At 63.4% G+C, this 115,343-nt stretch carries 98 protein-coding genes and 1 pseudogene (1 of these 99 running past the window's edge); 50 read left to right on the forward strand and 49 right to left on the reverse strand.

Going from position 1 to position 115,343, the window contains the following annotated elements:
• Positions 1-100 precede the first annotated feature (100 nt).
• A pseudogene (locus LB538_RS21495) lies at positions 101-932 on the reverse strand (GyrI-like domain-containing protein).
• Positions 933-1,080: 148 nt separating this feature from the next.
• Here LB538_RS21495 and LB538_RS21500 point away from each other — a divergent pair.
• Positions 1,081-2,574, forward strand: coding sequence for a winged helix-turn-helix domain-containing tetratricopeptide repeat protein (locus LB538_RS21500; RefSeq protein ID WP_224529340.1), 1,494 nt, complete (start codon positions 1,081-1,083; stop codon positions 2,572-2,574).
• 117 nt (positions 2,575-2,691) lie between these two features.
• Here LB538_RS21500 and LB538_RS21505 read toward each other — a convergent pair whose 3' ends face one another.
• The 6 genes from LB538_RS21505 to LB538_RS21530 form a co-directional block, all read right to left on the reverse strand.
• Positions 2,692-3,024, reverse strand: coding sequence for a hypothetical protein (locus LB538_RS21505; RefSeq protein ID WP_224529338.1), 333 nt, complete (start codon positions 3,022-3,024; stop codon positions 2,692-2,694).
• A 27-nt stretch (positions 3,025-3,051) separates the two neighbouring features.
• Positions 3,052-3,465, reverse strand: coding sequence for a hypothetical protein (locus LB538_RS21510; RefSeq protein ID WP_224529336.1), 414 nt, complete (start codon positions 3,463-3,465; stop codon positions 3,052-3,054).
• Positions 3,466-3,537: 72 nt separating this feature from the next.
• Entirely contained in the window at positions 3,538-6,642 is a 3,105-nt protein-coding gene (locus LB538_RS21515) for an efflux RND transporter permease subunit (protein ID WP_263482480.1), read from the reverse strand.
• Between the two features lie 113 nt (positions 6,643-6,755).
• Positions 6,756-8,336: an FAD-dependent monooxygenase gene (locus LB538_RS21520; RefSeq protein WP_224551752.1), complete on the reverse strand. Its 1,581-nt coding sequence runs from the start codon at positions 8,334-8,336 to the stop codon at positions 6,756-6,758.
• 2 nt (positions 8,337-8,338) lie between these two features.
• Positions 8,339-9,478, reverse strand: coding sequence for an efflux RND transporter periplasmic adaptor subunit (locus LB538_RS21525; protein ID WP_224529331.1), 1,140 nt, complete (start codon positions 9,476-9,478; stop codon positions 8,339-8,341).
• The gene (locus LB538_RS21530) at positions 9,475-9,762 is read right to left on the reverse strand and encodes a hypothetical protein (protein WP_224529328.1); all 288 of its coding nucleotides are present in this window, start codon (positions 9,760-9,762) and stop codon (positions 9,475-9,477) included. Before LB538_RS21530 ends, LB538_RS21525 begins: the two co-directional genes overlap by 4 nt.
• A 164-nt stretch (positions 9,763-9,926) precedes the next feature.
• Here LB538_RS21530 and LB538_RS21535 point away from each other — a divergent pair, with 164 nt between their 5' ends.
• The 3 genes from LB538_RS21535 to LB538_RS21545 all read left to right on the forward strand — a co-directional run bounded on the left by LB538_RS21535 (position 9,927) and on the right by LB538_RS21545 (position 13,508).
• Complete coding sequence (locus tag LB538_RS21535; RefSeq protein WP_095767923.1) at positions 9,927-10,403, forward strand: MarR family winged helix-turn-helix transcriptional regulator; 477 nt, start codon at positions 9,927-9,929, stop codon at positions 10,401-10,403.
• On the forward strand, positions 10,400-11,596 hold the full coding sequence (locus LB538_RS21540) for an HlyD family secretion protein (RefSeq protein WP_095767876.1): 1,197 nt from the start codon (positions 10,400-10,402) through the stop codon (positions 11,594-11,596). The genes LB538_RS21535 and LB538_RS21540 overlap by 4 nt, the downstream gene beginning before the upstream one ends.
• 379 nt (positions 11,597-11,975) lie before the next feature.
• Complete coding sequence (locus tag LB538_RS21545; RefSeq protein ID WP_224529326.1) at positions 11,976-13,508, forward strand: DHA2 family efflux MFS transporter permease subunit; 1,533 nt, start codon at positions 11,976-11,978, stop codon at positions 13,506-13,508.
• Positions 13,509-13,538: 30 nt separating this feature from the next.
• On the opposite strand, the gene LB538_RS21550 is transcribed toward LB538_RS21545, so the two are convergent.
• A complete protein-coding gene (locus LB538_RS21550) occupies positions 13,539-14,045 on the reverse strand; it encodes a CAP domain-containing protein (protein WP_224529324.1) in 507 nt (168 codons plus the stop codon).
• 168 nt (positions 14,046-14,213) lie between these two features.
• Between LB538_RS21550 and LB538_RS21555 the strand changes: the two genes are divergently transcribed.
• Complete coding sequence (locus LB538_RS21555; protein WP_224529322.1) at positions 14,214-15,038, forward strand: DUF2189 domain-containing protein; 825 nt, start codon at positions 14,214-14,216, stop codon at positions 15,036-15,038.
• Positions 15,039-15,261: 223 nt separating this feature from the next.
• On the opposite strand, the gene LB538_RS21560 is transcribed toward LB538_RS21555, so the two are convergent.
• The 3 genes from LB538_RS21560 to LB538_RS21570 form a co-directional block, all read right to left on the reverse strand.
• Positions 15,262-15,894 carry a LysE family translocator gene (locus tag LB538_RS21560; RefSeq protein ID WP_224529320.1) on the reverse strand — a complete coding sequence of 211 codons (633 nt, stop codon included), beginning with the start codon at positions 15,892-15,894 and terminating at the stop codon, positions 15,262-15,264.
• Positions 15,895-16,053: 159 nt separating this feature from the next.
• A complete protein-coding gene (locus tag LB538_RS21565) occupies positions 16,054-18,027 on the reverse strand; it encodes a TadE/TadG family type IV pilus assembly protein (protein ID WP_224529318.1) in 1,974 nt (657 codons plus the stop codon).
• Positions 18,028-18,227: 200 nt separating this feature from the next.
• A complete protein-coding gene (locus tag LB538_RS21570) occupies positions 18,228-20,111 on the reverse strand; it encodes a pilus assembly protein (protein ID WP_224529315.1) in 1,884 nt (627 codons plus the stop codon).
• Positions 20,112-20,418: 307 nt separating this feature from the next.
• On the opposite strand from LB538_RS21570, the gene LB538_RS21575 reads away from it, so the two are divergent.
• A complete protein-coding gene (locus LB538_RS21575) occupies positions 20,419-21,279 on the forward strand; it encodes a TIGR01459 family HAD-type hydrolase (RefSeq protein ID WP_140840837.1) in 861 nt (286 codons plus the stop codon).
• 32 nt (positions 21,280-21,311) lie between these two features.
• Positions 21,312-22,295, forward strand: a complete 984-nt coding sequence (locus LB538_RS21580; RefSeq protein WP_224529312.1) for a bifunctional riboflavin kinase/FAD synthetase — start codon at positions 21,312-21,314, stop codon at positions 22,293-22,295.
• A 157-nt stretch (positions 22,296-22,452) separates the two neighbouring features.
• On the opposite strand, the gene LB538_RS21585 is transcribed toward LB538_RS21580, so the two are convergent.
• The 4 genes from LB538_RS21585 to LB538_RS21600 all read right to left on the reverse strand — a co-directional run bounded on the left by LB538_RS21585 (position 22,453) and on the right by LB538_RS21600 (position 26,695).
• The gene (locus tag LB538_RS21585; protein ID WP_224529292.1) at positions 22,453-23,007 is read right to left on the reverse strand and encodes an HdeD family acid-resistance protein; all 555 of its coding nucleotides are present in this window, start codon (positions 23,005-23,007) and stop codon (positions 22,453-22,455) included.
• Between the two features lie 183 nt (positions 23,008-23,190).
• On the reverse strand, positions 23,191-24,618 hold the full coding sequence (locus LB538_RS21590; protein ID WP_224529290.1) for a glycosyltransferase family 4 protein: 1,428 nt from the start codon (positions 24,616-24,618) through the stop codon (positions 23,191-23,193).
• Complete coding sequence (locus tag LB538_RS21595) at positions 24,618-25,583, reverse strand: glycosyltransferase (RefSeq protein ID WP_224529286.1); 966 nt, start codon at positions 25,581-25,583, stop codon at positions 24,618-24,620. The genes LB538_RS21590 and LB538_RS21595 overlap by 1 nt, the downstream gene beginning before the upstream one ends.
• A 110-nt stretch (positions 25,584-25,693) precedes the next feature.
• On the reverse strand, positions 25,694-26,695 hold the full coding sequence (locus LB538_RS21600; RefSeq protein WP_224529283.1) for a hypothetical protein: 1,002 nt from the start codon (positions 26,693-26,695) through the stop codon (positions 25,694-25,696).
• Positions 26,696-26,887: 192 nt separating this feature from the next.
• On the opposite strand from LB538_RS21600, the gene LB538_RS21605 reads away from it, so the two are divergent.
• The 4 genes from LB538_RS21605 (at position 26,888) to LB538_RS21620 (ending at position 33,023) form a co-directional block, all read left to right on the forward strand.
• Positions 26,888-27,970, forward strand: a complete 1,083-nt coding sequence (locus tag LB538_RS21605) for a glycosyltransferase family 4 protein (RefSeq protein ID WP_411909048.1) — start codon at positions 26,888-26,890, stop codon at positions 27,968-27,970.
• A gap of 120 nt (positions 27,971-28,090) precedes the next feature.
• Entirely contained in the window at positions 28,091-28,888 is a 798-nt protein-coding gene (locus LB538_RS21610) for a MipA/OmpV family protein (RefSeq protein WP_095767864.1), read from the forward strand.
• Between the two features lie 305 nt (positions 28,889-29,193).
• Positions 29,194-32,157, forward strand: a complete 2,964-nt coding sequence (gene ileS, locus LB538_RS21615) for an isoleucine--tRNA ligase (protein ID WP_224529280.1) — start codon at positions 29,194-29,196, stop codon at positions 32,155-32,157.
• 224 nt (positions 32,158-32,381) lie between these two features.
• On the forward strand, positions 32,382-33,023 hold the full coding sequence (locus LB538_RS21620; protein ID WP_411909049.1) for a hypothetical protein: 642 nt from the start codon (positions 32,382-32,384) through the stop codon (positions 33,021-33,023).
• Positions 33,024-33,136: 113 nt separating this feature from the next.
• Here the strand turns inward: LB538_RS21620 and LB538_RS21625 are convergent, their stop codons facing one another.
• Entirely contained in the window at positions 33,137-33,592 is a 456-nt protein-coding gene (locus LB538_RS21625; RefSeq protein ID WP_224529277.1) for a nucleoside deaminase, read from the reverse strand.
• Positions 33,593-33,772: 180 nt separating this feature from the next.
• Between LB538_RS21625 and LB538_RS21630 the strand changes: the two genes are divergently transcribed.
• From LB538_RS21630 to LB538_RS21665, 8 genes are all read left to right on the forward strand, one after another.
• Positions 33,773-35,755, forward strand: coding sequence for a pseudouridine synthase (locus LB538_RS21630; RefSeq protein WP_224529274.1), 1,983 nt, complete (start codon positions 33,773-33,775; stop codon positions 35,753-35,755).
• A complete protein-coding gene (rsmD, locus tag LB538_RS21635) occupies positions 35,736-36,290 on the forward strand; it encodes a 16S rRNA (guanine(966)-N(2))-methyltransferase RsmD (RefSeq protein WP_140696958.1) in 555 nt (184 codons plus the stop codon). Before LB538_RS21630 ends, rsmD begins: the two co-directional genes overlap by 20 nt.
• A gap of 84 nt (positions 36,291-36,374) precedes the next feature.
• Positions 36,375-37,736 carry a M16 family metallopeptidase gene (locus LB538_RS21640; protein WP_224529271.1) on the forward strand — a complete coding sequence of 454 codons (1,362 nt, stop codon included), beginning with the start codon at positions 36,375-36,377 and terminating at the stop codon, positions 37,734-37,736.
• A gap of 2 nt (positions 37,737-37,738) precedes the next feature.
• Positions 37,739-39,133: a pitrilysin family protein gene (locus tag LB538_RS21645; RefSeq protein WP_318011905.1), complete on the forward strand. Its 1,395-nt coding sequence runs from the start codon at positions 37,739-37,741 to the stop codon at positions 39,131-39,133.
• A complete protein-coding gene (locus LB538_RS21650; protein WP_140840862.1) occupies positions 39,130-39,987 on the forward strand; it encodes a patatin-like phospholipase family protein in 858 nt (285 codons plus the stop codon). The genes LB538_RS21645 and LB538_RS21650 overlap by 4 nt, the downstream gene beginning before the upstream one ends.
• A gap of 523 nt (positions 39,988-40,510) precedes the next feature.
• Positions 40,511-43,459: a hypothetical protein gene (locus tag LB538_RS21655; RefSeq protein ID WP_224560574.1), complete on the forward strand. Its 2,949-nt coding sequence runs from the start codon at positions 40,511-40,513 to the stop codon at positions 43,457-43,459.
• A 210-nt stretch (positions 43,460-43,669) separates the two neighbouring features.
• A complete protein-coding gene (locus tag LB538_RS21660; RefSeq protein ID WP_224529262.1) occupies positions 43,670-45,598 on the forward strand; it encodes a type I secretion system permease/ATPase in 1,929 nt (642 codons plus the stop codon).
• Position 45,599: 1 nt separating this feature from the next.
• Complete coding sequence (locus LB538_RS21665; RefSeq protein ID WP_224529259.1) at positions 45,600-46,901, forward strand: HlyD family type I secretion periplasmic adaptor subunit; 1,302 nt, start codon at positions 45,600-45,602, stop codon at positions 46,899-46,901.
• 192 nt (positions 46,902-47,093) lie between these two features.
• Here the strand turns inward: LB538_RS21665 and LB538_RS21670 are convergent, their stop codons facing one another.
• Both LB538_RS21670 and LB538_RS29370 read right to left on the reverse strand, forming a co-directional pair.
• Complete coding sequence (locus LB538_RS21670; RefSeq protein ID WP_224529254.1) at positions 47,094-47,633, reverse strand: dihydrofolate reductase family protein; 540 nt, start codon at positions 47,631-47,633, stop codon at positions 47,094-47,096.
• Between the two features lie 117 nt (positions 47,634-47,750).
• Complete coding sequence (locus LB538_RS29370) at positions 47,751-47,891, reverse strand: hypothetical protein (RefSeq protein WP_411909046.1); 141 nt, start codon at positions 47,889-47,891, stop codon at positions 47,751-47,753.
• A gap of 262 nt (positions 47,892-48,153) precedes the next feature.
• Between LB538_RS29370 and LB538_RS21680 the strand changes: the two genes are divergently transcribed.
• A complete protein-coding gene (locus LB538_RS21680) occupies positions 48,154-48,585 on the forward strand; it encodes a hypothetical protein (protein WP_224529250.1) in 432 nt (143 codons plus the stop codon).
• Positions 48,585-49,451, forward strand: a complete 867-nt coding sequence (locus tag LB538_RS21685; protein WP_224529248.1) for an alpha/beta hydrolase — start codon at positions 48,585-48,587, stop codon at positions 49,449-49,451. Before LB538_RS21680 ends, LB538_RS21685 begins: the two co-directional genes overlap by 1 nt.
• Before the next feature lie 139 nt (positions 49,452-49,590).
• On the opposite strand, the gene LB538_RS21690 is transcribed toward LB538_RS21685, so the two are convergent.
• The gene (locus LB538_RS21690; protein ID WP_224529246.1) at positions 49,591-50,913 is read right to left on the reverse strand and encodes a cytochrome P450; all 1,323 of its coding nucleotides are present in this window, start codon (positions 50,911-50,913) and stop codon (positions 49,591-49,593) included.
• Positions 50,914-50,973: 60 nt separating this feature from the next.
• On the opposite strand from LB538_RS21690, the gene LB538_RS21695 reads away from it, so the two are divergent.
• The 7 genes from LB538_RS21695 to LB538_RS21725 all read left to right on the forward strand — a co-directional run bounded on the left by LB538_RS21695 (position 50,974) and on the right by LB538_RS21725 (position 59,522).
• Positions 50,974-51,900: an Lpg1974 family pore-forming outer membrane protein gene (locus tag LB538_RS21695; RefSeq protein WP_224529245.1), complete on the forward strand. Its 927-nt coding sequence runs from the start codon at positions 50,974-50,976 to the stop codon at positions 51,898-51,900.
• An 18-nt stretch (positions 51,901-51,918) separates the two neighbouring features.
• On the forward strand, positions 51,919-52,776 hold the full coding sequence (locus LB538_RS21700) for an alpha/beta fold hydrolase (RefSeq protein WP_224529242.1): 858 nt from the start codon (positions 51,919-51,921) through the stop codon (positions 52,774-52,776).
• 288 nt (positions 52,777-53,064) lie between these two features.
• Entirely contained in the window at positions 53,065-54,114 is a 1,050-nt protein-coding gene (locus LB538_RS21705) for a LacI family DNA-binding transcriptional regulator (protein WP_224529240.1), read from the forward strand.
• Between the two features lie 75 nt (positions 54,115-54,189).
• On the forward strand, positions 54,190-55,437 hold the full coding sequence (locus LB538_RS21710; RefSeq protein ID WP_224529238.1) for an ABC transporter substrate-binding protein: 1,248 nt from the start codon (positions 54,190-54,192) through the stop codon (positions 55,435-55,437).
• A gap of 330 nt (positions 55,438-55,767) precedes the next feature.
• A complete protein-coding gene (locus LB538_RS21715) occupies positions 55,768-56,688 on the forward strand; it encodes a carbohydrate ABC transporter permease (protein WP_224529235.1) in 921 nt (306 codons plus the stop codon).
• Complete coding sequence (locus LB538_RS21720) at positions 56,688-57,545, forward strand: carbohydrate ABC transporter permease (RefSeq protein WP_224529233.1); 858 nt, start codon at positions 56,688-56,690, stop codon at positions 57,543-57,545. Before LB538_RS21715 ends, LB538_RS21720 begins: the two co-directional genes overlap by 1 nt.
• An 18-nt stretch (positions 57,546-57,563) precedes the next feature.
• The gene (locus LB538_RS21725) at positions 57,564-59,522 is read left to right on the forward strand and encodes a glycoside hydrolase family 127 protein (RefSeq protein ID WP_224529231.1); all 1,959 of its coding nucleotides are present in this window, start codon (positions 57,564-57,566) and stop codon (positions 59,520-59,522) included.
• A 12-nt stretch (positions 59,523-59,534) separates the two neighbouring features.
• On the opposite strand, the gene LB538_RS21730 is transcribed toward LB538_RS21725, so the two are convergent.
• The 3 genes from LB538_RS21730 to LB538_RS21740 form a co-directional block, all read right to left on the reverse strand.
• Entirely contained in the window at positions 59,535-60,341 is an 807-nt protein-coding gene (locus tag LB538_RS21730) for an endonuclease/exonuclease/phosphatase family protein (protein WP_181170758.1), read from the reverse strand.
• Between the two features lie 24 nt (positions 60,342-60,365).
• Positions 60,366-61,826 (reverse strand): phospholipase D-like domain-containing protein, encoded by a 1,461-nt coding sequence (locus tag LB538_RS21735; RefSeq protein WP_224529228.1) that lies wholly within the window; start codon positions 61,824-61,826, stop codon positions 60,366-60,368.
• Between the two features lie 150 nt (positions 61,827-61,976).
• Entirely contained in the window at positions 61,977-62,804 is an 828-nt protein-coding gene (locus tag LB538_RS21740) for an oxidoreductase (protein ID WP_224529226.1), read from the reverse strand.
• A 75-nt stretch (positions 62,805-62,879) separates the two neighbouring features.
• On the opposite strand from LB538_RS21740, the gene LB538_RS21745 reads away from it, so the two are divergent.
• Positions 62,880-63,812 carry an AraC family transcriptional regulator gene (locus LB538_RS21745; RefSeq protein WP_224529224.1) on the forward strand — a complete coding sequence of 311 codons (933 nt, stop codon included), beginning with the start codon at positions 62,880-62,882 and terminating at the stop codon, positions 63,810-63,812.
• Between the two features lie 76 nt (positions 63,813-63,888).
• Here LB538_RS21745 and LB538_RS21750 read toward each other — a convergent pair whose 3' ends face one another.
• The 4 genes from LB538_RS21750 to LB538_RS21765 all read right to left on the reverse strand — a co-directional run bounded on the left by LB538_RS21750 (position 63,889) and on the right by LB538_RS21765 (position 66,844).
• Positions 63,889-64,536, reverse strand: coding sequence for a class I SAM-dependent methyltransferase (locus LB538_RS21750; protein WP_224529221.1), 648 nt, complete (start codon positions 64,534-64,536; stop codon positions 63,889-63,891).
• 38 nt (positions 64,537-64,574) lie between these two features.
• The gene (locus tag LB538_RS21755; RefSeq protein ID WP_095767841.1) at positions 64,575-65,633 is read right to left on the reverse strand and encodes an aminopeptidase; all 1,059 of its coding nucleotides are present in this window, start codon (positions 65,631-65,633) and stop codon (positions 64,575-64,577) included.
• 117 nt (positions 65,634-65,750) lie between these two features.
• Positions 65,751-65,993: a hypothetical protein gene (locus LB538_RS21760; protein WP_411909047.1), complete on the reverse strand. Its 243-nt coding sequence runs from the start codon at positions 65,991-65,993 to the stop codon at positions 65,751-65,753.
• A gap of 101 nt (positions 65,994-66,094) precedes the next feature.
• Positions 66,095-66,844, reverse strand: a complete 750-nt coding sequence (locus tag LB538_RS21765; protein ID WP_224529219.1) for a DUF899 domain-containing protein — start codon at positions 66,842-66,844, stop codon at positions 66,095-66,097.
• A 118-nt stretch (positions 66,845-66,962) separates the two neighbouring features.
• On the opposite strand from LB538_RS21765, the gene LB538_RS21770 reads away from it, so the two are divergent.
• The 3 genes from LB538_RS21770 (at position 66,963) to LB538_RS21780 (ending at position 69,959) form a co-directional block, all read left to right on the forward strand.
• The gene (locus LB538_RS21770) at positions 66,963-68,183 is read left to right on the forward strand and encodes a helix-turn-helix domain-containing protein (protein ID WP_224529216.1); all 1,221 of its coding nucleotides are present in this window, start codon (positions 66,963-66,965) and stop codon (positions 68,181-68,183) included.
• A 33-nt stretch (positions 68,184-68,216) separates the two neighbouring features.
• A complete protein-coding gene (locus LB538_RS21775; protein WP_224529202.1) occupies positions 68,217-69,221 on the forward strand; it encodes a zinc-dependent alcohol dehydrogenase family protein in 1,005 nt (334 codons plus the stop codon).
• Positions 69,222-69,317: 96 nt separating this feature from the next.
• A complete protein-coding gene (locus LB538_RS21780) occupies positions 69,318-69,959 on the forward strand; it encodes a DUF5074 domain-containing protein (RefSeq protein WP_224529190.1) in 642 nt (213 codons plus the stop codon).
• Between the two features lie 25 nt (positions 69,960-69,984).
• Here the strand turns inward: LB538_RS21780 and LB538_RS21785 are convergent, their stop codons facing one another.
• From LB538_RS21785 to LB538_RS21795, 3 genes are all read right to left on the reverse strand, one after another.
• Positions 69,985-71,073, reverse strand: a complete 1,089-nt coding sequence (locus LB538_RS21785; RefSeq protein ID WP_224529187.1) for an acyltransferase family protein — start codon at positions 71,071-71,073, stop codon at positions 69,985-69,987.
• A gap of 106 nt (positions 71,074-71,179) precedes the next feature.
• Complete coding sequence (locus tag LB538_RS21790) at positions 71,180-72,442, reverse strand: MFS transporter (RefSeq protein WP_224529182.1); 1,263 nt, start codon at positions 72,440-72,442, stop codon at positions 71,180-71,182.
• Positions 72,439-73,170 (reverse strand): MBL fold metallo-hydrolase, encoded by a 732-nt coding sequence (locus LB538_RS21795; protein ID WP_224529180.1) that lies wholly within the window; start codon positions 73,168-73,170, stop codon positions 72,439-72,441. Before LB538_RS21795 ends, LB538_RS21790 begins: the two co-directional genes overlap by 4 nt.
• 107 nt (positions 73,171-73,277) lie before the next feature.
• Here LB538_RS21795 and LB538_RS21800 point away from each other — a divergent pair, with 107 nt between their 5' ends.
• Positions 73,278-73,943, forward strand: coding sequence for an ArsR/SmtB family transcription factor (locus tag LB538_RS21800; protein WP_224529178.1), 666 nt, complete (start codon positions 73,278-73,280; stop codon positions 73,941-73,943).
• A 336-nt stretch (positions 73,944-74,279) separates the two neighbouring features.
• Here LB538_RS21800 and LB538_RS21810 read toward each other — a convergent pair whose 3' ends face one another.
• From LB538_RS21810 to efp, 7 genes are all read right to left on the reverse strand, one after another.
• Complete coding sequence (locus tag LB538_RS21810) at positions 74,280-74,663, reverse strand: VOC family protein (RefSeq protein WP_224529348.1); 384 nt, start codon at positions 74,661-74,663, stop codon at positions 74,280-74,282.
• A gap of 228 nt (positions 74,664-74,891) precedes the next feature.
• Positions 74,892-76,394, reverse strand: coding sequence for a winged helix-turn-helix domain-containing tetratricopeptide repeat protein (locus LB538_RS21815; RefSeq protein ID WP_224529175.1), 1,503 nt, complete (start codon positions 76,392-76,394; stop codon positions 74,892-74,894).
• 323 nt (positions 76,395-76,717) lie between these two features.
• Positions 76,718-77,926 (reverse strand): calcium-binding protein, encoded by a 1,209-nt coding sequence (locus LB538_RS21820; protein ID WP_224529172.1) that lies wholly within the window; start codon positions 77,924-77,926, stop codon positions 76,718-76,720.
• 447 nt (positions 77,927-78,373) lie between these two features.
• Positions 78,374-79,555: a hypothetical protein gene (locus tag LB538_RS21825; RefSeq protein WP_224529169.1), complete on the reverse strand. Its 1,182-nt coding sequence runs from the start codon at positions 79,553-79,555 to the stop codon at positions 78,374-78,376.
• 238 nt (positions 79,556-79,793) lie between these two features.
• Complete coding sequence (locus LB538_RS21830) at positions 79,794-81,125, reverse strand: HlyD family type I secretion periplasmic adaptor subunit (protein ID WP_224529346.1); 1,332 nt, start codon at positions 81,123-81,125, stop codon at positions 79,794-79,796.
• Between the two features lie 26 nt (positions 81,126-81,151).
• Positions 81,152-82,897: a type I secretion system permease/ATPase gene (locus tag LB538_RS21835; RefSeq protein WP_224529167.1), complete on the reverse strand. Its 1,746-nt coding sequence runs from the start codon at positions 82,895-82,897 to the stop codon at positions 81,152-81,154.
• Between the two features lie 374 nt (positions 82,898-83,271).
• A complete protein-coding gene (gene efp / locus LB538_RS21840) occupies positions 83,272-83,841 on the reverse strand; it encodes an elongation factor P (RefSeq protein ID WP_095767917.1) in 570 nt (189 codons plus the stop codon).
• A 129-nt stretch (positions 83,842-83,970) separates the two neighbouring features.
• Between efp and epmA the strand changes: the two genes are divergently transcribed.
• A complete protein-coding gene (gene epmA, locus LB538_RS21845; RefSeq protein ID WP_224529162.1) occupies positions 83,971-85,011 on the forward strand; it encodes an EF-P lysine aminoacylase EpmA in 1,041 nt (346 codons plus the stop codon).
• Positions 85,012-85,013: 2 nt separating this feature from the next.
• Here epmA and LB538_RS21850 read toward each other — a convergent pair whose 3' ends face one another.
• Positions 85,014-86,120 (reverse strand): glycosyltransferase family 2 protein, encoded by a 1,107-nt coding sequence (locus tag LB538_RS21850; RefSeq protein WP_224529159.1) that lies wholly within the window; start codon positions 86,118-86,120, stop codon positions 85,014-85,016.
• Positions 86,117-87,835, reverse strand: coding sequence for a glycosyltransferase (locus LB538_RS21855; protein WP_224529156.1), 1,719 nt, complete (start codon positions 87,833-87,835; stop codon positions 86,117-86,119). Before LB538_RS21855 ends, LB538_RS21850 begins: the two co-directional genes overlap by 4 nt.
• 386 nt (positions 87,836-88,221) lie before the next feature.
• Between LB538_RS21855 and LB538_RS21860 the strand changes: the two genes are divergently transcribed.
• The 6 genes from LB538_RS21860 to lpxK all read left to right on the forward strand — a co-directional run bounded on the left by LB538_RS21860 (position 88,222) and on the right by lpxK (position 93,886).
• The gene (locus LB538_RS21860; protein WP_224529139.1) at positions 88,222-89,568 is read left to right on the forward strand and encodes a TldD/PmbA family protein; all 1,347 of its coding nucleotides are present in this window, start codon (positions 88,222-88,224) and stop codon (positions 89,566-89,568) included.
• Positions 89,555-90,364, forward strand: a complete 810-nt coding sequence (locus LB538_RS21865) for a 3'(2'),5'-bisphosphate nucleotidase CysQ (RefSeq protein WP_095767822.1) — start codon at positions 89,555-89,557, stop codon at positions 90,362-90,364. The genes LB538_RS21860 and LB538_RS21865 overlap by 14 nt, the downstream gene beginning before the upstream one ends.
• Positions 90,365-90,439: 75 nt before the next feature.
• Positions 90,440-90,685 carry a DUF4170 domain-containing protein gene (locus LB538_RS21870; protein ID WP_041002569.1) on the forward strand — a complete coding sequence of 82 codons (246 nt, stop codon included), beginning with the start codon at positions 90,440-90,442 and terminating at the stop codon, positions 90,683-90,685.
• Between the two features lie 5 nt (positions 90,686-90,690).
• On the forward strand, positions 90,691-91,470 hold the full coding sequence (locus LB538_RS21875) for a lysophospholipid acyltransferase family protein (RefSeq protein WP_095767821.1): 780 nt from the start codon (positions 90,691-90,693) through the stop codon (positions 91,468-91,470).
• A complete protein-coding gene (gene waaA / locus LB538_RS21880) occupies positions 91,467-92,783 on the forward strand; it encodes a lipid IV(A) 3-deoxy-D-manno-octulosonic acid transferase (RefSeq protein WP_224529136.1) in 1,317 nt (438 codons plus the stop codon). The genes LB538_RS21875 and waaA overlap by 4 nt, the downstream gene beginning before the upstream one ends.
• 74 nt (positions 92,784-92,857) lie before the next feature.
• Positions 92,858-93,886, forward strand: a complete 1,029-nt coding sequence (gene lpxK / locus LB538_RS21885) for a tetraacyldisaccharide 4'-kinase (RefSeq protein ID WP_224529344.1) — start codon at positions 92,858-92,860, stop codon at positions 93,884-93,886.
• Positions 93,887-93,965: 79 nt separating this feature from the next.
• Here the strand turns inward: lpxK and LB538_RS21890 are convergent, their stop codons facing one another.
• The 3 genes from LB538_RS21890 to LB538_RS21900 form a co-directional block, all read right to left on the reverse strand.
• The gene (locus LB538_RS21890; RefSeq protein ID WP_224529133.1) at positions 93,966-94,904 is read right to left on the reverse strand and encodes a UDP-glucuronic acid decarboxylase family protein; all 939 of its coding nucleotides are present in this window, start codon (positions 94,902-94,904) and stop codon (positions 93,966-93,968) included.
• A 113-nt stretch (positions 94,905-95,017) separates the two neighbouring features.
• On the reverse strand, positions 95,018-95,821 hold the full coding sequence (locus LB538_RS21895; protein ID WP_224529132.1) for a glycosyltransferase family 92 protein: 804 nt from the start codon (positions 95,819-95,821) through the stop codon (positions 95,018-95,020).
• A 92-nt stretch (positions 95,822-95,913) separates the two neighbouring features.
• Entirely contained in the window at positions 95,914-96,147 is a 234-nt protein-coding gene (locus LB538_RS21900; RefSeq protein ID WP_224529129.1) for a DUF2093 domain-containing protein, read from the reverse strand.
• Between the two features lie 115 nt (positions 96,148-96,262).
• Here LB538_RS21900 and LB538_RS21905 point away from each other — a divergent pair, with 115 nt between their 5' ends.
• Positions 96,263-96,862, forward strand: coding sequence for a hypothetical protein (locus LB538_RS21905; RefSeq protein ID WP_224529126.1), 600 nt, complete (start codon positions 96,263-96,265; stop codon positions 96,860-96,862).
• A gap of 6 nt (positions 96,863-96,868) precedes the next feature.
• Here the strand turns inward: LB538_RS21905 and LB538_RS21910 are convergent, their stop codons facing one another.
• Positions 96,869-97,795, reverse strand: coding sequence for a LysR substrate-binding domain-containing protein (locus LB538_RS21910; RefSeq protein WP_224529123.1), 927 nt, complete (start codon positions 97,793-97,795; stop codon positions 96,869-96,871).
• 91 nt (positions 97,796-97,886) lie between these two features.
• On the opposite strand from LB538_RS21910, the gene LB538_RS21915 reads away from it, so the two are divergent.
• Complete coding sequence (locus LB538_RS21915) at positions 97,887-98,780, forward strand: DMT family transporter (protein ID WP_224529121.1); 894 nt, start codon at positions 97,887-97,889, stop codon at positions 98,778-98,780.
• Positions 98,781-98,899: 119 nt separating this feature from the next.
• Positions 98,900-99,658: a hypothetical protein gene (locus tag LB538_RS21920; protein ID WP_224529117.1), complete on the forward strand. Its 759-nt coding sequence runs from the start codon at positions 98,900-98,902 to the stop codon at positions 99,656-99,658.
• 50 nt (positions 99,659-99,708) lie between these two features.
• Here LB538_RS21920 and mutL read toward each other — a convergent pair whose 3' ends face one another.
• Complete coding sequence (gene mutL, locus LB538_RS21925) at positions 99,709-101,577, reverse strand: DNA mismatch repair endonuclease MutL (protein ID WP_224529115.1); 1,869 nt, start codon at positions 101,575-101,577, stop codon at positions 99,709-99,711.
• 45 nt (positions 101,578-101,622) lie between these two features.
• The gene (locus LB538_RS21930; protein ID WP_095767813.1) at positions 101,623-102,525 is read right to left on the reverse strand and encodes a LysR substrate-binding domain-containing protein; all 903 of its coding nucleotides are present in this window, start codon (positions 102,523-102,525) and stop codon (positions 101,623-101,625) included.
• Between the two features lie 89 nt (positions 102,526-102,614).
• Between LB538_RS21930 and LB538_RS21935 the strand changes: the two genes are divergently transcribed.
• From LB538_RS21935 to LB538_RS21950, 4 genes are all read left to right on the forward strand, one after another.
• The gene (locus LB538_RS21935) at positions 102,615-104,165 is read left to right on the forward strand and encodes a trimethylamine methyltransferase family protein (protein ID WP_140840959.1); all 1,551 of its coding nucleotides are present in this window, start codon (positions 102,615-102,617) and stop codon (positions 104,163-104,165) included.
• Positions 104,166-104,223: 58 nt separating this feature from the next.
• Entirely contained in the window at positions 104,224-105,873 is a 1,650-nt protein-coding gene (locus tag LB538_RS21940) for an ABC transporter substrate-binding protein (protein WP_224529110.1), read from the forward strand.
• Positions 105,874-105,965: 92 nt separating this feature from the next.
• Positions 105,966-106,439, forward strand: coding sequence for a DUF3828 domain-containing protein (locus tag LB538_RS21945; protein ID WP_224529108.1), 474 nt, complete (start codon positions 105,966-105,968; stop codon positions 106,437-106,439).
• A 4-nt stretch (positions 106,440-106,443) separates the two neighbouring features.
• Positions 106,444-107,031, forward strand: a complete 588-nt coding sequence (locus LB538_RS21950) for a hypothetical protein (RefSeq protein WP_224529106.1) — start codon at positions 106,444-106,446, stop codon at positions 107,029-107,031.
• 68 nt (positions 107,032-107,099) lie between these two features.
• On the opposite strand, the gene queF is transcribed toward LB538_RS21950, so the two are convergent.
• Together queF and LB538_RS21960 are read right to left on the reverse strand one after the other, a co-directional pair.
• Positions 107,100-107,561, reverse strand: coding sequence for a preQ(1) synthase (gene queF, locus LB538_RS21955; RefSeq protein ID WP_140840967.1), 462 nt, complete (start codon positions 107,559-107,561; stop codon positions 107,100-107,102).
• 24 nt (positions 107,562-107,585) lie between these two features.
• Positions 107,586-107,789 carry a hypothetical protein gene (locus LB538_RS21960; RefSeq protein ID WP_140840977.1) on the reverse strand — a complete coding sequence of 68 codons (204 nt, stop codon included), beginning with the start codon at positions 107,787-107,789 and terminating at the stop codon, positions 107,586-107,588.
• Here LB538_RS21960 and LB538_RS21965 point away from each other — a divergent pair.
• Entirely contained in the window at positions 107,779-109,824 is a 2,046-nt protein-coding gene (locus LB538_RS21965) for an FAD-dependent oxidoreductase (protein WP_224529104.1), read from the forward strand. The genes LB538_RS21960 and LB538_RS21965 overlap by 11 nt on opposite strands.
• A 95-nt stretch (positions 109,825-109,919) precedes the next feature.
• On the opposite strand, the gene LB538_RS21970 is transcribed toward LB538_RS21965, so the two are convergent.
• Positions 109,920-110,327, reverse strand: coding sequence for a hypothetical protein (locus tag LB538_RS21970; protein ID WP_224529102.1), 408 nt, complete (start codon positions 110,325-110,327; stop codon positions 109,920-109,922).
• A 168-nt stretch (positions 110,328-110,495) separates the two neighbouring features.
• On the opposite strand from LB538_RS21970, the gene LB538_RS21975 reads away from it, so the two are divergent.
• Positions 110,496-110,903 (forward strand): MarR family winged helix-turn-helix transcriptional regulator, encoded by a 408-nt coding sequence (locus LB538_RS21975; RefSeq protein ID WP_224529100.1) that lies wholly within the window; start codon positions 110,496-110,498, stop codon positions 110,901-110,903.
• 72 nt (positions 110,904-110,975) lie between these two features.
• On the opposite strand, the gene LB538_RS29200 is transcribed toward LB538_RS21975, so the two are convergent.
• Both LB538_RS29200 and LB538_RS21980 read right to left on the reverse strand, forming a co-directional pair.
• Complete coding sequence (locus LB538_RS29200) at positions 110,976-111,110, reverse strand: hypothetical protein (RefSeq protein ID WP_263482482.1); 135 nt, start codon at positions 111,108-111,110, stop codon at positions 110,976-110,978.
• A 787-nt stretch (positions 111,111-111,897) separates the two neighbouring features.
• Positions 111,898-113,967 carry a putative bifunctional diguanylate cyclase/phosphodiesterase gene (locus LB538_RS21980; RefSeq protein ID WP_224529099.1) on the reverse strand — a complete coding sequence of 690 codons (2,070 nt, stop codon included), beginning with the start codon at positions 113,965-113,967 and terminating at the stop codon, positions 111,898-111,900.
• A gap of 287 nt (positions 113,968-114,254) precedes the next feature.
• Between LB538_RS21980 and LB538_RS21985 the strand changes: the two genes are divergently transcribed.
• Positions 114,255-115,343: the 5' portion of a glycine C-acetyltransferase gene (locus LB538_RS21985; protein ID WP_224529097.1), read on the forward strand. The gene runs 99 nt beyond the window's last position; only the first 1,089 of its 1,188 coding nucleotides appear in the window; it begins with the start codon at positions 114,255-114,257; its stop codon lies off the right edge, out of view.

The following is a 115,343-nucleotide window of genomic DNA, read 5'->3' on the forward strand; positions in this document are numbered from 1 at the left end:
ATCGCCCACCAAGCACAACAGACTTCGCGGCCAAAACCCCTCTGCGAGCCTGTTCTCGCTAACTGCGCAACAGGCCCACAGGGGGGAGAAGAGAAAACCATCACCCCTTGACCGGCACCCAGATCTCCAGCCCGCCATTGCCGGTGCGGGCATCGAATTCGGGCCCGTAGCGCTCGAACTCGGGCGCGTCGGCGATCTCGTGGCCGGAGGCCGGCAGCCAGCTGTTCCAGATGGTGTTGACGGTGCGGCGGATGGTCGAGATGTGCTCGCGATGCGAGAATACCGCATATTTCTGCGCCGGCACCCGCACGCGTTGGAAATTTTTCGGCAGGTCGGAGAAGTCCGTCACCTCGACGCCGGCGATGTAGTCGAAATTGCCGGCGTCGTCGCCGTTGACGCAGACGCCGTAGGCGACATCGCCGATCTCACCCGGAATGTTGCCGATATAAGGGGTGAAGCGCTGCCACTGCATCGGGATGCCGGCGCTGGTCTCGCAGCTGTAGCGCTCGCCAAGCCCGGCGACGAGGAAGGGGCGGCTGGTCTCGAAGCGCGGCGGCTCGAGTGTGGTGAGAAGCGAACTGTCCATCAGAATGGGCTCCACGAGGTCGAGGTTTTCGGTCGAGCCTTGCGCGCACCAGCTCCGGCGTGGTGCCGAATTGCTCGCGAAAAGCCCGCGTGAACGCCTCATGCGAGCCGTAGCCGGTATCGAGCGCGACCGAGAGGATGTCGCGCGCGCCGCCGGCCAGCTTGCGCGCCGCTTCGCTGAGCCGCCGCGCTCGCATATAACCCATCACCGATCGTCCCGTGGCCGCGCCGAAGGCGCGCGTCACATGGAAGCGCGACACGCCGCTGCTTGCCGCTATCTCGTCGAGGCTGATGGCGTCGGGCAAGTGGCTTTCGACAAACCATAGCGCCTTCTCGGTCGGGTTCATGGCTCCTCGCATTTGGCGGGACGATACTAGCCCTACGCCGCCGGCCAGTTTGATCGAAATTGCGCTCTGGGCAATAATGGTGATGTGCGAGCCGGGTCGAGCGGGAAGGGCTGACATTGTGCACGATAGGCGGGAAGGGGTGTTCCCGATGACGACGGCGACGGCCGATCAGGTGTTCCGGTTTGGCGGGTTCACGCTCGACCTTGCCATGGGTACGCTGAGCGGCGTCAACGAGCCGCTGTTCCTGCGCCCGAAAGCCTATGCGCTGCTGTCGCATCTTGCCCGCAACATGGGCCGCGTCGTGCCGAAATCGGAACTGATGGATGTCGTCTGGCCGGGCGTCTACGTCACCGAGGATTCGCTGACGCAATCGGTACGCGAAATTCGCAAGGTGCTGGGCGAGGATATGGTGCGCACCATCTCCAAGCGCGGCTACATGCTTGCCGCCGAGGCCGAAGCCGCGCCCGAGATCAGTTCGCAGCCGATCGTGGCCGTCGTGCGCTTTCGTAACGATAGCGGCGATCCGGCCGACGAGGCGATGGTCGACGGCTTTGCCGAGGACCTGATCAACGGCGTAGCGCGGTTTGGCACGGTCACGGTCCTGGCGCGCAATTCGAGCTTCTCTTTCACCTCCTTCGGCCGCGCCGAGTGGCCGCAGATCCGCGCCCGCATCGGCGCCGACTATCTGGTCGAGGGGTCGCTGCGTCGGCAGGGCGAGCATGTCGTGGTGGCCGTCAGCCTTGTCGACATCGCCAGCGCCAGACAGCTCTGGGGCGACCGCTACCAGTCCCAAGGAGCCGGGCTGTTTGCCATCGAACGCGAGATCGTCGAGCAGATCGTCAGCCGCCTGGTGACGCGGGTCACCAATGCCGGGCTGGAGCGAGCTTCACGCAAGCCGGTGACCAGCCTCGCCGCCTACGAGCTTCTGCTGCGCGGTTTTGCGCTGTTGCGCGATCCGGCTCAGACCGACCAGCGCGGCGCCGAGGCCTTGTTCGAGGCGGCGATCGCCAAGGACCCGAATTACGGGCTTGCCTACTCCTATCTCGCTTTGGCGCGCTCGCTGGACGGGGAGTTCGGGCGCGCCAACGATGCCGTGCTGGAGAACGCGCGCGACCTTGCCGACAAGGGCCTGGCCTTGTCGCCCGATCAGCCGACCGGCCATCGCGTGCAGTCCCTGATCCGCCTCTATATGCGCGATCACGAGGCGGCCGAGCATCACATGCGCATCGCGCTTGAGCTCAACCCCTATGACGCCGACAGCATCGAGCAGATGGGAATGCTGCTCACCATGCGCGGCCGGCCGCTAGAAGCGCTGACCTGGCTGGCCCGCGGCATTCGCATCGATCCCTTGCATCCGCACTGGTACCAGTTCGACCGCGCGCTGGCGCTTTATATGATGGGGGAGTACCGGCAAGCGGCAGAGGCGCTGGAATTGGCAACGCGCCCGGCGCCCTGGATCCGCACGCGGCTGGCGGCCTGCTATGCCCAGATGGGAGATATGGAGAAGGCGCGTCGGCAGATCGCCCTCGTCGACGAGGGCGCTCCGTTCTCGCCGCTCGACTATGCGTTGCGCGGCGTTCCGTTCGAAAGCCAGGCGGATGCTGAGCATCTCGCCGAAGGCGTTAGGCTTGCCCTCGGCTAAATGCATGTCGCTCAGACGTGCAGCGGTTCCGAGACAACGTGCACCAGAACAAAGACCTAAAGCGCGTCGCGTGACTCCGTTTCAGCGCAACGCGCTTTAGGTCGTGCTCGGGACCAATCAATCGGTCACGACCACGATGTAGCGGCCCTGATAGGCGCGGTAGTAGGTGCCGCCGCAGCGCCAGACGTCAAAACCGTTGACCTTGGTACGGACGCAGCCGGCGGGGAGCGTCGCGACCCAGGCTGTCGTATGCCGCAGCACGCGCCAGGTGGTGGTGCGGCGGGCAACGCCCGCTGCGCTGTGCGGCGTCCAGGGCGCGCCGATTCGTGCCTCGGCAGTACTGACCAGCGACAGGGCCGGAACGGCGCTGCCGACGATCTCGACGGCGGTGATCGCGAGGGCGAGCAACGCTGCCGCCGAACGGCATTTCCTGAGGGATTTCATAGGCATGTTGGTTTCTCCAGATGTTGGTGAGGTCTAGTGGGAGGATGCAGCGGCAAGCCGGGCCGAACCCGCCAATGCCGCCAGGTGAGCAACCACGAACAGCCAGTGCGCCGCGGTTGTGAGGTAGCCGACGACGAGCACGTCGGCGGCGATGAAGAACTGCCAGAACAGAAGGTTCGCCGTTCCGAGCAGCACATGCACGGCAGCCATCACGGCATGCCAGATGCGGGAGTAGGCGATACGCCAGAGCGTCACGCCGATGATCAAGGCGAGCCCATGCGCTTCGATAAAGCCGATGCCGGTGCCGGGCGCGTTGTTGAGCAGCACGGCCTCGGCGCCGCGGCCGAGGAAGGAGCCGGCGATGTCGGTGGCGAGCCCGCCGACCGATGCGAGGATCAGGAAGCCGGCGTTGAAGCGAACCAGAAGATTGCCAAAGAAGGGTGTCATGATCGTTCCTTTCCGTGTTGGATGAAGGGTCGCCACTGCGGCATCCGCCGTGGCTGTTGGAGGAAGCGCCGGTCAGGCCGCCAGCGGTTGGGGCTCGGCGGCGGCCGTGGTCGGCTCGGCCGCAGGAGCGCTCTCGACCGGCGCCTTGATGCCGAACCAGGTGACGTAGAGCGTCGGCAGAAAGACCAGCGTCAGCACGGTCGCGACCAAAAGGCCGCCCATCACGGCATAGGCCATCGGCCCCCAGAACACGGTTGGCGCGATCGGGATCATGCCGAGAATGGCGGCCGCCGCCGTGAGCAAGATCGGCCGCAAGCGATGCGTGGTGGCGCTGATCACCGCCGCCCAGGGTTCCTCGCCTGCGGCGATATGCTGGTCGATCTGCGCGATCAGAATGACCGAGTTGCGGATCACCATGCCGATCAGCGACATCACACCGAGGATCGCGACGAAGCCCATCGGTGCTCCCGACAGAAGCAGCGCGCCGGCGACGCCGATGAGAGCCAGCGGAGCGGTGAGCAGCACCAGCACCAGGCGCTGGAAGCTCATCAACTGGATCATCAGCACGGTGGCCATGATGAACAGCATCAGCGGGAAGACCACGAAGATGCTGGCCTGCGCCTTGGCGCTGTCCTCGATCACGCCGCCCTGCTCGACGCTGTAGCGCGCCGGCAACTGCGCCTCGAAGGTGGCAATGGGGCTCGCTAGCCGCTTCGACACGGTGGTGGCGTTCTCGCCAGGTGCGACGTCGGCCTGGACGGTCACGGTCGGCAGGCGGCCGCGGCGCCAGATCAGCGGCGGCTCGGTCTGGTAGCTGAGCTTCGCGACCTGTTCGAGCGGCACCCGGCGTCCGCCCGAAGCGCCGATCGTCAGACCGCGCAGCGTGTCAATGCTGGCGCGTTCACTGTCCACGGCACGTGCGACAATGTCGACGAGATAGGTGTCGTCGCGCATCTGCGTGATCTTGGAGCCGGACAGCACTGCGTTGATCGTCTCCGACAGCTGCTGCGAGGAGATGCCCAGCGCGCGCGCACGATCCTGGTCGACATCCACCTTGATCACCTTGGCCGGCTCGTTCCAGTCGTAGTTGATGTTGCGCACGGCGGCATCGCTGCCCAGCACCTGCGCGAACTGCTGCGCGAGGCTGCGCGTCTTGTCCGGGTCCGGACCGCTGACGCGGAACTTCAGCGGCCAGCCGACCGGCGGGCCGAGCTCCAGCGGCGTGACGCGGGCCATAACGTCGTCGAAGCCGGTCGACAGCTTTTTCTCCAGCCGGTCGATGACCGCCTGGCGTACGGCGTGGCCCCTGGTGACGACCACGGCCTGGGCGAAGAAGTCGTTGGCGAGCTGCGCGTCAAGCGGCAGGTAAAAGCGCACCGCGCCCTGGCCGACATAGAAGCTCCAGTGGTCGATATCTGGATCGGCGGCGAGCAGCTTCTCGACGCGCTCGACCACGGCATCCGTCGACTTGATCGAAGCAGTGCGCGGCAAAGTGAGGTCGAGCATGACCTCGGGCCGGTCGGACTTCGGGAAGAACTCCTGGCCGACGAAGCCCATCGCCACGACGGAGAGCGCGAACAGTCCGGCCGTCGCCGACAGCACCAGCCACTTCGCCCGCATCGCCATTTCGAGCAGCGCCTGGAAACCGCGGGCGATGCGCGAGGGATGATTGCTGCCACCATGACCCTTTATGCGATCGGGCAGCAGGAAGACTCCGGTCAGCGGTGTGAACAGCACCGCAACCACCCAGGATACAACGAGCGCGATCGCTACGACAGCGAACAGCGAGAAGCAGTATTCGCCGGCGCCGCTCTTGGCGAAGCCGACCGGCACGAAGCCGGCGATCGTCACCAGCGTGCCGGTGAGCATCGGGAAGGCGGTCGAGGTGTAGGCATAGGTGGCGGCCGAGATCTTGTCGTAGCCTTCCTCCATACGCGCGATCATCATCTCGACCGCGATCATCGCATCGTCGACCAGCAGGCCGAGCGCGATGATCAGCGCGCCGAGCGAGATGCGCTGCAGCGAGATGCCGAAATACTCCATGGTGACGAAGGTGATCGCCAGAACCAGCGGGATGGCGACCGCCACGACGACGCCGGGACGCCAGCCGAGCGCCAGCAGCGAGACGGCGAGCACGATGGCGATCGCCTCGCCGAGGCTCTTGGTGAACTCGCCGACGGATTCTTCCACCACATGCGACTGGTCGGCGACCAGGCCGAGTTCGGCGCCGAGCGGCAGCTCGCCCTCCATTTCATGCATCTTCTCCTTGACCGTCTCGCCCAGCGCCAGCGCGTCGCCGCCCGAAGTCATCGAGATGGCGATGCCGACCGCCGGCTTGCCGTTGAAGCGGAACATCGGCTGCGGCGGGTCGGAATAGGCGTGCTTGACCTCGGCGACGTCGCCCAGCCGGAAGTAATGGCCGTTGGCATAGAAGTTGATCGCCTTGAGGCTTTCCTCGGAGGTGAAGCTGCCCGAGACGCGGATGGCGATGCGCTCGGGGCCGGCATCGACCGTGCCGCTCGGCGTCAGCGCGTTCTGCGCCTGCAGCGCCTGCGACAGCGTGCCGACATCGAGGCCGAGCGCCGCCACCTTCTGCGTCGAGAATTCGAGATAGATCTTCTCGTCCTGCTGGCCGATGAGGTCGACCTTGGCGACATCTTTCACCCCCAGCAGCCCGGCCCGCAGGCTGGTGGCGAGATCCTTCAACTCGCGATGGCTGAGGCTGTCGGAGGTGAGCGCATAGATCAGCGAATACGTGTCGCCGAACTCGTCGTTATAGAACGGGCCCTGCACGCCTGACGGCAGCGTCGGCTTGATGTCGTCGAGCTTCTTGCGCACCTGGTACCAGAGCGGCTGCACCTGGTCGGCGGCCACCGTGTCCTTGAGGTTGACGAAGACGACGGATTCGCCGGGTTTCGTGTAGCTCTTGACGTAATCGAGGTCCGGCAGTTCCTCGAGCTTCTTCTCGATGCGGTCGGTGATCTGCTCCACTGTGTCGTTGGTGCTGGCGCCCGGCCACATCGTCTTCACCACCATGGTTTTGATGGTGAAGGGCGGGTCTTCTTCGCGGCCGAGGCCGCGATAGGCGTAGAGGCCGGCAAGTGCGGCCGCGATCATCAGATAGACGATGAAGCTGCGGTGGCGCAGCGCCCATTCGGAAAGATTGAAGCTGGTCATGATGCGGTTCCTTTTCAGGGCGCGCGCAAGCGCGCTCCGCCGGCGCTTGCCGGCTGGCCAAAACAAATGACGGTTTGGGTAGTCAGCGCCCGCCGCTCGGGCACCGTCGCAATTCAGGCCAGGCTGTGCATGGTGCCCGGCACACGGTAGGGCGCGCGTTCGGCGGTCCTCGGTCGGATGGCGAGGCCGGCGAGATAGCGCTGGAAAACGGCGGCTTCCTGAACCGGCGAGGCGAGCGCGACATGGCCGTCCGGCCTCACCAGATGGGCTGCGTCGCGCTGTAGCCCGGCTTTCCCGGCTGCGTCGGTCCAAGCGAAGGCATGCACTGCAATTCCTGTCGGTGCGAGCATCGCCCGGAAATCGCAATTGACCTCGCCATAAACATGGATCTGCCAGTCGAGCGACCGCAGCGGCTCGAAATTGTCGCCGCCCGCGCCGATGATGTTGCAAGCGACATAGGGCAGGCGATCGCCGCCGCTGACCTTGCCCGCCACCCCCGAGCTGATCGGCCCGGCGCGATACTGGATCGCCGCCTGCGAGATCACGCCGAAGAAGGCGCGCGAGCCGATCGACGTGTGCAGGGCGATGTTCAGGATCTTCGGCATCAGGTAGCGCCGGAACAGGCCGACGAGCCGCGAGCGGCTGGTGATGAAACGGAAAGCGGTGTCGGTGCTCTCGATCAGCTTGTGCGCGAAGGCAATGCGTTCCGGTTCGTAGCTGTTGAGCAGGCGCGCATCGGCCCGGCCCTGTACGACCGCCGCGAGCTTCCAGGCGAGGTTCACCGCATCGCCCATGCCGGTGTTCATGCCCTGGCCGCCGGCCGGGCTGTGGATGTGGCCGGCATCGCCGGCGAGGAAGACGCGGCCGACGCGGAAGCGCTCGGCGACCCGGTGATGGACGCGGTAGGTCGAGAACCAGTTGACCTCGTCGACCTTGACGCCGGTGTCGCGCTCGACATCGGCGCGGATCGCCTCGAAGCTGATCGTCTCGTCGGCTTCATGCGCCTTCGGCACGATGCCAATCAGCCGGACCGAACCGGACTGCCGCACCGGCATGACGATTGCGAAGCCGTAGGTGCTGATCGTCGTGTCCATGCCGTTGCGGGTGATATCGCCGCTACCTTTCACGTCTGCGACGTAGAAGGACTGCTCGTAGGTGCCACCGGGGAAGCCGATGTTCAGCCCGTGGCGCACCGCGCTGCGGGCGCCGTCGCAGCCTGCGAGATAGGCGGTGCTGACGGTCTCGATCCGGCCATTCCTGCTCAGCGTGGCGATGACCGCCTCGCCCTTGTCCTGGAAAGCGACGAGCTCCGTATTGCGCTCGATCTCGACGCCGGCGCGCTCTAGATGCGTGATCAGCACGCGCTCGTGGATGTCCTGCGGCAGCGCGAAGGCGAAGGAGTAAGGGCTGATGCCGCGGCCGAAATCCGACAGCGGCAGCCTGGCGGCGACGCCGGCCGGCGTGTGCACGGTAAGCCGCTCGAGCTTCACGCCTGCCGCCAGCACGTCGTCGACGATGCCGATCTGGCGGTGGAACTCCAGCGTGCGCGCCTGGACGGCCAGCGCCCGCGAGGTTTCGCCGGGAGCGGCGGCCTTGTCGAAGATGCGCACCGGCACGCCGAGCCTGGTCAGCCACAGCGCGAGCGTCAACCCTGTCGGGCCGGCACCGGCGATGAGGACCTTTGCCTTGGACATGGTCATTTTCCTTCTCCCTCGATGATACGAACTTTTTCGTGCTCCCGCAGCCGGTTCACGCCGGCGGTGACGACCATATCGCCCTTGGCGAGCCCGTTGCTGACCACCACGCGGTCCGTCTCGTAGCGGGCGACCGTGATGGGCTTGAGTTCGACAGCGGACGAAGAGGTGACAACCCAGACTGCCGGCTTGCCGTCCTTGTCGAGGAGCGCGCTGCCCGGCAGCACCATGACCGGCGCGCCACCCATCTCGGCGCGGCCGGCGACGCTTGCGCCGAAACGCATCTCGTCGGGTGCATTGTCGATCGAGACCTTCACCTGGAAGGTGCGGGTCGCGGCATCGGCCATCGGCGCGATCTCGCGGATGGTGCCGACGGCCGTGATCGCCGGATTGCTGAGTAGAGAAACGGTCACCTGCGGCGGCCGCTTGGTGTCGGGAGCGTTGGCGAAGGCGGCTTCCGCGATCGAGAACACGGCGTCGCGGCTGTCCGGATCGGCGACGCGCACCACCATCTGTCCGACATTGACTGACTGGCCGGCTTCGGCGCCGGCGGCGGTGACGATGCCGTCGAATTCCGCATGCAGCTCGGTATAGCCGAGCTGGTCCTTGGCCATATCGGAGGCAATGGTCGCCGATTTGAGCTTGGCTTGCGCCGAGCGCAGGTTCTTCAGCGTCGCGTCATAATTGGCCCGCGTCGTAAAACCCTTGGCGAGCAGCGCGCCGATGCGCGCCTCGGCGGCATTTGCCTCGACAAGTACGGCCTGCGCCGCCGCGACATCGGCCTCGGCGCTGGCGAGCCGGTTGCGATAGTCCTGATCGTCGATGCGGGCGAGCACGTCGCCCTTCTTCACCGTCGCGCCGATCTCGGCGATGCGTTCGATGAGCTTGCCGGATAAACGAAAGCCGAGGTCGCTTTCGAGCCTCGGACGGATCTCGCCGACGGCAGTGCGGGTGTCCGCGCCGAGCATCGGGGCGACCGCTATCGTCTTGACGAGCTTCGTCTCAGGCGTCGCGGGTTTGGCGTTCGAGGCCTCGCTTCTTGCGTCATGCCAGGCCATTGCGGCGCCGCCGGCAAGAACGGCGATCGATCCGGCGACAAGGCGGCGGCGCAGCGGCCTGTTGTGGAAGAGTGCGGCAATCATGTTGTCTCCATGCCCAGGTTGCGGCCGCGCTGGGAGGATGCGGCCCGGGAAATATGTTGGCTGGAGCGGGATCGGGCGTTCGCGGGCCTGTCTTTCACCAGCCCGATCTTCTTGCGGTTTCCGGCCTGGGAAATCCCGAACGGTTTCTGAAAATTTTCCGATGTTCGTCCGAGAGACAGGCTCGAAAGGATTGACGTCGGCGCTCCAAATGTATGGCGCCCTTCGATCGGCATCATCACGGGCTCGCTCGCCGCCTTCTTCGTCGTCACCATGCTGATGCGCAACCGGCCATGATCTCCTGGCCTTGGGATGGCCTACCGGCACCGACCCCTGCACGTTCATCGATCGCTAACCGTAAGGGAGCTTGCCTTGCTGCAGCGTCGATTTGCCGGCTTCTGGAACAACGCAGCCTCTTGAATAGTAAGCACGCTTATTATATATACTGCTCATGGTTTCCGACGGTATCGACAGATTAGGGTTTTTGATCCACGACGTGCAGCGCTTGATGCGCAAGCGTTTCGAGGCGCGCGCCAGTGGGTTGGGTCTTTCCTCGGCGCAATGGCGCCTGCTCGTGCGCGTTGCCAAGGAGGCGGGCGTCGCGCAGGCGCGGCTTGCCGAGCTCCTCGAAATCGAGCCGATCAGCGTCTCCCGCCTGGTCGATCGAATGGAGGAGGGCGGCTGGATCGAGCGTCGCCAGGACGCGACCGACCGGCGCGTGCGCATGATCTTTCCGACCGAGAAGGCGAACGCGGCCTATGCCGACGTCAAGAGCCTGGCCGGCGAGGTCTATGAGGAATCGCTGACCGGCGTGTCGGCGGAAGAACGCCGCGTCCTGATCCGAGTGCTGGACGCCATCGTGCAGAATTTGACGGACGCCGAAACGTCCCTGGAAAAGATGAAGAATACGGAAGGGGCAGCAGCATGAACGCGGCAGCCAAGATAGAAGACGACAACGTCACCAAGCTTGCGCCGGCGCAGCCGGTCGCTGAAGCACCGGCCCAGCCGGCGGCCGCTCCGGTTGCGGCGGCTGCCGAACCGCGGCTCGCTCCGGCGCCGAAGAAGAAGCGCCGCCCCGGACGCTTCCTGTTGATGGTCGCCCTGCCGCTGGCCCTGCTTGCCGGCGGCGCGTATGTCTGGATCACGGGCGGCCGCTATCAGGAAACCGAGAACGCCAACCTGCAGCAGGCCAGGATTTCGGTCGCCTCCGACACGGCCGGCCGTATCGTGCAGGTCGGCATAGCCGACAACCAGCTGGTCAAGCAGGGCGACCTTCTCTTCGTCATCGACCCCGAGCCTTACAAGATTGCGCTCGCCCAGGCCGATGCGGCGGTCGCCGCCGCGCGCCTCAATGTCGAGCAGCTGCGCGCCGCTTACAGCCAGGCGATGGCGCAGGAAAAGTCCGCCTCCAGCGAGGTCGACTATGCGCAGTCGCAATATGGCCGCGCCGCCGATCTCGCGCAGAAAGGCATCAACGCCAAGTCGTCGCTCGACGAGGCCCGCAACGATCTCGACAAGGCCAAGCAGCAGCTCGCCGTCGCACAGCAGGGCATCGTCAGCGCCAAGGCAGCGCTCGGTGGCAATCCGGATATCGAGACCGACAAGCATCCGACCGTGATGGCGGCGCTCGCCGCGCGCGACAAGGCCGCCTACGATCTGGCGCAGACGACGGTCAAGGCGCCGGCGGACGGCATCGTCTACCAGGCCGCGTCGTTCAAGGTCGGCCAGTATGTCGGCGTCGGCACGCCGCTGTTCGCCTTGGTCGAGACGGGCGACACCTGGATCGACGCCAATTTCAAGGAGACCCAGCTCACCAACATGAAGCCGGGCCAGAAGGCCGAGATCGTCGTCGACACCTATCCGGGCCGCACCTTCGAGGCGACCGTGAAAGCCATCGGCGCCGGGACGGGCGCGGAGTTTTCGCTGCTGCCCGCGCAAAACGCCACCGGCAACTGGGTCAAGGTCACGCAGCGCATCCCCGTGCGCCTGGAATTGACCGACCCCGACGCCAAGATGGCGTTGCGCACCGGCATGAGCGCCACCGTCACCGTCGATACCGGCGTGGCGCGCGGCCTGCCGTCGATCTTCGGTCACGCCACGGCAGGGGAGCAGGCGCGGTAAGACAGCGAGCCCGTCGCGATCCGGCGGGCATTGAGGGGATTGGTCTGGTGGAGACGTGGCAAGGGATCAGCAAGGTAAGCCGCATGGCGGCTCGTTCGAAAGCTGAGGCCCGGCCACGGACCCGTTGGTCCTCAGGTTTCCGGGCGGCAGGCATCCGCTCCAACAGAGACTTTCAGTCGATGTAACCCCCACATCGATAGTCGCGTCCCACCGCGATGAAGGTCTCTCAACGAAGGCTTTGCCGCCCGGAAACCTAGAGCCGGATGATTTCGGGCCTGTTCGACCTGAAATCTGAACCCGCCTCTAAATCAAAACGCATGATACTTTTCGGCATCATGCTAACGTACATGTTTTTGTTACCTGCTGGAAGTTCAGCATCATGAGCACGCCCGAACCTTTCAAGGAAGTGCCGCACCGCGGACTGATCACAGTCGCGCTGATGCTGGCGACGATCATGCAGGCGCTCGATACCACGATCGCAAACGTCGCGCTGCCGACCATGACCGGCGACCTCGGCGCCTCGCCCGACAACATCAACTGGGTGCTGACCTCCTATATCGTGGCGGCGGCGATCATGACGCCAGTTACCGGCTGGCTCGCCGACAGGCTCGGCCGCAAGGAGCTGTTCCTCACCGCCGTCGTCGGCTTCACCATCTTCTCCATGCTCTGCGGTCTTGCCTGGAGCCTCGAGACCATAGTGCTCTTCCGCCTGCTGCAGGGCGTGTTCGGCGCGGCCATCGTGCCGCTGTCGCAGACATTCCTGCTCGACATCAACCCGAAGGAGCGCCATGGCCAGGCAATGGCGATCTGGGGCGCCGGCATCATGCTCGGGCCGATCCTGGGGCCGACGCTCGGCGGCTGGCTGACGGAAAACTTCAACTGGCGCTGGGTGTTCTTCATCAACCTGCCGGTCGGCATTCTCGCCTTCCTCGGCATGGCCGCCTACCTGCCCGTCATCGCCAAGCGCCTGCGCGGCTTCGACTTCTTCGGCTTCGCCATGCTGTCGCTCGGTGTCGGCGCGCTGCAGCTTCTGCTCGACCGCGGCGGCGAGGTCGACTGGTTCAACTCGGCCGAAATCTGGATCGAGCTCGCTCTGTCGCTCACCGGCTTCTGGGTGTTCATCATCCACACGCTGACGGCCGAGCATCCCTTCATCGATCCGAAGATATTCCTCGACCGCAACTTCGTGACCGGGCTGGGCTTCATCTTCGTCATGGGCGTGCTGATCCTGGCTTCGATGTCGCTGTTGCCGCCGATGCTGGCCAACATTTTCGGCTATCCGACCGTGACCATCGGCGTCGTGCTGGGTCCGCGCGGCATCGGCACGATGATTTCGATGCTGGTCGTCGGCCGCATCATGCACAGGATCGATGCCAGGATCCTTGTCGCCATCGGCTTCCTGCTCACCGCGCAGTCGCTCTATACGATGGCGAGCTTCACGCCGCAGATGGACAATTGGCTGATCCTCTCCTCGGGCGTCATCCAGGGCCTCGGCATGGGCATGGTGTTCGTGCCGCTGTCGACGGTCGCCTTCGCCACGCTCGACGCGCGCTACCGCACCGACGCCACCTCGCTGTTCAGCCTGGTGCGCAATCTGGGCTCCTCCATCGGCGTATCGGTGGTCGCGGCGCTGATGGTGCGCAACACCCAGATCAACCACACCGAGCTGTCAGCCTTCATCAATCCGTACAACCCGAATCTGTGGGCCGCTTCTCCGGCGGCCGCCGCCGGCAATCCCCTAGCACTTTCGCAGGTCGACCGCGCGGTGAATGCCCAGGCGATGATGATTTCCTATATCAACGACTTCAAGATCCTGATGGTGATGACGCTGGCCGCCATTCCTTTCGTCATTCTGCTGCGCAAGCCAAAAGCGGCACCGGCGGGCGGGGCGCCGGCCGCGCATATGGATTGATAAAGTCGCTGCTCTCAGCCGGCCGCCTTTTCAGCGGCCCAGCACCAGCGCCCAATAGCGCAACGCCGGATCGCGGCCGTCGCGCACGTAAGCCAGCCCGAAGCGGCTGAAGTCCTGATCGAGCATGTTGCGGCGGTGGCCGGCCGAATGCATCCAGATGTCGAACAGCTTCTCAAGGTCGAAGCGGCCCTCGGCGATGTTTTCGGCCGCAGCACCCCGCACGCCATTGTCCTTCATGCGCGAGGCAAAATCCTTGCCCCAGCCGGTGGTGTGGCTCATGCGCTCGCGCGAGGCCATATAGCCGGCCTGCTGCAGCGCCGCCTGTTCGAGCTGCGCGTCCGGCCTCAGCGTCGGCAGACCGGCGGAGCTGCGGATACCGGCCAACGTCGCTGTCGCGGACGAAGAGACGCCCGCGCCTTCGCCGGTCGGCACGGAGACGGTGCTGCAGGCGGTTATGCCGGCAAGCGCCACTAGGCCGGCGGCCGCGAGCAACGTGCGGCGGTTGAAATCGGGGGAGGTGGTGATCAAGGTGGTCATGCGGCCTCTGATACCGGCGATCGTGGCTTTTGCCGGGCAGGGCGATGAAAATCGCATGACGCGCGACATTCCCCGGAAGATCGGTTATCATCCCGGCGTTCTTGAAAGTGGCAGCCACGGGCGGCCACCCAGGCGGTGACCGCCCCCGGTATAAAACGGAGGACGGTTATGGCTGGTTTTCATGTCATGGCGGACGCGCGCGGGATGCATGTGCAGCCCACGGTGCGCCACATCACCACGTCGGATCTCTGGGATGCGTTGAGGCTCGGCGCCGAGGATTTCTGGGCCAAGCCGTCGCATTATGTGTTCCTGTGCCTGATCTATCCGATCGTCGGCCTGATCCTGACCCGGTGGAGCTCCGGCTCCAACGCCATCCAGCTCGTCTATCCGCTGATGTCAGGCTTCGCGCTGATCGGGCCCTTCGCGGCCATTGGCCTGTATGAGATCAGCCGCCGGCGCGAGCTCGGCATGAGCAGCCGCTGGCACCATGCGCTCGACGTGCGCCATTCGCCGGCGCTGCCGTCGATCGCGGTCATCGGCGTCCTGCTTTTCGCGCTGTTCCTGTTGTGGCTGTTCGCCGCGCAGTCGCTCTACACCAGCCTGTTCGGCGCCGAGCCGCCCGCTTCGGTCGGCGCCTTTTTGCGCGATGTGCTGACGACCGGCAGGGGCTGGACGTTGATCCTCGTCGGCAACGCCGTCGGCTTCGTTTTCGCCGCCGTCGTTTTGGCCACCACCGTCATTGCCTTTCCGCTGCTGCTTGACCGCGACGTCGGCGCCGTCTCGGCAATTGAAACCTCGGCCCGTGCCGTCATGGCCAATCCGCTGACGATGGCGCTTTGGGGTTTGACGGTCGCCGTGTTGCTGGTGATCGGCTCGATCCCGCTATTTGCCGGGCTTGCCGTCGTCATGCCGATCCTCGGCCACGCGACCTGGCATCTCTACCGCAAGGTGGTCGAGCCGGAGCAGATCCGGCCTGTACGCCGGCCGATGTAGATCGATGGCTCGCCCTTAGGGTGCGTTGAGATTCAGGTCAGGCCGAGTCGAGAATGATGGCTGTCGAGAACCGGCCTACGCCGGCCGTAGCCTTCATAGGGCAAAGACACTTATGAGGGCTTCGGCCGGCGAAGGCCGGAGCGGAGCGTACTGCCGTACGTGAGCACCGGAAGCGCAGACAGCCGTCATTCGCAGGCCGGTCTCACCTGAATATCAATGTGCCCTAGCGCTGCGCCTCGGTCGCCATCTTCAAGGCCAGGGCGGTCAGCACCGTGCCCATCATCCAGCGCTGCACGACCAGCCAGAACGGCCGCCCGGCGAGGAAATTCGCGATCGAGCCGGCCGTCACCGCAATGATGGCGTTGACGGTGAGGCTGATCGAGATCTGCGTCACGCCGAGCACCAGAAGCTGCGACAGAACATGACCCTTGGCCGGATTGATGAACTGCGGCAGCAGCGACAGGTAGAGCACAGCCACTTTCGGATTGAGCAGGTTGGTCATCAGCCCCATGACGAAGAGCTTGCGCGGCCTGTCCCTCGGCAACTCGCAGACCTGGAAGGGCGAGCGCCCGCCGGGCTTCAGCGCCTGCCAGGCGAGCCACAACAGATAGAGCGCGCCGGCGAAGCGAAGCGCGTCGTAAGCGTATGGCACGGCGAAGATGAGCGCCGTGATGCCGAACGCTGCCGAGACCACATAAAACAGGAAGCCCAGCGCCACGCCGCCGAGTGAGATCAGCCCGGCTTTCGGCCCTTGCGACAGCGAGCGCGAGATCAGGTAGATCATGTTTGGCCCAGGCGTGAGCACCATGCCGAGGCAGATCAGCGCGAAAGTGAGATGATTGGCGGCGTCGGGCATCGGAGTCTCCGGTGGCGGCGTAACAATCATCACGCGCCTCGCCGTTCCCAAGAGCATGATTGCGGGAGCTTATGCGCCAGCGCGGACAATTGGCGAAATCGGCGAAGCTGCCAATTTCCCCCTTGCGGGGGAGATCAGCAGTTTCCGCGCTGGCATACCTTACCCAACCACGCGCAAATTCGACAACTCGTTGGCAATCTCCTTGAAGTTGTCGGAGAGCGTCGCCCCAGTGGCGTTCCAGAACAGCTTGGCCGGTTTGCTTGGATCGGTAGGATCCTTGCGGAAGCGGGAATCGGAAGAGCAGGCCTTCAGCGCGGCCATCGCCTTCTGGTCGCTTGAACTGATAGACGACATGTCGAGCGCCACCGTCATCACCATGATGTTGGCCGCCTTGGCATTGTCGCACAGCTTCGCCATCTGCTCGTTCATCGCCGCGGTGTAGTTGCTCGACGAATAGTTGAACTGGCCGATGGCGCTCGACGTGCCGCCGAACAGGCGGGTGACCGATGTGCCGTTATAGCCGACGCCGGTATAGCCGTAGGCGGCATAGGTCGACTTGTTGCCGGCCGGATCGGAACTAACCGTCGAGTAGGTGTTCTCGCCGTCGGTGAGCACGATGACGACCTTGTCGTTGCCGCGCTCGGATTCCGGACGGCCTTCGGTGAAGGGTTCGGCGTTCGAAACCGTGCGCCAGCCCCAGGCCATGCCTTCGGGCACATTGGTGTTGCCGTTGGGCTGCATCAGGTCGATCGCCGCCTTGATGGCGGCAAGCCCATCTGTTTGGGTGACGTCGGTGAGCGGCGTGATCGGTGTGGTGGTGCAGCTGTAATTCGGCCCGGCGCCCGAGCTCAATACCGGAGCATTGATCGGCCGTGGCATGAAGTATTTGGCCATATTGGACTGCCTGGTCTTGCCGGTGGTGCTCGACGGATCGTCGTTCCACCAGCTGTTGGCGGCGCCATAGGTCACCGGCCTCGGTTCGTCAGGATCCTGTGTGACATACCAATGATTGCCGGGCTCGTCGGGCGCGAACATCGGCACGAACATGGTCGCCGGATCGCCGATCCCGATGCCCGTGTTGTTAGGCCCGCCGGAGGCCGGCGTGTCGTTGACATTGTAGGGATAGGGCCGCACTTCCACGCAACCCTGCCAACTGGCGAACGGCCCATAGGTGTCGTTGTAGTCGTATTCGTCGTGGCTATCCGAGCAGGTATGATTGGAACGGTACTTGTCACAGACGACGCGCTTGCTGCCGGCGATGCGTTCGTGGCTGGTGACGACCTTCATATCCCGATAGAGCTCGAAACGGGTCAGTATCTGCCCTTCCTCCGCGCCCCAACCGGTACCCTTTTTATACCAGATGCCGTTGATTTTCTGAGCGTATTTGGTGGAAGCATTCAGCGTCGACCAATCGAAATTCTCGTTGGCGATTGGCGACAGCCCGTAGGTGTCCATCCAGGAGGCATTGTCGTTGTTCGGCCCGACATTGACCGATGCCGCGAACGGCACGAGGCTGAACTGGACCGGCTTGTCGATCTGCTTGATCTGCGCCGCCTGCTGCCCCAGCGTGTCGACGAGCTGCTTGGCCGCCTGCTTGAGCAGGTCGATGCGCTTTTGTCCAGTGCCTGTGCCCGGTGTTGTCATGGAGCCCGAATTGTCGAGCACCATCGCCACTTCCAGCGTGTTCTTCAGCCGCACCTGGGAGTTCATGGCGAGGTTGATCGGCTTGTTCGCATCGACCGTGGATGCGCCGACGAGCAGCGAGGAGGACGGGTAGAAGTAAGGGTGATAGTTCAGCGTCGCGCTCATCGTGAGCAGACCGCCGCCGGCCTGGCTGGTGGGCAGCGTGATGTTGAGCGAGATGTCGGCGGGATCGATGTTGTTCAGGTTGGCGTTGAAGAAGTCGACCGCATAGGCTCTGATCTGGTCATCCGTGGCGCCTTCGGCAAGCCGCCGCGCCGCGGCGAAATTGGCGGCGTCGAGCGCGTTGAGCACCATCTGCTTCTGGCGATTGAGCTCACTGAAATCGACGGCCATCGCCACTGCTCCCATCAGCGGCACCATGGCGATAGCTGTCATGAGCGCATAGTTGCCGCGGCGGTCACGGCAGAATTGATGCCAGGATTTGCGCATTTTTATCTTGAGCGGCCCCCCGCCGGCGGATTCTCTGTCGGGCCACACTTCCACAAAACGCTGAAGGACCGGTTTGGCAAACCGCTCGATTGCTTAACGGCGGCTTCACCAGTCGCTAACCAAATCATTTCTGGTGGTGCTCTGCACGATGAAAACGCCCGCCTGGAGGGCGGGCGTCATCGATCGCTTGTTCGAGCAGATCAGCTGACGATGCGCAGGTTTGACAATTCGTTGCCGATTTCCTTGAAGTCGTCCGACAGTGACGCGCCAGTCGAATTCCAGAACAATTTCTGAGGCTTGCTCGGGTCGGCCGGATCTTTCCGGAAACGCGAGTCCGACGAGCAGGTCTTCAAGGCGTTCATCTGCGCAGCTTCGGCCGTGTTGGTGGAGTCGAGATCGAGCGCGATGGTCATAACGATGATGTTGGCCGCCTTGGCGTTGTCGCACAGCGTTGCCAGATGCTCGCTCATGGCCTTGGTGTAGTTGGCGTTCGAATAATCGCTTTTGCTGACGTTGAGGCTGGTGCCGAGGAATGGCCGGCCATAGGTGTAGGTGCTTCCGAACGGCTTGGTCTGGCTGCCGTAGGCAAGATATCCAAGCGCGGAATAGATGGCCTTGTTGCCGGAAAGATCGTTGCCGCCGCTCCTGTAGTAGGTGCCGGAGTACGACTGGGCACTCACCGAATCCGGCGTGTAATAGGTATTGGCCCCGTCGGTCAGCACAATCAGAACCTTGTCGTTGCCTCTTTGTGTTTCCGGGCGTCCCTCGGTGAAGGGCGCGGTGCTGGAAAGCGTCCGCCAGCCCCAGGCCATACCTTCCGGCACGTTGGTGGCGCCGACATCGACCATGGCGTCGATCGCGTTCTTGACCGTGGTTGCGCCGGTAGAGGTGGAGACATCGGTCAGCGGCGTGATCGCGGTCGTGCTGCAACTGGTGTTCGGGCCGGCATTGTTGCCGTAGGCGGGGGTGACCTTGGTGCCGTAGTTGAAATATTTCGGCATATATTTCTGGCGCGTCGGATTGTCGGTGCTGGACGTCACGTCGAGATGCCAGTTGTTGTTTGCGGGCCGGGAGTAGCCGTCGGTATAGTCGGTCTCGTCAGGCGCGAACATGGGCACGAACAGCGTCGCCGGCGTCGAGGTCGAGGGGGCCGTATCCTGGATATTGTACGGATAGGGACGCGACTCGACGCAGCCGCTCCAGCTCGCGATCGGCGCGTAGGTTATGTTGGACATGCAAACATTGTTCGAATCTTTGGTGCAAGCCGAAATTCGCTGCATCCATTTGTAGAGCGAGAAGCGCGTCAGCGGCTTGTCTTTTTGGGTGGGATCCCAATCGGTGCCGCGCGCATACCAGATGCTGCCGACCTTCTCGACATATCTCTGGGGCCAGGGCGAATTCCCCTGGGTCATTGTCGTCCAGTCGAAATTCTCGTGCTGGATGGGCGAGATGCCGTCTTGATCCATCCAAGCAGCATCTTTGTTTGCCGCGCCGATATTGACCGAGGCGGCGAACGGAACCAGGCTGAACTGAACCGGCTTGGAAATCTGCTTCATCAGCTGCGCTTGCCCCGACAACTGGTCGACAAGCTGCTTGGCGGCACTCTTCAGAAGGTCGAAACGTACTTGATTCGAGCCGTGGCCGAGTTCGGCCATCGAGCCGGAATTGTCGAGCACTAGCGACACTTCCAGCGTGTTCTTGAGGCGGATTTCAGATCTGGCCGAGAAGTTGACGTTCGTCTGGCCCGGCGTTCCGCCAAGCAATGCGACCGCGGCCGGCAGGAAGTAAGGTTGGTACTTCAGGGCGGCTTCGAGCACCAGCGTGCCGCCGCCCGCATTGTTGTTGGGCAAGGTGACCGTCAGCGTGGTGTTCGCCGGAAGGACGTGCCTCAGATTGGCCTCGAAAAACGTCTTGGCATAGGCCTTGGCTTCGGCGTCGGTGGCGCCGGCGACGATCTGCTGTGCCGTCGCGATGCCGGCGGCGTCCAGCGCGTTCAGCGTCTCCTGCCGCTCCCTTATGAGCTCGGTATAGTCGACCGCAAGCGCCACCCCGCCCATCAGCGGTATCATGGTGACGGCCGTCATCAAGGCATAGTTGCCTCGTCTGTCGCGTAGGAATTTGCGGATCAATGCCCTTAGCCCCCGCCAGGATCCTATAGTTTCTCGTTTAGCATGATCCAAGAATCGTTAAATTTTAGCTCCCTCGGAAGCGTCAAGACCGCACGGTCGTTTGACAGGGCATTAACCCTGTGCACCGACGCGCCGTCGAAGGCCGATGCCGGAAAGCTGGTGACAGGATGAAGCGCTTCGGTTATGCGGGATCGGCCGTGGCGTCCTCTGAACTGATGAGTGGCTGTCGCGGTCTTGTCAGGATCGAAATCAGGGACACGGCATGGCGGATTCGCCTGACATCATCGCTTCGCTCGACGATCTTGCGGGGCGCTACGCCGCCATACTGTGCGACGTATGGGGCGTCGTGCACAATGGTGAATGGCACTTTCCGGCCGCTGCCGCGGCGCTTGCAAGGGCGCGCGCGGCGAATGTGCCTGTCGTGCTCATCACCAATTCGCCGCGTCGCAGCGCCGACGTCGTCGCCCAGATGAAGGTGATCGGGGTACCGGCCGACGCCTTTGACCGCGTCGTCACTTCGGGCGACGTGACCCGCGACCTGATCGCCGAAGGACCGAGGAAGATCTTTCACATCGGTCCCGCGCGCGATTTCACCCTTTATGATGGGCTCGACGTCGATCTCGTCGAGGAATTCGAGGCCTCCGGCATCGTCTGCACCGGCCTCTATGACGACGAGGTCGAGAAGCCCGCCGACTATGCGGAAATGCTGCAGCGGCTGCGTGCGCGCAATCTGCCGTTCATTTGCGCCAATCCGGATATCCTGGTGGAGCGCGGCGAGCGCACCATCTGGTGCGCCGGCGCGCTCGCGCGAGATTACGCGCAGCTGGGTGGCCGTACGCTGATTGCCGGCAAGCCCTTCGCGCCGATCTACGATGTCGCCATGAAGGAGGTCGCCGGCCTTCTTGGCCGCGCCGTCGAGCGCAGCGAGGTCCTCGCCATCGGCGACGGCATGATGACCGACGTCAAGGGCGCGGCCGACAACGGCTTTGACGTGCTCTATGTCTCGGGCGGCATCCACGCTCGCGACTACGGCGATCCGCTCCGCCCCGATCCTGAAAGGCTGGCCGGCTTCCTTGAAAAGCACGGCTACCGGCCGGTCGCCGTCATTGCGCGTCTGCAATAGGTTGGTGGTGTGGCCATGACGGGCGCCTCGACATGAACCAAGCCTTCCAACGTCTTTCGGCGATCGCGCCGCTGCCCGCGCATCTGCGTGGCGGCGTCGTGGCGATCGGTAATTTCGACGGTGTCCATCGCGGCCATCAGTCCGTCCTGGAGCGCGCGCTGAGCGAAGCAACCCGCAGTGGCGTGCCGGCTTTGGTGCTCACCTTCGAGCCGCATCCGCGCAAGGTGTTCCGGCCACAGGTGCCGCTCTTCGTGTTGACGCCGCCGCCGATGAAGGCGCGGCTGCTCGCCGGGCTTGGCTTTGCCGCTTTGGTCGAGCAGCCGTTCACGCGCGATTTTGCCTCGCTCTCGCCTGAGGCTTTCGTGACCGATGTGCTGGAGAAGAACCTCGGCATCCGCCACGCCGTCACCGGTTTCGACTTCCATTTCGGCAAGGACCGCCAGGGCGGCCCGGCCTTTCTGATGGCAGCCGGCGAACGGCACGGCTTCGGCGTGACGCTGGTCGACGCCTTTCGCGATGAAGGCGCGGAGGTGGTTTCGTCGAGCCGCATCCGGGACCTGCTCGCCGAAGGCAAGGTGGAGGAGGCCGCCGGCCTGCTCGGCTACCGTTTCACCGTCGAGACCGAAGTGATCGGCGGCCAGCGGCTTGGCCGCACTCTCGGCTTCCCGACCGCCAATATGCGGCTTTCGCGTGAAGCGGCCTTGAAGGAGGGGATCTATGCCGTCCGCTTCCGTCGCGCTGACGGTACGCTTCATGACGGGGTCGCCAGCTTCGGCCGGCGTCCCACCGTGGACGACAATGGCGCGCCGCTGCTCGAAACCTACGTCTTCGATTTTTCCGGCGATCTTTATGGCGAGACCTGCCAGGTGTCGTTCTTCGGCTTCCTGCGGCCGGAGCTCAAATTCGATGGTCTCGACGCGCTGGTGGCGCAGATGAAACAAGACGAGGCCGAGGCGAGAGCGCTGCTCAAGGGCGTGCGCCCGCTCTCGCAACTGGATGCCGAAATCGCGTTCTAGGCTGCGTCGATATTCAGGTAATGCCGGCCTGCTAACGACGATTTCCTGCGCGTCCGGTGCTCACGTACGAAAAGTACGCTCCGCTCCGGTTCTCGGAAACCACCGTTCTCGGTCGGCCTGACCTGAATCTCAACACACCCTAGGTCGCGGCTTGCTGCTACCGCTTCAGCGCCAGCCCGATGGCGATGAAGCTCCATCCCTGGAACACCAGGTCGATCGCCAGGAAGATGCCAAGCACCCAAAGGCTGTTCACCGGCCAGCCCATGGCGATCATCAGGCCGAGCAGAATGGTGATGATGCCAGCGGCCAGCAGCCATCCCCAGCCTTGCTGCGGCCGATGATTGAAGGCCACCCAGGACCGCAAAAGCCCCGAAGCGACGAGCGCGATGGCCAATAGCAGCGTCAGCACCGCCGAGGCGAGCAACGGGTTGTCGAAGGCGAAGAAGCCGGCGACGGCGTAGAGCAGGCCGCTCAGCAGCCAGTAGAAGAAACGTCCCCAGGTCTTGACCCCGAAGGCGTGGATGATCTCGATGACACCTGCCATCAGCATCAGCCAGCCGACGACATAGACGGAAGCGACGGTGGCGATGAACAGATTGCCGAAAGCGATGCCGCCGAAGATCAGCAGCAACACGCCGAGCGCCACAAACCATCCCCATTTGGCCCGAGTCTGGCCGATCGCGTCTTTCAGAGCATCGCCTTGCAAGGTCATGATCTTTCCCTCCGATGTCGCCGCGCCGCTTGCGGGTAAAAGGAAGGTAGTCCCGATGAACTTGAGCGTCCAGCGAGCAGCGCGGCGCCAGCGAAGCGCCGCCTCGTCAGCCCACCATTTGCCGACGAACCGACTTGGCCGGCGTCGGCCGGATGACCGCGATCGGCGGGCGTGCAGAGATCGTCAACCTGGCGGCGGCTGGATTTCGTCCGGGAAGGGCGCCAGCGTAGCCTCCAGCGTCTCCCGGCCGGCCTGCCCCCAGCTTCGCGCCACGAAATCTGCGGCCTTCGCTTCGTACGGAGCACGGGCCGCGGGCGAAGTGATCCACTCCCGCATCGCGTTTTCCCATCCTTCGATGTCGAGCGGATCAAGGCAGAGCCCCGACGAGCCGACCACTTCGGCGATGGCTCCGCCCGTCGAGGCGATCAGCGCCTTGCCGTAGGCCAGCGCCTCGACAGGCGGCAGCCCATATCCCTCATAGAGAGACGGGTACACGCAGAACGCGCTGTTGCGGTAAAGAAGGGACAGCGTACCGTCATCGACGTTGTCGAGATGAACGAGGCTCTTGCCGTAGGCAGGATGGCCGTGAAGCTTGGCCAGGATGCCCTCGACCATCCAGCCGCTGCGGCCGACGAAAACCAGCTTCATGCCGCTACGCGCGACTGTTCCGTCCAGGACGAGGCGCGTCCAGACATCCATGAGCAGCGAGTGGTTCTTGCGCGGTTCGATGGTGGAAACGAAGAGGACGTAGCGATCCATCTCGAGCCCATCCGCCAGGCGGCCGTCCGCCTTCGATTTGCGGGCGCTGTCGCAGCCGAGAGGGACATGCTCCAGCTGCGGCAGGTGGATGCCGCGCTTGGCGGCATATTCCACGACATCGGTGGTGACGCGCCTCGAAGTCAGGATGAAACGGTCTGCCAGCCTCATCGCCAGATCCACATAATCCGTGAATCTCTTGACGTCGTGCGGCTTGTACCATTCGGGAAACTGGATCGGAATGATGTCGTTCAACAGCACGATCAGCTTTGCGCCGGCCAAGCGCGCCTCGCGCGAAATGACCTCGATATCGGTGTGCGCCCAGTCGTTGTTCATCAAGAGCAGATGGTCGCCGGGCGAAAGATCGTATTTGTTGCCAGCCACGGTCCTGAGCGGGACGATCCGGGCGCGTGAACCGCCCACGCCAGCGACTTGCCGCCGCTCGGTTTCCTTCATCAGCCGGTTTTCGATCCGCTCGAGGAAACGAAGCAAAGGGCTGCCGGGATTGCGCAGGCCGAACGCGCCGATTTCCATTATCAGGATCCGGCGCGGTCTGATGATCGCCATCAGCGACCGCCGTGCCCAGTTCGGCCAGCGATCGTAAAAACGCGTCTTGAAGCGGGCAGGGTCCGGGTAAAAGCTCATGTCGCACGAAATGTCGCCGGCGATGATCTCCGCCGCCATATTCGGCGAAACCTGTCTAAGCACCCGCTCGATCGGGTCGAACACCGTGAATGCCACCTCGGAGGCCTTGAATGCGGCCGCCGCGGCTGCGTAGTGGCGTTGCACGCGGACCAGGCCGACCGGGGGGCCGAGCCAGCGCACCATGCTGGAGAGATCGACGACAAGCCGCATCAGCTGGGCCGAATTCTTGCAGGGCGCGCGATCATCCTGCGCCAGGCCAGTCGAGGTCCCAGCGCAAGCGTCCTGAAGGAAGGGGCGCCGACAGCCGCAAGGAACAGCAGCTTGCAAGTGACGGCCATGGGTATGCCCGCGGTTCGCAACAGCAACTCGATGTCGCGTCTTTCCAGGCTGGAGATGCCGGCCCCTGTGGCGGCGCGCGATGCCAGAAAGCTCGCGATGGCCTGGGCGGGTTGGCTGTTGGCGTCGAACGGCTCGGTGCGATTGCGACGCAGCAGCGCCGACTGCCTGGCCAATGCCGCGGCAGCCTTCTGCTGGTCCTGCTTCATGCGCGATACCTGTCCCGGATGCGATCTCAGCTTCACGAGCCGCGCATCCATGTTGGCCAGTTTTCCGGTCTCGGAAAGCCGCAGCCAAAGATCGTAGTCCTCGGCATAGGTGAACGCCCGACGGTAGCCTCCCGCGCGCCGGACGGCCTCGGTCCGGAACATCACCGTCGGATGAAGCATCGGATTGTACCTGGCAAGCGCGTCCCGCAACTGGTCGTTGCCGGCCGGAACGTCTATCGGCCCCAACGGGTTTCCGTCCCGGTCGATCTGCAATCCCGCCGTGCCGAGCAACTGCAAATCGGCGTCGGCCTGGAAACACGCCACCTGCAGGCGCAACCTGTCGGACAGCGAGATATCGTCGCAATCCATGCGCGCGGCAAGAGGGGCCCGCGCGAGCGAAATCCCCATGTTCAGCGCATCGACGATCCCCTTGCCGTGGTTGGCGACAACTTTGACGCGGCCATCACGGTTGCCGATCGATGCCGCGATCGCGGCGCTGTCGTCGCAAGATCCGTCGTCGACAACGATGATTTCGATATCCGCCAGATCCTGGTCCAGGATGCTTTGCAGGGCCTCGCCGACATATTGCGCGCCGTCTCGCACCGGAATGATGACGCTTACTGTCGGCAATGGAACTTTCCTTGCGATGATCGGTCGCGACCGAATGGCCGTTGAATTCTCGGATGTCGGCAGCCTGGCTTCAAAATTCCAATTCCAAAGTTTCCTCGGTCTGTCGACCGTCAATTTCCTTGTCGCGCCGATCCGGGCGGGACCTCAAGTGCGGGCGCGAGCAGCCGCAGCACCGCCTCACGCTTTTTCGCCTTCAACGAGAGGTCGCCATCGAGGCCGACTTCATGAAGCCAGCTTCCCCGCCATTCGCAATAGGCCCGTCTGAGCTCAACCCCAGGCAAGGCCGCGAATGCGGTTATCGGCCGTTGCGGAACCGTGCTCGGATCCACATACCGATAGAGCGCCTCCCAGTTGGCTCCGCCGGTGTCGAGGCCGGCGAACCAGTCGAGCCCAAAATCGAGAGGCTTGCGGCCGACGGCGTCGAATCGGAAGAAGCAATAGCCAGCCCACAAATACCATCGCGAGCCTGCCCTGCGGAGGTCGCCGTGAAACGGCGCAACTTCAAGAGGCTCGAAAGGGTCGCATGGCTGCGTCGGGAAAAGATCCTGGTCCAGGAATCCGAACGCGGCCGGCGCGGCAGGCTTCAGAATATTGTGCCACATCCAGTTGAGCGCCGCGCCATGGGACCGGCTCGGGCTTCTTGCGGTCCACGGATTGGTCGGCAGCCTGACATGCGCGGCGCCGTGGGTTGCGCATACCTGCCTGTTGTCGCCTGCGGAAGCTTCGCTGATGCTGTTGTCGGCAACGATGTGGAGATCATGGCGAACGAATCGTCTCGTCAGCCGCAACTGCAATTCCAGGCACTGAGCATCGCCGAAAGCGACGGTAATCAGGACATGGCGATCGCGGGCGGCGGCACGGATCCCTTGGATGTCGCCATTCTTGAGCGGCTGACGCAGAAACCTTCGGTCGATTTTCCGGTAACGGGCACTCTTGACGGCATGCAGCAGCGGCTGCAGCCTCAGCCATTGCCGCAAGTCATATTCGCGCAGGGCCTTTGGCACGGCCGCCGCGGCTTTCAGTCGGACCCGGCTTGGCAGCCACGATCGCCCCGTGGAATTTTCATGCGCGCTCCAATTGAGTTTTTTGAAAAAGCTCGAATGCAACAGCATCCAGGTCTCTTGATAACGGGCTATATACAGCATATGCGTCTTTTCAACACGACCAACATTTGAGCGCCCGGCGTGTTTGTTTGAATGGGGAAGTCTGGGGCGCACCCGGGGTCTCTCTCCGATCTGACTTGGGGGTGGGGTGGCGCTCCGGAAAACGCGATGAGAATCTGCTGCGCAATCTCTACCCTCTTCATGAATGGGGGTCTGCAGAGGGATTGTCTCAATATCAGCGACCGATTGGTCGGGCGCGGCCACAGCGTGACGATCCTGACGACGCGCCAGGTCGGTCATGTCGAGAGTTCGGCTACGATAAAAATCCAGCCGGCAAGGGTTCTCTCCAATCCGGGCACCGAATATGCGCTGGGAAGGTCGGTGCTGACGGCCAGGCGCGACTTCGACTGCGTGGTCGGTTTCAACAAGATGGCGGGTCTGGACATCTACTATGCCGGCGATCCGCCCTATTTTGTGTCGAAGCTCGGATGGTGGCGGCCGTTTTCGCCCCGCTTCATGCGCCAGCAGAATCTCGAATCGATGATCTTTGCCCCTGGCAACACCGTGCAGATCATTGCGCTCAGCGAAAACCAGGCAGCGCTTTACCGAGACTTCTGGCGAACCGAGGAATCGCGCATTCACGTCGTCGGCCCGACGCTCGATCCGAAACGCCGCAGACCGGAACTGCTCACTGTCGACCGCAATGAGATCCGCGATCGTTTTGGGCTTCCCCGCAAATCCGTCATTGCCTTGACCATCGCCAACAGATTGAAGGTGAAGGGTCTCGATCGGGCGGTAAAGGGCCTGCAGCCGTTCCCGGATATCCATTGGCTGATCGCCGGTCTTCGAAAAGGCAGCGAGGAAGAAACGCGACTTCGCGCCCTGATTGCCAAATCCGGCATGTCGGAACGGGTTACCCTGCTGGGCATCCAGGAAGACATTCCGGCGATTGTGGTTGCAAGCGATTTCATGCTGCATCCGGCTCGTCTTGAAAATACAGGCACGGTGATCCTCGAGGCACTCGCAAACGGCTTGCCCGTCATCGCATCGGACGCCTGCGGATATGCAAAATATGTCGAAGCCAGCGGAGCGGGGCTGGTTGTGGCCAACCGCGACGATCCTGAAATCTGGCGGCAGGCAATCCTGAAGGCCGGCAACCCGGCGGTCCCCGCGCAATGGCACAAGGCGGCTCTTGCCTACGGGGCATCAAATCCGCTTACCGGCGGACTGGAAGCGGCCTGCGATCTGATAGAGACGTCTCGCCGCACCCGGCGTGTCGCCTAATTCGTCCGTCGATTCCGCTGGTTCCGACGTCATGACTTTAAGTCAAATTTTACCGAACGCACGGCATGGCTTGAGCGCTGGCAGGTGGTGCTGCCGGCGCGTTTCGCGTAAGGGGTGACGATGCGTATTGTCGGGACGATTCCGCTGGCCGTTGCCATGGGCCTGTCGACCGCGCCCGTCGCCCAGGCGGGCGAGGGCAGCTGGATATCCGGCGACTGGTATCTGACGCTCGGCGCCACAGCGCTGGTCGCGCCGAATTTCGAGGGCGGCAAGAAATACATGCTCAGCGCCCAGCCGATCATTTCGCTCGGCAAGGTCGGTCCGGAGGCGCGTTTCACCTCGCGCAACGACAACATCTCGCTGGCGCTGATCGATGACGGTTCCGTTCGCGCCGGCTTGACCGGCAAATTCATATTCTCGCGCGAGAGCAAGGATGAGCTCAAGGGGCTCGATCCGGTGCGCTTCGGCGGCGAGGTGGGCGGCTTCTTCGAATTTTATCCGCTGGACTGGCTGCGCGCGCGGGCCGAGTTGCGGCATGGCATACGCTCCCACAACGGCTTCGTCGCCGATATCGCGGCCGACGCCTTCTACGACATCACGCCGACCGTTCGCATCTCCGGCGGTCCGCGCGTTTCCTTCGCCTCGTCGGACTATTTCGACGCCTATTACGGCGTCAATGCCAAGGAAGCGGCGGCTTCGGGCTTGAGCGAGTACCATCCGGGCGGCGGTGTGAAGTCGACAGGCCTCGGCGGCGCGATCACCTGGAAGGTGACCGAGCCGATGACGGCGAGCGTCTTCACCGAATATTCGCGCCTGATGGGGCCGGCTGCCGATTCCAGCCTGGTCAAGGAACGGGGCGACCGCAACCAGTGGACCTTCGGTGTCTCGACCACTTACCGCTTCAATTTCACGATGTAGGTCACGAAAGCGGCCTCATGCCTTGAAATCCGCGCTTTATTCCTGCCGCGCCATCCGCTAAAAGCCACGCCATGACGAGCTTTTCGCGCCTTTTCGCGATCGCGATACGAATTACGGGCCCGGTGTTCCGGGCGGCCTGAGCGCCGCTGGAGCCGCCGGGAGTTTTCGCGCGCGCCCCTCGCGTTTTTTCATGAACATCAACGCATATCGCCCAAAGGTGGCTTCGTTTTTGGGAAAACGATATGCGTCAAGGCAAGACCTGAACGCCCGGCTTTTGTCGTCGGGTACCCTGAGATGGCAGATCAATGACCGACACCGTTGAGACGATCGACTATTCCAAAACGCTTTATTTGCCGCAGACGGATTTCCCCATGCGCGCCGGCCTGCCCGAGAAGGAGCCTGGCCTGGTCAAGCGCTGGCAGGACATGGACCTTTACAGAAAGCTGCGCGAGGAGGCCGCCGGCCGCGAGAAATTCGTGCTGCATGACGGCCCGCCCTACGCCAACGGCAACATCCATATCGGCCATGCGCTGAACAAGATCCTCAAGGACGTCATCAACCGCTCCTTCCAGATGCGCGGCTATGACGCCAACTACGTGCCGGGTTGGGACTGCCACGGCCTGCCGATCGAATGGAAGATCGAGGAGCAGTATCGCGCCAAGGGCAAGAACAAGGACGAGGTGCCGGTCAACGAGTTCCGCAAGGAATGCCGCGACTTCGCCGCTCATTGGATCAAGGTGCAGGGCGACGAGTTCCAGCGCCTCGGCGTCATCGGCGATTTCGGCAATCCCTATACGACCATGGCTTACCATGCCGAGTCGCGCATTGCCGGCGAACTATTGAAATTCGCCATGTCTGGTCAGCTCTACCGTGGCTCGAAGCCGGTGATGTGGAGCGTGGTCGAGCGTACCGCGCTCGCCGAGGCCGAGGTCGAGTATCAGGACTATGAGAGCGACACGATCTGGGTGAAGTTCCCCGTCGCGAGTCTTGCCCAGCCGGTCGCCGGCGCCGCGCCGGCGCTGGACGAGGCCGCGCTCGATCTGGTCGAGGCGCATGTCGTCATCTGGACGACCACACCCTGGACCATTCCCGGCAACCGCGCCGTGAGCTATTCGCCGCGCATCGCCTATGGCCTCTATGAGGTGACGGCGGCCGAGAACGCCTTCGGTCCGCAGCCCGGCGAGAAGCTGATCTTTGCCGACGCGCTGGCCGAGGACTGTGCGGCCAAGGCCAAGGTCACGTTCAACAGGCTTCATAGCGTCTCGGCCGAACAGCTTGGGAAGCTTACGCTTTCGCATCCTTTCAAAGGGCTCGGCGGCGGCTATGAATTCCCGGTGCCGATGGTTGCCGGCGAGCATGTCACCGACGATGCTGGCACCGGCTTCGTGCACACCGCGCCCGGCCATGGCCGCGAGGACTTCGATGCCTGGATGGAAGCCGCAAGCCAGCTGAGGGTACGCGGCGTCGATACCGCGATCCCCTTCACGGTCGACGATGCCGGCTTCTTCACCAAGGACGCGCCGGGCTTCGGCCCCGGGCGCGAGGGCGGTGCGGCGCGCGTCATCGATGACAACGGCAAGAAAGGCAACGCCAATCAGGCGGTCATCGACGAGCTGATCAAGCGCAACGCGCTCTTCGCGCGCGGCCGGCTGAAGCACAGCTATCCGCACTCCTGGCGCTCCAAGAAGCCGGTCATCTTCCGCAACACGCCGCAATGGTTCGTCTATATGGACAAGGACCTTGGCGACGGCACGACGCTGCGCAGTCGCGCGCTGAAGGCGATCGACGACACCCGCTTCGTGCCGGCGGCGGGCCAGAACCGCATCCGCGCCATGATCGAGGAGCGCCCCGACTGGGTGCTGTCGCGCCAGCGCGCCTGGGGCGTGCCGATCGCCGTTTTCGCTGACGAGGACGGCAATGTGCTGAAGGACGAGGCCGTCAACCGGCGCATCATGGATGCCTTCGAGAAGGAAGGCGCCGACGCCTGGTTCGCTGAGGGCGCCAAGGCGCGCTTCCTCGGCAATCACGATGCCTCGAAATGGCACCAGGTGATGGACATCCTCGACGTCTGGTTCGATTCCGGCTCGACGCATGTCTTCACGCTGGAAGACCGTCCGGATCTCAAATGGCCGGCCGACGTCTATCTCGAGGGCTCGGATCAGCATCGCGGCTGGTTCCATTCCTCGCTGCTCGAAAGCTGCGGCACCAGGGGCAGGGCGCCTTACGACACGGTCATCACCCATGGCTTCACCATGGACGAGGAAGGCCGCAAGATGTCGAAGTCGCTCGGCAACACCGTCGTGCCGCAGGACGTCATCAAACAGTCCGGCGCCGATATCCTGAGGCTCTGGGTGGTGACGACCGATTATTGGGAAGACCAGCGCCTCGGCAAGAACGTGCTGCAGACCAATATCGACGCCTACCGCAAGCTCAGGAACACCATCCGCTGGATGCTGGGCACGCTCGCTCATGACGACGGCCAGGATGTGCCGGTCGAGGCGATGCCGGAACTGGAACGGCTGATGCTGCATCGGCTGTCCGAGCTGGACGAGGTGGTGCGCCAGGGCTACGACGCGTTCGAGTTCAAGCGCATCACCCGCACGCTGCTCGACTTCATGGTGGTGGAGCTTTCGGCCTTCTATTTCGACATCCGCAAGGACGCGCTCTATTGCGACGCGCCGTCCAGCCTGCGTCGCAAGGCGGCCGTGCAGGTGGTGCGCCACCTCTTCGAATGCCTGGTGAAATGGCTGGCGCCGATGCTGCCCTTCACCACCGAGGAAGCCTGGCTCGACCGCCATCCGCAAGCCGTATCGGTGCATCTCGATCAGTTCCCGGCGATCCCGCAGAACTGGCGCAACGAGGCGCTAGCCGAGAAATGGCGCAAGGTAAGGCAAGTGCGCCGTGTCGTCACCGGCGCGCTGGAGATCGCGCGCGCCGAGAAGCTGATCGGTTCGTCGCTCGAGGCCGTGCCGGTGGTGACGCTCGACGACGCCCCGCTGGAGGCGGCGATCGCCGATGTCGACATGGCCGAGATGGCGATCACCAGCGATCTCGTCGTCAAGCATGGCAAAGCCCCGGAAGGCGCCTTCACGCTCGACGACGTCAAGGGCGTGGCGGTGGTGGTGGAGAAAGCCGAGGATCGCGGTCTGGTCAAATGCGCGCGCTCCTGGCGCTACACCGCCGATGTCGGCCAGGACTCGGAATTCCCGGACGTTTCGGCCCGCGATGCGGCCGTGCTGCACGAGCTGAAGGCGCTTGGCCGTTTATAAGTCGGTGCAAAAGCAGCGCGCCGGGTGGCCGGAAACCCGCCCGTGCGTTGCCCTTGACGAGCGGTTGAGGTAAACACGCGACACTCCGGCAGACAAATTGTCGCCGGATTTCCATCGCAAATGCGGGGAAGCAGGGGACCGTGCCCTTGGCCGGTGGCGACCGAAAGGCTGTTAGAGTGGGACTTTTTGGCATGACCGACAGAACGTTTGCGCGCGCCGCGCTAATGGCGCCGCTTGTGGTATCGGCCATCGCAATGTCCGGCTGCGTGAGCTCGCCCACCTACGGGACCGGCAAGACCGCTGCCGCGCAGCTCTTCGATGATGTTTCCGGCGCTGCCGCGATCACGCCGAAGCGTCGCGATCCGATCGACTACAAGCCGCGTCCTGAACTGGTGAAGCCAGCTCCTGGGCAGAAGGAAAGCTTGCCCGCGCCGCAGCAGAGCATCCAGACGGCGAGCGCCGACTGGCCCGAATCGCCGGAGGCGCGCCGCGCCCGCATCCGCGCCGACGCCACCGCGCACCAGAACGATCCGAACTACCAGCCTGAAGCGGCCGAGGATGTCCAGACCGATCCCGAAGCGGTGAAGAAGGCGATGGCGGATTCGGGTTCCAGCCACCCGCCGCGCTGGTCGCCGGATGATTCCAGCGCCACGCGCCGCGCCGAGGTTCAGCGCCGGCTGGCCGAACAGAAGCAGGGCGATCCGACCACTCGCAAATATCTGAGCGAGCCGCCGCTTGCCTATCGCCAGGCGGCCGCCACCGCGCCGCAGAACGAGCTCGGCGAGGACGAGTACAAGAAGGAGCGCCGTCTCAAGGCGCAGGCCGAAGGCAAGAAGGGCGGCTGGTTCGACTGGCTCGGCCTGTGAACAGTCAGTAGTCAGTAGTCAGTAGTCAGTAGTCAGTAGTCAGTAGTCAGTAGTGACCTACTCACTACCCACTACTCGCTACTCACTACTCACTAACCACTACTCACTCCACTTCACCCACCATCCCGTTTCTCGCGAAAAAAATCCTTGAGGATGAGGGCGGCGTCGCTTTCGCCGATCCCCGCATAGACATCCGGCGCGTGATGGCAGGTGGGCGAGGCGAAGAAGCGCGCGCCGTTGACCACGGCGCCGCCTTTCTCGTCGGCGGCGCCGAAATAGAGCCGCCGCAGCCTGGAGAAGGAGATTGCGCCGGCGCACATCGCGCAAGGCTCCAGCGTCACATAAAGATCATGGCCGGTGAGACGCTCGCTGGCGAGCTTCCGGCAGGCCTCGCGGATCGCCAGCATCTCGGCATGCGCGGTCGGGTCCGAGAATTCGCGCGTGCGGTTGCCGGCTTTCGCGACCACCGTGCCGCCATTCGCGATCACGGCGCCGACCGGCACTTCGCCGCGGCCGGCGGCCGCTTCGGCCTCTTCAAGCGCCAGGGCCATGAAATCCGGTCGTTTCAAGCGGTCTCCATTCCGATTACTCCTCGCCACCCGACAGCGATCCTGTTATCTAGCGCGAGACCTTGAAAACCGGAATCGGTTTTTGCCGCGCTGGCATATGCGCAAATCAAGAATGACACTGCCTGCGTTGGGCGTCCGCAAGGGCGCGCGGCGTCGTAGCAGGCAAAGACGAGCAAAGTAATGAACGACGACAAGAAATCTCCACGCGGGCCTCGCAAAGGCGGCTCGAAACCGGCGGACCAGCGAGGCCGCGGCGGCAAGCCGAGCTTCGGTCCCAAGAAACCGTTCGTGAAGCGCGAGCGGCCTATGGCCGCCGAAGGCGAGCGCCGCGATGTCGACGGCGGACGCCGCGACTTCAAGCGCAGCTACAAGCCACGCGAAGCGGGCGAGGGCGCTGAGCGCAGCGAAAGGCCTTTCCGCAAAGGCCCGCGTCCGGAAGGCAAGCCGTTTGAGAAGCGCGAGGGCCGCAAGCCCTACGCACCGCGCGGCGCCCGGCCGACGGCTGCCGACGGCGAGCGCCCAGCCCGGGATTTCCAGCGCAGCTACAAGCCACGCGAAGCGGGCGAGGGCGCTGAGCGCGGCGAAAGGCCTTTCCGCAAAGGTCCGCCACGCGACGGCAAGCCCTTCGAGAAGACACGCAAGCCTTACACACCGCGTGGCGACCGGCCGGTGGCCGCCGACGGTGAGCGGGAAGAAAGACGTTTCGACCGTCCCAAGCGCGAATTCGGTGATCGCCCGGTACGCGACTTCGCCGACCGGCCGAAGCGAGACTTCAGCGATCGTCCGCAGCGCGATAGCGTCGCAAGAAAACCGGAAGGCGGCTTCAAGCCGCGGCCGCGGCCCTCGGAAGCCGCGCCGGAAAGCGGCGAGCGCATCGCCAAGCGGCTGGCGCGCGCCGGCATCGCGTCGCGCCGCGACGCCGAAGAGCTGATCGCCGCCGGCCGCGTCAAGGTCAACGGCAAGGTGCTGGACTCGCCGGCCTTCAATGTCGGCGCTGACGACATCATCCATCTCGACGGCACCGAGATTCCGCCGATCGAGCGCACGCGTCTCTTCCTGTTCCACAAGCCGGCGGGCGTCGTCACCACCAACCGCGATCCGGAAGGCCGCAGGACCGTCTTCGACGTGCTGCCGCCCGACCTGCCGCGGCTGATGACGATCGGCCGGCTCGACATCAACACCGAGGGCCTGCTGCTTTTGACCAATGACGGCGGGCTGTCGCGCGTGCTCGAATTGCCGGCGACCGGCTGGCTGCGGCGCTATCGTGCGCGCGTCCACGGCAAGGTCGAGGAGAGCGCGCTCGCCGGCCTGCGCGAAGGCATCGCCGTCGACGGCGTCTTCTACGGCTCGATCGAAGCCTCGCTGGATCGCGAGCAGGGCACCAATGCCTGGCTGACGCTCGGCCTGCGCGAAGGCAAGAACCGCGAGGTGAAGAACATACTCGGCGCGCTTGGCCTCGACGTGACGCGGCTGATCCGCATCTCCTACGGGCCGTTCCAGCTCGAGGACCTGCCGGAGGGCCATGTGCTCGAGATCAAGGGCCGCGTGTTGCGCGAACAGCTTGGCGAGCGGCTGATCGAGGAGTCCGGCGCCAATTTCGATGCCGAGATCCAAAAGCCGTTCTCCAACAAGCCGGTGCGCGGCGGCGGGCCTCGCCGTGAAGAGACCGACCGGCCGAAATTCACGCGCGACGGCGACCATCGACCGATCGGCGAGGGCGGGCTGATCAAGGCGCGCAAGCGCCGCGAAGGCAGCCGCGACGAGGCGCTGAGCAAGCTCTCGACAAAGCCGGACAGGGCATTTGGGCCGGACAGGGCGTTCGGCGAGCGCGGCCCGAAATCCGACCGCGCCGGTTTCGGCGACAAGCCGCGGTTTGGGGGCAAGAAATCCGAGCGCGAGCAGCGGCCGATGGAGCCGCCGGGCCAGCGCAAGGCCAATGTCTGGATGGCGCCGGGCGCCCGGCCGATCGGCAAGGGCAGGGCGGAGGCCGATGCCGCCAAGGCCGCCGAGGCGAAGGCGCGCAAGGCATCCTACAAGCCGGGCGGCAAGGGCAAGCCGGGCGCGAAGCCGTTCGGCAAGCCTCGCGGCGAGCGTCTTGAAGGCGATGGCGGCGACAGGCCGCGCGGTCCGAAGAGGGGCAGCGATGCGGATCGTCGGCGGTGAATTCCGCGGGCGTCCGCTGGCGACGCCGAAAAGCAATGCCATCCGCCCGACCACCGACCGCACCCGCGAGGCGGTGTTCAACGTCCTGGCGCATCGCTACGCGGAAAAGCTCGAGGGCGGCCGCGTGCTCGACCTTTTCGCCGGCACCGGCGCGCTCGGACTTGAGGCGCTGTCGCGCGGCGCCTCCTACTGCGTCTTCATCGAAGAATCGACCGAAGGGCGAGGTCTGATCCGCGAGAACGTCGAGGCCTATGGGCTCACCGGCCGCACCAAGATTTTTCGTCGCGACGCCGCTCATTTGGGCGAAGCCGGCACGATCTCGCCCTTCGGCCTGATCTTCGCCGACCCGCCCTATGGCAAAGGGCTCGGCGAGCGCGCGCTGCGCTCGGCCAAGGCCGGCGGCTGGCTTCTGCCTGGCGCGCTCTGCGTCGTCGAGGAGGCTGCCTCGGCGCCATTCGAGCCGGGCGCCGGTTTTTCCGTGATGGACGAGCGCAATTACGGCGAAACGGTCATCCGCTTCGTCGAGGCCAACTAGCCTCGCCTCGAAAATGCCGAACAAATCACTTTGCCTCACCAGCGAACCTTGCCTATCGTCGCGCAACCGCGACCGGAGAACTTGATGAGACAAACAGGGATTGGGCTGCGCGCAGCGCTTCTGGCGGGCGCGCTGGCGCTTGCCGCGGCTGCTCCGGCCGGCGCGGCCGATGACGGCGAGGTCAAGGATTTCCTGCTCGACAACGGCATGGAAGTGGTCATCATCCCGGACCATCGCGCCCCGATCGTCACCCACATGGTCTGGTACAAGATCGGCAGCGCCGACGAGCCGCCCGGCAAATCCGGCATCGCGCATTTCTTCGAGCACCTGATGTTCAAGGCCACGACAAATCACGCCGCCGGCGAGTTCGACCGCGCCGTGGCTGAAATCGGCGGCTCAAACAACGCCTTCACCTCCTACGATTACACCGCCTTCCACGAGACGGTGCCGCCTTCCGCCCTCGAAGAGATGATGGGCTTTGAGGCCGATCGCATGCGCAACCTCATCCTGACCGACGATGTCATTAAGACCGAACGCGACGTGATCCTGGAGGAGCGCCGCTCGCGCATCGACGGCAATCCGCAGGCGGTGCTCGACGAGGAGGTCGATGCGACGCTCTGGCAGAACCAGCCATACCGCATTCCGGTCATTGGCTGGATGCAGGAGATGGAGCAGTTGAACCGCCCGGACGCGAAAGCCTTCTACGACGCCTATTATCGGCCGAACAACGCCGTGCTGGTGGTGGTGGGCGACGTCGATCCCGACGCGGTGAAGGCGATGGCCGAAAGGACCTATGGCAAGGTCGCCCGCGGCCCGGACCTGCGGCCGCGCATCCGTCCGGTCGAGCCTGAGCAGAACACGAAGCGCACGGTGACGCTCACCGACGCGCGCGTCTCGGTGCCGAGCTTTTCGACGCAATGGGTGGTGCCATCCTATCATACGGCCAAGCCCGGCGAAGCCGAGGCGCTCGACCTGCTTGCCGAGATCCTCGGCGGCGACAACCGCAGCAGGTTGTACCAGCAGCTCGTCGTCAAGCAGGGTATCGCTTCCGAGGCCGGCGCTTACTTCCAGGGCACCATGCTCGACGCCACCAACTTCACCGTTTATGGCGCTCCGCGCGGCGACGCCAAGCTTGTCGATATCGAGGCGGCGGTCGATGCCGAGATCGCCCGCATCGTCAAGGACGGCGTGAGCGACGATGAACTGGAGCGGGCCAAGACCCGCTATGTGCGCTCCATGATCTTTGCGCGCGACAAGCAGGAAGACATGGCCAACATGTACGGCTCGACGCTCGCCACGGGCGGCAATGTCAAGGACGTCCAGGAATGGCCGGACCGCATCCGCAAGGTAACCGCGGCTGAGGTCAGGGCGGTCGCCGCCCGCTATCTAGTGCTCGATCGCTCCACCAGCGGCTATCTCTTGCCGCAGCAGCAGGCGGGGAATTGATGATGAGCATGGTTGTTGGCCGCACGATCGCGTCTCCTTCCCCGGCGAGAGAGGAAGGCAAGCTCTACCGCGCCGTCGCCACCCTTTGCTTTGCTCTGTTCTTCCTGCTTTTGCCGGTGCTTGCCGCGCGCGCCGAGATGAACATCCAGGAGGTGAAGTCGAAGAAGGGCGTCACCGCCTGGCTGGTGGAAGACCATTCGATCCCGCTGATTGCGATCCGTTTCGTCTTCGACGGCGGCACGGCGCAGGACCCTGCCGGCAAGGAAGGCCTGGTCAACCTGATGACCGGGCTGTTCGACGAGGGCGCCGGCGGCCTCGACAGCGAAGCCTTCCAGGTGAAGCTCGACGATGCCGGCGCCGAGATGAGTTTTCAGGCGGCGCGCGATGGCACCTATGGCTCGATGCGCATGTTGTCCGACCAGAAGGACGAGGCTTTTGGCCTGCTGAAGCTGGCGGTGAACAGCCCGCGCTTCGACCAGGCGCCGATCGACCGCATCCGCGCCCAGATACTGTCCGGGATCCTCGCCAACGAACGGGATCCCAACACGATCGGCCAGCAGCGCTGGCTGCGCGCGATCTATGGCCAGCATCCCTATGCGCGGCCGGACGAGGGCAACAAAGACAGCCTCGCCACCATCACTGCGGACGACCTCAGGGCCTTCCACAAAGCAAATTTCGCCCGCGGCGGCCTGCATGTGGCGGTGGTGGGCGATATCGACGCCGCCACGTTGAGCAGCAGGCTCGACGAGGTGTTCGGCGACCTGCCGGACAAGCAGGCGCTGGCGCCGATTGTCGACGTCACGCCCAAGCTCGGCCAGCAGCTCGAAGTGAATTACGACTTGCCGCAGACCTCCCTGCAGCTTGCCTGGCCGGGCGTGAAGCGAAGCGATCCCGACTTCTACGCCGCCGCGCTGATGAACGAGATACTCGGCGGCTCGACATTCACGTCGCGTCTCTACGAAGAGGTGCGCGAGAAGCGCGGCCTTGCCTATAGCGTCAGCTCCGATCTCGTCGATCACGAGCATTCCAACGCGCTGCTGGTGACGACGGCGACGCGTTCCGACCGCGCGGCCCAAACGCTTGCGATCGTGCGCCAGGTGGTGAAGGACATGGCCGAGAACGGCCCCTCGGAGGAGGAGCTCGCGGCGACCAAGAAATACATGGTCGGCGCCTACGCCATCAGCAATCTGGATTCGTCCAGCTCCATTGCCGCGACGCTGGTGGAGCTGCAGATCGATCATCTCGGCATCGATTATATCAAGCGGCGCGCGGCTCTCATCAACGCGGTGACGCTGGCCGACGTCAAGGCGGCGGCAAAGAAGCTCCTGTCGTCCGATCCGGCGGTGATGGTCATCGGGCCGCCGCTGGTTCAGGTGGCGGGAGGCCGCAAGGGATGAGCCCGACCTTCGGGGTGGCCTTCGGCGGCGGCGGCGCGCGCGGTCTTGCGCATATCCATATCATCGAGGCTCTCGACGAGCTTGGCATCAAGCCGGCGGCGATTGCCGGCTCGTCGATCGGCGCCATCATGGGCGCCGGCATGGCGTCGGGCATGAAGGGCGCCGAGATTCACGATTATGCCCGGTCGATCCTCGGCAGCCGGGCCGAAGTAGCGGCGCGCATGTGGCGGTCGCGGCCGGGCACGATCGCCGAAGCCATGCAGGGCGGCATCCGCGTCGGCCAGTTCAATATAGAGCGCATCCTGAAGGCGTTCCTGCCTCAGGATATCCCCGCCACCTTCGAAGAGCTGAAGATTCCGCTCAAGGTGACGGCGACCGACTATTTCGGCCACAAGCTCGCCGTGTTCGCCGAGGGTGAATTGCATTCGGCGCTTGCGGCCTCGGCCGCCATTCCGGCGGTGTTCCGCCCTGTGGTGCGCAATGATTGCCTGCTGATCGACGGCGGCATCTACAATCCCGTCCCCTTCGATCTCCTCGAAAAGGATGCCGATATCATCATCGCAATCGACGTGGTCGGTGCGCCGAGCGACGCCGAGCGCAAGCATCCGACTACGGTCGACCTGATGTATGGCGCCTCGCAGCTGATGATGCAGTCGATCATCGCCAACAAGCTGCAGCAGTCCAGCCCCGACATCCTGATCCGCCCAAAAGTCTCGAAGTACCGCGTGCTCGATTTTCTCAAGATCGAGGCGCTGATGGCCGAGACGGCGGAGATCAAGGATGAGCTGAAGCGCGCCGTGGAGAAGGCCGTGGAAGCGCATGGCGGCAGGCAGGACAACAAGAAGGCGGTTTGAGAGCCTCCTCCAGCCGCCTCGGTTCAGGTGCATATGACGTCGACGAAGGTCCGACAACCGAAGCCTGAATGGTCGGCGCAAAGGTCCCTTATAAAATAAGACCTAAGAATAGAGCACAGTATTCTTTATGCCGAATGGTCGAATTCGCACCCGGATTTGAGTTCTGTCATTAACTCTTCATCGAATTGCCCGTTGACGCACGCTGCGGTAGAGTTAATAATATCCTAATATAGTAGCGTGAACAATCTCGAGATCGGCAACAACGAGATACTGCGCTACTGGGGTAGGGGAACGCAGCGCGGCATCTGTGCCGCTACAGCCATCACATCGAGCCACCAGCAGTCGTGAGCAGCCATCTTGTATGTGGCGCTTGCTGCCGGCCGGTGGTCGCTGCTTGCTGAATGCCACGTCGATCCTCCTCCCGCACGGAATTGGGCGCCGATCTCGGTGCTATTGGCATGGGGTAAATCAGCCGCCTTAGGCGGCCAACAAGTGGCGCGCCTAGGCGCTAAGGGAGTTGAACATGGCCACAGTGGTTGATCTGACCAACGGGACAACGTCGCAGACTTTGACCGACGGCACCGTATTTTCGGCTGAACAGCAAAGCGGTGCTGGCACGGGCAACTACAATAGCTTTCTCGTGCTTGGCGCGAACGGCACCGAGAGCGGCTTCAACACCGATGGTTCTCCGCTGCCGCTGGATGATAAGCAGCAGGAGCACACCAATGCGCTTCTCCTGAGCGATATGCAGGTAGTGTCCGTGAACGGCCACGATTACTACGTCTTCAAGCTCGACGCCAATGAGCCGAACAGCGACAAGGGATCGCTGCTGTCGCTCAACTCATTACAGATATATTCGGCGACGGATCCAAATATCACCACCCTTGCGACGCTTCAGGCGCAGCAACTACTCTATAATGTTGATGGAAATGCCACCGACGGTGACGTGACGGTTCAGTTGGACGCTGGAAAGGACGCGCCCGCAGGCAGCGGGGTGGGCGATCTGTTTGTCTACATTCCGACCAGTTTCTTCGCCGGGGCAACCGGTAACTACGTCTATCTCTATTCGGCTTTCGGGAACCCAAGTGACTCGGATGGCGGGTTTGAGGAATGGGGCGTCATCGCAAAAGCCAGCGTGGATCACGCTCCCGCGGTCGCGGTCGAGAAGACGGTCGATCCGACCTCAATAGATGAAGGCGAGTCGACGACGGTCACCTACACCTACAAGGTGACCAATACGAGCGCTGATGGCGCCGGTGATCCTCTGACGCTGACCTCGCTGGTAGACGACAATGCGACGCCGGGAGACACCAGCGACGATATCAACCTGTTGAGCGGTTTCGTCGCCAACAGCTCGCATGGCACCCACTACGTGTCGGGCGATACAGACAACGATTACCTTGTCGACAGCAACGAGACCTGGATATTCAGCGCTGACGTCAACATTGACGCTCATGCCACCGGCAGCACCATCACCAACACGGTGGTGGTACATGCTCACGACGACGACAGCACCAATGACGTGTCCGCCAACGACACTGCGACCGTGACGGTCAACGACGTCGCGCCATCGATCGCCATTGAGAAGACCGCCGACCCGATTTCGATCAACGAGGGCTCGGCCGCTGACGTCACCTACACCTACGAGGTGACCAACACGAGCGCGGCCGGCGCCTTCGATCCGCTGATGCTGACTTCGTTGATCGACGACAATGCGACACCCGGCGACACCAGCGATGACATCGACCTGCTGACCGGCTTTGTCGCTGGCTCCGACCATGGCACGCACTATGTGACAGGCGACACCGATGGCGACTATCTCGTCGACAGCGACGAGAAGTGGGTGTTCAGCGCCACCGTCGGCGTCGGTGCTCAAAATGCCGGCACCATTACCAACACTGTGGTGGTGCACGCCCATGACGACGACAGCACCAGCGACGTGCATGCCACTGACGACGCGACCGTGACGGTGAAGGACGTCGCGCCGTCGATTGCCATTGAGAAGACCGCCAACCCGACTTCGATCAACGAGGGCTCGGCCGCTGATGTCACCTACACCTATGAGGTGACCAACACGAGCGCGGCCGGCGCCTTCGATCCGCTGACGCTGACTTCGCTGATCGACGACGATGCGACACCCGGCGACACCAGCGATGACATCGACCTGCTGACCGGCTTTGTCGCCGGCTCCGACCATGGCACGCACTATGTGTCGGGCGACACCGATGGCGACTACCTTGTCGACAGCGACGAGAAGTGGGTGTTCAGCGCCACCGTCGGCGTCGATGCTCACAATGCGGGCAGCATTACCAACACGGTGGTCGTGCACGCCCATGACGACGACAGCACCAGCGACGTGTATGCTACCGACGACGCGACCGTGACGGTGAAGGATGTCGCGCCGTCAGTGGCCATTGAGAAGACCGTCGATGCCGATCATGACGGTATTTTCCACTCGTCCGAAACGGTCCAGTCGGGTGCACAGAACGTCACCTATCACTATGAGATAACCAACACGAGCGCAGCCGGTGCGTTCGACCCGCTCACGCTGACCTCACTCGTCGACGACAACGGCACACCGGGAAATACCGGTGACGACATCAACCTGCTCAGCGGCTTCGTGGCCAACAGTTCGCATGGCACTCACTATGTGTCCGGCGATCTCGACAACGACTATCAGGTCGACAGCAACGAGACTTGGGTCTTCACGGCCAACAGCTCGTTCAACTTGCTTCCCAATGCCGACTCGCGAACCAACACGGTCGTGGTGCATGCCCATGACGACGATACCACCAATGACGTTTCCGCCAATGATACCGCGACGGTCCAATCATTCGCAGGTCCCGGCGTGCGCACGCCGGGCTTCTGGACCAATCTCGGCAAATCATTCTGGGATGGCGTCGCAGGCGCCGACAAATCCGGCCCGAACTTCGCCTCCGGTGAATTGCGCTATGTTGTCGATGCCGATCACAACGGAACGCTGGATCCGGGCAAGCCAGGCCTCTTGATCGGCGACTACAACAAGAACGGCTTGACCGACGCCGGTGAGGATACGTTCTTCATTTCCTACGCCGATGCGCTCAAGGTGATCGATGCGTCCGTCAAGGATCAGCAGGATACACGCTTCGTCCTTGCCCGCGACGCGGTCGCGACTTGGCTCAACTACCTCGCCGGGAATCCGATCGGCGATGCCTCCGATCCCAACAGCCCGCACAAATATCTCGACCAGGCGATCGACTGGCTGCAGGTGACGAATGGCGGGAATTCTTCTTCTCACTTCGAGGACTGGGGCGGTGGGAGTGCAGTGAAGGCAAGCAGCACAGCCTGGAACGTGGGACTGGATGCCGAATCCGTCACTGCCGGGTCCGAGCTTGCCGGAAACCTCATCCACCAGGAGCTCGATTTCTACAACAATACCGGCATGACCTTCGAAGGGGCGATACTGCATGTCTACGCCAATGACGGCGGCTGAGGCAGCGGTCGGCCTGTCGAGCCATGACGTGCGACAGGCAGGTTGGATGACCGGAGTGTTTTGTTCAGTGTCGCTTCGACAATGGTAGCCAAGGCAGCATCTGGTTCAGCGCAGGCAAAGGTAAGGCTCGTCGGCCTCGTCCTAGTTGCTTGCGCTGTGCTGCTCCTTCTCGGCGGCAACGGCTGGCTTTCGCCAGGACGGCCCGGGTCGATGGGGGAGACGCTTTTTGGTGCGGCAATGGTGGGCTTCGGCGGCTTGGCTTTGTTTCGCGCGCGCCGGCCCACGCCGGACAGCAGCATCGGCGATATCGCCAGGCAAACCAATGCGCCTATAGGCGGCAAGCGGCCGGCAAAACCGACAGGCCGGCGAGCGCAATCCGCGCGCTCCGAACTCGCCGAGGCGCTTCGCTCCTGCCGGTCGGCTTTCCTCGCGGTCGGGTTGTTCAGCGGCGTGCTCAACGTGTTGATGCTTGCGGGCTCGCTCTACATGCTCGAGGTCTATGATCGCGTGTTGCCGAGCCGCAGCCTGCCGACACTCATCGGCATCACCGTGTTGTTGGTCATCCTCTATTGCGGCCAGGGCATTCTCGATTTCGTGCGCGGTCGCGTGCTTGTGCGCATTGGCGGAGCCTTGGATGAGGCGCTGGGCCGCCGTGTCTATGCGTCGATGCTGCAGTTGCCGCTGAAAAACGGGCGCGCGGGCGATAGCCTGCAGCCGATGCGCGACCTCGACAGCGTGCGTGCTTTCCTGTCCGGCATGGGGCCGACGGCGCTCTTCGATTTGCCCTGGCTGCCGCTCTACCTTGTCATCATCTTCATGTTCCATTGGTTGCTAGGCGTGACAGCGCTGCTTGGGGCGATCGTGCTGGTGGCTCTGACCGTGCTTGCCGAGCGATTGACGCGAAAGCCTGTGTCGTCCGGGACTTTGACCGGTATTCGGCGCAACGGTCTGATCTCGGCTGGGAGCCGCAACGCCGAGGTCGTTGCCGCCATGGGCATGGCAGGCGGTCTGACCGCGCGGTGGGAAGACGCCAACCTCGATTACATCGCCGAGCAGCGCAAGGTGAGCGACGTGGCCGGCGGCTTCGGCGCGATATCGAAGGTCCTGCGCATGCTGCTGCAGTCGTCGATGCTCGGCCTCGGCGCCTGGCTGGTCATCGAGGGGCAGGCAACGGCGGGTATTATCATCACCGCCTCGATCCTCAGCGGCCGCGCGCTGGCTCCGGTCGATCTTGCGATCGCCAACTGGAAGGGCTTCGTCACCGCGCGCCAGGGCTGGCAGCGGCTGAACAGGGTGCTGGCGGCGCTGCCGGCTGAAACCGAGCCGATGTTGCTGCCGCCGCCGAGCGCGAATGTCGGCATGCAAAACGTCTCGGTCGGCGCCCCGGGCACGCAGAGATTGCTGGTTCACGATGCAAGCTTCGCTCTGGAGGCGGGCCACGGCGTCGGCATCATCGGACCGAGCGGGTCGGGAAAGTCCACGCTGGTGCGCGCGCTTGTCGGCGCCTGGCAACCGGTCGCCGGCCGCATCAAGCTGGACGGCGCCGACCTCGATCAATGGTCTCAGGCCGAGCGCGGCCGCCATATCGGATACCTGCCGCAAGATGTCGAGCTCTTCGCCGGCACCGTGGCCGAGAACATCGCGCGCTTCGAGCCGGACGCGGACCCCGGCGCCATCATCGCCGCGGCGAAGGCAGCGGGCGCGCACGAGCTCATCGTCGGTTTTCGCGAAGGCTACGAAACCGAGATTGGCGAGCACGGCGAGGCGGTCTCGGCCGGTCAGCGCCAGCGCATCGCGCTGGCGCGCGCGCTCTATCGCGATCCTTTCCTCGTGGTCTTGGACGAGCCGAATTCCAACCTCGATATGGACGGCGAGCAGGCCCTGATCAAGGCCATGTTGGGCGTCCGCGAACGGGGCGGGGTTGTCGTGCTCGTCGCGCACCGGCCGAACGTGCTGGCGGCCGTCGATTTCGTGCTGGCGATGAATCAGGGACGCGTCCATGCCTTCGGCCCGAAAGACGAGGTGTTCGCCAAGATGTTCCCGACGCTGCGGCCGGTGCCGACCGGCGCCCCGCAACTGAGAGTGGCTTCCGACGGTCCCCATCTGGCCGTTGCCGACGGAACCGAGGCAGGGCGCTGACATGGCTATATCAGGCGCCTCGCATTTATCCATCCGCTTCTACACGCGGCTTGGCGTCGGCGTGGTGCTCCTGCTTGCGGGCGGCGTCGGTGGCTGGGCATCGGTCACCGAGATCGCCGGCGCGGTCATCGCCCCCGGCGCCCTCGTCGTCGATTCCCACGTCAAGGACGTGCAGCATTCCACCGGCGGCATCGTTGCGGAGATCGACGCCCGGGACGGCGACCACGTGAAAGCGGGAGATCTTCTGGTCCGTCTCGACCGCACCGTGCCGGCAGCCAACCTTGGCGTGGTGAGCAAGGCGCTCGACCAGCTCGCCGCGCGCAAGGCGCGCCTCGATTCGGAGCGCCGCGGCAGCGACGCCATCATCTTTCCGAACGAGCTTTTGGACCGCATTGCCGATCCCGACGTCGCCGAGGCGGTGGCCGGCGAGAAGCAGCATTTCGAGACACGGCGCACGTCCCGCGCCGGCCAGAAGAGCCAGCTGGAGGAACGCATCGCGCAACTCGAAAAGGAGATCGCCGGCGACACGGCGCAGGCTGAGGCCAAGAGCAAGGAGATAGAGCTGGTGCAGAAGGAGCTTGCCTCGGTGCGTACGCTCTGGGCCAAGAAGCTCATTTCCATCGACCGGCTGACCCAGACCGAGCGAGAGGCCACGCGCCTCGACGGCGAGCGCGGCCAGCTGATTGCGGCCCAGGCTCAGGCGCAGGGACGGATTGCCGAGATCAAGCTGCAGATCATCCAGATCGATCTCGACCTCAGCACCGAAGTGAACAAGGACCTGCGCGACGTCGACGGCCAGATGGGCGAGCTTCTGGAGCGCAAGGTCGCCGCCGAGGACCAGTTGAAGCGGGTCGACATCCGCGCGCCGCAGGACGGCGTCGTGCAGCAGTCGATCGCCTATACGATCGGCGGCGTGGTGAAGCCGGGCGAGACGATCATGCAGGTCGTGCCCGACAATGACAGCCTTGCGGTGGAAGCCAAGATCGCGCCGAGCGACATCGACCAGCTGTGGGTCGGCCAGCCCGCTTCGCTGCGCTTTTCGGCCTTCAACCAGCGCACTACGCCGCAGATCAACGGCGTCGTCGAGCGGACCTCGCCCGACATCACCACCGACCAGCGCACGGGCGTCAGCTATTACACGGTGCGCATTACCACGACGGCCGCGGAGGTCGCGCGGCTCGGCGAGGTCAAGCTGGTTCCCGGCATGCCGGTGGAATCCTTCATCAGGACCGAGGATCGCTCGGTGATGTCTTATCTGGTCAAGCCGCTGCAGGATCAGATCAGCCGGGCATTTAGACAGTAGGCCACTAGTGCGTTTCACCGTTTCACGGAAACGGCGAAACGCCTATCTCTTTGTTTTGACGCAATTCCGGACGGAAAACCGCCGCTCTAGAGCATGATCCCGAAAAGTGGGAACCGGTTTTCGGAGAAGATCATGCTCCAACAAAGAGTTAGATCAGGATGGCGATTCAACGAAACGTCATCCTGATCTAGTCTAAGCTTTCGCGACCGCCCTGTATTCCATCGCCACCACGCCATTGCTGAACGGCACGGCCGAGACAAGCTCGAGTGCTGTCGGTTTGTCCGAAGGAAAAAGCCCTTCGCCCTGGCCTGCGGCTGCCGGATAAACGAGCAGTCTGAGGGTATCGACAAGGCCAACGCCGAGCAGTTGCCGGGCGAGATTCACGCTGCCATGCACATAGATGTTGCCGCCGCTTCGTTGCTTCAGCCGGGTGACCGCATCGGTAAGGGGGCCTTCGAGCAATTCGGCCGGATGCCAATCGAGGCCTTTCAAGGTCGTCGAGGCGACATATTTCGGCAGTGCGTTGAAGCGGTCGGCGAAGTCGCCTTTTTCCGCAGGCCAGTGGCCGGCAAAGATTTCGTAGGTCACGCGTCCGAGAAGCATGGCGCCGCTGTCGGCAAGCTCATCCTCCTTGAAGGCCTGCATCTCGTCGGTCCAGGCGACGTTCGGCAGCCTCTCGTGCTCGGCGATTCCGTCGATGCTGATGAATTCGGTGACGATGAGCTTTCTCATGGCATCCTCTATTGGTTAGGTCTCGCACCATAGGACGGCCACGCGGGCGCGTTCCCGACAAAACAAAAAAGCCCGCCGGAATGACCGGCGGCTTTCGCTTTGGCTGGAGGCCTTGGCTTAGTTGAACTTGTACTTGGCGTCGATCCGAACGGTGTGGAAGGACGGCGTCGCCATCGCGAGACCGCTCGGGATCGGCAATGCATCCGAGAAGTCTTCCTTCTCGAATTGCGAGTAACGGTATTCGATGCCGACGGTCATCTTGTTCGACAGGGCAGTTTCCAGGCCCGCGCCGACCGAGAAGCCACTGGAGGGCCATGGTGGCAAGCGAGGGCAAGAGGCTGGTGTGAGCCGGGCGCCGGAGCGGCATCGCGGCGCCGATGACCTCCCACCCCTGAGATGCCGCGCCAGCTCGTATGGCATGGATCTGCTCAAGGTCGGTCGTGTGGCTGCGCTTTCCCACTAGCCGCGCCCCTGCTGCTGATCATAATCTTCCGCGCGCAATCGAAACGCCCGAGTCCGCATGAGCAAGCTTCTCTTTACCCGCGTTCCTTTCAACCCGGTCTCTCTCGGGCTCGTCTGCAATTTCATTGCGCACTACCCGCCTTTTGACGGCTACGAATTCGGGCAGATGGTAAAGTCCTTGCGCTACCAGATCGAGCAGCAGACGCATCTCATCGGTTCCATCGACGATGCGATCGTTGCTTACGTCGGCTGGATCGTGACCAACCGCGAAATTGCCGAGACGTGGGTTGCAAACAGGGGGCCGCTCAATCCCGATCCCGGCGGCAACGCGATTGCCGCGACCGTGATGGCGACGCGCTCGTCCTCGCACATCCTGCCGCTGATCAAGGAGGCGAAACTGCTCAACCTCGATAAGTCGGTCTACTGGAAGCGCGATTTCATCGACGCCCGCGGTGCAATGAAACGCGCCGTCCGCAAGCGGGACGCCTGATGGACGAGGCCAAGCACACCAAGGTGTTGACGCAGGAAATCCTCATCCGTCTTGGCGATCGTTATGCCTCGATGTTTGTGCGCATCTGGGAGCCGACCGGACAATCGCGCGGGACCGTGTTCTGCCTGCACGGCTTTGCCGGCAATGGCTCCGATTTCGATTATCTCGCGGCGTTCCTTTGCCGCAATGGCTATCTGGTGATCTGCCCCGACCTGCTCGGACGGGGGCGCAGCGCCTATACGGGCTCCGGCTACGATATTGATCTCTATTCCAGGTGCCTGCGCGCGCTCGGTCAGTTTTCCGGCAAGGAGAACCATTTCGTCGGCACGTCATGGGGCGGGCTGATCCTCGTTCTGTTCCTCTATGCGAACCGCAGCCGCGTCGACAGGATTGTCCTCAACGATGTTCCCCTGGTTGGCGGGCCGAAGGTCGATGCATTGCGAAACGAGGCCATCCGCGAAGCAGCGCTTGTATTCCAGACGCGCGCCCAGGCAGGGGAATATCTGCGTGCGGCAAATCCGGGCATGGGGCGGGTGGAGACGCGGGTCCTCGACCGGTTTATCGATAGCAGAATTGCCGCGGGGGCTGGCGGGTTTCGTTTGGCCTACGATCCGGCCACGACCGGGAATTTCGAGGCCATGACCGGCCGCAAATATGACCTGTTCCCAATGGTCGCCAAGCTCGAGGCCCACATCATGCTCATGTACGACCGCGAGAGCGGGCTTATCGACAGGCAAGCCTTCGAACAATCACGCCGCACCCGACCCGATCTTTGCATCGTCGACTACATCGATGCCGGCAACCCGCCGTCGCTGATGACGCCCGATCAAGCTTTCCTGATCCTCGGTTTTCTATCAGCCATATGAGCAGTCCGTCACGGCGGGATCGCACTTCGATGAAAATATATGCTCCCAGCCGATCTCGACCCCAACGAGGCGGCCGGGAAATTGATTAGCGGCTTTTCGGACTTGCTTAAATGTCGGTCGAAACAGGCAGGCGGGCCCGTTAGCGTCTTGATACCGTGACCGACATGCCGCTCGCCGGGCGCAGCGCCAGCGCATAGTCGAAGCGGATAACGTCGTCGGCACGGGTAAAGGCGAACTGGCGCACGACCGCGCGAACCGCCTGTTCCACCTCGAGTCGGCCCAGGCGTGCGCCTCCGCACATACGCGGTCCGGTCAGGAAGGGGATGAAGGCGCGGCGGTCGAAACTGTTGTTGATGAACTCCTTGCGGCTGGCATCGAAAGTCCTCGGATTTTCCCAGAAGGCGGGATGTTGGTGAACGCCGACGATCGACAGCATGATAAGCTGTCCGGCCCTCAGTGCGGTGCCATCGATGACCGTATCGGTGCCCACCTCGCGGGTCAGGAACGGGATCGGCGGAAAATAGCGCATCGTCTCGTTGATGAAGCAGTCCGTGAACGGTGTTTCTTCTTCGTCCCCGGCGATCTCCTGATGCACGCGCTCCTGGGCCTTTTGGTTCGCGCCGAGCCGGTCGATCACCCATAGCGCCGTCGTCACGGTGGTCTCGACGCCGGCAAAGAGGTTCATCACAAACTCTTCGATTGGCGAAAAACCGTCAATTCCGCCAGCCTTCTCCGAGAAGCGGGCCATTTCCGCCACCGTGCGTGGGTCTGCCGTAAGCTGCGAGCCGAAATCGGCGATGATCGCGCGGGCATCCTGAATGGCGCTGTTGCGCTCGGCATCGGTGGGCGTGACCCAGGAATAATATTGCAGGCGCCGCAGCACTTCGCGCGTGCGGTCAAGCAGCGTGGCCGTCGGCCCCGCCTGCGCGACAAGGCCGAACGCCTGGTAGAAAATCGTCATGGCACCAGCGAAAAGCGCCTGCTGGATGCCGGCGAGCGAGGTCTCGCAGCCGGCAAGACAGTTGCCGAAGACTTCAGCCACGCCTTGGTCATGGGCGGGCTTCGCCGCCGCGAGATAGCGGTCCTGGGTGATCGCGCGCCTGGTAGCCCATTCCTCGTCGTTGGTGTTGAAGCGGCTGAAGCCGAGCGCCGAGATCAGAGAGAAATTCTTGCGAAAAAGGGCGGGAGTCTTGGCGATCCTGTCCACGGCCTCCGGATGGTCGAAGACGACGAGACTGCCGATTTCCTTAGCGCGGGTTGCTCGTCCATCATCCTGCCCGCTCCGCGCGAATAGGTTGTAGACGAGATTGTTGAGCATGCCTTCAATTTGCGCTGGATCGCTCACCTTGCCTCCATGTCTGAACGCCCGACCACCTTGGTATTCGTTCAGCCAACGATGTCCCTTATTGTTGCAAAAATGGGACAGCGGCGCCGCAAAGTCGTTGGCATCCCGCAGCGGCAATATGCGTTTATAAACTTGTCTGCAATAACGACCCCGGCTGGAATCTGGGTGGGGACTTAAATGCATTCGCAGGGCAAGGGTAAATTTTTGGCTACGGTGGCGGCATCGGCTGCCTCCGTGACGGCAATAGGCGTGGGCACGGCTCAAGCCACCGAGGCGCAGCCTTCGGATCAGACGGTCATCGATTCGCGCGTTAAGCTCGCATTTGAAGGCGCGTACTTTTGGAACAATGTCCACAACGACGACAAGCTCAGCAGCGATAAGCTGGGCAACAGCAACGGCGATATCTCCGGATCGGTGGCGCTGACCAAGCAGATTTCTCCGGACCTTGATTGGCGACTTGCCGGCGCCTTCCATCTCGGCAAGGACCGGTCGGTCCTTCTCGGCGAGGGACCTGTGACCAGTCCTTCAAACGGCATGGTGAGCGTTAATTTCGGCGACGGCTACAGCTTCCAGGCTTTCGATTTCGACATCGGCAAGCACGTCAAGGTGCAACAGGCTGACATCCGTTTCTTCGGCGGCTTGCGACTGGTGCATTCCGACGAAACATTAGGCGACTTTTCAGAGAAGTTCACGCCTACCAATCCCGCCGACAAGGGTATCGCCGCTGACAAGATCGGTACGGCCGAGTACTGGGGCATCGGTCCGCACGTTGGTGCGGAAGCTTACTATCCCGTTGGCGAAAACTGGGGCCTGACGGGTTCAGCTTCAGGCGCCGTCATGTGGGGCCGCCGCACCGAGCGTCTCGGTTTCAATATCTCCTCCACAAACCCTGACGAACACTTTTCCGAAACGGTGGCCAGTCAGGGCTCGAACGAGACGGTCTCGAATCTCGACGCATCGCTCGGCCTGAGCTGGACGCCGATAACGAACACTACCTTCACCGCTGGTTACAAGGTCGAAGCGTGGCACAATCTGCTTGTGAACGCAGACCACAAGAATCAGGTGTTCCAAGGCCCGTTCCTGCGCCTCGAAGTCAAAATGTGATCGCGGCGGCCGGTCAGGGTGACTTCGAAGACAGGTTTCGAGTCTAGGTTCGCATCGAACAGGAACGTCAAACTGCACTACGTCGCGGCGGGCTCCGGCCCGCCACTTCTTTTCCTGCACGGCTTTCCCGACTACAGCCTGGGTTGGCGCCGGCAGATCGAGGCTCTGTGCGGCAGTTTCAGGGTGCTGGCACCGGATTTGCGCGGGTTCGGGCGAAGCGACGCGCCGCGGGGGCATGCCCAATACACGCTACTGCCGCATCTGGTCGAGGACGTCCTTTCAGTGCTCGTGGCCGAACAACTGTCCCAGGCCTCGATCGTCGGTCACGACTGGGGTGCTACCATTGCTTGGTGGCTGGCTATGCGGGTGCCGCAGGTGATTCGCCATCTGGTCGTCCTTTCCACCCCTCATCCGCGCAACTACCTGCGCGCCATCGCCGATCCGACCAATGCCCGGTTTTTCGCCTATATGCGCCTTTTCCAGGAGGCAGGAGCATCCGCCATGCCAGCGCCGGAGAAGCTTGCTGAATGGGTCGACGATGAAGTCGACAGGCAGGCGCTTGCAGAGTCGCTCCGGCTTTCCGATCCGGAGGCGATGCTGGGTTACTACAGAGCCAACATTCCGCTCGGCAGGGTGCCGGATATCGGCCAATTGCCCCTGGTCAAGGCTCCGACTTTGGTCATGTTCGGCGCCCACGATCCCTATGTTCCGACCAACGCCTATGACGGCACCTTCCGCGAAGTCGATAACGTCACGTCGCTTATAGCCATCCCTGGCGCGGGGCATTTCATCCACCACCAAGCCGCCGGTTTGGTAAGCCGCGAGATAGAGGCGTGGGTGTCGCGGCCGCCGTCCAGCTTTCGCTCTTTGGGGTAGGGCCGTCCGGTTGGAAGGCGCGCGCTAGCTGCTACCGCAGGGGCGTCGCCGTTTGCCCATTCCGTTCAAAGTGGTTTGATCTGCGACGTTCCGAAGCCCGTCCGATTGATGCCCTTCGCGGGCCCGATTGTCACAAAAAAATTCTTGCCTTCATGCTCATCTTCGCCCTACTCTCTGCATGAGAAAACCTTTTCCCAAGTGGTTGCTTTCGACATCCGCCCCCCGGCTCGAATGCGGCAGGCCTCTGTGAGCAAAGGTTTTCTCAACTTGGGAGGTCCTGCACCGAAAATGGTTTCAGACGCCGAGCCAGCGCCAGTTTCCGCCAAGCCGCCGGTCACGCTGCGCGAGGTCGCGGCCGCCGCCGGCGTCAGCGTTGCGACGGCGTCGAAGGCGCTGAACGGGCAGGGGCGCATGACGGCGGAGACGCGCGAGCGCATCCGCGAGACGGCGCGGCTGCTCGGCTTCCGGCCGAACAGCCTGGCGCAGAGTCTCTTGCGTAAACGCTCCTTCACCGTCGGCCTGCTGACCAACGATACCTACGGCCGCTTCTCGCTGCCGCTGATGGCCGGCGTTTCGGATGCGCTGGTCGACAAGGGCGTGTCGGTGTTCCTGTGCAATGTCGAGGACGACCCGCGGCTCGGCCAGCTGCATGTCGAGGCCATGCTCGATAAGCGCGTCGACGGCATCGTCGCCACCGGAAAACGCATCGACCGCCATCTGCCGGTCGATCTATCCAATCTGCGCATCCCGGTCGTCTACGCCTTCACCCAGCCGGATCCCGGCGCGGTCGGCCTCGTTTCCGACGATGCCGGGGGCGCGCGGCTGGCGGTCGAGCAGTTCTTGCGGCTCGGGCGCCGCCGCATCGCCCATGTCAGCGGCCCGGCGAGCTTCGCCGTGGTGCATACGCGGGCCGAGGCTTATCGCGACGTCCTGAGGGAGAACGGCTTGCCCACAGCCGAGCCGCTGCTCGGCGCCTGGTCGGAAGCCTGGGGCCGCGATGCCGTGGCAAGTCTGTTCGGCAAGGCGGGCAGGGAAGGATGGCCGGACGCCGTCTTCTGCGGCAACGACCAGATTGCCCGCGGCGTCATTGATGCGCTGCGCGAGCGCGGTATCCGCGTGCCCGAGGATGTCGGCATCATCGGCTTCGACAATTGGGAGATCGTGGCCGAGGCGACGCGCCCGCCGCTGACCTCGATCGACATGAACCTGGCGAGCCTCGGCCGCGAGGCCGGGCTTGCCCTGCTTTCGCTCGTCGACGGCCACCCGGCCGCGCCAGGCATCAGGAAACTGCCGTGCCGGCTGGTGGTGCGTCAGTCATGCGGCAGTCCGCCGCAATGAAGCAACAAGGCTACGCGCCCGGTTAGACCGGGCGGCGTAGCCAAAACAGGGAGGAGAACCATGAGGAGGAGTAAAATGAAGACCATGTTTGCCAAGCTGGCTTTGGCCGCGGCCGTCATCGGCGGCGGCCTGCAGGCGGCGTCCGCCGAGACCGCCAACATCTGGGTGCGCGCTGACGGCTCGAATTTCATGCCGCGCATCGTCGACGCCTTCAACAAGGCCAACAAGGACCAGATCAAGCTCGACATCATTCCCAATGCCGAGATCATCCCGAAATATGGCGCGGCAGCGGCCGGCGGCACCGCGCCCGACGCGCTCTCGCTCGACCTGATCTACACGCCGTCCTTCGCCGCCGCCGGCCAGTTGGAGGACATTACCGACTGGGCGAAATCCTTGCCCTATTTCGCCAGCCTGTCGCCGGCGCATGTGAAGACCGGCACCTATAAGGACCGCATCTACGGCCTGCCGTTCTCGGCCGACGCCTCGGTGCTGATCTGGAACAAGAAGCTGTTCAAGCAGGCTGGGCTCGATCCTGAGAAGGGACCGACCAACTGGGCCGAGATCGAGGCCGACGCCGAAAAGGTCAACGCGCTCGGCGGCGACATCAAGGGCTTCTATTTCTCCGGCAATTGCGGCGGCTGCAACATCTTCACCTTCACGCCGCTGATCTGGGCCTCGGGCGGCGACATCCTGTCCGAGGACGGCTCGAAGGCGACGCTGGACAGCCCGCAGCTGCGCGGCGCGATCGACCTCTATCGCTCGATGGTCAAAAAGGGGCTGGTGCCCGAGGGCGCGCAGACCGACACCGGGGCCAATTTCTTCGCCGCCTTCGCCGGCGGCAAGATCGGCATCTCGCCGTCCGGCGCCTTCGCCATCGGCGCGCTCAACACGCAATACCCGGACGTCGACTACGGCATCACCTTCCTGCCGGGCAAGGATGGCGGCTGGTCATCCTTCGCCGGCGGCGACAATTTCGTCGTCACCAAGGGCACCAAGAAGATCGCCGTGGTGAAGGAGTTTTTGGACTTCGCCTATTCGTTGGAAGGCCAGACCATTCTGGCCAAATATGGCAGCCTGCCGGTGCGAAACGACATCGCCAAGGACGCGCTGAAGGATCTCGACCCGCGCTACCAGGTGGCGGCCGAGGCGATGGCCAAGGGCAGGACGCCTTATTCGGTGGTATTCAACGACCTGATCAACTCCGCCAACGGGCCGTGGACGCAGATGATCAACGAGGTGTTCTTCGGCGATGACGTCGATGGCGCTATCGCCAATGCGCAGGAGACGATGCAGTCGATCATCGACCAGGCGCCGAACAAGTAGACACCAGGGCCAGCCGGCGGCGAGGATAGCGCAACGCTTTGCCGCCAAGGCTCTGACCGGCCGCCCGCCCCGTCTCCCTGGCCGGGCGGCCGGGGACTGCATCGCTGAATGGCAGGTTTTTATAGCGTTGAGAAAGCACGCTCACCAATCTGAGGCGCCGCGAGGTTCGCTCCCCCTTCTCCCCTTGTGGGAGAAGGTGTCGCCGAAGGCGACGGATGAGGGGTGTTCCAGCGGAGTGAGGCGTTGGCGTTCCCTGGAACACCCCTCATCCGTCTCGGCGCTACGCGCCGATCCACCTTCTCCCACAAGGGGAGAAGGGGGAGCCCGGCCATGACCGCCATCACCGCAACCTCCGCTCCCGCCCGCTCACGCATCGGCGTCAGCCGCCGGCAATGGGTGGGCCTGCTCTATGTCCTGCCGGCCGTCGCCCTGGTCACCGTCTTTTTCGTCATCCCGCTCGGCATGACCGCCTGGATGTCGCTGCACAATTGGCCGCTGATGGGTGAGCATGCCTTCATCGGCCTCGACAATTATTTCGCGATCCTGCGCGACACGCGCTTCTGGAATGCGCTGAAATTCACCTTCTACTACACGGTGATCGTCACCATCGCGATCTTCGCCGTCGCCTTCCCGCTGGCGATCTTCATCGAAAAACCGCGTCCGCTGACCAACCTCTACCGCACCGCCTTCTTCATGCCGGCGGTGGTCGGCTTCGCCTCGGCGAGCCTGCTCTGGTCCTGGCTGCTCAACGTCGATTCCGGCCTGTTCAGCCCGGCCGCTTACGACCTCGGCCTGACCGAAAAGAAGGTCAATCTGCTCGCCACCTTCCAGCCGGCCTTCTGGTCGATCATCGCCATGGTGGTGTGGAAGGTCGCCGGCTTCACCATGATCATCCTGATGACCGGCCTGCAGTCGATCCCGCAGGACCTGCAGGAGGCGGCGGTCATCGACGGGGCAGGGCCGTTCGCAAGGTTCCGGGCCATCACCTTGCCGCTGATGCGCCGCACGCTGGCGCTGGCGCTGATCCTGTCGGTGGCGGGCTCGATTCTCGCCTTCGACCAGTTCTACATCATCCTGCGGGGCGGTCCGCGCAACCAGACGCTGACGGCGGTCTACTGGATCTTCAACCAGTCCTTCGCCTCGTTCAAGCTCGGCTACGGCGCGGCACTCTCGATGGTGCTGCTGGTTATCCTGGTGGCGCTCAGCCTTATCCAGCTCTGGCTGCTGCGCAAGCCCGAGGGGCTCGACTGATGGCCGAGGCGATGTCGCAAAACCGGAAAGTCGGCTTCAGCCTCGCCAGGCACTCCACCGGCATCATCGCCTCGGTATTGTTCCTGGCGCCGATCGTCTGGACGGTGCTGTCGACCTTCAAGCCGGCGCAGGAAGCGCGCCAGCCGCCGCTGCCGCCCTGGCCGACCACCGGCTTCTCGATCGAGAACTACGAGACGCTGAACTCCTTCGGCGACGGGCTCTGGGTCTCGGCGCAGAACAGCATCTATGTCTCGGTAATGACGGTGCTGCTCTCGGTGCTGGTCAGCGTGCTCGCCGGCTACGGCTTCTCGCGCTTCCGCTTTCCGTTCCGGGATTTCTTCTTCATCCTGATCCTGTCGACCATCATGATCCCGTTCCAGTCGATCCTGACGCCGATCTTCCTGGTGCTGACGAAACTCGGTCTCCACAACACGCTGACCGGCCTGGTCTGCGTCTATGTCACGCTGCAGCTGCCTTTCTCGATCTTCATGATGCGCAACGCCTTCGACGCCGTGCCGCGCGAGATCGAGGAGGCCGCGCGCATGGACGGCGCCAACAATGTCACCATGCTCGTCAAGGTGATGCTGCCGCTGGTCTGGCCGGGTGTCGTCACCATTGCGCTGTTCGCCTTCCTCGGCGCCTGGAACGAGTTCCTGGCGGCGCTGGTGCTGATGACCGACCAGTCCAAATTCACCCTGCCGGTGATGATGACCGCCCTTCAGTCCGGCCGCTTCGGCGCCATCGACTGGGGCGCGGTGCAGGCCGGCGTCACGGTGATGATGGTGCCTTGCCTGATCCTGTTCCTGGCGCTGCAGCGCTTCTACATCCGCGGCCTGATGGCCGGGGCCGTCAAGTAATTCGAATGGAGTGAAATCATGACCGCATCGCAGCCCGCCGCGCAGCCCTCCGCCAGGCCGAAGCTCGCCTTCCGGCCGTTGCCAGTGCCGCAGGTCGATGTCCGCGGTTTCTGGGGCGACCGTGTCGACGCGGTCGCCGCCAAGACCGCCGGCATCCTCTACGACCGTTGCGTCGAGGCGCGCATGCTGGAGCAGATCGATCCGGACGTGCCGTCGCCAGGCGTCGTCATCCCCTTCCATGTCAGCGACGGTTTTACCGCGCGCACCGTGACGACGCAGATGTTCTGGGATTCTGATTGGGGCAAGACCATCGAGACCGCGGCCTATTCGCTCTACCGGCGCCGCAACCCCGATCTGGAAAAGAAGATCGACGCCGTCATCGACATGTACGGCAAGCTGCAGCAGGAGGACGGCTATCTCTCCAGCTGGTATCAGCGCATCCAGCCCGGCCTGCGCTGGACCAACCTGCGCGACTGCCACGAGCTCTACTGCGCCGGGCATCTGATCGAGGGCGCCGTCGCCTACTTTCAGGCGACGGGCAAGCGCAAGCTGCTCGACGTCATGAGCCGCTATGCCGACCACATCGCCGACACTTTTGGCCCGGAGCCCGGCAAGCGGAAGGGCTATTGCGGCCATGAGGAGATCGAGCTGGCGCTGGTCAGGCTCGCGCGCGCGACAGGCAACGACAAATATATGAAGCTGGCTAAGTATTTCATCGACCAGCGCGGCCAGCAGCCGCATTATTTCGATGAGGAGGCGCTGGCGCGCGGCGCCGACCCCAAGGACTTCCATTTCAAGACCTATGAATACAACCAGTCGCACAAGCCGGTGCGCGAGCAGGACAAGGTCGTCGGCCATGCGGTGAGGGCGATGTATCTCTATTCCGGCATGGCCGACATCGCGACCGAATATGGCGACGATACGCTCAAGGTTGCGCTCGAGCGGCTCTGGGACGATCTGACGACGAAGAGCCTCTACGTCACCGGCGGCCTCGGGCCGTCGGCCGACAATGAGGGCTTCACCAACGACTACGACCTGCCCAACGAGACCGCCTATGCCGAGACCTGCGCTTCGGTCGGCCTGGTGTTCTGGGCAAGCCGCATGCTCGGCATGGGTCCGAACGCCCGCTACGCCGACATGATGGAGCGCGCTTTGTACAACGGCTCGATCTCGGGCCTGTCGCTCGACGGCTCGTTGTTCTTCTACGAGAACCCGCTGGAGAGCCGCGGCGGCCATCACCGCTGGAAATGGCACCGCTGCCCGTGCTGCCCGCCCAATATCGGCCGCATGGTGGCCTCCATCGGCAGCTATTTCTATGGCCTAGCCGACAATGCGCTGGCGGTGCATCTCTATGGCAATTCGAGCGCCCGCTTCGAGATCGCCGGCCAGCAGGTCAGTCTTGTCCAGACCAGCAACTATCCCTGGGATGGCGCGATTGCGATCGAGATTGGGCCGGAGGCGCCTGTAGAGTTCACGCTTCACCTGCGCATACCCGCCTGGTGCCGCAAGGCGGCGTTGCGCGTCAACGGCAAGCTCGTCGATCTGGAAGCGGCGACGGTCGACGGCTATGCAGCGATCCGCCGCGAATGGCGCCAGGGCGACAAGGTCGAGCTTGATCTCGAAATGTCGATGGCGCGCCTCTTCGCCAATCCGCAGGTGCGGCAGGACGTCGGCCGCGTGGCGCTCGCGCGCGGCCCGCTGATCTACTGCGTCGAGGAAACCGACAATGGCGGCGGGCTGCATCGCATAGCGCTATCGCGCACGGCCAGGATCGAGGCGCACAAGGAGCCGAACCTGCTCGGCGGCGTCGTCACGCTCTCGGCCATCGGCAATCGGGCCGAAACGGAAAACTGGGGCGCCGATCTCTACCGCCCTGAGCCGCCGGCGACCGAGGAGACGAAACTCAAGGCCATTCCCTATTTCGCTTGGGATAATCGGGATCCCGGCGAGATGCTGGTGTGGCTGAGGGAAGGCTGAAAGCGGCCTCTCTCAAAGATGCACGAAGGCCGTCAGCGGCAGGTGGTCGGAGGCGACGCGCGACAGCGGCGTGTCATGCGCCTCGACGCCTGAAACCAGGTCGTGCCGGTTGCCCATGATGCGGTCGAGCGCCAGCACCGGCAGGCCGGATGGGAAAGTCGGCACCGCCGGCGTCGGGCCGAAGGTCGTGTGCAGCGTGTTCAACGCCGAGCGGTTGCCGAGCCGCCATTCGTTGAGGTCGCCCAGGAGCAGCGTCGGCCTCTCGTCGGCGCTGCTCATGATGTCGAGCACGACGCGGGCCTGTTCCGAGCGCGAGCGGCGCAGCAGGCCGAGATGGGCGGCAATGACGCGCAGCGACCGTTTCTCGTCGAGATCGATCTCGGCCACCAGCGCGCCGCGCGGCTCCAGTCCGGGCAGCTTGAGCTGGTGGACGTCGCGCACGGTGCCGCGCTTGAACAACAGCACATTGCCGCGCCAGCCATGCCCCTTGCCGTTGCCGCTGACCGGCACTGGCACCAGCCCCGTTTCCAGCTCCAGGCGGGCCAGGTCGAGCAGCCCGGCCCTGTCGCCGAAGCGGTTGTCGGCCTCCTGCAGCGCGATCACGTCGGGGCTCATTTCGCGGATGACGCGCGCCGTCCGTTCGGGGTCGAATCTGCGGTCGGTGCCGATGCATTTGTGGACGTTGTAGGAGGCAACGACGATTTCCGTGTCGTTGACGCGCTTGCGCGGCGTCGCCTTCGCCTTGCGCGCGCTTCTGCTGCGGATCGAGAGCAGCACGGTCTCAGGCAGGCTGCGTCCTTTGATGTCGTCTATCTCCATGATCCCGATGCTCGATTTCCTGCTCTAAAGATAGGGCGATCCCAGCCACAGCAAACGGTCGAAGACGCGGATTGCGAACGGCCTTGCCTTCAGCGTCTGCAGCGTCACCGGCTGGGCGGTGGAGATGGCGGCCGCGATGCGGGCGTCGATCTCGGCGGCGAAGTTTTTATCCAGCACTTCCAAGTCGATCTCGAAATTCAGCCGCAGCGAGCGGGCGTCCAGATTGGAAGAGCCCACATAGGCCCACGCGCCGTCGATTGCCATCAGCTTCGAATGGTCGAACGAGCCTTCATGGCGCCAGACGCGGCAATAGTGCTTCAAAACCTGGTCGAACTGCGCCATCATCGCATGGTCGACAAGGAAGAGATTGTTCACCGCCGGCACGACGATGTCGATTTCGACGCCGCGCCGGCCGGCCGTGGTCAGCGCGCTGATGAACTCGCGGTCCGGCAGGAAATAGGGCGACATGATGCGGATCGATTTGCGGGCGACCGAAAACGCACCCATCAGCAACTTGAGATTGGTTTCGTTGGACGCGTCCGGCCCGGTCGCGACCGCGCGCACCAGCATCGGCTGCCCTGGCGGCGGCACGACACGCTCGACCTGCCAGGGTCCGTCCTTCAGGGCTTCGTTGCCGGCGAAGCGCCAGTCCTCGGCGGCCACCGAGAACAGATCCGCCACCACCGGCCCGGTGACCTCGAAATGGGTGTCCCGCGAACTGCCGGAACCGGCGAGCTCGGCCGAGAATCCCTTGCGGATGTTCATGCCTCCCGTGAACGCCACCGTGCCGTCGATGATCAGTATCTTCCTGTGAGTCCTGAGATTGGCATAGGGAAGTCTCAGGCCCATGACGATGTTGCCGTTGAAGAGATCGACCGTGACATCGGCCTCCCTGAGCTGCTTCAGGATGCTGGGCACCGAATAGCGTACGCCGACGGCGTCGATCAGCACCCGCACGGTGACGCCGCGCTTGACGGCGTTGCCGAGCGACTGAACGAAAAGCGCCCCGACCGCGTCATTGTCGAAAATATAGGTTTCCAGAAGCACGCTTCGTTGCGCCGCATCGATCGCCCGGCACATCGCCGTATAGGCTTCGTCGCCGGTCTTGAGCACCGCGATGGTGTTTCCCGAGGTGAGCGGGCGCCGCGCCACTCTGTCGCCAAGTATCTTCAGCCCGGTGAAACGCTGGCCGAATTCGGCGTTGATCAAGGCTTCCAGCGCGACGTCCCGGTCATGCCATGCGGCAGCGGCCTCGGGCGAGACCGGCCGCATGGCGCTGATCGTCGCGCGGCGGATCCGGTTGATGCCGGCAATGGCGTAGATGATCGCGCCGAGGAAAGGCGACAGAAGCATCACGCCCACCCAGCCGGTGGCCGCGCGCACGTCTTCCTTCGTCATGATGGCGTGGACGATGCCCACCGCCGCCATCGCCAGCGACAGGATCAGGATAAGCGTCGACCAGTGACTCGCAATCGCCTCGAACATCGGCCCGACTATTGTGCGAGCCGGCGCGGAAGGCAATGCGGACGGTGAGGCTGGTCTAAAGCCGCGCGGCGTCGATGGTCGCCGCCGGCCGCACACCCGGCAAGGTCAGGCTTGCCAGGTGTGCCCGCGTTTGCCCTTGCCGCCACGCGGTCAGCCATCGGTCGAGACGGTTACGGCCTTCCAGGCATCGATCTCTTGCTGCAGCCGCTGGATTCGCTCGGAGACGAGCTTGAGGGCGTCGCTGCCAAGCAGAAGCTGCGGCGGCGGGGCTTCGGTTTCGACCAGGGCCAATACGGCGGTCGCAAGCTTGTCCGGATCGCCAAGTTGCTTGCCGCTTTTCGCCTGTCGGGCCTCTCGGATCGGATCGAACAGCGCATCGTAGTCGCCGATGGACCTCCCGGTCCGGACCATGGAGCGTCCGGCCCAGTCCGTCCGGAAGGAGCCTGGGCAGACGGCGGCAACGCGAACGCCGAATGGGGCCATTTCGGAACGCATCACTTCCGATATGCCCTGGAGCGCGAACTTGCTGCCGCAATAGTAAGCGATGCCCGGCATTGTTATCATGCCGCCCATTGACGTGACGTTGACAATGAAGCCGCGGCGTCGCTCGCGGAACTTGGGAAGAAATGCCTTGGCGACCGCCACGGCGCCGAAGACGTTCACATCGAACTGACGCCGCATCTCTTCCAGTGACGACTCTTCAAGCACCCCCTCGTGGCCATAGCCGGCATTGTTGATCAGGACGTCGACGGGCCCGTGCTCTTCCTCCGCCTGCGCGACGACGTCCGGCACGCGGTCGAACTCCGTGACATCGCAGATGACGGTGCGGATCGCTGGGAGGGATCCGGCAAGCGCCGCGCGTGACGTCTCGGAGCGGATGGTGCCAATGACCGTATGGCCCATCTGGACAGCGGCGGAAGCGATGGCGAGGCCGAAGCCCGAATTGGCGCCGGTGATGAAGAATGTCTTTGTTGCCATGGCCTGCGGTCCTTCATTGATGGAGTGCAGCTTGACAAATAGTATGGTGCGGTAGCGTCCACGATTGCGGTTTCTATGAATAGCTTGCCAAATCCTATCAGAGCGGACGTTGGACGAAGACGAAACCTGATTGAGTTGGCCGGAGCTATCGCCGAGCGCGTTGGCTATAATGCGACGGCGATCGAGGGTGTGCGCGTGCTCCGGACCGAGGCGGTGCTTCACGACGTCCCGGTACTTTACGAACCGGGTGCGGTGTTTGTCCTGCAGGGAAGCAAGCGAGGCATCCTAGAACGCGAAGTCTATCTCTACGATGAAGACCATTATCTGGCGGTGTCGGTCCCTGTTCCATTTCGAATGGAGTCGACAGCCAGCCCCGATCGCCCGCTGCTTGCGGTCTATGTCGAGTTCGACATGCGGATTGCGGCCGAGATTGCCGCGCAGCTGGAGATGCATTCGGCTGTGGGATGCGACCGGCCGCGAAGTCTCGTATCGAGCAGGATGGGGTCCGACATCGAGGATGTCCTGCTGCGCCTGCTGACGGCGCTTCGCAATCCCGCCGAGACCGCCATTCTTGGATCGAGCCTTCTGCGCGAGCTGCATTACCGGGTCCTGATTGGCCCGCAGGGCGGCGCGATGATCGCTGCCTTGCGGCAAAGAGGCAGGTCGGGAAGGATCGTGCGCAGCCTCGCATGGCTGCGGGAAAACTACAGGGCTGAAATCTCGGTCGCCGATCTCGCGGGAGAAGCAGGCATGAGCGCGCCTTCTTACCACGTTCATTTCAAGGAAATGACCGGAAGCAGCCCGATGCAGTACGTGAAAGCCATGCGGCTGCACGAGGCAAGACTGATGATCGCACGCAAGACAACGATCGCTCAGGTCGCGGCTTCGGTCGGATATGCGAGCGCGGCTCAGTTCAGCCGCGACTTCAAGCGGCATTTTGGACGCACGGCTTCTGAGGAGATGGGCTGGGTCCGTCGCCATCTGGGCGATCTCGCCTTGGAAGAGTAGTCCGCTATTGCCGCTCAGCGGTCGCGGGTCGGCACAGTGACGCGGCGCGCTCGAGCCGGTCGGCAAGGCCACTGGCCTAAAGCTTGCTGAAAAAGCCTGACAGAATGTTCGGACCTGCTTCGCCTGGCCGTAGCCTGATCCCGTCCTCGAAGCAGTTCAGCGTCACGCATTCGAAACCGTTGGCTGCGAGGAGCGCCACCAGCGAGTCGCGGTCGAAGTGATGCAGGTGCTCGTTGGGCAGACGCATGCGCCATTTGGCGAACCACGCGTCGCCCTCGGCGCCGAGCTCGCGCCAGCGGCAATAGGGGACGGCGACAGCCAGGTGGCGGGCCTGAAGCCGGGAAAGGAAGCCGAGATCGGGGATGTGCTCCAGCACGTCGAACATGGCGACGAGGTCCCAGGCGCCGGCGAGCGCCTCATCCCAATCGACGAAGCGGACACCCTTGGGCAGTGGGAATTCGGCGATATCGCAGCCGGCGCAATCGGCGACGCCGGTTATCTTCGCGGCTTCGATGAACGTGCCCGTGCCATATCCGATTTCCAGCACGGAACGAGGAATCTCGCCGGTGATACCAAGCACCCAGCCAAGCCGCTGATAACCGAGCTTGATGGTCCGGTCGCTCAGGTCTTCATAATAGGAGATGTATTTCTTGTCGTATTTGATCGGTGTGAAGTCGATCTGGTGGATCACGCCGAACCTGTCCACCTCATAATTGTCCAACATTGTCCGCGCGGCCTCCGGGTGCCGAATTCCTTATAAGGTCAATTGCACGCAGCCACGGTTCTAAGCGCTTCGGCTCGGGAAGGTGCGGGCAACTTTCCGATCCGTCGAACAGAAGCGTAGAACCTCGGGTAGTCGCCGGAGCACAAGTCGAACAAGCGAAGAAACGCCGGGACCTGTTCGCCGTAGACAGCGGTCGCGGCGAGCTTTGCGTTGTTGATAGGGCTATCGAACCAGGCATCATATCCCCGGTATCCAGCCCATCGCCTGTCGCGCATTTGCCGGTAGCGCATCCGCAGCCTGTCGATGGCGGCTGCTTTGGCGGCCGCCATCTGCTGCGGACTGCGGGGACTTCCATAGACCTGCCTCAGCTCATCCCGGGTTTTCGATATCAGTCCGAGAAAATCGGCCTTGCGCTTGCGATCGATTTCGTAGCTGCGCAATCCGGCGCGATTGCCGGTGGCGCGGAGCCATTTCCTCGTACCGGTGGTTTCGACGGAAACCGCGAAAGCCTCGTTGAATGCGGAGTCGCCGTTCACATAGACTTTCTGATGCGCCAGCTCATGGAAAATAAGGCTTGCGAGGTAGGTGTCGTCCTGACGCAGCATGGTGCTGAGCAGCGGATCGCTGAACCAGCCCAGCGTGGAATATGCGGTGACGCCCGACACATAGACGTCCAGCCCCTGCCGCTGCAGTTCAGCAGCACTTTCGAGCGCGTCTTTGCGCGAAAAATATCCCTTGTATGGAACGCAGCCGAAGACTGGAAAGCACCAAGTTATCGGCGCAAGCGAGAATTGCGGCGCAGCAAACACGGCCAAGGTCACATTGTTCCGACCGACGTCGACATAACTGCGGTAGCTGTTATTATCGGGCAGCGCCAGCTCTTCCGTGGCAAAGCGGCGTATGGCGCTGGCGGAGGTCAATTTGGCGCGCAACGCCTGTGGCGTCGACGGATCGCGGATAAGTCTTCCAACGTTCTTGCGCGCGGCCATGATCTCGACATGGCCCTCCAACGACTGCGCGTAGTAGGAAATGCTGGTGCATCCAGTCACGCCGGACGCCAGGATCGCCGCGGCAAGCAATCGAAAAACGCGCTTCACAGCCTGCCCACCGCCTGCCCGTCTCCCATGGAGCAAATGTCTGCTCCCGTGTCTCAGGCGCGCCTGTTTTCGTCAAGACCTGGAGGGCAGGTCGGACTTTAGATTGCTCAGCGGCCATCACCTCCGCCGCGCCGCCAGCCGCAGCCACGGCGCCAGATGGAACGCTGCCATCAACAGATACATCGGCACCATGCCGCTGAGCGCCGAGGCGCCCGACATGCACATCATGTCCTGGCCGCCATAGGCCGCCGTGAGCAGCGCCATCGTGGCGAAGGTCGGCGTCGCGGCGAGGCAGAGCCAGTCGGCGAGGCCGAAGCCGATCAGGCCGTTTGGGCGAGGGGCAGGATTGTCGATGCTCATGATATCCACCTTCTGATGCGGGCAGGGTTCGAGCCCGTTGGAACAAGCGCGAGGCGATCTGCTCCGGCGGCGCGGTTTGCGCCACCGGAACCGCTTCACGCTCAGGCGTTCTTGTTGCGGAACGCCGCTTCGCCGGCATCCGAGACCTCGACCCATCTCTGGTCGGGGGCGGCGCCTTCCCCGTAATTGTCGTGCCAGTTCCACCATTTGTAGGTCTGGGTCTGCGGATAGCCCTCGGGCGAATCCTCCCATACCTCCTGGCGGCCGAGCGGGGTGACGTCGAGATAGCTCCAGACGGTGCCAAAGGCTTCGTCGCCGCGGTTGTTGACGAAATAAGTGCGGAAGATGCGCTTGCCGTCATGGATGAAGACGTTGTGGCCATGCCATTCGTCGACGCCGAAATCCTTATCCCAGCTATCGGTGATGGTGTACCAGGGCATCTTCCAGTCCATGCGCTGCTTCAGCCGCTGGATGTCGGCCTGCGGCGCGCGCGAGGCATAGGCAAGCGTGGTGTCGCGGGCGTTGAGATGCGCAAGGTTGCCGACCTGGTCGGCGCCGAGCGAGCAGCCGCGGCACGCATGTTCTGGCCAGCCATAGACGCCGGGCTCGAAGAAGGCGCGGTAGACGACGAGCTGGCGGCGGCCTTCGAACAGGTCGAGCAGGCTCATCTTGCCGTTCGGGCCTTCGAACACGTAGTCCTTCTTGACTTCCATCCACGGCATGCGGCGGCGTTCGGCGGCCAAAGCGTCGCGGGCGCGGGTGAGCGCCTTTTCCTTCACGAGCATCTCTTCATAGGCGCCTTCCCACGCTTCCTGCGAAACGACCGGCGGTGTCTTCATGTGTTGGGTCATTGCTCTTGTCCCGTTCTTGGGTTTGGTTGGGGTGACGAGGACAGAATAGGGCCGCGCCGGCGATGGTGAGAGTTACAAGTGTGACGCGATTTGCTGTGGCGGGCGCTGAGACGGTGGCATGGATTCGCTGATCAATGCCGCCGGCCGCGCGCTCGCCGCAGGCGATCCGCTCGGCGCCTTGAAGCGCGTCGCGCTGCGCGACGACGCGCCGGCGCTGGCCCTGCGCGGCATCGCGATGGCGCAGCTCGGCGATTTCGCCAAGGCCAAGGCGCTGCTGAAGGACGCCGCCCGCGCCTTCAGTCCGAGGGAAGCGGTGGCGCGCGCCCGCTGCGTCGTCGCCGAGGCCGAGATCGCGCTGGTCTCGCGCGACCTTGGCTGGCCGGAGAAGGCGCTGCGGTCCGCCCGCGCGACGCTCGCCGCGCATGGCGACCGGCTGAACGCCGCCTATGCCGGCAGCCTCGAGGCGCGCCGCCTCATCCTGGTCGGCCGCCTCGACGAGGCCGAGCGCCTGCTTGCGGACTTCGATCCGACGCCGCTGCCGCCGGTGGCGCGCGTCGCGCATGAACTGGCCGCGGCCGGCATCGCCGTCCGGCGCCTGAGGACAAAGGCGGCGCGCTCGGCATTCGGCCGGGCATCGCTTGCCGCCTATCAAGCCAACATCCCGGCATTGAAGGCCGAAGTCGAAGCGGCGTCCCTGGTGCTGAACACGCCGGTGGGCCGGCTGATCGCGCGCGGCGCGGAGAAAGAGTTGCTGCTCGACGAGGTCGAGGCGCTGCTGGGGTCCGGCGCGCTGGTCATCGATGCTTGCCGCAACGTCGTGCGCGAAGGCGGCGCCGTGGTCTCGCTGGCGACCCGGCCGGTGCTGTTTGCGCTGGCGCGCACGCTCGCCGAAACCTGGCCGGCGGATGCCTCGCGTGAGACATTGCTGAGGCGCGCCTTCCGGGCGAGGCATGTCGATGAATCGCATCGCGCACGGCTGAGGGTCGAGATGGGACGGCTGCGCGCCGAGCTCGCCGGGATGGCCGAGATCAATGCGACCGCCGGCGGCTTTGCGTTGACGCCGCTGAACGCCGCCGAGATCGTCGTGCTGGCGCCGCCTGTCGAGGATGAGCATGGCGCGGTGCTTGCCTTCCTGACCGATGGCGAGGCCTGGTCGAGCTCGGCGCTGGCGATCGCGCTTGGCGCCAGCGCGCGCACCGTGCAGCGGGCTCTGGAGCAGTTGTCGGCCGAGCACAAGGTGCAGGCGGTGGGCCGCGGCCGGGCGCGCCGCTGGATGATGCCGCCGGTCACCGGATTCCCGACTGTCTTGTTACTCCCCGGTCCGCTGCCGAGCGACTAGTTTGCCGGTACTCGGCATCGAGGGAGAGACGTCATGAAACTGATCAGATTAAGAGCGCCCGGCGGCCTGGAACAACTCACGCTGGTCGAGGAAGATCGGCCCGAGCCCGGACCGGGCGAGTTGCTGGTCCGAATCCGGGCATGCTCGCTGAACTTCCACGACAGCATGGTTGCAACGGGCAAAAAGCCCTGCGCCGACGGCCGCATTCCGCTGTCCGATGGTGCTGGCGAGGTGATTGCCGTCGGAGAGGGCGTCGACGCATTCGAGACCGGCGATGCCGTTGTCAGCTGCTATTGGCCCAATTGGCTTGGTGGCGAGGCTACGCCTGCCACCAAGCAGGGCGAACCGGGCGATGATGTCGATGGCTATGCAAGGGAATATGCCTCGATGCCGTGGCATGCTTTCACGAAAGCGCCGGCGGGTTACACCCATATGGAGGCGGCTACACTCAGTTGCGCCGGAGTAACCGCCTGGAGGGGCCTGGTGGTGTGCGGTCAGGTGAGGCCCGGCGATACGGTGCTGGTCCTCGGCGCGGGCAGCGTGTCGTTGTTCGCGCTGCAGTTCGCCAAGATGGCGGGCGCCCGTGTCATCGCGACATCTTCCTCCGATGACAAGCTCGAAAAGCTCAGGCGGCTCGGCGCCGATCATCTTATCAATTATAAGGCCGTGCCGGACTGGGGCCGGAAGGCCAGGGACCTGAGCGATGGACGCGGTGTCGATCACGTGGTCGAGGTCGGCGGCCCCGGCACGCTGGCGCAGTCGATAACGGCCTGCAGGATGGGCGGCCACATCGCGCTGATCGGCGTGTTGACCGGCTTTGCCGCAGAAGTGTCGATCCCGGCGCTGTTTTCCAATCAGATCCGCATCAATGGAATTTCCATCGGCAGCAGAGCTGACCAGGAAGATATGATCCGGGCGATAACGGCCAACGGCCTGAGGCCTGTTATCGGCCGCAGCTTTCCGCTGCGCGATATTGCCTCGGCTTTCCGGGCGTATGAGAGCCAGAAGCATTTCGGCAAGATCTGCGTCGAGCTTTGAGGCGGTTCATAAATTCCCGACTGTGTTGTTGCTCCCGGGGTTGCAGCAGAGCGGCTAAAGTCGAAGCTGACACAAGAGACCGATGAGGATTGGAAGATGAAAAGAGCCGCTGCCGAAATCCTGCGCGAATATGGACCCTTTCCGGACGCCGAGCGCGTCAATGGCGTCACCTACGATGGCAAGAATGTCTGGTTTGCCACCGGCGACAAATTGAAGGCCCTCGACCCGGAGAGTGGCACCATCGTGCAATCGATCGACGTCGCCTCGCATGCCGGAACCGCTTTCGACGGCGAGCACCTCTACCAGATCGCCGAGGACCGCATTCACAAGGTCGACCCCAAGACCGGCGCGGTCGTCGCCACCATTCCCGCACCGGGCAATGGCGGCGATTCAGGTATGGCCTGGGCAGAAGGTTCGCTCTGGGTCGGCGAATACAGGGCCCATAAGATCCATCAGATCAATCCTGAAACGGGTGAGGTGATCCGTAGCATCGAGTCGAAGCGCGTCGTCACCGGCGTCACCTGGATCGACGGCGAACTCTGGCATGCCACTTGGGAAGGTGAGGAGGGCGATCTGCTGCGCATCGATCCCGAGACGGGTGACGTGCTGCAGGAGGTAGCGATGCCCTCCGGTGTGTCGGGACTGGAATCCGATGGCGACGGCTGCTTCTTCTGCGGCGGCGGCAGCAGCGGCAAGATCAGGGCCGTGCGCCGGCCGGGATACGACGCTAGCAAATAACGGATGGCCGGAACGGGCGGCCCGGTCAGGCCGCCTCGCGTGCCGGCCGGGTCATGGGCTTGCTGGAGGCCTTGGCGGCTGTCGGCCTGTCGAAATGCGCCCAGGCCGGCCGCTCGAACAGGAAGGTGCCGAAGCCGACGCGCTGGACGATGAAGTAGAGCACCACCGGGCTTATGACCGAGACCAGCAGCACCGCCAGGCTGAGCATGCCGGTATCGGTGAGGAGACCGCTCGCCAGCATGACGCCCCGGAAGATCGACATCGGGATGGTGAAGGCGACATAGACGACCAGCGAATGCTCGCCGAGCCAGCGCAGCCATTCCATGGAAGCGAATTTCGACAGGAAACCGCCGGCAACGCAGAGCGCCACGGCGCCGGCGACGGCAAGCGACAGATGCAGCGGCGGCCATGCCGCCAGTCCCATCTGCATGCCGACCGGCTGCATCGCATAGCCAGGCGAATAGACGAGCAGGCCGTTGACAATCGCCCAGGCGAGCAGGCCGAGAACGGCGATCGCCGGCCGTGCCTGCGTCCACTCCACCAGCCGGAATATCAGCGGCGCGAGCACGAAGCCGAGATAGAAGAACACGAAATAGGCCGCGAACTGCTCAAGCGCGTAGCTGTCCGGCTTCGGCGCCCACATCTGCAGCGCGGCGGCAGCCAAGATGACGACCCAGTGCGGCACGCGAAGCTCGCGCAGCATGCGGATGACGATCCCGAACACCGCCAGCATGTAGATGAACCACAACACGCCGTATGGTTGGACGGCGGCCATCGCGAGATCATGCAGCATGCCGGCGGGGTCGCGGCTAAAGATGCCGATCTTCAGTCCGATCGAGATGATCGCCCAAAGCACGTAGAAATAGAGGTAGTGGACCACGCGGCGGTCGATATAGCGCCGCCATGGCCGATCGATCACCTGCGACAGGAACAGGCCCGAGATCAGGAAGAATTCCGGCATCCGGAACGGCGTCGCGAAGCCGATGACATAATGCAGGAAGCCGACGCCGCCGGTGTATTCGCCGGTGTTGTAGGCGGCATACATCATCACCACCAGAATGATGGAAAGACCTTTTGCCGTGTCCACCCACGGCATGCGGTTCGGGTTGCTCATGAACGGTCTCGAGGAAATGTACCTCTTCAGATTGTAGCGGACATGCACATCCCGCGCAGCATCAAGCTTCCATTAACGTAAACACGGCCTTCGTTTCGAGGCGGTCTCAACGATCGCCCGATGTCGGAACCACGGTGGCAGAACGCGGCTCGCGCATCGTTACCGCGACGATCGCGCCCGACAGGAAGGTCAATGCGGCAATGGCCGCGATCGCCGCAACGAAGCCGAAGAAGTCGGCGATCAGGCCGGCGGACAGCGCCCCGATCGCATAGCCGAGGTCGCGCCAGAAGCGATAGACGCTGAGCGAGCGCGCCCGCCAGGAGGGATGCGATGCGTCCGAGACCGCCGCGATCAGGCACGGATAGACCATCGCGGTGCCGAGACCGAGCAAAAGGCTGGCCAGCAGCCACCAGCCGAAATCGCGCGTCATGGCGGTGGTGAGAAGCCCCGCTGCCTGCACCCACATGCCGGCGACGATCAGCCCCTTGCGGCCCCAGCGGTCGCTCAACGGCCCGGTGGCGACCTGGAAGATGCCCCACACCGCCGGATAGACCGCCTTGAGAATGCCGATGCGCTCGATGCCTAGCCCATTGGCAACGAAGAAGAGCGGAAACAGCCCCCAGCTCATGCCGTCGTTGAGGTTGTTCACCAGGCCTGCCTGCGAGGCGGCGAACAGATTGCGATCCCCAAACGAGGTCAGCATGAAGATCTCGCGGAAGCCGAGCGGGGAAGCCTGTCTTGGATGGTTGGCCAGCTCCAGCCGCAGATGCTCGCGCGTGTCGCGCACGAGCAGGATCGACAGCGCCGCACCTAGGATCGCGTAGCTGACGCCGAGATAGATCGGCACGGGACGAAAGCCGTAGCGGCTCGCCAGATAGCCGGTGAGGAAAGCAGTGACGCCGACGGCGAGGTAGCCGGCGAACTCGTTGAGGCCGACGGCAAGCCCGCGCGACTTCGGTCCGACTAGGTCGACCTTCATGATCACGGTCATCGACCAGGCGAAGCCCTGGTTGATGCCGAGGAGCGCGTTGGCGGCGACGATCCATCCCCAGCTCGGCGCCCAGATAATGATGAAGGGCACCGGCAGGCCGAACAGCCAGCCGAGGATCAGGACGCGCTTGCGGCCCCATCTGTCGGCAAGCTGGCCGGAGACAAGGTTGGCGCAAGCCTTGACCACGCCGAAGCTGACAATGAAGGAGACGACCAGCGTGGTCGACGCCACGCCAAACTCCTCCGCGCCGATCAGCGGCACCACGGTCCGCTCGATGCCGACCATGCCGCCGACAAAGGCATTGATCAGCACCAGGAGCGAAAACTGCTTCCAGTTGGCCTTGAGACCGAGCGCGACGGCGGATGCCGCTATGTTCAAGATTTCGCTCCGGCGTTGACGGCCCGGGTCCGGGCGGCCTGCGGCGGCGGGGGAGGGATGTCGGCGGTCATGGCTGCGACGAACTCACCCTCGTCCTCGATGCGGAACGCCTTGTTGAAGCGCCGCTCGAAGCCGATGGTCGACGTAGGCTTACCGCTCAGCGAGCGGCCGCAGACCGAGCCCGAATAGGCGCCGGGCAGCACCTCGATATGATCGGGCAACTCCTTCAGGCGGCGCACGCTGGCATAAAGCGCACGCGCCCCGTCCTCGACGCTTGAAGCAAGCTCGGTGCGGCCGAGATCGCCGACCATCAGCGTGTGCCCGGTGAGCACGAACCAAGGCTCGGCCGACCGCGTCCGGTCGGTGACCAACAGGCTCAGATGCTCCGGCGTATGGCCCGGTGTATGCAAGACCGTCACCGTGACATTGCCGAGCTCGAGCACCTCGCCATCCTTGACACGCCGGAACGGGAATCCTGCTTCGGCCCCTTCGAACAGCACGTATTCCGCGCCCGTCGCCTCGGCCAGCGAGCGTCCGGCCGAGATGTGGTCGGCATGGATATGCGTGTCGACGACATAGAGGATGCGCATGCCGGTCGCGCGCGCCGCATCGACATACGGCGCGATGTCGCCGACCGGGTCGACCACGGCCGCGGAAGCCTTGCCGCCGCAGCCGAACAGATAGGAGGCGGCAACCGGATCGTTGTGCAGGAACTGCCTGAGAATCATCGCTTTTTCCTCCGAACGAGCGGCTGCGCCCCGGGGAGCCGCTCTGCTTGACAGCAATGGTCGAAACCGTCATTCAATTATTCCATTGAATGACGGCAGAAAGGTCGATGTCAATCCGCAATCCGAAACAGGCGCTGTACGAGCAGTTCGCGATCGTCGCCAAGGCGCTCGGGCATCCACTGCGCCTGGAAATGATCGAGCATCTGGCGCAAGGCGCGCGCAGCGTCGAGGCGCTCGCGGCGAAGCTCGGCCGGCCCGTCGCCAACATCTCGCAGCATCTGCAGGCGCTGCGCCGCGCCGGCATCGTCTCGGCCGAGCGCGACGGCAAGTTCGTGCATTATTCGCTGGCCGATGACAGCGTGCTTTCCGCCTTCGCCGCTGTGCGCGGCGTCGCCGAGCGGCAGCTCGCCGAGGTCGACCGCATCGTGCGCGGCTATTTCGATGCGCGTGACGACATGCAGCCGGTCACACGCGACGAGCTTCAGAGGCTGATGCGCGACGGTCTGGTGACACTGATCGACGTCCGTCCGGCGGACGAGTTCGCGCTCGGCCATGTGCCGGGCGCCATCAATGTCCCGCTGGGGAAAGTCAGGGCCTGGTCAGCCGACGCCGCTATCGGCCGCGAAATCGTCGCCTATTGCCGCGGCCCGTGGTGCGTGATGTCCTTCGAAGCGGTGGCCGCGCTGCGTTCGGTCGGGCATGCGGCGCGCCGGCTGGAGGACGGCATGCCGGAATGGAAGGCGGCCGGCCTGCCGGTGGAAGGGGCGGCCTGATGATGGCCCGCCGACGTGCCACTGAGCGCCAGTTGCAGACCCTTGATGGCAACATCGCGATGCCTTAAGCGGAGCCGTGAGCGGATTGGCAGGTCTCCACCCTTTTCCGCAACGCCAGACTCCTGGCCAACCATCTCGACCGCTTAGTAGGTGACCTTCGGGTACCAGTCGGTCCCGCAACCTTCCGGCGTCAAGTCCAGGACGTTCCACAGCATCATCAGGTCCGGCTCGGTTGTCGGGTCTTTGCCTGGATCGGCTGACTCGAAACCCAGCTCCGCCCCCGAAGTGCCGAATGGTTCCGTCGTGCGATACCCAGATTGTCGTATAAACGGCACTTTATTGCGCTTCGTAGAGTTCCAAAGGCAATCCATCCGGGTCGCTAAAGAAGGTGAAGCGCCGATCCGTATATGGGTCGATCCGGATTGGCTCTACGGCAACGCCGGCGGCCTCCAGGCGCGCAACTACGAGGTCGAGGTTCCCCACAGCAAATGCCAAGTGCCGCAGCCCTGTCGCCTCTGGATAAGACGGCCGCGGCGCTGGGGCAGGGAAGGAAAACAATTCCAGCTGGGCGGACCCGATCCGCAGGTCGGCCTTCCAGGACTGCCGCTCCTCCCGATAGACCTCGCGGATCAGGTCCAGGCCGAGAAGCTCGACATAGAACCGTCGCGATCGATCGTAGTCGGTGCAGATAAGCGCGACGTGGTGAATGGCGTCCAGCATCTTTCGAAGTCTAGCCAAGCCGGGCTTTGGAGCCAAGGTCACCCACTTTGTATCTGTCATCGCGGGCAGGATCTCCTTATCGCTTCGGGTGAGAGCCTAACATCCAGACGGCGGGCAACCGTGCTGACCGTGGCTCGCTTGGTTGCAGGCGGACCTGCTGTCCTGCGGGGCATCAGGATCGTCCGCGTATTTACCAAAAATCGAGATAGGCTGGGATCGTAGATACGTTCACACGGGAAAACCGGCCTTTCTGAAGCCTGACGTGAAAAGCTCAAGGGCGACTTGATCGGTGAACGGGAGACCTGAAATCAGCCGGATGGTCAGCTCGTGTTTCCTTGTCAGTGCTTCCTCAACCTCAGCGCGCGCCTTCTCCATCTCGCCCAAATGTGCGTATGACGCTGCGAGGAAGGCATGGATGAAGAATTGGTCACCGGCCTTCCGATACGAAGCGACAGCTTCCGAGTACCTTCCAAGCAGGAACAGAGAGCTGCCCTTCACCTCCCAGAACCACACCGGAGGTAACGGCTCGCGCAGGAGCGCGGTTTCGAGCACGTTGAGTGCCGTCTCGGCCCGTCCGCCGTAGTTGAGCCAGCTTGCGTAATCCCCCGCTATATTCACGTCTAGCGGGTTCAACGAGCGCGCGAGCTCAAAATGCACTCCTGCATCGCTATGCTGGCGCATGTGTGTAAGCACCAGCCCCATGCTCTGGTGACAGACGCCATCGCTTCTGTCGAGAGAGAGCGCCGTCCGTGCCGAGTCCCAGGCCTTCTTTAGCGTCCGCGGATCATTGTCGTACCAAAATCTGCCGACGAGGGCCTGCGCGAGGAAGGCGTGGGCTTGAGCGAACGACGAATCGAGATCCACGGACCGAACGAAGAGGGGCTCGGACTTTTCCAGTTCATATCGGTAAAAGTGCGCGCGCCCCTGCAGGTAGTAGTCGTATGCATCCCAATCGGCGGGTGGCTTGCGTCTGGTACGGGTCGCCGATTCCGCCTCCGCTTGCCCTTCGACCATCGAGGCGATAAGCGCTGCAACCTCGTCTTGCAACGCGAAGATGTCGTTAAGGGCCCGATCGTAGCGTTGGGCCCATAGATGGGTGCCGGTGGCGGCGTCGATCAGCTGTGTGGTGATCCGAATGCGATCACCGAGTTTTCTTATGCTGCCTTCGACGAGATAGCGAACTCCGAGTTTGCGATGTACTTCGGCAATGTCCATTGCCGGATGGCGAAATTGAAAAGACGAATTGCGCGCGATGACGAGGAGGGAGCGAAACCTGGCCAGCTCCGTGATTATGTCCTCGGTTATGCCGTCGCTGAGATACTGCTGGTCCTGATCGCCGCCCAGATTGGCAAAAGGCAGCACCGCGATCGAAGGCTTGCCGGACGGCGGTATCGGTTTGCTGGATGCGCTCGCTACCGGCTTGACAGTCCCGGTGAAGCGGTAGCCGACGCGAGGCACCGTGGCGATCCACTCACCGCCATTATCACTCGGACCGAGAGCCTTTCTTAGTGTCGCGATTTGAACGGTAAGGTTGCCTTCCTCGACGGCGGTTCCCGGCCAGGCAGCGTCCAGCAGTTCGGCCTTGGTCAGGATCTCGCCGGGCCGTGCCGCAAGCGCAGCAAGCAGCGTCAGTCCACGATGCCCAACAGCGACCGGGATCTCCTCTCTAAGGAGCGTCCCGATGTCGGGGTCGAGTACGAACGGACCAAAAGCGATGCGAGTCCCGTGCATGCAGGCATAGTAGACGTTTCGGAAATTTCAGAACAGTTCCGGCGCCGCGCAAATCCAAGGGCGAACTTTCCGGGAAAGTGCGTCATCAATTTGGTATGGCGCAACTCTGCTCATGGCGCCGGCGCTGCCGATGCCCGCCTTTGGGTTCGGTTCAAGGGCGGGACAATCACGCAACCAGCCGCCTTCTCGATTGGCGTCGGGAGGCTCTCTGTTATCGGCATTACGCAGCCGCCCCGCCGGAGCGCCGCGCTCCAAAAGGGCTGACCTCAGTAACCGAGAATTGGCGCTCGTACTCCACTGCAAGTTTTACAGGCGCAACTTTTCTACGCGAAGAGGAAGTCTGATTCGGTGATGTGAGCTGCCGCCGTCTCGCCCACCGCCACGTTTAGGTCGATTGTACCGGCGTCGTCGCTGAAACCGACAATGAGCCCGCTGCTTCCGGTGTCGACTTTCACCACTGCTCCTTCGGCGGATATGTTGTGTGCGTGAAGATAGTCGAGAGCTGCCTGAGACGAGGCGAAAGTTCCGCTAGTACCGGGAGCGTCGTTAAGGATCAAAGCGACGTGCCGCGATTCATGAAGATCGATTTTATCCTCGCCATGCTTGAATCCCTGGATGGTGTCCTGAACGGTCGCCGATGATTCGCCCGAGAAGAAGACGAAGGTGTCCCGGGCGCCGTCCCCGGTGGTGATGCCGTTATTCGCCGACATCCAGTCCGCGCCTGCGCCGCCGAGGATGATGTCGGCGCCCCTGCCGCCATAGATGGTGTCGTTCTGGTCTCCACCCAATATCAAGTCATTCCCGGCATCGCCGTACAGGGTGTTGGTACCGCGACTATCTTCTACCACGTCATCGCCGGCACCGCCGTGGATGGTGTCGTTACCGCTGGTGGGGGAGGTGGCGGTGTCGTCGCCGTAGAGGGTATCGTTGCCGGCACCGCCCTCGATATAGTCGTCCCCGGCGTTGCCGAAGATCGTGTCGTTGCCGGCACCGCCGTAGAGTGTGTCGTTCGTGTCGCCGGGAGTGTGATCCTGACCGTCGCTCGGGCGAATCCCGCTGCCGCCGTAGATAGTGTCGTCCCCGGTGCCGCCGTAAATCACGTCGCTGTCGATCCCGCCTCGGAGTGTGTCGTTGTCAGCGCCGCCATTGATCGTGTCGTTGCCGGCACCGCCGTCGAGAAGATCATCCCCGGCCCCGCCGGTGATAAAGTCGTTGCCGTCATCGCCGTTGAGAGCGTCGGCACTGGCGCCGCCGTGGAGGAAATCGTTGCCGGGGCCACCGGAAAATAGGTTGGTGAGATCGTCACCGATCATTCGGTCGGAGAAAGCCGAACCGAACCAGGTGCCGGTGTATGTGAAGTCGGTGGTGTATGCGGTCCCGCCGGCGAAATAAGCGGCCTCGTTGGTGACTGTCGCGCTCGGCGGGATGTTCTCTTCGAGTTGGACTGTGTGGGTGTGCAGGTTCAGATCGACACTCGCCGTCGACTGCGAGAAATCCGGGCCGACTGATACTAAGACTGGCTTTTTAGTCATGGTATTCATCTCCCTGTTGCGCACAAAATTGTGCGCGTTGTGATGCTACACTGCGGATACAACCATGAGTCCTTGGTCTGGGTTCTCTTTTGTTGTGAGACGGATGCGTATGGAGCTGTCGAAGATTTCATTTCTCGCGCAATGAGCGGCGGGTGTTTTGCGTGAGCGGTTCGGCAAGATATGCCAGCACGGTGCGGGTGCCGGTCTTGATCATGGCCTCGCTCGACATACCCGGCAGCAGACTTTGTCCACGCCGCCGAGCCCGTCGGAGATTTGGAAGCCGTCTGTATTATCGCCGCCCGAGGCCGAGGTGTATGGAGGCGGCCAGGTCGGCTCTGATACCGCTTCGGGCACCCTCTAAACCGCGCACTCCCTACCTCTGTCCGCATACGTGTGTCTCACTATCAGGTGTTGGGGGGCGACTTGTGCGCCGCCCCTCACTGTAGGTTACACCAGAGCGCCGAAGAGGAAGTCCGCCTGTGTGATATGCGCCGCCGCCGATGCGCTTACCGACACGTTGAGGTCGAGAGTGCCGGCGTCGTCGCTAAAACTGACGAGGTCGACGGCAGAACCGTCGATGACCTTTACTACTGTACTCTCGGCAGAGAGATTGTGCGCGTGGAGATAATCGATAGCCGACTGTGCCGAGTCAAAGTTGGGGCCTTGCAGGAACGCGGTGTCGTGAGTGTCCCTCAGGTCGAACTTATCGTCACCGTGTTTGAAATCGGTGATGACGTCATGTTGGCCGGCGACGAAGGTGTGGCTGTGGAAGACGAAGGTGTCGCTACCCCCGCCGCCCGTCAGGGTGTCGCTGCCGGAATTGATCGAGAAATTTGCCCTACCCCCTTCGATAGTGTCGTTGCCGGCCCCACCGTTGATGGTGTCGTCACCGATAAACCCGACGATGGTGTCGTTGCCCCCGTCACCGTACAGGAAGTTAGCTCTGCCGGACGGGAGAAACATGACGTCACCTTCGATATAATCATCACCGGCACCGCCGTGGATGGTGTCGGTGCTGTTGCGATTCATAGCGCCGTTGTCGCCGTAGAGGGTGTCGTTGCCGGCCCCGCCGTTGATAGTGTCCTGGCCCTCGCTGCCGGTGATGGTGTCGTTGCCAGCGTCGCCATTGAATATGCCGCCGTCACGGCCGGCCCTGATAAAATCGTTGCCGCCACCGCCATTGACTATGTCGACACCGGGGGAGTAGTGGGCTTGGCTGTCGTCACTGGTATAGATGGCGTCATCACCGGCCCCGCCGTTGATGATATCGTTGCCGTCACCGGCTCTGATAAAGTCGTTACCGTCACCACCTTTGATGGTGTCGTCGCCGGCGTTGCCGTAGAGGGAATCGTCGCCGGCGTCACCGGCAATAGAATCGCTACCGTCACCGCCTTCAATCCAATCGTCACCGCCGCCGCCGTACATGAAATCGTTGCCGCCGCCGCCGAGAAGATGGTTGAGGAGATCGTCGCCGATCATTCGGTCCGAGAATTCCGAGCCGGTGTAAACACGGAGATAATCCCCGGTGGGGTTGGTGAAGTCGGTGGTGTAGGCGATGCCGTTACTGCCGGCGAAGTAAGCGGACTCGTCGACGACTGCCGCGCTCGGAGGGTTCTCTTCGAGCTGCACTGTGTGGTTATGCAAGTTAAGGTCGACGCTGGCCGCTGACAGTGAGAAATCGGGGCCTATTGTTATAATTACTGGATTTTTCGCCACGGTATTTCCTCCCTACTGCACACGCAATTGTGCGATTTATAACTCTGTAGTGTGGGTATGGACATAAATGAGCGAGGTGTAAACTTCTGTCTTTAATCTGGATCCTCCCTTGTTATGACATGGATACGCATGTGAGCCACTGATGTTTGCATTATTTCTCACGCAATGAGCGACGGATGTTTTGCGTGAGCGGTTCGGCGAGATAAGCCAGCACGGTGCGGGTGCCGGTCTTGATCATGGCCTCGCTCGACATGCCGGGCAGCAGCTTGCGACCGTCGAGCTTGGCCAGTTCGCTCTTGTCGATCACCACCGTCGCGGCGAAGTAAGCAGCGTTGGTGCGCTCGTCCACCAACCGGTCGGCCGACACCGTTTCCACGATGCCGTCTAGCTGCGGCAGGTTGTATTTGGCGAAGGCCGGGAAGCTGACATAGGCTGTCTGGCCGGGGGCGATCGTCTCGACGTCCTCGGGCTTGACCATGGTCTCGATGACCAGCTTCTCGCCGAGCGGCACGACCGTCATCAGCGTGTCGCCGGGTTTCACCACTCCGCCCGCCGTGTGGACTTTCACGTCCATTACGATTCCGTCGACGGGCGCGGTGATGTCGGTGCGCTTGAGGACATCCTCGGCCGCGCGCGCTTGCTGCCGGAAGTCGAACAGCTCCGCTTCGACCTTGCTCAATTCGTCAACTGATTCGTTCAGTTGTTGAGTTGTAAGGTTGAGGATTTGCATGTCGATCTCGGCGATAGAGCTGCGGGCGCGGGCGATCGATGCGACATTCGTGGCGCGTTCTCCCTCGGTCTGGCGTTGTTCCTGGGTGAGCGTCAGGTTGCGTTCGCGGGTGGTGAGCCCCTTGCTGAGCAAAGTCTCGAGGTCTTTGTTCTCATTCGCGAATGCCGCGATCCGCTTGTCCTCGGTCGCGATAAGCTGTTGCAGTCCGGTAATTTGCTCGGCGGCCTGCTGGCGGCGTTCGTCGAGGATTGCCTTCTCGTCCTTCAGGTTGCGGTGCTTCGCGTTGAAGACGTCACGTTGGGTGGCCACCGCGTCCTTGACGGCAGGGTCCGGGTTGTCGAGCAATGCCTGGTCGAACTCGATCGTGTCCTTGCCGTCGCGTTCGGCCCGGAGACGGGCGACGAGCGCCTCTCGTGTGGCGATCTTGTTTTGAATCGAGTCCAGTTGAGCCTTGGCTTGCGTGTGGTCGAGGCGGACGAGGACTTTGCCTTTCTTGACGACATCGCCGTTGACGGCGTCCAGTTCGGCGATAATGCCGCCCTCGAGGTGCTGGATGAGTTTGCGGTCGCCGTCGACCTTGACCACTCCGGTCGTCACCGCCGCGCTGTCGAGCGGTGCCAGGGCCGCCCAGCCGCCGGCCACGCCGAAGAACAGGAACATGATTGAGAAACCGGCGTTCGTGACGGCTCTGAGACGGAGCGGTTGCAACGTCGGCGGGGGTGGCAGTGGCTGGGGGAGAGCGACTATGTTCATATCGTTGTCTGCTGGGTTTGCGCGGGTCATGACGTGACCGCCGTGACGTGAGTGGTGTTGGGCAGCTGAGCCACTCTCCTGGCGCGGGCGGCGAGTTCGTTGAAGACCGTGTCACGCGCCCCGAATAATTCTTGTCTGCCCTGATTGAGCACCAGCACCTTGTCGACTTTCTCCATGATGCTTGGGCGGTGTGCGATTAGGATCATCGTAGTGCCCGTCGCCTTGACCGCGCCGATCACGGCCATCAGGGCGTCTTCGCCCTCGCGATCGAGGTTGGAATTCGGCTCGTCCAGGATGATGAGTGTCGGATCGCCGTAGAGTGCCCGCGCCAGCCCGATTCGTTGGCGCTGTCCGCCTGACAGCGATGCGCCTGAATCCCCTACTTGAGTTTCGTAGCCTTTCGGCAAGCCCTTGATCAATTCGTGAACGCCCGCCAGTTGCGCGGCCTTGATCACGCTGTTGAAGACCGCGGGACTGAGCTTCGCGAAGCGGGCGATGTTCTCGGTGATCGTGCCGGCGAACAACTCGATGTCCTGCGGCAAATAGCCGACGTGCCGACCACGGTCCTCGGCGGGCCACTCGGCGACGTCCATGCCGTCGAGCAAAGCGCGACCGGCTGATGGGCGCCAAGCGCCGGCGAGAACGCGGGCCAGGCTTGTCTTGCCGGATGCGCTCGGGCCGATGAGCGCCATCACTTCACCGGGCTTGAGTTGGAAACTCACGCCTTTCAAGACAGGCTCGCCGCCACCCTGCCGGGCGAGGACAATACTCTCTGCCTCGACCTTTCCTTGTGGGCGTGGCAAAGACCACACTGCTTTGGCCTCAGGGCGTTGGCCGACAAACGCGGTAAGACGCTTGTAAGCGGCGCGTGCCCCGAGCGTCGCCTTCCACGTGCTGATCGCTTGCTCTACGGGGGCCAGCGCGCGACCCATCAAGATTGAGGATGAGATCATGATGCCGGGAGAGGCCTCGTTTTGCAGCACCAGGTAAGAGCCGAGGCCGAGCACCGCCATTTGCAAGGCCATCCGCCAGAAACGTGCGACAGACGCGATGGCGCTGGCGCGGTTACCGGCGGCGACTTGTCCGGCGCTCACTTCATCCTGCTGATCTTGCCAACTGTCGAGCAACGGCCGCAGCATGCCCATGGCCTGGACGACCTCGGCGTTGCGGACTGCCGACTCGGCTTGGGTGAAAGCCCGTGCCTGCGCGTTGCCGGCCTCTGTCAGCGGTTTGCGGGTGGTGAGTTCGTTGAGCAATGCCAGCGCAAACAACACGCACCCGCCGGCCAGCGCCAACCAGCCGAGCCACGGATGCATGAAGAAGATGGCGATGAAGAAGATTGGCGCCCACGGTGCGTCGAGGATTGGGTAGATGCTCGGGCTGGTGAAGAAATTCCGCACTTGGTCGAGATCGCGCAGAGACCGCGTGCTGCCTTGACCCGGCGCGGCGGCCGACTGCTCTACTGACGCGGTCAACAGGACTGGGGCCAGCCTCGAGTTCATCCAGGCGCCTACGGTTGACAGCAGGCGGGCGCGTACCATTTCGAGCCCCGCCATTGTCAGGATCGCCGCGCAGGCGATTAACGACAACGCTGCTAAAGTTTCCACGCTGTGGCTGGACAGAACCCGGTGGTAGACCTGAAGCATGTAGAACGAGCCGGTGAGCATCAGTATATTGATGCCGCCGCTGAACCAGATAAGCGGCGTTATGGCGCGTTTGGCCTCTTTCATCACTGCCTGCAAAGCAGGAGCCTGTTTGTTGCTTATTTGCATGACGGCGACCGCGCCCGTTCCGCGCGCCGCACGCTATCTTGCTTTTTGGCCTCTGAAATCCATCAAAGGAATGATGCGGCGATACAAGCGTGCCTCGCCTTTCGCTAAACGTTCGGAGGGTAACTGCCTTTGATAAAACGCAGCGTGCGCGCTGGGTATTTGGGCAATCAGCAGATGCACATGCGGCGGCGCGGGCCTTTGGTGCCAACACTATTTCAGCTTTCGGGTGTCGGCATTCGTGGTTCGCGCGGCTGAAGTGAGGCGTAAGCGATTCGTCCGCAGGCGAAACTGGCGGATACGGGTCAAAAAAGCCAACTATGTGTAATTGCAGGCCCGCCTGTGCTCAGGCGAGCCACTTCAATCGCCCTAAAATCTCAGTCCTTGGCGCGCTCGACGTAAGAACCGTCGGCGGTCATCACCACCACGCGCGTGCCGGCCGAGATATGTGGCGGCACGGCCGTGCGCACGCCGTTGGAGAGTATCGCCGGCTTATAGGACGAAGACGCCGTCTGGCCCTTGGTGACCGGCTCGGTGTCGACCACCTCGAAGGTGGCGCGCTGCGGCAGCACCAGCGAGATCGGCACGCCGTTGAACTGCGCGAGCTGCACGGCCATGCCTTCCTGCAGATAGGGCGCCATGTCGCCGACCACGGCTTCCGAGGCCACGACCTGGTCGTAGCTTTCCGGGTTCATGAAGTGAAAACCTTCGCCGTCGGAATAGAGGAAGGTGTGCTCGCGCTCCTCGACATAGGCGCGCTCGACCATTTCGGTCGTACGGTAGCGCTCCGAGACCTTCACCCCGTCGCCGATGCGGCGCATGTCGAGCTGGGTCACCGGCGTGCCCTTGCCAGGGTGGATGTTTTCGGCAAAGAGGATGACATAAAGCTTGCCGTCCTTATCGACGACGTTGCCTTTGCGTAAGGAACTGGCGATGACCTTGACCACGATATTCGATCCCGTTCGAGTTTTTCGGCCTGCAAGCGTCGATTTCCGCGAAGCGGCGACGGCGGCCATCGCGTGCGCCCTAGCGCATCTTGCGCCGAACCGCCAGCCTGTCGGGCGATTTTCCTGCCCATGACCGCCGCTTCGCCCTGGTGGACGCCGCATATTCATGCCGACCGCCGGCCCCGGCTGATGGCGCGCAATGCCATCGCCGCCGCCCTGCGCGGCTGGTTCGCGCAGCGCGATTTCGTCGAGGTGACGACCTCGGCCCTGCAGGTTTCGCCGGGGAACGAGGCGCATCTCGCCGCCTTCGCCACCGAGGCGATCGGGCCCGACGCATCGCGCCGGCAGCTCTATCTCCACACCTCGCCGGAATTCGCCTGCAAGAAGCTGCTCGCCGCCGGCGAGGAACGCATCTTCAGCCTCGGCCCGGTCTGGCGCAACCGCGAGCGCGGGCCGCTGCATCACCCCGAGTTCACCATGCTTGAATGGTACCGCGTCGGCGATACAGTTGAGCGTCTGATGGCCGACTGCGCCGAATTCCTGGCGCTCGCCGCGGAAAAAGCCGGCGCCAAGAGTTTCCGTTTTCGCGGCCGCGAGGCCGATCCGTTCGCCGAGCCGGAGCGGCTGAGCGTGGCGGAGGCTTTCCTGCGCCATGCCGGCATCGACCTGCTCGCGACCGTATCGGCCGACGGCAGCACCGACCGCGACGCCCTTCACGAGGCACTGGTCCGCGCCGGCCTGCGCACTGCGCCCGACGACAACTGGGCCGACCTGTTCAGCCGGGTGATGGTCGAAAAAGTCGAGCCGGTGCTTGGGCAGGGGCGGGCCACCATCTTATACGGCTATCCGATTTCGGAAGCGGCGCTCGCCCGGCCGAGCGCTGAAGATCCGCGCGTCGCCGAGCGCTTCGAGCTCTATTGCTGCGGCGTCGAGCTTGCCAACGCCTTCGGCGAGCTGACCGATGCGGCCGAACAGCGCCGCCGCTTCGCCGCCGAGATGGATGAGAAAGAGCGCGTCTATGGCGAGCGCTATCCGCTGGACGAGGATTTTCTTGCCGCTTTGGCCATCATGCCGCAAGCCAGCGGCTCGGCCCTCGGCTTCGATCGGCTGGTGATGCTGGCGACGGGGGCCGCAAGGGTCGAAGACGTGATCTGGGCGCCGGTGGCGTGATCTTAGCCGCCGTCGGCCCTTGAGTCAGGTCGGGATTTTCTCTGACCTTGGAAGGCCAGGAATTGCTTGTAACCTTTGCGGCCCATGCGAGCGCGTAACGCCTCGCGCGTCTCGGCTTCCCCGCATGCCGCCAGGATCTCGTCGAAGTGATCGGCCAAAATATCCTGAATTGCAGGGTCGTTGAAATATGCCTTCAACGGAATCCCGTCCGGCACGCTGGGAGCATCCATCAGGGTCCAGAAAGCATGTCCGTGGGTCGACACAAAATCCCGGGCACGTGAGGCCAGTTCGCGCACCATAGCACTTCGCCGCACGCGCGAACGCTGATGGGCGGCTTTGCTGAATGTCCTCAAGTTCGGCAAGGAGGGCTGCGCGCCATGCACGTTGCCTCCGTGAATTCGGTAGGCCGAAAGCGGAAGGTCTATGCAGGCCGAACCAGCCAAGGCATGCACGAACGGCATGAAATAATTGTCGGTCGCGGCATTGCCGACCACAGCCAGGGATGGCTTGCATCGGACGAGATAATGCCGCTTGTACACGTTCGCCGTACCAGGCGACCAGTGCCAGCCGGGTTCGTGAGGCTCTATCACCGTGGACTGTTGTCCCAGCAGCTCGCGCTCCCGTCGTCCCAGAATCATGTGATCTGAGTGTGAACGGGGGAGATCAAGGGGGCTGCCCACTCTGCGGTGCAGCAACCATGCGAAACCAGAAGACAGCGGCCGCCCGGCATGATTGGTTTCAAGAACGCCGCCCGACGTGGCGCCGATCGTTGGGCAATCGCAATGAAGCTGGGCGTGAAAGGCCGCGAAGTTCGCGAACAGGAAATCGTCGGCGTCAACGATACAGACCAACTCGCCCGCCAGGCGATCCAGAACGTGAAGGAACGCGCCCATCTGGTGCAGGTTGTCATCCAGATATTCAAACGCCAGCCTGGGGTCGGTATTCTCGAATCGCGCGATGACATCGCGGCTGTCGTCGGTCGAGGCGTTGTCGAGGACAACGCATTCGAACTCGGCGTAATCCTGCGACAGAACGCTCGATATCGCCTGGCCGACATACTGGCCGTAATTGTGGTTGATGATGACGAAGCTGATCTTCGGCGCGGTCATTGTCGCTTCCGTCCGATCCTCAGAGAGATGCGGACATCGCGCAACAGCGACTTCGAGAGGACGCGCATTGGAATTCGGCCTCCGAAACCGGCTCTGAGGATGGATCTTGCCTGGGCTCCAGAAAACCGGGCCAGCACCTCTCTGCTGAACCTCCTGGCACCGAAAACAGACCTCAATTGCAGCGCGTTGCGCTTGAATATCTCGACCGCGATCTCGTCGCTGAAATAGTCGCGCAACCTGTCGGGGTTTTCTCGTGTGACCCGGTCCACGACCGGCCAGAACTCGCCCCCTAAAAGCCAGTCGAACCTTTCGCTTCCTTCGATCAGATACTTGACGCTTTCATATGTGAATTTCCGCAATTTGGCCGCGTATTCCCTGGTCCCGGTGCGAATGCCCTCCACGCTTTCGCCGGTGGCGAAATAATTGCTTGAATGCAGACGATAGCCGGACAAGGGCATGTCGATCAGCGCGCTGCCGGCAACCGCATGGCATATTGTATTGAAATAGCCGTCGGCCGACGTCATCCAGGGTTTGCTGCCATCGTCCAACCGCAGCAGATGCAGGACCGAGGTGCGGAACATGTTGGCGCTGCCCGGCGCCCAGAACCAGCCGACGTGCGCACGCGGTATGGTCGCCGTGCTGGCGTCGAGGAGCCGGTATTGCGACGGGGAGACGGTCGGCAGCCGCAGCACGGTCCGCTCACCTCGCAGGCCTCGCTGCGCGCCCGGTCTGTTCAGCCGGAGTTGCTGGTACGAGGCCGTCAGGGCTGTGCCTGTCGAGTCCATCTCTGCGACGTTGGCCGAAGTGAAGCCGACGCTGCGTTGCAATGCCATATGCACCTGGATGTGCGTTGAAGCGTAGTTGTCGAACAGCACGTCGTCCGCGTCCACGAAGGTGACGAATCCGCCGTTCACCTTGTCCAGAGCCCATAGCGCGGCGCCGAGCTGGCCGTGGTTCTGCGCCAGCGTCTCGACCCGGAAACGTGGATCGCCTTCGACATGCCGGGCAATCACCTGCGCGCTGTCATCGGTCGAGCCGTTGTTGATGACGATGCACTCGAAATGCGGATAGTCCTGTCTGCGTATGGAATCGATCGTCGCGCCGACATAGCTGCCGTAATTCCAGTTGATGACGACGAAGCTGACCAGCGGCGGCGACAGCGCGCCGCCGGCGAGCCCGTCAATGTCGCGGCCGGCGATCGTGAATGACTTGGCCGCGACGATCTCGCTCTTGCGAATGACGATCTGCTGGCCCCGGTGCAACAGCTCGTATTCCCCGGCGACCTGGCTCAGGAAGGCTTCTATCCCTGCCTGCGGACGCCTGGCCATCGGCAGATCCGGCCCCCACCGGTAATCGTCCAGGATCATGACACCGTCATTGTCGAGCAGGTCCCAGGCCAGTCGGGCATCGCTGTAAACGGACGTGGCGCAATGGTCGCCGTCGACATAGACCACGTCATACAGCCGTCCTTCGCCGGCAAGGCCTGGCAGGATCGTCAATGAATGGCCTTTGCGTTTCTCGACCCGGCCGGCGAAGGGCTTGAGGTTGCGGTCGAAGCGTCGTTCGACCTCGGCCATATCAGATTCATGCTTCGAGCCAGGCTCGAGATGCTCTTCGCTGCCCTGAAAGCTGTCCACGCAGGTAATGCGGGATTTTGGCAGGAATTGCAGGAAAAACAGCGCGGAACGCCCCTCGAACGAGCCGATTTCGAGCACAGCCGTCGCCGTGCCGGCCTTGTCGCCTAGAAGCTCCTCCCAAAGCTTCAGGTGATGGGAGGTCCAGTCATGGGTAAACTCTCCGTCGACAAAATAATCCATCCTTCCCCCATTAGCCCGGCGCTGAAGCGCGCGCGGCCAAGCCCATTTCGTCAGAACGAGACACTGTTCCAGCGATCGGAACCCCTTCCGGTCGCTTTGGACGGTTTGGCCGCGGTATCCTGATTGTCCTGAGCCCATTGCACAAGCGGCAATGGAACAATAGATGGTGCATGAGCATCCAGCAGATAGTGCGTGAGCATCCGCAGACGGTGCGTGAGCATCAATGGATGGGTGCGGGCGTGATCCCGACCTGACAGACTGCGTGAACAGACAGGAACAACCGCATGACCGATAAGCTCGACGCAGCGAAATTGACCGATCGCGTCGCGGCGCTCGTCGAGGCCGCCAGGCGCGCCGGCGCCGATGCGGCCGACGCGGTGGCGGTGCGCGGCCGTTCGGCCGGCGTGTCGGTTCGGCTAGGCAAGGTCGAAGGCACCGAATCGTCGGAGAGCGAGGACGTGTCGCTGCGCGTCTTCGTCGGCCAGCGTGTGGCGAGCGTCTCGGCCACCGCCGCCGCATCCGACCCGAAGGCGCTCGCCGAGCGTGCCGTGGCGATGGCCAGGGTTTCGCCCGAAGACCCGTTCCAGGGCCTCGCCGATCCCGCGCTGCTCGCGCGCAATTTGCGCGATCTCGACCTCTTTGACCCGACAGAGGTATCGGCAGACGAGCTGAAGGAAGCTGCACTTGCCGCCGAAGCGGCCGCGTTGGCCGTCAAGGGCGTCACCAATTCCTCGGGCAGCAGCGCCGGCGCCGGCCTGGGCGGCCTGGTTCTCGCCACATCGCATGGCTTTGTCGGCCAGTACGTCGCCTCGCGTTTCTCGCGCTCGACCAGCGTCATTGCGGGTGAGGGAACGGCGATGGAACGCGACTACGAATTCTCGTCGCGCCAGCATTTCGCCGACCTCGACACGCCGGAAGAGATCGGCCGCAAGGCGGGCGAACGTACCGTTCGCCGCCTCGGCGCCCGCAAGGCGAAGACCGGCCCGATCGACGTGGTGTTCGATCCGCGCGTCGCGCGCGGCATAGCCGGCCATCTCGCCGGCGCCATCAACGGCGCCGCGGTCGCCCGCAAGACCAGCTTCCTGCGCGACATGATGGGTAAGCAGGTGGCGTCGGCCGCGATCACCGTCACCGACGAGCCTTTGCGGCGGCGCGGCCAGGCCTCGCGCCCCTTCGATGGCGAAGGCATCGAGGGCGAGAAGCTGCTGATGGTCGAGAAGGGCATCTTGAATCACTGGTTCCTGTCCACCTCGGCCGCGCGAGAGCTCGGGCTCGTCACCAACGGGCGAGGCTCGCGCAGCGGCTCGTCGGTTTCGCCGTCCTCGACCAACCTTGCCATCGAGCCCGGCGAGCGCTCGCCGGAAGATCTGATCGCGTCGTTGAAGAGCGGCTTCTATGTCACCGAGGTATTCGGCCAGGGCGTCGACATGGTGACCGGCGAATACAGCCGCGGCGCTTCTGGCTACTGGATCGAGAACGGCGCATTGGCCTATCCGGTCGCCGAGGTCACGATCGCCTCGAACCTGAAGACCATGTTCCTCAACATGGTTCCGGCGAACGATCTCGACCGTAATTTCGGCACCGCGGCGCCGACGCTCCTGATCGAAGGGATGACCCTTGCCGGCGCTTGACCAATTGAACTCGAGCGAGGCCCGCGACGATCTTGCTTTGCTGCGCGACGCCGCCCGCGAGGCCGGCGTCATCGCCATGGGCTATTTCGGCAAGAACCCGCAGGTGTGGATGAAGGGCGGCACCTCGCCGGTGAGCGAGGCCGATCACGCCGCCGATACCTACCTGCGCGAGACCTTGCTCCGGCTGCGTCCGGATTATGGCTGGCTGTCGGAGGAGACCGCCGATGACCATGCCAGGCTGTCGGCCCGCCGCACCTTCGTGGTCGACCCGATCGACGGCACGCGCGGCTTTCTCGACGGCCTGCATTCCTGGTGTGTCAGCGTCGCAGTGGTCGAGAACGGGCGCTCGCTCGCCGGCGTGCTCGAATGCCCGGCCAAACGCGAGACCTATTGGGCGCTGCCGGGCGAGGGCGCCTATCTCAACGACAAGCGTATCTATGTGCGCCCGCTGGGCGAAAGCGTCGATATCGGCGGACCCAAGCCGCTGGTCGACTTGATGCCGCCGGCATGGCAGGACAGGTTGCGGCGGACGGCCTACATCCCTTCGCTTGCCTATCGGCTGGCGATGATCGCCGCCGGAAAGCTCGATGCGACCTTCGTCAAGCCGAGCGCGCATGACTGGGACATCGCCGCCGCAGACCTCATCCTTGCCGAGGCGGGCGGAGCATTGCTCGACCGCACCGGCAAGCCGCCGCGCTATGCCGGCGAGGTGATCAACCATGGTGCGCTCGCCGCAGGCAGCGGTGAGCTGCTCGGCGTGCTCGCCAGGGTGATCGCGGGGATTGACCAAGGGTGAGTCGGCCCGCAGTTCCAAAATCGGCTGCTTTGGGCTAAACGTTTCACAAAACTCATGAATCTGCGAAGGATCGGCATGGCCGTGGAAGACGGAAAGAAGCAGCTTTTGCACCTGGTGTTCGGTGGCGAGCTGAAAAAGCTGGGTGGAACCGAGTTTCGCGACCTGGACGCGCTCGACATTGTCGGCATCTATCCCGACTATCAATCGGCGCACGCCGCCTGGAAGGCGAAGGCGCAGGCAAGTGTCGACAATGCTCATATGCGCTATTTCGTTGTTCATCTGCACCGCTTGCTCGATCCAGAATCGAAGGTCGGCGGTTGACGTCGATGGAGCATGAAGCGGTGAAAGGGGCGACCCGGCCGCGCGCCGCCAGACGCGGCGGAACGCGCACGCTGTGGCGGCGCATCCGCGAGCCTTTGGCGCAGTCGAGTTTCGTCAAGAACTTCATCGCCAGCCTGTTCGCCTGGTTCTTGCGGTTGATTCGCGTCACCAGCCCGCTCGTCGAAGGCTCGACCCGGGTAGCCGGCGGCGCTTATGCGCATCTTGAGCCGGGCATCATCGCGCTCTGGCACGGCCAGCACCTTTTGACCCCTGCCTATTACCCCGAGGGCCGGCCGCTGGTCGCCATGGTTTCGCGCAGCGCCGACGCCGAGCTCCAGGCGCTGATGATCGAGAAATTCGGCATCGAGGCAGTGCGCGGCTCCGGCGGCCGCGACAATTCGAGGCATTTGGACAAAGGCGGCGCCAAGGCCCTGATCGCGCTGAGGAAGGCGCTCGCCACCGGCAAGAACGTCGCCATGATCGCCGACATTCCGAACGGCACGCCGCGCGACGCTGGGCTTGGCATCGTTCTCCTGGCAAGGCTTTCCGGCCGGCCGATCCTACCATCGGCCATCGCCACCAGCCGCCGCAAGGTGCTGGAGAAGAGCTGGGACAAGACCACCATCAACCTGCCGTTCGGCCGCTCCGCGGTCATCGTGGGCCAGCCAGTCTTCGTGCCCGCCGATGCCGACGATGCCGAGATGGAGCGCAAGCGCCAGGAGGTCACGGCCTCCCTAAACGCCGCGACGGCTGAGGCTTATCGCCTCGTGGACGGCGGCAAATGAGCGAGCGCTGGGCGCGTGCGGCCCTGACTGCCTATCGCTATGCGGGGGCGGCCGCCTATCCGCTGATTGGCCCCTATGTCGCCTGGCGCGCCTCGCGCGGCAAGGAGGATCGTGTCCGCCGCCGAGAACGCTATGGCATCGCCGGCCGTCCCCGTCCGGAAGGACCGGTGATCTGGATCCATGCCGCAAGCGTGGGCGAGACGATCGCGGTGGTGCCGCTGGTCGAGAGCATCCTCGACTATGGCGTCAACATCGTTTTGACCACGGGCACCGTGACCTCGGCCAAGGTCGCCGAAGAGCGCCTCGGCAGCCGCATCATCCACCAATATGTGCCGCTCGATCTGAAGCCCGCGGTAAGCCGTTTTCTTGATCACTGGCGGCCGGAACTGGCGATTATCGCCGAATCGGAAATCTGGCCGATGACCATCCTGGAACTTGGCGCCCGCAACGTGCCGCAGGTTCTGGTCAACGGCCGGCTGTCGGACCGCTCCTTCATGTCCTGGAAGAAGCGCGCCGGCGTTGCCGAGGCGCTGTTCGAGAATCTTGCCCACGTCATCGCCCAGTCGGATGTCGACGGCGAGCGGTTCCGCGCGCTGGGCGCCCGGCCGGTCACCGTTTCCGGCAACCTCAAGGTGGACACCAACCCGCCGCCAGTCGACGAGCGGGCCTTGGCCACCCTGCGGCGCCAGATCGGCGGCCGTCCGACCTGGGCTGCGATCTCGACCCATGATGGCGAGGAGGTCGTGGCCGCGGAGGTCCATGCCAGCCTGCACAGGCGTCATCACGGGCTCTTGACCATCATCGTGCCGCGTCACCCCGATCGCGCCGACGCGCTGGCCGCGCAGATTTCCGGCATGGGCCTGTCCGTGGCAAGGCGCGGCAAGGGCGACCGCATCTCCCATGATACCGACATCCTGCTCGGCGACACGATCGGCGAGATGGGCCTTTATCTGAGGCTGACCGAGATCGCTTTTGTCGGCCGCTCGCTGACTTCGCAAGGCGGCCAGAACCCGCTCGAGCCGGCGATGCTCGAAACCGCCGTGCTGGCCGGGCGTAACGTGCAGAATTTCCGCGAGGCCTATCAGCGCCTGCTCGACAGCGGCGGCGCCAAGCTGGTGCGCGACCGCGACATGCTGGCCGGCGCCGTCAATTTCCTTTTGACCAACGAAGTGGCGCGCCACGAGATGATGGCGGCGGGTGCTGCCACCGTCGACGAAATGCGCGGCGCGCTTGCCCGCACGCTGAAATCGCTGGAGCCCTATATCCAGCCTCTGGTCGTCAAGGCGCGCCTGAAAGGCGCAAACGGGCGCTAGATCATGACCCCAGAAATCGGATCCGATTTTTGGAAAAGTCCATGCGCGAAGCCGAGACGCATGGGGCAGGCGCGATGACCAGCGAAGCGCCACCCTTCTGGTGGGAAAAGCCGGACTGGCGCGTGCTTGCGCTGTCGCCCGCATCAGCGATCTATGGGCTGGTCGCCGGACGCCGCATGCGCCATGCTCCGCGCGAGAAGGTCGCAGCGCCAGTGCTTTGCGTCGGCAATCTTACCGTCGGCGGCAGCGGCAAGACGCCGGTCGCCATCGCTTTGGCCAAGCAGGCCAAGCGCATGCAGCTCACGCCAGGCTTCCTGTCGCGCGGCCATGGCGGCTCGTTTGCGAAGCCGCATGTCGTGGACGCGCATCACGATGCCGCCAAGCATGTCGGTGACGAGCCGCTGCTCCTGGCCGAACATGCGCCCGTCGCGGTGACGGCGAACCGCGCCGCCGGTGCGAAGCTGCTCATCGAAGAACGTGGCTGCGATTTCCTGATCATGGATGACGGGTTCCAGTCGGCGCGCGTCCATATCGACTATGCGCTGGTCGTGGTCGACGCCCGCTTCGGCATCGGCAACGGCCGCGTCATCCCGGGCGGGCCGCTCCGCGCCAAGGTCGTCGACCAACTGGTCTTCACCAGCGGCTTGCTGAAGATGGGCGAGGGGGCCGCCGCCGACGGCGTCGTGCGCCAGGCGGCGCGCGCCGGCCGGCCGATCTTCCTGGCGCATGTCGAGCCGGCCGATCCGTCGCGCTTCGCCGGCGGCCGCTTCCTGGCCTTTGCCGGCATCGGCCATCCGGAGAAATTCTTCGACACGGTGCGCGGCGCGGGCGGCGAAGTGGCTCAGTCGCGCGCTTTTCCGGATCATCATTTCTACGCCCAGGACGAGCTTGCCGACCTCCTGGCGCTCGCCCGGCATGAGGGGCTGCGCCTCGTCACCACGGCAAAGGACGCCGCGCGGCTGCGCCATGGCGAGACGCCTGCCGGTTTCCTCGCCCAGCTGGACGTGCTCGACATCGAGGCCGTGTTCGAGCTCGATCATGTGCCCGAACGCATCGTCGACGAGACGCTCGACGCCTGGCGCCTGCGCAAGATGCGGGGCTAATGCATGTCGCGTAAAAGTGTGCAGCGGTTTTGCGATAACGACATGCATGAAGACAAAGACTTAAAGGGGCGCGCCACCGTCAATTGCCGTTGATGAGGCGGCGGAAGTAGCGAACCGTTTCGGTGAGCCCATCCTCGAGAGCGACGCGAGGAGACCAATCCAGCGTCGACCGCGCCAGACCTATGTCGGGTTGGCGCTGGCGGGGATCGTCCTGCGGCAGGGCCTTGAACTCGATTTTGGACTTGCCGCCGACAAGGCTCAATACAAGTTCGGCCAGTTCCAGGATCGTGACTTCCGTCGGGTTGCCGACGTTGAGGGGGCCCACGAAATCGTCGGGCGTAGCCATCATCCGAACCATCGCATCGACGAGATCGTCGACATAGCAGAAGCTGCGGGTGTGGCTACCGTCGCCGTAGATGGTTATAGGATCGTTCTGCAAGGCCTGGACGATGAAATTGCTGACCACCCGTCCGTCCGACGGGTGCATGCGAGGCCCGTATGTATTGAATATGCGCACCACCTTGATGGGTAATTTCGACTGACGCCGGTAGTCGAAGAACAGCGCCTCGGCGCATCTCTTGCCTTCGTCGTAGCAACTGCGCGGCCCGATCGGATTGACGTGGCCCCAATAGGCCTCGGTCTGAGGATGGACTTGCGGATCGCCATAGACCTCGGATGTCGATGCCTGAAGGATCCTGGCCCCCGAAGCGCGTGCAAGATCGAGCATGTTGATCGCCCCATAGACGCAGGTCCTGGTCGTCTCGATCGGAATGCGCTGATAGTGAACAGGCGAGGCCGGGCAGGCGAGGTTGAAGATTTCATCCGTTTCGACTTTGAGAGGCACGGTAACGTCGTGCCTCAGAAACTCGAAATGCGGATTGCCCAGAAGATGACCGATATTTTCCGCCGAGCCGGTGGAAAAATTGTCGGCACATAGTACCTGCCGGTCTTGTGCCAGCAGCAGGTCGCATAGATGCGAGCCGATAAAGCCGGCCCCACCCGTCACAAGAACCTTCACAATAAACCCCCGTACCCGTCGCCCTTTGCTGTCTATAGCCCCAGAAAGGCGAAAGTGTCAGCACTGAAACGACGGAGTGGGACCATCGATGGGAAGGGAAGAAGTGGCTGCGGCTATCCTGCGCGCCGCATCGCCTGCAGGATCGCCTCGTCGCGCTCGACATTGAGCTTGCTTTCGAAGTCGAAATGCCAATCCCTGTCGCGCAGCGCGGAAGTCGAGGCGTCGCCGCGCCGGATTTTCTGATCGAGGTCGGCGAGTGATCGCGACCAATAGTGATTGATCCTCAGGGTATCAAACTGGGGAGGCATGCCGGGCGCGATGGTCCGTCGACGGGTGTCCATCCCTTCACCGGACAGGAATTTCGACTGATGGACGCCCACTCTGTAGACCATGCGCGGGTTGAGAATTGTCTTGACGGTCGTGATGTCCGGCCCGGCTCGCATCGTATAGGCCTCGACCACCGGCCGTTCCGGTCGCTCCGCTTGGCCGGAGGAGCCATAGAAAGCTTGCCAGACGCAAACGCCTGGCAGGTCGCGATAGTCCCTCAGAACCGAGGCTACATCACGTCCGTCGGGCGCGAAAAGAAACTCATCGATGTCGAAGAATCCGATCCACAACGCTTCGCGCCAGCGCCTGCGGATGCAGTCCCTATAAGCCGACAGCTGCCCCACCGGCCGCGGCCAGTCGACCAGCGTAACCAGGCCCTCCTGGATGAACGGATTCAATACGGCTTTGAAGTCGTCGGTCGAGAAGTTGTTGTAGAGATAGAAATGCTCGAATCCCACATTCTGATGGAACCTGATCCATTCGGCCAGGAACGGCGCTTCCTCGCGGAAGATGGCGCAGGCCGTCAGCTTGAATCGGGGCGCCCTCGACACCGCCCGATCGCGCCATCTCGCGCGCATGACAAGCGGCATGCGAAGAAGTGTCTTGAGAGATTTCCTGAAGTTTTTCAATGTAGTACCCTGAGCGGTCGAGCTTGGCTGCCAAGCGCCATGGGCTCGCAAGCCTATCCGCGCTTGCGCAATTCCGGGTGCGTCTCGATCTCGCGGGCAAGCGACACCGCGGCGTTCACATAGGGCTCCTGCCGGGCGACGCTCCAATATTTGAGCTCGTCGAGCGGAATGTTCTCGCCCGTCACCGCACAGCGCACGAAGGAGCCGGGACTGGTGACTTGGAAGTCGCCGTCGAGATAACGGATCCGGGCTTCCCTGCCGCCTGGGCCTTCGAAACGGTTCATCATGAAAGGACGCTGCAGTTCATCGGGTTTCAATCGCCATAAATCGCTAGCAACGTCAAGCTTGACGCAATGCTCATCCGGTATGGCTGCAGCGACAAATGGTTCCCGGAGCTCCGACATGGACATCACTCCGCCCCGCTTGAACACGCTGATCAATGAGGCGCTCACCCCGCAGGTGCCATCGCCCAAGGCCGATCCGGCGACGGCGGCTTTGATCAAGATGCTGGTCCAGCCGCCGGTGCCATCAATGGTGCAGGCGGCGCAAATCGCGGCCCAGTCGCTGCAAAGCGCGCAGCCGCGCCCTGCCGTCCAGGCATCGCAACGCCTGTCGTCCACCGAGGCCGAGGACGCTTACCGGGCCGTCATGGAGCCCGATGCTGCCTTGGATGACGCGCCGGCAAGACCTTCGACGGGCAGGGCGGCGGCGGACACCGATCAGGCACCGCGCGGCTTCGCCTCACCGCAGGCAGCGGTCGCCGACAATGCGCCCAGGGGCCCGGTTGCGCCTGCATTGTCCACATTTTCGCCGGCCATCGCTTCCGCCGCGATGCTGATTGCCGCCAACGCCAATGCACCGCAGCCTCGCGGCGCCGCGGTTCGTCCGGCTGGTCACGCGCCGCGATCCGATTCTGTTGCGGTATCGCTCTGGACGATTTCGATCGTCACGGCAATCGTCTCGGCCGTGACCGCCACCATCATGGTTCTGTTGCTTCGATAAGCCCGCTCAAACGCCGTCCTGAAGGAAAGCCTCGAGCTTTTCCGGAGCAAGCCCTGCCTGTTCGGCGATGCGCCTGGCAAGGTCCGCCGCTGCCGCGCGCGGCCGGCCGACCGGGCGGTCCATCCAGTAAGACACCGGATTGAGCGCAGCGCGCTCGTCGACGGCAACGATGCGGCCGGATTGGAGCTGGTCTGCCGTCAGCGGCGGCCGCGCCAGCGCTATGCCCAACCCATGCGCGGCCGCATCGAGCACCAGATTATAGTCCTCGAAACGCCGGTCCTGCGGACGCGGGCGATAGTCCATGTCCTGCGCCGCGAGCCATGCGCGCCAGGCGGATGCGTCGGAATCGTTGATCAGCGGGAATTTCAGCAGCCGGGCAGGGTCGCCTCGTCCGATCTCCTTCGCCAGCTCCGGCGAGGCGATCGGGAAAATATGCTCCTCGAACAGCTGCACCGAGACGCGACCCGGAATGCGGCCGCGCCCGCAGCGCACCGAAAGATCGATGCCTTCGTCGGCGAGATCGGCCTGGCGGTTGTCGACGTCGAGCACGATGCGCAGCTTGGTCGGATGGTTCTCCAGCACGGCCATGCGCGGCATCAGCCACAGCCCGCTCACCGACGGGATCGAGGCCAGCCGCACCACGGCGGTGCCGCGCGGCTCGACCCAGCGGTCGGAGTTGAACGAGATCAGTGCGAAGGCCTCGGCGGTCCTCAAATGCAGCCGGTTGCCCTCGATCGTCAGCGTCACGCCACGCGCGTTGCGCTCGAAGACTTTCAAGCCAAGCCAGTCCTCCAGCTTGGCGATCTGGCGGCTCACCGCGCCATGGGTGAGGTTGAGCTTTTCAGCTGCCGCGGAAAAACTCCCCATGCGCGCCGCCGCATCGAAGGCGCGCAGGGTTTCAAGCGGCAGTATCTGGTCAGAGCTGTGATCCATGCTCACAGCTGACTCTCGAATTGGTCGTTTGTCAATTGGCCGGCAATGGCGTTCTCATGCATCCATGACGCAGAAAGACGAGGCTACGGCAATGAGCGCTTACACTGGCACGTTGAATGAGACACAGCGCATGGACACCGCAGCCGCAATCGCGGTGACGCTGACGGTCATCGGCTGGGCCTCGGCTTTCCCGGCGATCCGCGCCGGCCTTGCCGCCTTCCAGCCATTGGAGCTCGGCGCGCTGCGCTTTGCCATCGCCGCGGTTCCGGCCGCCATCTTCCTCGCAGTGAAGCGCCCGGCACTGCCCCGAGTGGATGAGCTGTGGCGCTTCGGCTTCGGCGGCGCCATCTTCGTCGCGCTCTACACCGCCATGCTCAATTTCGGCGAGCTGACCGTCTCGGCGGGTGCGGCTGGCTTCATCATCAATGTCAGCCCGATCTTCACCGCCATCATGGCGATGGCGCTGCTTGGCGAGCGCTTCTCGGGGCTTGCCTGGCTGGGCACCGTCATTTCCTTCGCCGGCATCGGCATCATCGCGGTGGCCGACGGGCACGGCCTTCATTTCAACGCCGGCGCGCTGCTGGTGCTGGGCTCCGCGCTCTGCTCCGCCGTCAATACCATCGTCCAGAAGCCGCTCTTTGTCCGTCATCATCCTCTGACGATATCCGCTTCCAACATGGTGCTCGGCGCGCTCTGTCTGTCGCCCTTCCTGCCCGAGGCTTTTTCGCAGGCAGCGGTCGCCGACACCGCCGGTCTTGGCGCCGTCATCTATCTCGGCATCGTGCCCTCGCTGATCGCCTATGCTGCATGGGCGACCGCGCTGTCGCGCCTACCTGCCGCGCGCGCCTCGAACTTCCTCTACCTCGTCTCGCCGACCTCCGCTCTGATCGGCTTCTTCTGGCTGGGCGAAGTGCCATCGCTGCTCGGCATCCTGGGCGGCGCGCTGGCGCTGGGTGGCGTGATCGTGGTCAATTTGAAGCGTTAGTTCAAAAGTTTACGGCCGTTTCCGGACTCGAACTGAAAAGTTGAATGCGGCTACCTTCGGCCCCTGTGACGCAGGCGCAAGGCACGCTATCCTGATCCGCCTTGATGGAGGGGATCGGGATGGGAAGAGGCTTCATTGCCACGGTTTTCTGCCTGCTGATGCTGAGCGGGAAAGCCTTCGCGGGCTGGTACCAGGTGGAAAACTACGAAGGCTCCATCGGACCGAACCCGATTCACGTCTCCCTGCAGCGCTATGCCAGCTTCGGCAGCGGCATCAGTGTAAAGGGAAGCTATTTCTACGACGCCAAGCAAAGCCCAATCGCGATCTACGGCAAGGCGGAGGGCTCAAAGCTCACGCTGTGCGAGATCGCGGACGACCAGGAATTTCAACGCGTCCTCGTCATGGGGTCGAAAACACCCGTCGACACCACCGGATGTCCTTTCTCTATCGAGATCAGTGAAAGCGGCGCGGCGGGAAGCTGGAGCAAAGGCGTGGACAAATTTCCCGTTACGCTCAGGAAGGTCGCGAGTCTTGACAATACAGGCGACCTGAAGATCGACGGGACCGTCGAAATTCCCTTTTGGGCTGAGACGACCCGCGACAGATTTGCGGGGATTTACACGAAGTCCGACGCCGGCATCTGCATGACGAAAATGCTGGTGATCAACAAGAAGAAAAAGAAGGCCGTTCAGGAGATCGGCTTCGACGATGAGGACTGCAACGCCGGTATGTCGACGACGCCCATTTATATGAACGTGCAAAAATGGGTGGAGGCAGGCAAGGACATCATTTCGGTGGAATTTGGAGGCGGCAAATTCGCAGGCGCGAACGACTATGTTCTCAACCCGAAGACAGGAAAATACCACCTCAAGAAATGATACTCAGCGTATGGCGCCGACCCTTGCTGTTGCAACGAGCCAGGGGACGCTCACCGCCGCCCGAACAGCCTTTCGATATCGGCGAGCTTGAGCTCGATATAGGTCGGGCGGCCGTGGTTGCAGGTGCCGGATCCGGGCGTCGCCTCCATCTGGCGCAGCAGCGCGTTCATCTCCTCGGCCTTGAGCAGGCGCCCTGACCGCACCGAGCCGTGGCAGGCCATGGTCGCGGCTATTCTGTCCAGCCGCTCCTTCAGCGTTTCGACCGTGTCGTTGTCGGCGATCTCGTCGGCAAGGTCGCGCACCAGCTGCTGCACATTGGTTTCGCCCAGTATCGACGGCGTCTCGCGCACCGCCACCGCGCCTGGGCCGAAGCGCTCGAGGCCTAGGCCAAATTTGGCGAGCGTCTCGGAATGCATCGCCAGCCGCTCGGCATCCTCTTCCGGCAGGTCGACGATCTCGGGCAGGAGCAGTATCTGCGACGGCACGGCGCGCGAATGCAGCGCATTCTTCAGCGCTTCATAGACCAGCCGCTCATGCGCGGCATGCTGGTCGACGATGACGAGCGAATCCCTCGTCTGGGCGACGATATAGTTTTCATGCACCTGCGCGCGCGCCGCGCCCAGCACCATGCCGAGCAGCGCCTCAGTCGGCTCGGCCATGCCGGCGCGGACATCGGCGCTGGCGAGCGGCCCGGTGTCGAAGGCCGCCTGCTCGTTCTCGGCGAAGCCGTTTCGTGGCGCCCGTGCTTCGCCCATGTCGAGCGGCCGCTGCGCCGAGCGCAACGGGTCGAAGCCTCCGGAGGCGGAAGCGTGATAAGCGGCCTCGTAGCTGCGATGGCCGTTGGCCGGGCCGGCATGCGAGTAGGGCGCCGCCCCTGGCCGGAATGCCGCCATCATACCGGCGGCGCCCGTTGTCGCCGCGCGGATGCCGGCGCCGGCCAGCGCCTCGCGGATGGCGCCGACGATCAGCCCGCGCACCAGGCCGGGATCCCGGAAGCGCACATCGGCCTTGGCGGGATGGACGTTGACGTCTACCGTCGAGGGATCGAGCGACAGGAACAGCACCGTCACCGCATGCCGGTCTCGCGGCAGCACGTCGGCGAAGGCGCCGCGGATCGCGCCGGCGATCAGCTTGTCGCGAACCGGCCGTCCATTGACATAGGCATATTGCTGCAGCGCATTGGCACGCGTGTAGGACGGGATCGAGACGTGGCCGGCAAGGTGAACTCCCTCCCGCGCGGCATCGATGGCAATGGCATTGTCCGGGAAATCCTTGCCCATTACCTGCGCGACGCGGGCAAGCCGGCCCTCCGGCGTGTCGCTGGTTGCGGGCAGTTCCAGCGTCGAGCGGTCGGCGCCGGCCAGCGTGAAGCGGACAGCGGGAAAGGCGATGGCGATGCGCTTTACCACGTCGCTGGTGGCCGAGCTTTCGGCGCGCTCGCCCTTCATGAATTTCAGCCTGGCCGGGGTGGCGAAGAAAAGGTCGCGCACCTCGACCGTGGTGCCCCGGTTTGCCGCCGCCGGCTTCACCGCCGAGACGCGCCCGCCGTCGATGCCGATCTCGGCCGCGCTGTCGCCGCCAGCCGTGCGCGAGCGGATCGACAGCCGCGCGACGGAACCGATCGAGGGAAGCGCCTCACCGCGGAAACCCAGCGAGCGGATGTCGTGGATGCTGTCGGACAGCTTGGAGGTGCAGTGCCGCGCGACCGCCAGCGCCAGTTCCTGTTCCGGAATGCCCGAGCCGTCATCGGTGACGCGGATGAGATTGAGCCCGCCGCCGGCGGTGACGATCTCCACGCGCGATGCGCCGGCATCAAGCGCATTCTCGACCAGCTCCTTCACCACGCTCGCCGGACGCTCGATGACCTCGCCGGCGGCGATCTGGTTGATCATCGTTTCGGAAAGCTGGCGGATGGGCATGAGGTGACTATAGGCGGATTCGAACGGCGTGGGGGAGGGGTCAGTTCACGCCTGCGCCACCAGCCAGTCCCTGACCCTGCGCGCATTCTCGCTGAGGTCGCGGTTCTTCGGCCAGATGACGTGGAAGCCGATGCCGGTCCGCATCACATGATCGGTCACCGGCACCAGCAGCCCTGATGCCACCAGCCGCTCGACCAGATGCCGCCATCCAAGCGAGATGCCTTGTCCCTCCATCACCGCCTGGATCACCAGCGCATAATCGTTGATGCGCAACCCGCGCTCCGCATTGCGCAGACTGGTTCCGGCCGACGCGAACCATTCGTCCCAGTTCGGCGCCTCACGATAGGGTTCCTCGAGATGGATCAGCCGGTGCGTTGCCAGTTCCTCGACCGTCTTCGGCTTGCCGAATTTGGCGAGGTAGTTCGGCCCGGCGACCGGGAAGATCTCCTCGTCGGAGAGCGACAGCGAGTGGTAGTCCGGCCAGTCGCGCGGCACGCCGCCGCGTACGCCGAGCGGAATCCCCTCGGCGATGATGTCGAGGTCGCGGTCGGCGGTCTGGATGCGCAGATCAATGCCCGGCAGCTCGTCGCGGAACTGCTGCAGGCGCGGCATCATCCAGAACGAGCCGAAGGCAGTCGAGGCGGCTAACGTCACGTGTCCGCCGGTCGCCTGCAGGCGAAGGTCCTCCGCCGACTTGCGGATATGCGACAGGCCGAGTGAGACGTCGGCATGGAAGCGCTCGCCGGCTTCCGTCAGAAGCACCTGGCGGTGGCGCCGCTGGAAGAGCTTGGCGCCGAGCTGCTCCTCCAGGCCGCGAACGGCATAGGAAACGGCGGCCTGCGTCATGCCGAGCTCGCGCCCGGCGGCAGTGAAGCTCGACAGCCGGCCGGCGGCTTCGAAGACGATGAGGCTGCCGGCGGAGGGCAGGAGGTGGCGCAGGCTTCGCATAAGGTGAACTTATACAGAAGATCAGGATTTTCCAGCGTCACAGCCATATTTTGCCTCGCTAACGTGAGTGGCGGGAAGAAGGAGCCTCCATGAACGCACCGGCCGTTGAATTGACCGAACAGACCCACCGCCGCGGCGGCGGCCGTCTTGGCCGCAAGGCGCTGAGAAGCGCGCCGATCGCGTCCTTCCCCACCCTTGTGCGCAAGATCCCCGCCTATGAGATCGTGCCCGACGAGGCGGTGGAGTTGATCCACGAGGAATCGCTCAAGATCCTCGAGGAAGTGGGGTGCGAATTCCGCGACGACGGGGCGATCGAGCTCTGGAAGGCCGCCGGCGCCGATGTCAGGCAAACGCGCGTCCGCATCGACCGCGCACTCCTGATGGAACTCGTCTCGAAAGTTCCGCCGGAATTCACGCTCAACGCGCGCAATCCGGAGCGCACGGTGCGCGTCGGCGGCAAGAACTCGATCTTCGTGCCGATGTATGGCGCTCCCTATATCCGCGACCTCGACAACAAGCGCCGTTACGGCACGCTCGCCGACCTCAACAATTTCCACAAGATGGCCTACATGGCGCCGGCGCTGCATTCCTCGAGCTCGGTCATCTGCGAGCCGATGGAAATCGCGGTGCCGAAGCGACATCTCCACATCATCCATTCGGCGTTGAAACATTCCGACAAGCCGTTCATGGGCATCGTGACGTCGAAGGAGCGCGCCGAGGACACGATGGCGATGGCTGGCATCGTCTTCGGCGAGGACTTCGTGCGCGACAACCCGGTGCTGGTGGCGATCACCAACTGCAATTCGCCGCTGGTCTGGGACGCCACCATGATCGACGCCATGCGGGTCTATGCGAGCCACAACCAGCCGCTGATCCTGGCGCCTTTCGCGCTATGCGGCGCCTCGACCTCGGCCTCCGCCGTCGGCGCGGTGGCGCAGGTCAACGCCGAGGCGCTCGCCGGCGTGGCGCTCACTCAGCTCATCCGGCCCGGCTCGCCGCAGCTCTACGGCCAGTTCATGGTCACCGTCGACATGAAGACCGGCGCGCCGATGGGCGGCACGCCGGAAGCGGCGCAGATGATGTATCTGATGGGCGCCTTGGCCAGGAAATACAAGCTGCCCTGGCGCACCTCCGGCTTCCATGTCGGCTCCAAGCTCAACGACGCCCAAGCCGGCTATGAAGCGAACATGCTGATGCATGCCGCGATCCTTTCCGGCGCCAATTACATCTGGCATTCCGCCGGTTGGCTGGAGGCGGGCCTCACCTGCGGCTATTCGAAATTCGCCACCGACTGCGAGCAGCTCGTCGGCTGGTATAAATATGCCGGCGGCGTTCCCTTCGACGATTTCAAGGAAGCGATGGCGGCAATCCGCGAGGTCGGTCCGCAAGGGCATTTCCTCGGCACGCAGCACACGCTCGAGCATTTCGAGAGCGCCTTCTTCATGCCCAACATCATGGACTTCAATTCCTTCGAGCAGTGGAGCGCCGAAGGCGCCAAGGATCATGACACGCGCGGCCGAGAAAAGGCGCGCGCCATGCTCGCCGACTACCAGGAGCCGAAGCTCGACGAAGGCATCGCCGAAGGTCTCAGGGATTTGATCGCCCGGCGTGAGGAAAAGCTGCCGGACAGCGTTAGTTAATAGACGAAAGTTCAAGCAAAAGGGCAAAAGACCCGCTCAAACCAATGGGAGAAAGAGAATGACACTGTTCAGAAGCAATGGCGACCGGGTTCCGGCCGCTATCGAAGCGATGGCCGAGGAGGCGCGGGCAGGGCGTGTCGACCGGCGCGAATTCCTGGCTCTGGCAAGCGCTTTCGGTGCATCGACGGCTTTCGCCTATGGCATGCTCGGCCTTGCCGCGCCGACCAAGGCCTTTGCCGATGAGCCCAAGAAGGGCGGTACGCTGCATGTCGCGATGTCGGTCAAGGCGCAGAAGGATCCGCGCACCTATGACTGGACGGAGATGGCAAACGTCACCCGCACGTGGCTGGAACCGCTGGTGCGCTACACGCACCAGTTCACTTTCGAGCCGGTGCTGCTCGAAAGCTGGGACGTCAATGACGACGCCACCGAATACACGCTGCACCTGCGCAAGGGCGTGACCTGGAACAATGGCGATGCCTTCAACGCCGATGATGTGGTTTTCAATCTGAACCGCTGGTGCGAGAAGGGGGCGTCCGGCAATTCCATGGCGGCTCGTGTCGGCGCGCTTATCGATGCCAAGACTGGCAAGGCCAAGGACGGCGCGATCACCAAGGTCGATGACCACACGGTCAAGCTGAAGCTCAACGAAGCCGACATCGCCATCATCCCCGGCCTCACCGACTATCCGGCCCTGGTCGTGCACCGCGACTTCGACAAGGACGGCGCCGACCCGATCAAGAAGCCGATCGGCACCGGAGCTTTCGAGCTGGTGTCCTATTCGGTTGGTCAGAAGGCGGTCGTCAAGCGCCGCGAGAACGGCAAGTGGTGGGGCGGCGAAGCGCCGCTCGACGGCGTGGAGTTCATCGACTACGGCACCGACTTCAACGCTACGCTGAATGCCTTCGATTCCGGCGAGATCGACCTCGACTTCGAAACGCCGGCCGACTACATCGACCCGCTAGACAAGATGGATCTGGTGAAGTCGGAGGTCGCGACGGCGACCACGCTCGTTGCCCGCACCAACATCACGCATAAGCCCTATGACGACAAGCGGGTGCGCAACGCGCTGCAGATGGCGGTCGACAACAACCAGGTGATGCAGCTCGGCTATAATGGCCGCGGCACGGTCGGCGAGAACCACCATGTCAGCCCGATCCATCCTGAATACTACCCGCTGCCCAAGAAGGAGCGCGACGCCGCCGGCGCCAAGAAGCTGATGGCGGAGGCAGGTCAGGCCGATTTCGAGCATGAGCTGATCACGGTCGAGGACGAATGGCAGAAGAACACCGGCGATGCGATTGCCGGCCAGCTGCGCGACGCCGGCATCAAGGTGAAGCGCACGGTGCTGCCCGGCTCGACCTTCTGGAACGACTGGACGAAATATCCTTATTCCATGACCATCTGGTACATGCGCCCGCTCGGCGTGCAGGTGCTGGCGCTCGGCTACCGCACCGGCGAGGCCTGGAACGAGACAGCCTATTCCAACCCGGAGTTCGACGCCAAGCTCAAGGATGCGCTGTCGCAGATCGACGTCGCCAAGCGCAAGGAGGTGATGAAGGATGTCGAGGCGATCCTGCAGGATTCCGGCGTCATCATCCAGCCCTTCTGGCAGAAGCTCTACTGCCACATGAACAAGAAGGTGAAGAACTATTCGATGCACCAGACCTACGAAATGGACTTCCAGAACGTCTGGCTGGATGCCTGAGCGCGACTGGACTTCATGAGCCGCAAAAAAGCCGGTATGCAGGATGCGTGGCAGCGAGCTTGCCGCCACGCACCGAACCTCGGAGATCCTGCATGAAGCCGACAATGCTTGCCGCTGCCATGTCGATAGCCTTGCCCGGCGCCGCGCTTGCCGGGCCGGCTTCCAACACCGTGAAGTTCTTCTATGTGCCGGAGGTGAAGTTCGAGGCGGACGCCAAATACCGCGACCGCTTCACCGAGCCGGTGACCAAGCTGTTCGAAGCCAACGACAAGGCGCAGAAGGAGAAGCCCGACGAGGTATCCTGTATCGACTTCGACCCCGGCCTCGACGCCCAGGATTTCGACCAGAAGACCCTGTCGAAGACGCTGAAGCTCACCGAAGCCGTCAACGGCGACACCGCCGAGGTGACGGCAAGCTTCAATCTTTTCCCGGAAGGCGATGACTCCAAACGCGAAATGGTGTGGTCGCTGAAGAAAGTGGACGGCAAGTGGAAGATCGCCGATATCACCTCCAAGACCAGCGACTGGAAGCTCAGCGCGCTGGAATGCGGCGCCTCGACGGAGTGACGCCGTGCTTCGCTGGTCCGTCCTCGTGCTGTCGAGCTTGTCGATGCTGGCCGCGGGGCTGAGCGGCGGAGTCTCGGCGCAGGCGCTCTTCGGCTCGCCGCCCCCGAACGCGTCTTCAGGCGACAAAGCGCCCGAGACCGACAAGTCGCCGCCTGCCGCGGCGCCGGAAACCAAACCAGCCGAACCGGCGCCCGTCGCACCTGTCCTGCCCGGATCGCCGACCGCGGTGGTGAAGCCGTTCTACGAACATGTCGGGTTGGAACTCGACCCTTCTCAGCGCAAGAATTTCATCGATCCGGCGAAAACCGTGCTCGACAAGAGCGATGCGCTACGCGTCTCGGGGCAGGGCGAGTGCCTCGACCCCAACATGGCGCTCGACAATGCAGATTATGACAAGCTCGCCATCGACCGGAGCCTGCGCACCATCGAAGCCGTCAATGGCGACGAGGCCAAGGTGGTCGTCGCCTTCGCCGTCGAAGGCCACCAGCACCGGCTGGAATGGAAGCTGAAGAAGGTCGGCGGCGCCTGGAAGGTCTCCGACCTTCTGTCGGTCACCGGCGAGTGGGCGCTCAGCCAGTATCAGTGCGAATGATAATGGTGATTGAAGATCAGGGCTGGCGTTCCTTCGCGCGCTGTCCCGCCAGCCTTTCGCAACAAATCTCAACCCCTTCCGCGATAGGGCGCAACGCCAGTATCCGGCAGCCAGGCGTCCTTGGGCGGCGCGCCGGTCTGCCAGAAGACGTCGATCGGAATGCCGCCGCGCGGGAACCAGTAGCCGCCGACGCGCAGCCAGAGCGGTTTCGTGGCCTCCACGATGCGGCGGCCGATCATCACGGTGCACTCCTCGTGGAAGGCGCCGTGGTTGCGGAACGAGGTCATGAACAATTTCAGCGACTTCGATTCCACCAGGGTCCGGTCAGGCGCGTAGTCGATGACGATTTGCGCGAAATCCGGCTGGCCGGTGACCGGGCACAGCGAGGTGAATTCGGGGCAGGTGAAGCGCACGATCGCCGGCGGGCCGTCGCCGCGCTGGAACGGCACGGTCTCCAGGACCGCCTGTTCGGGGCTCTGTGGCGTCTCGACGTGCTTGCCGAGCTGGGTGAGGTTTTTGGCGTCGGTCATGGGCGGGCTCCTTGCTCCCGGCCGTTAGAAGCGCAGTTCAATGCGGCGGGCGCGAAACGAAGGTTGAAAGAAGCGTTGCAGTCCTCTCGGGCGCAGCGCGTTTGACCGCTCATTAGCATCGGACCGAAAAGTGCGCAGCGGTTTTCGGATGAATCCGATGCGTGAAATGGAAGCGGGAGCGCTCCGCTCCCGCACAATTTGAAACGGCAGGAAGACAATGACCAGCAACGACCCGCTTCTCCAACCCTATCAGCTCAAGCACCTGACGCTGAAGAACCGGGTGATGTCGACGAGCCATGAGCCGGCCTATTCCGAGGACGGCATGCCGAAGGAGCGCTACCGGCTCTACCATGCCGAGAAGGCCAAGGGCGGCATGGCGCTGACCATGACGGCGGGCTCGGCGATCGTCTCGCGCGACAGCCCGGCTGCCTTTGGCAACCTGCATGTCTATGACGACCGTATCGTGCCGTGGTTGGCCGAACTGGCAGACGCCTGTCATGAGCATGACTGCAAGGTGATGATCCAGATCACTCATCTCGGCCGCCGCACGGGCTGGAACAAGGCCGACTGGCTGCCGGTGCTTTCGGCCTCGCCGGTGCGCGAGCCGGCGCACCGCGCGTTCCCGAAGACCATCGAGGAGTGGGATATCGAGCGCATCGTCGCCGACTATGCTTCCGCCGCGCAGCGCTGCCAGGCAGCCGGGCTCGACGGCATCGAGTTCGAATCCTATGGCCATCTGATGGACGGCTTCTGGTCGCCTTTGACCAACCATCGCGACGACGAGTTCGGCGGCTCGCTCGACAACCGGCTGCGCTTCACCGACATGGTGCTCGACGCCGTGCGCGCCGCGGTCGGTAGAGAATTCATCGTCGGCATCCGCATGGTCGCCGACGAGGATGTCGAAAAGGGCATCTCGAAGGAAGTTGGCGTCGAGATCGCCAGGCGCTTGGCCTCATCCGGCAAGGTCGATTTTCTCAACATCATCCGCGGCACGATCGAGACCGACGCGTCGCTGACCAAGGTCATCCCGGTGGCCGGCATGCGGTCCTCGCCGCATCTCGATTTCGCCGGCGAGGTGAGGGCGGCGACGAAATTCCCGACCTTCCATGCGGCGCGCATTTCCGATGTCGCAACGGCCCGCCACGCCATCGCCACCGGCAAGCTCGACATGGTCGGCATGACCCGCGCGCATATCGCCGATCCGCATATCGTCCGCAAAGTGATGGAGGGCCGCGAGCACGAGATCCGGCCTTGCGTCGGCGCCACCTATTGTCTCGACCGCATCTATGAAGGCGGCGAGGCGCTGTGCGTCCACAACGCCGCGACCGGCCGCGAGGCGACCATTCCGCACGTCATCGCCAAGAGCGAGGGACCGAAGAAGAAAGTCGTGGTGGTGGGCGCTGGCGCCGGCGGCCTGGAGGCCGCCCGCGTGGCGGCCGAGCGTGGCCATCAGGTGACTGTGCTCGAAGCCTCCAGCCAGGCAGGCGGCCAGGTGAGGCTCGCAACCCACAACCCGCGCCGCAAGGAACTGATCGGCATCATCGACTGGCGATTGGCCGAGCTCGACCGTCTCGGCGTCGAGATCCGCTACGACACCTGGGCCGAGAAGGATGACGTGCTGGCGTTGGCGCCGGATGTGGTGATCGTGGCGACCGGCGGCATGCCGCAGAACCCGCCGCTGACGGCCGGTGACAATCTTGTCACCTCGAGCTGGGACATCATGGCCGGGAGCGTCAAGCCGGCCGAGAACGTGCTGCTTTACGACGACAATGGCGGCCATCAGGGCATGGGCGCTGCCGAGCTGATCGCCAACAGTGGCTCGAAGCTGGAATTGGTTTCGCCCGAGCGCTTCTTCGCGCCGGAAATGGGCGGCCTGAACCACGTGCCCTATATGCGCGCCTTCCATGAGAAGGGCGTCACCGTCACCATCAACACCCGCCTGCGTTCGGTTCGCCGCGAGGGCAACCAGCTCGTCGCCGAGCTGGCGTCGGACTTCGCCGACGGCTGGCGCGGCGAGCGGCGCATCGACCAGGTGGTGGTCGAGCACGGCACCGTGCCGCTCGACGATCTTTATCTGTCGCTCAAACCCCTGTCGAAGAACGGCGGCGCGGTCGACTATGAGCGGCTGGTGAGCGGCGGCGACATCTTCCCCGCTCGCAATGCCGAAGGCGGCTTCGTGATGTTTCGCATCGGCGACGCTGTCGCCTCGCGCAACATCCACGCCGCCATCTATGACGGGATCCGGTTTGGGATCAGGATCTGAGGGTTGTGACGCGCAACGGACCTTTGCAAGGAGAGCCACCTGCCGCTTTGGTCCGTTGCGCGCCGCGCCCGGTCGGTTTTGCCGGCCGTGCGATTTCAAAACAGCTTGGCAGACGCCATGCAAAACACGGTGATAACCAGCAGCCCGCCGGCAATGCGTTCGCCTCTGGTCATTTTCGCCCGCAGCTGGGTTTGCCTCGCTTGATCTGCGCCGGCCAGCTGTCTGCTGGCGGAGGCGACAAGCGCACCCTGCACGCCGGCGGCGACCAGCGCCGTCAAAATGCCCAGCGCCAGCACCTTCTCCATTGAGCCGAAAGCCCCTTCGTGGAAGAAATACCAGAGCAGTATGCCAGTCAGGAACGCCAGGCCGGAGGCGCCGAGCTGCGGCCGGATGAAGCGCTCCGCCTTGATCTCCGGATCGCGGGCAACCGCAATGGTTGTGCCGGCCCAGAACACGCCGGCCATGACGTGCAGGCCGATGGTGACGATATAGACATATTGCATGACCGCATTCCTCTCTGCCGCCGCCGCGCGTCGCAGCATGCCGACGCCATCAATAAGACAAAGTTAGATATCTAACGGTTAGATGTCAATCATGAAGCCAGGTTTCATGTTCCAATCGCTTTGCTCTACTGTCAGGTCATGACACCGTTTGACCGTCCGCCCGTCGGCATGACTCTCGCTCGTACCTCGAAAGTGGTGGCGCAGGCTTTCGATGCCGCGATGGTCGAGGCCGGTGGCACGCTGCCGGTCTGGGTGACTTTGCTGTCGGTCAAGTCGAAGGAACTGGCGAACCAGCGCGAGCTTGCCGGGATGATCGGCATCCAGGGTGCGACGCTTACCCATCATCTCAACGGCATGGAGGCGCAAGGATTGCTGACACGCCGCCGCGATCCGGAAAACCGCAGGGTCCATCAGGTGGCGTTGACGGAAGCCGGCGAAGCGCTGTTCGAAAAGTTGCGCCTCGCGGCGGTAGCCTTCGACAAGCGTCTGCGGGCTGGTATCCCCGATGACAAGCTCGCCGAATTCACGCAGGTGCTTGCGGCCCTTAGGCGCAACGCCGAGCCGCCTCAGTCGTAACCGGCTATCGCGCCGAAGGCGTAGTGGCGCAGCTTGAGCGCCGCGATCAACGCCGTCAGTTTCGCCTTGCCGTCAAAAGAGCACGTCGAGGATGTTGCTGGTGCCGTTCAGCGGACCGTCGTCGAAGGTGACGTAAATGGTGCGATCGGCGGCCAAGGCCGGCCATGCGATCGACAACAGCAGTGGCAGGATAAGGCGAAGCGGCATCCGCGAGATCCGGTTGCGATCTCTCAGGCCGCCATGGCTGAACCGACGTGTCAAGTTGGCTGAACACTGGGTAGTGGGTCAGTTTGAAATTGCTCACCTCTAGGAGGCCTTCCAGCGCCTATAATCCGATTATAGATTGTCCTCAAGTTTTATTAGAGTATGCTTATATTAGGCACAGAGGGCCCTGCCTCCAATGATGCGGCGTACAAAGCGTCTTAGGGAGGAAAACCATGAGAACCCTTCTTATCGTCACGACGGCACTTGCATTCGCAGCCTCCGCTCCCGCGCTTGCGGACCCTAAAGGCAGCACTACGACGACCACGTCTGAACAGGGACATAGCGGGAACCCGCCAAACAATGACAATGGGACGACCACGACCACCACAACGACCGGACCAAGCGGTCAGATAAACAATGGGAAGCTCGACTGTAACAATTGCGATACGACCACCACGACGACTGGGCCTGGCAACAGCACCAAATAAGAGCGCGGAACTCCGCTTACCGGGGCGCCTTCCCCAATGCGCCCCGCTTTTTTCCCCATCCCGATCGCCGCAGGGCTTACAACATAGCGGCTTGCTTTTTGTAGGGGCCGCGCGCCAGCCGCCTCAGTCGTAGTCCGATGTCGCGCCGAAGATGTAGCGTCGCCGTACCCTTCATAGGGCGGAGACACTTATGAGGGCTTCGGCCGGCGAGAACCGGAGCGGAGCGTACTTAACGTACGTGAGCGCAGGAAGCGCAGAAGGCCGCTGTTCACGGGCCGGCCTCACCCGAATAGCAACTGACCTTAGGCCAAGCTGCCCTGCAGCACCTTCAGCTTCGTCTTCTTCGGGCTACGCGCCAAAAGCCATTCGCGCGCCTTGTCCTGCGGCATCGGGAAGGCGATGGAATAGCCTTGCACCTGGTCGCAGCCGATCGCCATCAGCGAGTCGAGCTCGGCCTCGGTTTCGGCGCCCTCGGCGACGATCGAGATGCCGAGCCCGCGGGCAAGCTCGGTGATGGCGCGCACGATCTTGGAGTTGTCGCCGTTCTCGTTGATGTTCTGGACGAAGCGGCGGTCGATCTTGAGCCGGTCGATCTCGTTGGGGTTGACGTGGCTGAGCGAGGCATAGCCGGTGCCGAAGTCGTCAAGCTCGAGATGCACGCCGGCGGCGCGGATGTGGCGCAGCTTGGCGGCGATCCCGGTCTTCTCGTCATCGAGGATGACGGATTCCACGATCTCCAGCGCCAGCTTCTGTGGGGGCAGCCCTGCCCGCTCCAGCGTGCCGAACAAGAAGGCGTCGAAATCGAGCTCGCGCAGCTCCGTGCCCGAGACATTGACGGCGATGCGCCCGAAATCGATGCCGGCGCGGTTCCATTCGGCGGCTTCCTCGATCGCTTTGGCGATAACGATGCGGCCGACATCCGGCATGAAGCCGCATTTTTCGGCGACGGGAATGAATTCGCCGGGCGAGATCATACCGCGCGTCGCGTGTTTCCAACGCACCAGCGCCTCGATGCCGCTGATCTTGCCGCTGGTCAGCGATACCTGCGGCTGGAAATAGACCTCAAAACTCTTGTTGGCGATCGCCGTGCGGATGTCCTGTTCGAGCTGCTTGCGGTAGTCTAGCTCGCGGCGCAGTTCCTCGGAGAAGAAGGAGAAGTTGCCGCCGCCGAGCTTCTTGGCGGAATAAAGCGCGAGATCGGCATGGACGAGCAGGTCCTGCGCGTTGTCGGCGTCGACCGGATAGACGGCGATGCCGGCGCTGGCGCCGGGCATGATGGTCGTGCCCTGGAACGTGATCGGCTCGTTGATCTCGCCGAGGATGCGCTTGGCCAGCGCATGGATGTCCTCGGTGCTGCCGGCGCCGTTGAGGATCATGACGAACTCGTCGCCGCCAAGCCGCGCGCACAGATCCGACGCGCGGCAGGAATCGCGCATGCGCTGCGCGGTCACCACCAGCACGTAGTCGCCGGCGGCATGGCCAAGCGTGTCGTTGATCTGCTTGAAGCGGTCGAGATCGAGCTGGATCACCGCCAGGCGCTCGCGGCGGCGGTGAGCGCCTTTGATCAGCGTTTCGAAATGGTCGGTAAGGAAGGTGCGGTTGTGCAGCCCGGTCAGGCCGTCATGCACGGCGATGAAGGCCATCGAGTTGCGCGCGTCGACCAGCTCGCGTGTCTTGCGCAGGATGGCGTTGGACATCGGCCGGAAAATGAACAACGCGACCAGCACGATGACGCCAAGGGTGGCAAAGAAAAGGGTGCGGTGCAGGTTGAGCAATTGACCGGAGCGTTCGTCTGCAAAGGCGCTGATGCGCTGGCCGAGCGCGGCATAGCCGGACAAGGTCGCATTGGCGAGGGAGGCGTCGAGGCCGGCGCGCTCGGTGCCGCCCTTGTAGCCATCGCTTTGCATGCCGAGTTGGGATCCGAAGGACGAGGCCAGTCGCTCTCCGTTGGCCACCAGACCGACGGAGAAATAGTCGAGATGGAACGGCTTGCTGAACAGCACGTATTCGATCGATTTGGGATCGTTGCGCGCCGGCGACAGCGGGTCGGCGCCGGTCTCGGTGAGCAGCCGGTCGTAATTGGTTTCGAACTCGCCGGTCGCCTGCTTGAGCGCGGTCACCAGCGCCGGCTGCTTGTCGCGCGAGGCAGCACCCGTGGCGCTGGCCAGGAAGACGATGCGCTGCGACAGCGCCTTCTGCGTCTGGACGATGTCGAGCAGCGCATCATTATGCTGCTGCTGCGCCATCAACTGCTGCAGAAGGATGAAGGAGGCGATCACCATGGCGGCGATAATCGTCAGCGCCAGCCAGTAGCCGGTCTTGATGAGCAGGATCAGCTTGCGCGAAACGCTCTGCACTGGCTGCTGCGACATAACTGGGTGACCCCTCCGGTCGACGGATACCTGCCAAGGATTCGTGGCGGGAAAACGATTAACTTGAAAGGGTTAACGGGTCGGCAAGGTGATCGCGGCAGCGCGGAAAAGCTCGCAAGATGGTTATCACGTCCTTTCTCGCACATCTCTTTTTTGATCCTATTGCCGCCACGCCATCGCAGGGATTGCGACCGGGCTTTCTCAGCGCCACCGAAGCGGTCGCTTTTGCGATGGATTTTTCGTGCCCGTAGCGCGACAGTCCGGCCTCGAACCGAACAGGGCCGACCATGAGCAAAGCATTCCTTTCCCATATCGATAGCGAGCTTCAAGGGCTGAAATCGGCCGGACTCTACAAGTCCGAGCGGGTGATCTCCTCGATGCAATCCGCCGAGATCGAGGTCGGCGGCGAAAAGGTGCTGAATTTCTGCGCCAACAACTATCTCGGGCTCGCCGACAGCCCGGATCTGCGCGACGCGGCAAAGCACGCGCTCGACCGCTACGGCTACGGCATGGCCTCCGTGCGCTTCATTTGCGGCACGCAGGAGGAACACAAGCAGCTCGAGGCGACCATCTCCTCCTTTCTGGGCATGGACGATACCATCCTCTATTCTTCCTGCTTCGACGCCAATGGCGGCCTGTTCGAAACGCTGCTCGGCGAGGAGGACGCCATCATCTCGGATGCGCTGAACCACGCCTCGATCATCGATGGCGTGCGGCTCTCGAAGGCCAAACGTTTCCGCTACGCCAACAACGACATGGCCGATCTCGAGGCCCGGCTGAAGGAGGCCAAGGACTGCCGCTTTCGGCTGATCGCCACCGACGGCGTGTTCTCGATGGACGGCATCATCGCCAATCTCAAGGGGGTCTGTGACCTCGCCGAGAAATACGACGCCATGGTCATGGTAGACGACAGCCATGCGGTCGGCTTCGTCGGCAAGAACGGCCGTGGCTCGGCCGAGCATTGCGGCGTCGAGGACAGGGTGGAGATCATTACCGGCACGCTTGGCAAGGCGCTGGGCGGTGCCTCCGGCGGCTACACGTCGGGCAAAAGCCAGGTGGTCGACTGGCTGCGCCAGCGCTCGCGCCCCTATCTCTTCTCCAACACGCTGATGCCGGCGATCGCCGGCGCCTCGATCAAGGTCTTCGACCTGATCCGCCATGGCGACGCGTTGCGCGAGCGACTATATGCCAATGCGGACCGGTTCCGTTCCAGCATGGGCAAACTGGGCTTCACGCTGGCTGGCGCCGATCATCCGATCATCCCGGTGATGCTGGGCGATGCGGCACTGGCGCAGGAGATGGCGCAGCGCATGCTGAAGCGCGGCATCTATGTCATCGGTTTCTCCTTTCCGGTGGTGCCGAAGGGCCAGGCGCGC

This window comes from Mesorhizobium sp. Ca11 (assembly GCF_020165275.1).
Lineage (GTDB): Bacteria > Pseudomonadota > Alphaproteobacteria > Rhizobiales > Rhizobiaceae > Mesorhizobium.

Excerpts from the sequence above, each read along its gene's own strand:
- epmA (WP_224529162.1), top strand. The coding sequence starts at position 83,971 with ATGACCGCCGCTTCGCCCTGGTGGACGCCGCATATTCATGCCGACCGC.
- LB538_RS21610 (WP_095767864.1), top strand. The coding sequence starts at position 28,091 with ATGCGTATTGTCGGGACGATTCCGCTGGCCGTTGCCATGGGCCTGTCG.
- LB538_RS29200 (WP_263482482.1), bottom strand. The coding sequence starts at position 111,110 with ATGCCGCTTCGCCTTATCCTGCCACTGCTGTTGTCGATCGCATGGCCG.
- LB538_RS21765 (WP_224529219.1), bottom strand. The coding sequence starts at position 66,844 with ATGACCCAACACATGAAGACACCGCCGGTCGTTTCGCAGGAAGCGTGG.
- LB538_RS21910 (WP_224529123.1), bottom strand. The coding sequence starts at position 97,795 with ATGGATCACAGCTCTGACCAGATACTGCCGCTTGAAACCCTGCGCGCC.
- LB538_RS21705 (WP_224529240.1), top strand. The coding sequence starts at position 53,065 with ATGGTTTCAGACGCCGAGCCAGCGCCAGTTTCCGCCAAGCCGCCGGTC.
- queF (WP_140840967.1), bottom strand. The coding sequence starts at position 107,561 with ATGACCGACGCCAAAAACCTCACCCAGCTCGGCAAGCACGTCGAGACG.
- LB538_RS21820 (WP_224529172.1), bottom strand. The coding sequence starts at position 77,926 with ATGACTAAAAAGCCAGTCTTAGTATCAGTCGGCCCGGATTTCTCGCAG.
- LB538_RS21665 (WP_224529259.1), top strand. The coding sequence starts at position 45,600 with ATGGCTATATCAGGCGCCTCGCATTTATCCATCCGCTTCTACACGCGG.
- LB538_RS21560 (WP_224529320.1), bottom strand. The coding sequence starts at position 15,894 with ATGCCCGACGCCGCCAATCATCTCACTTTCGCGCTGATCTGCCTCGGC.
- LB538_RS21660 (WP_224529262.1), top strand. The coding sequence starts at position 43,670 with ATGGGGGAGACGCTTTTTGGTGCGGCAATGGTGGGCTTCGGCGGCTTG.
- LB538_RS21680 (WP_224529250.1), top strand. The coding sequence starts at position 48,154 with ATGAGCAAGCTTCTCTTTACCCGCGTTCCTTTCAACCCGGTCTCTCTC.
- LB538_RS21965 (WP_224529104.1), top strand. The coding sequence starts at position 107,779 with ATGACCAGCAACGACCCGCTTCTCCAACCCTATCAGCTCAAGCACCTG.
- LB538_RS21860 (WP_224529139.1), top strand. The coding sequence starts at position 88,222 with ATGACCGATAAGCTCGACGCAGCGAAATTGACCGATCGCGTCGCGGCG.
- LB538_RS21975 (WP_224529100.1), top strand. The coding sequence starts at position 110,496 with ATGACTCTCGCTCGTACCTCGAAAGTGGTGGCGCAGGCTTTCGATGCC.
- LB538_RS21795 (WP_224529180.1), bottom strand. The coding sequence starts at position 73,170 with ATGATTCTCAGGCAGTTCCTGCACAACGATCCGGTTGCCGCCTCCTAT.
- LB538_RS21730 (WP_181170758.1), bottom strand. The coding sequence starts at position 60,341 with ATGGAGATAGACGACATCAAAGGACGCAGCCTGCCTGAGACCGTGCTG.
- LB538_RS21775 (WP_224529202.1), top strand. The coding sequence starts at position 68,217 with ATGAAACTGATCAGATTAAGAGCGCCCGGCGGCCTGGAACAACTCACG.
- mutL (WP_224529115.1), bottom strand. The coding sequence starts at position 101,577 with ATGCCCATCCGCCAGCTTTCCGAAACGATGATCAACCAGATCGCCGCC.
- LB538_RS21970 (WP_224529102.1), bottom strand. The coding sequence starts at position 110,327 with ATGCAATATGTCTATATCGTCACCATCGGCCTGCACGTCATGGCCGGC.
- LB538_RS21940 (WP_224529110.1), top strand. The coding sequence starts at position 104,224 with ATGACACTGTTCAGAAGCAATGGCGACCGGGTTCCGGCCGCTATCGAA.
- LB538_RS21550 (WP_224529324.1), bottom strand. The coding sequence starts at position 14,045 with ATGACCACCTTGATCACCACCTCCCCCGATTTCAACCGCCGCACGTTG.
- LB538_RS21555 (WP_224529322.1), top strand. The coding sequence starts at position 14,214 with ATGGCTGGTTTTCATGTCATGGCGGACGCGCGCGGGATGCATGTGCAG.
- LB538_RS21650 (WP_140840862.1), top strand. The coding sequence starts at position 39,130 with ATGAGCCCGACCTTCGGGGTGGCCTTCGGCGGCGGCGGCGCGCGCGGT.
- LB538_RS21945 (WP_224529108.1), top strand. The coding sequence starts at position 105,966 with ATGAAGCCGACAATGCTTGCCGCTGCCATGTCGATAGCCTTGCCCGGC.
- LB538_RS21715 (WP_224529235.1), top strand. The coding sequence starts at position 55,768 with ATGACCGCCATCACCGCAACCTCCGCTCCCGCCCGCTCACGCATCGGC.
- LB538_RS21570 (WP_224529315.1), bottom strand. The coding sequence starts at position 20,111 with ATGACGGCCGTCACCATGATACCGCTGATGGGCGGGGTGGCGCTTGCG.
- LB538_RS21545 (WP_224529326.1), top strand. The coding sequence starts at position 11,976 with ATGAGCACGCCCGAACCTTTCAAGGAAGTGCCGCACCGCGGACTGATC.
- LB538_RS21875 (WP_095767821.1), top strand. The coding sequence starts at position 90,691 with ATGGAGCATGAAGCGGTGAAAGGGGCGACCCGGCCGCGCGCCGCCAGA.
- waaA (WP_224529136.1), top strand. The coding sequence starts at position 91,467 with ATGAGCGAGCGCTGGGCGCGTGCGGCCCTGACTGCCTATCGCTATGCG.
- LB538_RS21810 (WP_224529348.1), bottom strand. The coding sequence starts at position 74,663 with ATGCTGGACGCCATTCACCACGTCGCGCTTATCTGCACCGACTACGAT.
- lpxK (WP_224529344.1), top strand. The coding sequence starts at position 92,858 with ATGACCAGCGAAGCGCCACCCTTCTGGTGGGAAAAGCCGGACTGGCGC.
- LB538_RS21580 (WP_224529312.1), top strand. The coding sequence starts at position 21,312 with ATGAACCAAGCCTTCCAACGTCTTTCGGCGATCGCGCCGCTGCCCGCG.
- LB538_RS21720 (WP_224529233.1), top strand. The coding sequence starts at position 56,688 with ATGGCCGAGGCGATGTCGCAAAACCGGAAAGTCGGCTTCAGCCTCGCC.
- LB538_RS21830 (WP_224529346.1), bottom strand. The coding sequence starts at position 81,125 with ATGAACATAGTCGCTCTCCCCCAGCCACTGCCACCCCCGCCGACGTTG.
- LB538_RS21630 (WP_224529274.1), top strand. The coding sequence starts at position 33,773 with ATGAACGACGACAAGAAATCTCCACGCGGGCCTCGCAAAGGCGGCTCG.
- rsmD (WP_140696958.1), top strand. The coding sequence starts at position 35,736 with ATGCGGATCGTCGGCGGTGAATTCCGCGGGCGTCCGCTGGCGACGCCG.
- LB538_RS21620 (WP_411909049.1), top strand. The coding sequence starts at position 32,382 with ATGGCGCCGCTTGTGGTATCGGCCATCGCAATGTCCGGCTGCGTGAGC.
- LB538_RS21800 (WP_224529178.1), top strand. The coding sequence starts at position 73,278 with ATGTCAATCCGCAATCCGAAACAGGCGCTGTACGAGCAGTTCGCGATC.
- LB538_RS21870 (WP_041002569.1), top strand. The coding sequence starts at position 90,440 with ATGGCCGTGGAAGACGGAAAGAAGCAGCTTTTGCACCTGGTGTTCGGT.
- LB538_RS21585 (WP_224529292.1), bottom strand. The coding sequence starts at position 23,007 with ATGACCTTGCAAGGCGATGCTCTGAAAGACGCGATCGGCCAGACTCGG.
- LB538_RS21915 (WP_224529121.1), top strand. The coding sequence starts at position 97,887 with ATGAGCGCTTACACTGGCACGTTGAATGAGACACAGCGCATGGACACC.
- LB538_RS21835 (WP_224529167.1), bottom strand. The coding sequence starts at position 82,897 with ATGCAAATAAGCAACAAACAGGCTCCTGCTTTGCAGGCAGTGATGAAA.
- LB538_RS21525 (WP_224529331.1), bottom strand. The coding sequence starts at position 9,478 with ATGATTGCCGCACTCTTCCACAACAGGCCGCTGCGCCGCCGCCTTGTC.
- LB538_RS21500 (WP_224529340.1), top strand. The coding sequence starts at position 1,081 with ATGACGACGGCGACGGCCGATCAGGTGTTCCGGTTTGGCGGGTTCACG.
- LB538_RS21520 (WP_224551752.1), bottom strand. The coding sequence starts at position 8,336 with ATGTCCAAGGCAAAGGTCCTCATCGCCGGTGCCGGCCCGACAGGGTTG.
- LB538_RS21980 (WP_224529099.1), bottom strand. The coding sequence starts at position 113,967 with ATGTCGCAGCAGCCAGTGCAGAGCGTTTCGCGCAAGCTGATCCTGCTC.
- LB538_RS21725 (WP_224529231.1), top strand. The coding sequence starts at position 57,564 with ATGACCGCATCGCAGCCCGCCGCGCAGCCCTCCGCCAGGCCGAAGCTC.
- LB538_RS21895 (WP_224529132.1), bottom strand. The coding sequence starts at position 95,821 with ATGCCGCTTGTCATGCGCGCGAGATGGCGCGATCGGGCGGTGTCGAGG.
- LB538_RS21750 (WP_224529221.1), bottom strand. The coding sequence starts at position 64,536 with ATGTTGGACAATTATGAGGTGGACAGGTTCGGCGTGATCCACCAGATC.
- LB538_RS21850 (WP_224529159.1), bottom strand. The coding sequence starts at position 86,120 with ATGACCGCGCCGAAGATCAGCTTCGTCATCATCAACCACAATTACGGC.
- LB538_RS21935 (WP_140840959.1), top strand. The coding sequence starts at position 102,615 with ATGAACGCACCGGCCGTTGAATTGACCGAACAGACCCACCGCCGCGGC.
- LB538_RS21815 (WP_224529175.1), bottom strand. The coding sequence starts at position 76,394 with ATGCACGGGACTCGCATCGCTTTTGGTCCGTTCGTACTCGACCCCGAC.
- LB538_RS21505 (WP_224529338.1), bottom strand. The coding sequence starts at position 3,024 with ATGCCTATGAAATCCCTCAGGAAATGCCGTTCGGCGGCAGCGTTGCTC.
- LB538_RS21760 (WP_411909047.1), bottom strand. The coding sequence starts at position 65,993 with ATGAGCATCGACAATCCTGCCCCTCGCCCAAACGGCCTGATCGGCTTC.
- LB538_RS21710 (WP_224529238.1), top strand. The coding sequence starts at position 54,190 with ATGAAGACCATGTTTGCCAAGCTGGCTTTGGCCGCGGCCGTCATCGGC.
- LB538_RS21540 (WP_095767876.1), top strand. The coding sequence starts at position 10,400 with ATGAACGCGGCAGCCAAGATAGAAGACGACAACGTCACCAAGCTTGCG.
- LB538_RS21565 (WP_224529318.1), bottom strand. The coding sequence starts at position 18,027 with ATGCGCAAATCCTGGCATCAATTCTGCCGTGACCGCCGCGGCAACTAT.
- ileS (WP_224529280.1), top strand. The coding sequence starts at position 29,194 with ATGACCGACACCGTTGAGACGATCGACTATTCCAAAACGCTTTATTTG.
- LB538_RS21640 (WP_224529271.1), top strand. The coding sequence starts at position 36,375 with ATGAGACAAACAGGGATTGGGCTGCGCGCAGCGCTTCTGGCGGGCGCG.
- LB538_RS21655 (WP_224560574.1), top strand. The coding sequence starts at position 40,511 with ATGGCCACAGTGGTTGATCTGACCAACGGGACAACGTCGCAGACTTTG.
- LB538_RS21740 (WP_224529226.1), bottom strand. The coding sequence starts at position 62,804 with ATGGCAACAAAGACATTCTTCATCACCGGCGCCAATTCGGGCTTCGGC.
- LB538_RS21645 (WP_318011905.1), top strand. The coding sequence starts at position 37,739 with ATGAGCATGGTTGTTGGCCGCACGATCGCGTCTCCTTCCCCGGCGAGA.
- LB538_RS21590 (WP_224529290.1), bottom strand. The coding sequence starts at position 24,618 with ATGCGGCTTGTCGTCGATCTCTCCAGCATGGTGCGCTGGCTCGGCCCC.
- LB538_RS21695 (WP_224529245.1), top strand. The coding sequence starts at position 50,974 with ATGCATTCGCAGGGCAAGGGTAAATTTTTGGCTACGGTGGCGGCATCG.
- LB538_RS21905 (WP_224529126.1), top strand. The coding sequence starts at position 96,263 with ATGGACATCACTCCGCCCCGCTTGAACACGCTGATCAATGAGGCGCTC.
- LB538_RS21780 (WP_224529190.1), top strand. The coding sequence starts at position 69,318 with ATGAAAAGAGCCGCTGCCGAAATCCTGCGCGAATATGGACCCTTTCCG.
- LB538_RS21685 (WP_224529248.1), top strand. The coding sequence starts at position 48,585 with ATGGACGAGGCCAAGCACACCAAGGTGTTGACGCAGGAAATCCTCATC.
- LB538_RS21510 (WP_224529336.1), bottom strand. The coding sequence starts at position 3,465 with ATGACACCCTTCTTTGGCAATCTTCTGGTTCGCTTCAACGCCGGCTTC.
- LB538_RS21575 (WP_140840837.1), top strand. The coding sequence starts at position 20,419 with ATGGCGGATTCGCCTGACATCATCGCTTCGCTCGACGATCTTGCGGGG.
- LB538_RS21900 (WP_224529129.1), bottom strand. The coding sequence starts at position 96,147 with ATGATGAACCGTTTCGAAGGCCCAGGCGGCAGGGAAGCCCGGATCCGT.
- LB538_RS21535 (WP_095767923.1), top strand. The coding sequence starts at position 9,927 with ATGGTTTCCGACGGTATCGACAGATTAGGGTTTTTGATCCACGACGTG.
- LB538_RS21770 (WP_224529216.1), top strand. The coding sequence starts at position 66,963 with ATGGATTCGCTGATCAATGCCGCCGGCCGCGCGCTCGCCGCAGGCGAT.
- LB538_RS21735 (WP_224529228.1), bottom strand. The coding sequence starts at position 61,826 with ATGTTCGAGGCGATTGCGAGTCACTGGTCGACGCTTATCCTGATCCTG.
- LB538_RS21670 (WP_224529254.1), bottom strand. The coding sequence starts at position 47,633 with ATGAGAAAGCTCATCGTCACCGAATTCATCAGCATCGACGGAATCGCC.
- LB538_RS21515 (WP_263482480.1), bottom strand. The coding sequence starts at position 6,642 with ATGACCAGCTTCAATCTTTCCGAATGGGCGCTGCGCCACCGCAGCTTC.
- LB538_RS21600 (WP_224529283.1), bottom strand. The coding sequence starts at position 26,695 with ATGCTGTTGCATTCGAGCTTTTTCAAAAAACTCAATTGGAGCGCGCAT.
- LB538_RS21605 (WP_411909048.1), top strand. The coding sequence starts at position 26,888 with ATGAATGGGGGTCTGCAGAGGGATTGTCTCAATATCAGCGACCGATTG.
- LB538_RS29370 (WP_411909046.1), bottom strand. The coding sequence starts at position 47,891 with ATGACCGTCGGCATCGAATACCGTTACTCGCAATTCGAGAAGGAAGAC.
- LB538_RS21920 (WP_224529117.1), top strand. The coding sequence starts at position 98,900 with ATGGGAAGAGGCTTCATTGCCACGGTTTTCTGCCTGCTGATGCTGAGC.
- LB538_RS21785 (WP_224529187.1), bottom strand. The coding sequence starts at position 71,073 with ATGAGCAACCCGAACCGCATGCCGTGGGTGGACACGGCAAAAGGTCTT.
- LB538_RS21930 (WP_095767813.1), bottom strand. The coding sequence starts at position 102,525 with ATGCGAAGCCTGCGCCACCTCCTGCCCTCCGCCGGCAGCCTCATCGTC.
- LB538_RS21745 (WP_224529224.1), top strand. The coding sequence starts at position 62,880 with ATGAATAGCTTGCCAAATCCTATCAGAGCGGACGTTGGACGAAGACGA.